Below are 92854 nucleotides of genomic sequence, written 5' to 3'. Positions count from 1 at the left end.
TTGCCGAAGCGCTGCATGCGTCTCGCGAAAAGCCCATCTCGCCTGAGCGTGAAGCCCTGCGCGAGTTGATTCAATTACGCGAGCACTTCGTCCAGCAGCGCGATGACAACAAGCGCCGGCTGCAACAGGCCCAGTTGCCCGCGGCCATAGAGGCGATCAAGGACCATATTCGCTACCTGCAGACCCAGATCAAGCAGTTCGGCAAAGCCATCAATCAAAGCATGCGTAAGCTGGATGCGGAAAAAGCCGATCGGCTTATCTCCGTCAAAGGCATCGGCACTGTGGCGACCGCCAGCTTGTNGGCAAAGCCATCGATCAAAGCATGCGTGAGCTGGATGCGGAAAAAGCCGATCGGCTTATCTCTGTCAAAGGCATCGGCACTGTGGCGACCGCCAGCTTGCTGGTTTATCTACCCGAACTCGGCGAGCTGGATCGCAGGGAGATCGCCGCACTGGCGGGAATCGCCCCCTACAACGACGACAGTGGAAATCACAGCGGGAAACGTCAGATTTACGGAGGGAGAGCGCGCGTCAGACGTGCGCTTTACATGTCGTGCTGGGTCGTTATCCGCCATCAAGCCGACTTCAAGGCCCGTTATGAATCCTTAAGAGAACGGGGCAAGAGCGCGAAAGTCGCGCTCATCGCCTGTATGCGAATACTGCTGATCAGACTGAATGCCATGCTGCGAGACGGCACAGAGTGGCGGTGACGAACGGTGGCAGTAAGACAGTTGCTCCCACATTGGAATGCGATCAAATGTGGGAGCGGGCTTGCTCGCGAATGGCCGCACCGCCGATCCTGGATCAATCCTCAAACCGGATCGGGCATTTCTCCGGCCCTTCGAGCTTCCGCAACTCCTCCACCACCTGCGGCCGCGCCCGGCGCAGGGTCAGGCTGCGATCCTGACGCAGCAGGCGCCGCGCCTCCTGATGCAGCATCTCCACCCCCGAATAATCGATGAAGTTGATCTGCTGCGCCTCGATCACCACCCGCGTACCGTGCAGCCGTTGCAGGCGCACTTGCAGATAATGGCTGGCGCCGAAGAAGATCGAGCCGCCGACTCGCAGTACGTCCTCCTCGCCGTCGCACCAATGCTGCACCCGCGGTTGCGAGGTGCGCTTGAGGTAGAAGAACAGCGACGCCAGCACCCCGGCATAAATCGCCGTCTGCAATTCCAGCAGCAGCGTGGCGAGGCAGGTCAGCGCCATGACCACGAACTCGGCACGGCTGACCCGCAGCAACGAACGAATCCCGCGATGATCCACCAGGCCCCAGGCGATCAGTAGAATGCTCCCGGCCATCGCCGGAATCGGAATGTGTGAAATCAGCCCGGCGCCAAAAATCGCGAACAGCGCGACCCAGATCGCCGAAAACACCCCGGCCAGCGGCGAACAGGCACCCGCCTCGTAACTCAGCCCTGAGCGGGTGAACGAGCCAGCCGACAACGAGCCGGAAAAGAACGCCCCGACGATATTCGACAAGCCCTGTGCGCGGACTTCCTGATTGGCGTCGAGCAACTGCTGCGAACGTGCAGCAATCGAACGGGCAATCGATAGACTCGTCACCAGCCCGAGCATGCCCACCGCCACCGCGCTCGGCAGCAAACGCAGAATCAGATCCAGATCCAGCGGCAGCGCACTGAACGGCGGCAAACGCCCGACAAAGGCGCTGACCAGATGCACGTGGCCGAACATCTCCGGCCATAACCACACCACTGCGCTGCCCAGCACCAGTGTTATCAACAGAGTCGGCCAGCGCGGCAGCAGTTGTCTGAGGACAAAACCGACCAGCACCGTGGCCACACCCAACACCAGTGACGGTTTATCCACAGCCCGCAGGTGTTGCAGCAGGTCCATCAGACTGGCCAGCGCCGTGGCTTTCGCCGGCAGGTCCAGCCCCAGCAGATTCGGCAACTGGCCGATGGCGATCACCACCGCCGCGCCGAGGGTGAAGCCGAGCACCACCGAATGCGAGACGAAATTCACCAGTGCACCGAAGCGCAGCAGGCCGAGCAGCCACTGGAAAATCCCCGCGAGGAAGGTGAGCAGCAGGATCAGCGTGATGTAGTCCTGTGACGCCGGCACGGCCAAGGGACTGATGCTGGCATACAGCACAATCGAAATCGCTGCAGTCGGGCCGCAGATCAGATGCCACGACGACCCCCACAGGCAGGCGATCAGCACCGGGATGATCGCCGCATAGAGGCCGTATTCCGGCGGTAGGCCGGCGATCAGCGCGTACGCGATCGACTGCGGCAACGCGAGAATCGCACCGCTCAGGCCAACGACCAGATCCCGGCCGACGCTGGCGCGGGTTTGCCGGGGCAGCCAGGTCAGGAAGGGAAAGAGTGAATGGCGACTTGGCAGGGCCATGGGTCCTCGCGGGCGGGTTTTATTCAAGGTTATCAGGGTGCCAGGGTAAAGGCCCTCACCCTAACCCTCTCCCGGAGGGAGAGGGGACTGATCGAGGTGAAAGAGGGAAGTACGCCGACCTGAGATATCCAGTCGAACTCAGGTTCTGAACAACATAAAGATCGGCTCCCTTCCCCCTCGCCCCCTCTGGGGGAGAGGGCTGGGGTGAGGGGGCAAAAATCTCAAGCCGAGCAAAATTCAAAGCCACCCCACGGTCAAAGCTTTGCCTTTACAGCCGCCAAAGCATCCTTGCCATCCACGGTCTTCACCCCCTCCAGCCACTTGTCCAGCACCGCCGGATTGGCCTTGATCCACGCCTTCACCGCATCGGCATTGCTGACTTTCTTGTTCACCACCTCAGCCATGATGCTGTTCTCCATGTCCTGGGTGAACGCCAGGTTGGTCAGCAACTTGCCCACATTCGGGCAGGCCTCGGCGTAGCCTTTGCGCGTCAGGGTGTAGACGCTGCCGGTGTCGCCGAAATACTTCTCGCCGCCCTTGAGGTAATGCATCTTCAACTGCACGTTCATCGGGTGCGGGGTCCAGCCGAGGAAGGTGACGAATTTCTGCTTCTTCACTGCCCGCGACACTTCGGCGAGCATCGCCTGTTCGCTGGATTCGATCAGCTTCCACTGGCCGAGGTCGAAGTCGTTCTTCTTGATGATTTCCTGCAGCGAGATGTTCGCTGGCGCACCGGAGCCGATGCCGTAGATTTTCTTGTCGAACTTGTCGGCGTATTTGTTCAGGTCGGCAAAGTCATGCACACCGGCATCCCACACATAATCCGGGACGGCCAGGGTGAACTCGGTGCCGTCGAGATTCTTCGCCAGTTGCGTGACGTCACCGGTGGCGACGAACTTGTCGTAGAAGCCCTGCTGCGCCGGCATCCAGTTGCCGAGGAACACATCCACCTGACCGTCCTTCAAACCGCCGAAGGTGATCGGCACCGCGAGGGTGTCGACCTTGGCCTTGTAGCCCATGCCGTCCAGCAGGAACCCGGTGATGGCGTTGGTCGCGGCGATGTCGCTCCAGCCCGGGTCGGCCATTTTCACCGTTTCGCAGCTTTGCTCGGCGAATGCCGAGGCACTGCCCAGAGCCAGCAGGCCAATCGTCAGTGCTGTGGATAACTTGCGCATGGACTTCCCCTTACATTATTGATTTTGGCAGGGTTGTGGATAACGGGCCTTGCGCTCCAGATCGTCGAGGTCGATGTGGTTGCGCATGTACTGCTGACTGGCGTCCACCAGCGGCTGGTGATCCCAGCTCTTCAGCTTGCCGATGGTCAGGGCATCGGCGACAAAACGCCGGCGACGCTGGCTGGCGAGCACCTTGCGGTGAATCGCCGGTATGTCCCACTTGGCTCGCGCTTCGGCGAGAAAATCGTCGAACAGCTGGCGATGTTGCGGCGACTGGCTGAGTTCTTCGAGTTCACGCGGATCGTTGTGTACATCGAAGAGTAGGCACGGGTCGCTTTCACTGTAGATAAATTTGTAGGCGCCGCGACGGATCATCATCAGCGGGCTGACGGTGCCTTCGGCCATGTATTCGCCGAATACTTCGTCATGCCCGCCCTGCCCTTGCAGGTGCGTCAGCAGCGAGCGGCCGTCCAGCGGTAAGTTCGGCTCCAGGCTGCCGCCGGCCAGTTCAACGAAGGTCGGCAACAGGTCGGCGGTGGACACTGCCGCGCTAACCCGGCCGGCAGCGAACTGCCCCGGCGCACTGATCAGCAGCGGCACCCGCGCGGCCATCTCGAACCAGTGCATTTTGTACCAGAGGCCCTTCTCTCCCAGCATGTCACCGTGGTCGCCGGAGAACACGATGATGGTGTCATCGATCAGCCCGGTATCTTCGAGGGTTTGCAGAAGTTTGCCGACGTTGGCATCGATATAACTGCAAGCGCCGAAGTACGCCCGCCGTGCATCGCGAATCTTATCCACAGGCAGCGGCTTGTCCCACAGGTCATAGACCTTGAGCAGGCGCTGCGAGTGTGGATCGAGGGAATGTTGAACCGGGGTGCTCGGCAATGGGATGTCACCGTCGTCGTACAAATCCCAGAACGCCTTGGGAATCGTGTACGGGTCGTGTGGGTGAGTCATCGAAACGGTCAGGCAGAACGGCTGATCGCCGTCCTCGCGAATGTGATCGAACAGGTATTGCTGGGCCTTGAACACCACCTCTTCATCGAAGTCGAGCTGGTTGGTGCGCACGCACGGCCCGGCCTGCAGCACCGACGACATGTTGTGATACCAGCTCGGGCGCACGTCCGGCTCGTCCCAGTTCACCGCCCAGCCGTAGTCGGCCGGGTAGATGTCGCTGGTCAGGCGCTCTTCATAACCGTGCAACTGATCCGGGCCGCAGAAATGCATCTTGCCCGACAGCGCGGTGCGGTAACCGAGGCGACGCAGGTAGTGGGCGTAGGTCGGAATATCGGCAGGGAAATCGGCGGCGTTGTCGTAGGCGCCGATGTTGCTCGGTAACTGGCCGCTGACCAGAGTGAAACGCGACGGCGCGCACAGCGGACTGTTGCAGTAAGCGGCATCGAACACCACGCCCTGAGCGGCGAGGCGCGAAAGATTCGGCAGTTTGATTGGCGACGGGCCGTAGATGGGCAACATTGGCGCGGCCATTTGATCGGCCATGATGAAAAGAATGTTCTTGCGCTTCATGTGATCGCGGCATTCCATAGTGAATATTTATGCGACATTGCTGCGATCGAGCATGGAGTCCATGCCCTGTCCGGTAAAGCCCGCGCCGGACAATGACTAGGATAAGCACAGCTTATGTATGACGCCCTCGGCAATCTGTCTCTCGACCTGTTGCGCGCCTTCGAAGCAGCGGCCCGTCATCGCAGCTTTACCGCTGCGGCGGTTGAGCTGGGCACCACGCAGCCGGCGATCAGTCAGCAGATCAAGCGTCTGGAAGAACAGCTGGGAGCGCGTCTGTTTGACCGGATCTACCGCGGCATCGAACTGACCGAGGGCGGGGCAATCCTGTTCGAGCAGGTTCAGCTCGGGTTGCAACATATCGACGCAGGATTGAGCGCGATCAGTACGCAGCAACAACACGAGGTGTTGCAGGTCGCTACCGACTTCGCCTTCGCCGCGTACTGGCTGATGCCACGCCTTCATCGCTTCCACGAAGCCAACCCGAACGTCGATGTCAGCCTGGTCACCAGCGAGCGCAGCCACAACATGCTGCGCACCGATATCGATGTCGCGATCCTGTTCGGCGACGGGCGCTTTAAGCAGGGCGAAAGCCATTGGCTCTTCAGCGAGGAAGTGTTTCCGGTGTGCAGTCCGCAATTGCTCAAGGACCGGCCCCTGCCCCTGCCCACCCAGGCGTTGCTGGAGCTGCCACTGCTGCACTTGCGCGGGGAAAACAGCAGCAACTGGTTTGACTGGAGCGGGCTGTTTCGCGAACTGGGCATCAGTACCCCGCCAGCACCGGGCCAATTGCGTTTCGACAATTACACCTTGTTGATTCAAGCGGCGATTGGCGGTCAGGGTGTGGCCATCGGCTGGCGCCACCTTGTGGATAACTTGCTGAGCCAAGGCTTGCTGTGTCGGCCGATCACCGAGACCACGTTGTCGCGCCTCGGTTATTACGTGGTGCTGCCGCAACGCAAACGCCGGGGCGCGTTGATTCAGCAGTTTGTCGACTGGTTAATGGCAGAACAGGCCAGCAGCGCCGAATCCCTGACGGGAATGGCGCTGCCTTCGATTGCGGTGTAAACAGCAAAAGATCGCAGCCTGCGGCAGCTCCTACAGGGGAATCGCATTTCAAATGTAGGAGCTGCCGAAGGCTGCGATCTTTTTACGTACCTGAGGTCGCGACAAAATTCACATGCTGCCCCACATGCAGATTCAACTGCAGCTCATCGGCAATCCCCACCGCGACCCGGTTCAGCCGTTCCAGCGGCTCCGCCAGCCCCGGCTCCAGATTGCCGCCCACCTGACTGAAATGCTCAATGGTCAGCCCCGCCACCCCGTGCGGCGCATTCACCAGCGTCCACTGCAATGGGCTGCTTTGCAGGGCTTCACGGATTTCTTCGGCGGCGTGGCGTTGCAGCCCGTCGTCCAGATCTGGCTCGTCGAGCACGGCAAAATTCCCCACCAGGAACAACCGTGACACGTTGGCCGCTTGCAAGCCGTCGACCAACGCATCGACTGCTAAAACCTGTTCCACCGGCCCAAGCACTACGGATCTTTCTACATGGTCGCTGCTGAAAGGCAGGCCCGGTGCGTCTAGCAGACAGATCACTGCCGAGCTGCCGGCTACGCTTTGGTTGACCCGTTCGGCATCGAACAGATCGCCGCTTTTGGTGCGCAGGCCCGGACGCGGTGCGAGTACATTCAGATCGTCGAGAATGGCGATGACTTCGTGCTGACGGCGCAGCATTTCAGCCATCAACGCACCGCCCAGGCTGGCCATGGCACCATAGAGCACCACTTTCACCGTCGGGGTTTCGGCATTTTTCATGGCTGATTCCTTTTTGTTGTCCCTCGTATGGCGTGTGACACGCAGCCTGCGCCGAGGGTTCGAACCGATTCAGAGGCTTTCAGATGCACGCAATCAATGGCTATCACGCCCACGTCTATTTCGACGCTGACTCAATTGATCAGGCGCGCGCTTTGTGTGAACAGGCGGCGCAGTTGTTTCCTCTGAAGATGGGGCGCGTCCATGAGCGCCCGGTCGGCCCGCATCCAGACTGGAGCTGCCAGTTGGCTTTCGGCCCGGAGCTGATCGGTGAGGTGTTGCCGTGGCTGGCGCTCAATCGCAAGGGGCTGGTGGTGTTCCTGCACCCGGATACCGGCGATGACTTGCTCGATCACACCGAGCATGCGATCTGGATGGGCGCGATGCGGCCGCTGGATCTGTCTATTTTCTGATCAAAGAGTTTCTTCGGGCTCGCCCGGCAGATGCTCGTCCAGATGCAGCCAGGGCAATTGGCTGTCCGTCCAGATGTGCCGCTCGGCCGGCGCCCGCTCCGGGTGATCCAGCGTGGCGATGGTCACATCAATGCTCTCAGGGCTGAGCAATGTCACCAGCGCCAGTTGCGCGCCACAGTGCGAACAGAAATACCGCGCGCAACTGCTCGACGAGTCATAGCGCGATGGCGTGCCGCTCAGCCACTGGAAGCTGGCCGCCGCCACGGTAATCCACGTGGTGACAATCCCACCGCTGACCTTGCGGCAGATCGAGCAGTGGCAGTGGGCAATGTCCTGCAATGGCCCGCTGAACTGATAGCGAATCTGTCCGCAGTGGCAGCCACCACTGTGCACTTCTTCCATTTCCCTGCCCTCCCGTCCCCGAAATGATTGACTCTAGTCGCATCCGACAGCCGGTTGGCCATTCGCCTGAAGCTTTCGTCAGCGAAAGGTAGCTGAAAGGTTGCCCGATTAGGATCGCCGCCACTACCGGCAACAGACCGGTTGGCCAACGCGTGTGATCGCTCGCATGTCAGGCCCAATTAACAACAACAATGGTGATTCTGATGTCCTCTGTAGCCCGCCTTCTCGCTGAAACTCCGCCCGTACGTCTCGTGCTTCCCGTTCTGCGCTGATCCCTTCCGATCCGCTCACTCAATTAGCCGCGCTACGCCTGGAGTAATCCCATGCTGACTTTCCTTGGCTTCGCCATGGTCATCACGTTCATGTTCCTGATCATGACCAAGCGCCTGTCTGCGCTGATCGCCCTGATCATCATCCCGATCCTGTTCGCCCTGTTCGGTGGTTTCGCGCCGAAGATCGGCCCGATGATGCTCGAAGGTATTACCAAGCTTGCGCCGACCGGCGTGATGCTGATGTTCGCCATTCTGTACTTCGCCCTGATGATCGACTCCGGCCTGTTCGACCCGGCCGTGCGCAAGATCCTCAAACTGGTCAAGGGCGACCCGCTGAAAGTTTCGGTCGGTACCGCCGTGCTGGCGCTCGTCGTTTCCCTTGATGGAGACGGCGCGACCACTTACATGATCTGCGTGGCCGCCATGCTGCCGCTGTACAGCCGCATCGGCATGAGCCCGCGGATCATGGCCGGTCTGATCATCCTCGCCGGTGGCGTGATGAACATGACCCCGTGGGGTGGCCCAACCGCCCGTGCCGCCAGTGCGCTGCATGTCGACCCGTCGGACATCTTCGTGCCGATGATCCCGGCGATGGCCGCCGGTGTGGTGGCGATCCTGATCATTGCCTACTTCTACGGCAAACGTGAGCGTGCGCGTCTGGGCGAGCTGCACCTGATCGGCGACGAGATTGATCACAGTGAAATCAGCGTCTCGCAGTTCCCCGATGCCCGCCGTCCGAAGCTGATCTGGTTCAACGGCCTGCTGACCCTGGCGCTGATGTGCACCCTGATCGCCGGCCTGCTGCCGCTGCCGGTGTTGTTCATGGTGGCGTTCAGCATCGCGATGATCGTCAATTACCCGTGCCTGCAAATGCAGAAGGACCGCGTTGCGGCCCACGCCGGCAGCGTGCTGTCGGTGGTCAGTCTGATTTTCGCTGCGGGTATCTTCACCGGTATCCTGTCCGGAACCGGCATGGTCGACGCCATGTCGAAAAGTCTGCTGGCAGTGATTCCGGACTTCCTCGGCCCGTACCTGGCGGTGATCACGGCGCTGGTGAGCATGCCGTTCACATTCTTCATGTCGAACGACGCGTTCTACTACGGCGTATTGCCGGTGCTCTCCGAAGCGGCCAGCCATTACGGCATCACCGCAGTGGAAATGGCCCGTGCCTCGATCGTCGGTCAGCCCGTCCACTTGCTCAGCCCGCTGGTGCCGTCGACCTACCTGCTGGTGGCGCTGGCCGGTATCGAGTTCGGTGACCACCAGCGTTTCACTCTGAAGTGGGCAGTGCTGGTCTGCCTGTGCATACTGGTGGCCGCCTTGCTGCTGGGGACTTTCCCGCTGTTCAGCACGTTGTAACGGCATTCACTCACCATGACGCCAGCTGCTTGCTGGCGTCATGGTTTAACACTCGCTCAAAGGAATACACATGGATTGGCTGACCAACCCCGAAATCTGGGTTGCCTTCTTTACCCTGACCGCCCTGGAAATCGTTCTGGGCATCGATAACATCATCATGATTTCGATCCTGGTCAGCCGCATGCCCAAGCACATGCAGCAGCGCACGCGGATTTTCGGCCTGGGCCTGGCGATGATCACGCGGATCCTGTTGCTGCTGTCGATCACCTGGGTCATGCGCCTCACCGCCGACCTGTTCGTGGTGTTCGGCCAAGGTATTTCCGGGCGTGACCTGATCCTGTTCTTCGGTGGCCTGTTCCTGCTGTGGAAGAGCTCGCAAGAGATGTACCACGCGCTGGAAGGCGAAGATGAAAGCGGCGACGAGCCTTCGGGCAAGGGCGGCAACTTCCTCTACACCATCATCCAGATCGCGATCATCGACATCGTGTTCTCGCTGGACTCGGTAATCACTGCCGTCGGCATGGTCTCCCATGTGCCGGTGATGGTCGCGGCAATCGTCGTCGCCGTGCTGGTGATGATGGCGGCCTCGGGCAAGATCAGCGAGTTCATCGACAAGCACCCGTCGCTGAAGATGCTGGCGCTGTCGTTCCTGCTGGTGGTCGGTACCGTACTGATCGCCGAGTCGTTCGACGTGCACGTACCGAAAGGCTACGTCTACTTCGCCATGGCGTTCTCGCTGGCGGTGGAAGCGATCAACATCAAACTGCGCGGCGCGATGGCCCGGAAGAAACAGCAGCAGGATCCGGTGAAACTGCGCAAGGATGTTCCGGGGCAGTAACCCGGTAGTCCTGAATCACGCAACACCCCTGTGGGAGCGAGCCTGCTCGCGAAGACGGAGTGTCAGTCGACAACAATGTTGGCTGATCCACCGCTTTCGCGAGCAGGCTCGCTCCCACAGTTGTTTGTGCATTCAGGCAGGGGGGACGAGGTTGTGCAGCACCCGGTTCACCGCCAGTTCGCTGCGTTTAATCCCCTCAAGCTCTGACACAAAAACCTGTGGGAGCGGGCTTGCTCGCGAAGGCGTCGTATCAGTCGATAAAAATGTTGACTGGCCCACCGCTTTCGCGAGCAAGCCCGCTCCCACAGGGGAATCGGGGTTTTCAAGTCAGGTGGATAAAGCCATTTTCATGACACTTTTGTTTCAATCCGCACTTTAGCTGTGCAATGCTGGCGCCCAGTCCGTTAGCCAACTACAGCTTAAGTATCAAAAACGTAGAAACCGCGCGGTACCGTCAACTTGCCCCTTTGGGGCGCTGCTACTACAGGGGGTCTGCATGCTCACCCTGCTCAATTTGCTGTCTGCCGTGGCTCTGCTGATCTGGGGCACGCACATCGTCCGAACCGGCATCCTGCGGGTGTACGGCACCAATCTGCGCCATGTGATTGGCCAGAACATGTCCAAACGCTGGCTCGCGTTCGTCGCCGGCATCGTCGTGACTGCGATGGTGCAGAGCAGCAACGCCACGGCCATGCTCGTCACCTCCTTCGTCGGTCAGGGCCTGATGGCGCTGACCCCGGCGCTGGCGACCATGCTTGGCGCCGACGTCGGTACGGCGTTGATGGCGCGGGTGCTGACGTTCGACCTGTCGTGGCTGTCGCCGCTGCTGATTTTCCTCGGGGTGATTTTCTTTCTGTCGCGCAAACAGACGCGGCTCGGGCAGATGGGCCGGGTCAGCATCGGTCTGGGGCTGATCATTCTCGCGCTGCAACTGATCGTCGAAGCCGCCGCGCCGATTACCCACGCCCAAGGGGTGAAGGTGATCTTTGCTTCGCTGACCGGCGACATCCTCCTCGACGCCTTGGTCGGCGCGTTGTTCGCGATGATTTCCTACTCCAGCCTCGCCGCTGTGCTGCTGACCGCGACGCTGGCCGGTGCCAGCGTGATCAGCCTGCCGGTGGCGATCGGTCTGGTGATCGGCGCCAACATCGGCAGCGGCGTGCTGGCGTTCATGAGCACCAGCATGCAGAACGCGGCCGGGCGGCAAGTGGCGCTGGGCAGCCTGCTGTACAAACTGATCGGCCTGCTGCTGATCATCCCGGTGCTTGACCCGCTGGTGCACTGGATGGACGGCCTGGATTTCAGCCCGCAGGAAATGGTCATCGGCTTCCACTTGCTCTACAACACCGCGCGCTGCCTGATCCTGCTGCCCAGTGTTTCGCCGATGGCACGGCTGTGTGCCTGGCTGCTGCCGGAGCGCCCGGAGGTCAACGGCACCGCCAAGCCGCGGCATCTCGATGCGACGGCGCTGGTCACCCCGAGCCTGGCGTTGGCCAACGCCGCCCGCGAGACCCTGCGCATGGGCGACCTGATCGACAACATGCTCGACGCGATGCTCGATGTGCTGCGCGGCAAGCAGACCGCCATTACCCAGGAAATGCGCCGACTGACCGATGACGTCGAAGCGCTGTACAGCGCGATCAAGCTGTATCTGGCGCAAATGCCCCGCGAGGATCTCGGCGAACAGGACAGTCGGCGCTGGGCGGAGACCATCGAGCTGGCGATCAACCTGAAACTGGCCAGCGACCTGATCGAACGCATGCTGCGCAAGGTGCAGCAGCAGAAGACTTCCCAGCGTCGTTCGTTTTCCGAAGAAGGCCTGGAGGATCTGGCCGGGCTGCATCAGCAACTGATCGCCAACCTGCGCCTGGGCCTGTCAGTGTTCCTCAGCGGCGACAAGGAAAGCGCCCGTCAGCTGTTGCGCGAGAAACGTCGCTTTCGCGCACAGGAACGGCGTCTGGCCCATGCCCATGTCAGCCGTTTGCAACGTAAGATCGTGCAGAGTCTGGAAACCAGTTCGCTGCATCTGGAGCTGATTGCGGATATGAAACGCTTGAATTCGCTGTTTTGCAGCAGTGCTTATGTGGTGCTGGAAACGGCCGATACCGGGGCGCTGGAAGCGGATGATATTGCCGACATTACGCATTCGCCTTGAACGTCTGGGGCTGGGGTCAGTCAGTAACATTGATTCAGCCTTCAGGGCGCTATCGCGAGCAGGCTCACTCCTACAGGGGGAACGCGTTTCAAATGTAGGAGTGAGCCTGCTCGCGATGAGGGCCTGACTGACAACACGGATCTCCAAATCAGCCGTATGGAAGCCTGTTATGCGTTGCCTGTTGTTCGCCTGTCTGTTGCTCGGTTCCCTGCCCGCCTTCGCCGTTGATCGCTTTCAGGTCGAAGGCTACGCGCTGCCCAACGGTTTGCAGCTGTTGCTCAAGCCCGGCACCGAGCGCGGGCATGTGGCGATTCGTCTGGTGGTGGGCGTCGGTCTCGACGATTTCGATTGCGATGAAAAAGAGCTGCCGCACCTGCTCGAACATCTGCTGTTCAGCGGCGTCGATGCTACTGGCGAAGGCGGCCTTGAGGAGCGCATGCAGGCGCTGGGCGGCGAGTGGAACGCGTTTACCAGCAACGCCGACACCACGTTCGTCATCGAAGCCCCGGCAAAGAACCAGCGCAAGGTCCTCGACCTGTTGCTCGACCTTTTGACCCAGACCCGCATCGACGACAACGCGATCAACGCTGCCAAACGTGTGGTCGAGCGCGAGGACGGCGGCCATTACACGCGCCTGCAACGCTTTCTCGACCGCCAGGATCTGGGCCACACCGCGAGCAATCAACTGGCGGTGGAATTGGGCCTGAAATGCCCGCAGCGGGCCGAGGTCGGTCACCTGACCCAGAAGCAACTGGAGAAGGTGCGCAAGACCTGGTACGCGCCGAACAACATGACCCTGATCGTCGTCGGTGAACTCGACAAACTGCTGCCGGCCTATCTGGAACGCACTTGGGGCGCGCTTGAAGCGGTGGACCCGGCGGAGCACCGTGAGCTGCCGGACATCCGCACCAGCGCCGCCCATGAACGCACCCTCACCCGTGGCTTCATCGGCGACAGCGCCAAGTTGCACTGGCTGGTGCCGGAGCCGATGCTCGACGATCAGTACGACGAGACCTTCGACATCCTCAAGGACTACCTCGACTGGGCGCTGTACCGGCAGATTCGCCTGAATCACGGCTTGTCCTACGGGCCATGGGCCGAGCGCGAAGTGTTTGGCGGGGTCGGCTTCATGAGTCTCAATGCCGACGTCGATCGCGATGACCTCGCCGAAGCCCAACAAGTGCTGGAAGACCTCAAGGCCGACCTGCTGAAAAACGGCCTCGACCCGGACACCTTCGCCCGGATCAAACAAGCCGCCATCGCCCATCAGGCCTGGGCGGTACAGGGCAACAGTGCGATGGCGGATTACTACTGGAGCGCGCTGGGCGATTACGAGGACGGGCGCTTTGCCAACCCGGCCCGGGAGCTGCAAGGCGTGACCCTGGAAACGGCAAACAAGGCCATGCGCGAGTTGCTGTTGCAACCGGGGTATCTGCGGATCGAGAAGCCGTTGCTCAGTGATGATCAGGTGTTGTGGCTGGTGGCGGGTGGATTGGGCGTCGTGCTGCTCATCCTGGTGGGTTGGCGCTTGCACCGCCGTAAGCCAGCCGAACACTGAACCTGTGGGAGCGGGCTTGCTCGCGAAGGGGCCGTGTCAGTCGACATCATTGCTGAATGACACACTGCCTTCGCGAGCAAGCCCGCTCCCACAGGGATCCGTGCTGATTTTACTGACCGGGAGCCTCGCCACGTTGCCCGGCGGACGGTACTCTGTCGAGGTTTTTTCCTACTCAGTCGTGAACCGCCACCATGCAGAAAATCCCCCTCCTGATCCAGCGCATTCTCGAGCTGATGAAGCGCTATCCCGGGGTGATTGCGCTTGGCGGTTTCATCTCCGGGGTCGGCAGTTTCATTCTGGTCGATCGCCAGCAGGGACTGGCGAGCTGGATCACCATCATCATGCTGCTGAGCTGGATCTGGCTGATGCTGGAAAACACCCTGACCGGCCTGTTCACGCGCATCTTCAAGCGGGAGATCCCCCAGCCGCTGCTGCGTTACGCGACGCAGATGATCCATCAGGAAAGCCTGTTTTTCGTCCTGCCGTTCTTCTTCATCACCACCACCTGGAACAGCGGCCAACTGATCTTCACCGGCCTGCTGTGCATCGCCGCGCTGATCTCGATTGTCGATCCGCTCTATTACAAATGGCTGGCGCCACGGCGCTGGGCGTTTCTCGCGTTGCACACCCTGACCCTGTTCGCCGCCCTGCTCACCGCGCTGCCGGTGATCATGCACCTGACCACCGCGCAAAGTTTCAAATGGGCACTGGGCACGGCGGTGGTGTTGTCATTCCCGAGTCTGGCGTCGATCTTCCCGATCCGCACCGTGCGCAACGCGTTGGCCATTCTGTGCATCACCTTCGGCATTGGCGCGGTCGGCTGGACGCTGCGCTCGTGGGTGCCGCCGGCGACGCTGTGGATGACCGACGTGGCGATCAGCACTCAGTTGCAGGATCGCACCCCGGGCGACAGCCTCGAACAGGTCAGCGCCGAGCAGATCCGCAACGGCGGTCTCTATGCCTACACCGCAATCAACGCGCCGCGCGGGCTGGATGAGCGGATCTACCACGTGTGGCAGTTCGACGGCAAAGAGGTCGACCGCATCGCTCTCGATATCCACGGCGGGCGCAAGGAAGGTTATCGGGCGTGGACGCACAAGCAGAACTTCCCCGGCAACCCGGCGGGCAAGTGGCAGGTGCGGGTGCTGACTGAAGACGGTCAGGTGATCGGCGTGTTGCGTTTCGAAGTGACAGACAGCACAGCGATCAAAGAAAAGTAATCCGGTTCGTGCTATTACGTTAGTTCGCTTAATAGCCGGACAAGCACGGAGCTTATGATCAGCAGCTCAATGAGCGGTAATGCCCAACTGGACACGTCAATCAGCCCTGCCCGCCTGCGGGTTTCCGGGGACTGGACGCTTGCCCATTACGCCGACCTCAAGCACCTGACCGAAAAACTGACCGGCCAGTACGACGCCAATACCGTGGTCGACCTCAACAGCCTCGGTGCGCTCGACACTGCGGGCGCTTCGTTGCTGGTGGAGCTGCTCGGTTCCGAGCGTCTGGGCAAATCCGCCGAACACCCCGACTGCACGATTTCCCAGGCCGACCGCGCGTTGCTGCAAACGGTGTATCGCTCGCTGACCGACTTCTGCGTGCCGATCAAGGAGCCGGAAGTCAGCGTCAGCGTGCAACTGCTGACCCGCATCGGGCGCGCGGTGGAAACGGTCTGGCAGGACACCCTGCAAGTGCTGGGTTTCATCGGCCTGATCCTCGAAACCATCGCCCGCAACCTGTTGCGCCCCAAGCGCTGGCGCATCACCCCCGTCGTCGCCCACATCGAACAGACCGGCCTCGACGCCGCGCCGATCGTGGCGCTGCTGACTTTTCTGGTCGGCGCGGTGGTGGCATTTCTCGGCGCCACGGTGCTGGCCAGTTTCGGCGCGACGATCTTTACCGTGGACCTGGTGGGCTTCTCCTTCCTGCGTGAGTTCGGGGTGTTGCTCACGGCGATCCTGATGGCCGGCCGCACCGCCAGTGCGTTCACCGCGCAGATCGGTTCGATGAAGGCCAACGAGGAGATCGACGCGATCCGCACCCTCGGCCTCGACCCGATGGAGCTGCTGGTGGTGCCGCGCGTGCTGGCGATGCTGGTGGCGCTGCCGATGCTGACGTTTCTGGCGATGCTCTGCGGGATCATCGGCGGCGGCGTGGTGTGCGCGGTGTCGCTGGGGATTTCGCCGGCGATGTTCCTCTCGCTGCTGCAGAGCGACATCGGTATTCAGCACTTTCTGGTCGGCCTGGTGAAAGCGCCGATCTTTGCCTTCCTGATCGCCACGATCGGTTGCCTGGAAGGCTTCAAGGTCAGCGGCAGCGCCGAATCGGTCGGTGCGCACACCACGTCAGCCGTGGTGCAGTCGATTTTCGTGGTGATCGTGCTCGATGCGGTGGCTGCGCTGTTCTTCATGGAGATGGGCTGGTGAGTCGTCTACCCCGCGCGCCCTCGGAGGCGGTGATCGAAGTCCGTGGCCTGTGCAATCGCTTTGGCAGCCAGAGCGTGCACGAGAATCTCGATCTGGATTTGTACAAGGGTGAAATCCTCGCCGTGGTCGGCGGCTCCGGCAGCGGTAAATCGGTGCTGTTGCGCAGCATTGTCGGTCTGCGTCGGCCCAGCGAAGGCAACGTGAAGGTGTTCGGGCAAAACCTGCCGAGCCTGTCCGAGCATGAGCGTTCGCTGGTCGAGCGGCGCTTTGGTGTGTTGTTCCAGAAAGGCGCGCTGTTCTCCTCGCTGACCGTCACCGAAAACGTCGCTCTGCCCCTGATCGAACACGCCGGCCTGAGCCGCAACGATGCCGAGCATCTGGCGGCGGTTAAGCTGGCGCTGGCCGGGCTGCCGCTGTCGGCGGCGGACAAATACCCGGCTTCGCTGTCCGGCGGGATGATCAAGCGCGCGGCGCTGGCGCGGGCCCTTGCGCTGGATCCGGACATCCTGTTTCTCGACGAACCCACCGCCGGCCTCGATCCGATTGGCGCAGCGGCGTTCGATCAACTGATCCTGACCCTGCGCGATGCGCTGGGCCTGAGCGTGTTTCTGGTGACCCACGACCTCGACACGCTCTACACCATCACCGACCGGGTGGCGGTGCTGGCGCAGAAGAAAGTGCTGGTGGCCGGCCCTATCGATGTGGTTTCGGAAACCGACGACGCGTGGATTCACGAATACTTCCACGGCCCGCGTGGCCGCTCGGCGCTGGACGCCGCCAAATTGCTCAACGAGGTCTGACATGGAAACCCGAGCCCATCATGTGTTGATCGGCCTGTTCTCGGTGATAGTGGTGGCAGGCGCCCTGCTCTTCGGCCTGTGGCTGGCCAAGTCCAGCGTCGATTCCGAGTTCAAGGATTACGAAGTAGTGTTCAACGAGGCGGTCAGCGGCCTGTCCAAGGGCAGCCCCGTGCAGTACAGCGGGATCAAGGTTGGTGACGTGGTCAGCCTGCGTCTCGACCCGAAAGACCCACGCCGGGTGCTGGCGCGGATTCGTCTGGGCGGGGACACCCCGGTCAAGGAAGACACCCAGGCCAAACTGGCACTGGCCGGGATCACTGGCACCTCGATCATCCAGCTCAGCGGCGGCACCCCGGAGAGTCCGAAGCTGCGTGGGCATGACGGCGAGCTGCCAACCATCGTCGCGGCACCCTCGCCTATTTCCCGGCTACTCAACGACAGCAACGACCTGATGACCGGTATCACCGCACTGCTGAGCAACGCCAACCAGATGTTTTCTCAGGAGAACGTCGAGCGCGTCAGCAACACCCTGGCGCATCTGGAGCAGACCACCGGTTCGATCAACGATCAGCGCGGCGACCTGCGCCAGGCCATGCAGCAACTGGCGAGCGTCGGCAAGCAGGCCGGCAGCATGCTTGAGCAAACTTCGGCGCTGATGCGCAACGCCAACGGCCTGCTCAACGATCAGGGCAAGCAGGCGCTGGGCAGTGCCGAGCAGGCGATGAAGTCGCTGGAGCAAAGCAGCGCCACCATCAACGGCCTGCTGAGCAAGAATCAGAACTCCCTCGACAACGGTATGCAGGGCCTCAATGGCCTGGCGCCGGCGATCCGCGAACTGCGCGAGACCCTGACCTCGCTGCGTGGCATTTCCCAACGGCTTGAGGCCAACCCCAGCGGCTACTTGCTGGGCAGTGACAAGAACAAGGAATTCACCCCATGAAGCTGATTCACTTTGCTCTCCTCGCCAGCCTCGCTTTGACCAGTGCCTGCTCGATCCTGCCCAAGGCCGAACCTTCGGACGTCTATCGCCTGCCCGCCGCGCAAGCGCCCGCCTCGCCCAGCTCAGCGGCGACCCAGCACTGGTCGCTGCGCCTGAACAAGTTGCAGGCCAGCGAAGCGCTGAACCGGCCGAACATCGCGGTGATTCCACAGGGCGACGTGATCAGCAGCTACAAGGCTTCGCGCTGGAGCGATCCGGCGCCGGTGCTGGTGCGTAATCGGCTGCTGGATGGTTTTGCCCGCGATGGTCGGGTGACGCTGCTCAGCACCGATGACAGTAACTTCGCTGCGGACCTGGAACTGGGCGGCAGCTTGCAGGCGTTTCAGACTGAGTATCAGGGCAATCAGGCCAGCGTCGTGGTGCGGGTCGATGCGCTGCTGGTGCGCGGCTATGACCAGAAGATTCTCGCCAGCCGCCGCTTCGAAGAGCGCCAGCCATTGAATGATGTACAGGTGCCGGCGGTGGTCGCGGGGTTTGGACAGGCCAGTGATCGGCTGACGGCCAAGGTTGTCGCCTGGGCTGTTCAGCAAGGCCAGCAATTCACCCAACAACCCAGACCTTAAACCCCACGCAAAACCAATGTAGGAGTGAGCCTGCTCGCGATAGCGGTTTACCAATCACATCAGTGGTGACTGAATTACCGCTATCGCGAGCAGGCTCACTCCTACAGTTTTGATTTGTGGTTAACCGAAGAACCAGTAGCAGACGCCAATCGCACCGAGTACGCCGGCCAATTCGGCCAGCAGCGCGCATCCAACGGCGTGCCTTGCGCGTTGAATCCCCACCGCACCGAAATACACTGCCAGCACATAGAACGTGGTCTCGGTGCTGCCCTGAATCGTCGCCGCCACCAGTGACGGGAAGCTGTCGACGCCGGAGGTCTTCATGGTCTCGATCAGCATCGCCCGTGCGGCGCTGCCGGAAAACGGTTTGACCATCGCCGTCGGCAACGCATCGACAAAACGCGTATCCCACCCGGCCCACTGCACCAGATGCCGAATGCCATCCAGACCAAAGTCCAGCGCGCCCGAGGCACGCAGCACGCCAATCGCGCAGAGCATCGCCACCAGGTACGGCAGCAGGTTCTTGGCGACGTCGAAGCCCTCCTTCGCGCCCTCGACGAACGCTTCGTAGACCTTGACCTTGCGTAACGCGCCGATCACCAGGAACAGCATGATCAGGCCGAACAGCGTCAGGTTGCCAAGGATCGACGACAGCCCGGCCAGCGCCGTGGCCGACATTGTCGCCAGAAGCGCCATGAAGCCGCCGAGGATCAGTGCGCCGGGAATCAGATAGGCCAGCACCACCGGGTCCCAGATGCGCAGGCGCTGCATGAACGCCACCGAGAGGAAGCCGACGATGGTCGAGCAACTGGTCGCCAGCAGAATCGGCAGAAACACCAGAGTCGGATCTGGTGCGCCTTGCTGGGCGCGGTACATGAAGATTGTCACCGGCAACAGGGTCAGCGACGAGGCGTTGAGCACCAGGAAAAGGATCTGCGCGTTGCTGGCGATGGTCGCGCTGGGGTTGAGCTCCTGCAGCGCCTTCATGGCCTTGAGGCCGATCGGCGTGGCGGCGTTGTCCAGGCCCAGGCCGTTGGCGGCGAAGTTCAGGGTAATCAGACCGAGCGCCGGGTGCCCGGCCGGGACTTCCGGCATCAGCCGCAGGAACAGCGGCCCGAGGACCTTGGCCAGCCACTCGACGATCCCGGCCTTCTCGGCGATGCGCAGAAAGCCCAGCCACAGGGTCAGCGTGCCGAACAGCAGCACCATGACCTCGACCGAGAGTTTGGCCATGGCGAAAATGCTTTCCACCATCGCCGCGAAAATCCCGGCGTTGCCACCGACCAGCCACTGCACCAGCGCAGATATTGCTGCCACGACGAAGAAGCCAAGCCACAGGCCATTAAGCATCAGTCAAATCCCCCGGAAGATGCGGCGAATAATAGCGGGGTCGCCAGAAACGACAAACCCCGGATTGCTCCGGGGTTTGTCTTCTGTATGCGCCGATCCAATGTGGGAGCGGGCTTGCTCGCGAAAGCGGTGTGTCAATCAACTGAGATGTCGAATGTACCGGCCTCTTCGCGAGCAAGCCCGCTCCCACAAGGGTGTTTGCATTACGGCTTGGAAATTTCGCCAGCCGGCAGTTTTTCCTTGCTGCGCCAGTGCGGCAGGGAGTTCCAGTAGCGCTCGCCTTTGGCGTCGTCGTACATGCCTTCCCAACGCGCGATAACCAGCACTGCCAGGGCGTTGCCGATCACGTTCAGTGCGGTACGCGCCATGTCCATGATGCGGTCGACACCGGCGATGAACGCCAGGCCTTCCAGTGGGATACCGACACTGCCCAGAGTCGCCAGCAGCACCACGAAGGACACGCCCGGTACGCCGGCGATGCCTTTGGAGGTGACCATCAGGGTCAGCACCAGCAGCAGTTGCTGGCTGATCGACAGGTCGATGCCGTACAGCTGGGCAATGAAGATCGCTGCGATCGACTGGTACAGGGTCGAACCGTCGAGGTTGAACGAATAGCCGGTCGGTACCACGAAGCTGCAAATGGCTTTCGGTGCGCCGTAGGCTTCCATCTTCTCGATCACCCGTGGCAGCACGGTTTCCGAAGAGGCGGTGGAGTAAGCCAGGACCAGCTCATCCTTGAAGATGCGCATCAGCTTGATCACCGAGAAGCCGAACAGCTTGGCGATCAGGCCCAGCACCACGAAGGCGAAGAAGGCGATGGCGACGTAAACCAGGATCACCAGTTTGGCCAGCGGCAGCAGCGAGGCGAAACCGAAGTTGGCCACGGTCACCGCGATCAGGGCGAACACGCCGATCGGCGCGTAGTTCATGATCATGTGGGTGACTTTGAACATGCTTTCCGAGACGCCCTGGAACATCTTCACCAGCGGCTCTCGCAGGTCCGACTGCAGGCTCGACAGACCGAGACCGAACAGCACGGAGAAGAAGATGATCGGCAGCATTTCGCCACGGGCCATGGCCGCGAAGATGTTCGACGGGATCAGGTTGAGGATGGTCTCGATGAACGCGTGTTCATGTTGCACTTCGGCGGCGGTCGCCTGGTACTTGGAGATATCCACCGTGCCCAGGGTGCTCATGTCGATGCCGGCGCCCGGGTGGAACAGGTTGGCCAGCAGCAGGCCGACGATGATCGCGATGGTGGTGACGATCTCGAAGTAGATGATGGTCTTCAGACCGATACGCCCGAGTTTCTTGGCGTCGCCCACGCCGGCGATGCCGACGATCAGGGAGGAGATGACGATCGGGATCACGATCATCTTGATCAGACGGATAAAGATATCGCCTGCCGGTTGCAGGACGTTGCTGATCCACCAGGCTTTTTCGGCACTGAAGTGGTTGAGCAACGCACCAATTGCAATCCCTAAAACCAGACCGATGAGGATCTGCCAGGCGAGGCTGAGTTTTGCCTTCTTCATTATCTTTACCCTTACTTGCGTTTGACTCAGGCACATGCAGGAACTGGAACGCTCTGTCAGCGGAAAAGTCTGTGCATCTGCCTCCGTATAAGGTGCCCCGAAGCGCGTATTTACGGCTCTTCGGCAGGCGAAAAAAGGCGCAACTATTCCGATGCAAGGTTGCGCCGTCTAATGCCGTAAACGCCTACCCTATGCCGAATCGGCATGAGCTTTTTTAATTGAAACTGGCGTCCCAACCGGTTCGATTACGACATTTCAGCCGGCATAAGTGCCGTGAACCGGCCATTGCAGCGTAGATTGGTTATTTTTTAAACGAGAAATTTCGACGGAAATCTTAAGAAAAAGCCTACGTTTGCAGACTAGATGTCCCACTGTTTAAAGGGACTCTTTCTCGATATACGGTCGCCAGGAAACACCGCGTAATGTTTTCGCGCGCAGTGTGAGGCATAAAAAGATGAGCAGGACGCTCTGGATCAATGTTTTTGCATCGGATAAAGCTCAGCGCAAGTCCGTCGAACCACTGAGGGTCGGCGAACCTGCGTCGCAGCTTTTACCCTGACCCGGCCCTCGCGCAGGCACTCCCTGTACCCGTAGGTCACTCCGACCCTGCAACAGTCAGAACGTCCCGGCCCCCTGGTCATGCGCCAGCCTTCCTCGGGTAGGCGCAATAAAGGGCAGCGGGGCGCTGCCCTCATGTTCGAATCAATACCACTTCGGGTCTTTCTTCAGCGTTTCCATCAACAGGTTCTGCATACCCTCATCCGGTTTGCCGAGGAAGCGGTAGGTGGCATGTCGCGTTGGCGACTTGTCGGCCGGCAGTCCTTCGGGAACATCGACGAGCATGGCGTACGCGTCTTTCTTGTCGAAGCTGAAAGCCACGATCAAGCGGTGGTTGAGGCACTTGTCTGCGGATTCACAGAGCGGGCCGACCAGGTACTTGTCGCCGTCTTCAGTCACGGCATTCATCTGCTGGTCTGGCGTGCCGGACAGGTTCATCACCCATTCCGGCAGGCGTTCTTCGTGTTTCACAACGCCTTGCCAGGTTTCCCGGTATTGCGGGTCGGAGCTGAGCAGCTCGTTGACCCGCGCCTGGCCATCATTGGCCGCCATCGCCATGGCACTACCGCCCATAAGCAGGGCGGCTGCCAGTGTCTTCAAAGCAATCATCGTTAACCTCGGCCGCGACGGCCAAAGAAGAAGGAAGCGATGAACATCACCAGGAACACGACAAAGAGAATCTTGGCGATACCCGTGGCGGTGCCCGCGATACCACCGAAGCCCAGTACGGCGGCGATGATGGCAATGATCAAGAATGTAATTGCCCAGCTCAACATGGTGATTCTCCTTACTTCTCTATTTAGGGATATTGCGTGTTCCGGCGCGATGCGCCTGAATTCTTCAGTTCGTCAGAAAACCCAGCGCTCTTCACGTGGCAGTTGATCCAGCGGCTGCGGCTGATCGACATCCATCATGCGCATCGAGGCGCTTTCGGCCTGACTGCTGCTGACGGCGCTGAAGTGCGTCTGCGTGCTGTGTTGAATCGAGATCAGCGGCTCAGGCTTCTGGCTGTTTTCCCAGCTCAGGTATTGCTGGCAGGCAATCAGGGTGATCAACAGTGCAAGTACGCCAAACAGGCCTTGCTGGATATGCAGTGGCGAGATACGCACTTGGGCGGCACGTTGGCGAGTCATCCTGGGTTCCTCACTCTTATTCGGTTGGGGCAGTGGAATCTGCCCGGGCTGAATGAGTTATTGCAGGCTGCATGCCAGTTTTTTATTTGAAAAATATTCAATAAAATCAATTGGTTGCGAGTGAGTTAAATTCAGCGACGGACGCATCCTGCACGATGGGTCATCTACGGTCGTGCGAAATGCATGATTATTTCGTAGGAGATTTCATTCTTATGGAATTGAGAGCACGTCGCGGATGTCAGAAAAGTACGCAGGGAACCCTCTGCAAATCGGTGGTTGTTTAAAAACTCAACAAAATCAATGGATTGGCCGTCAAGGCAGGAGAGAGCTACCCTCCCATGGCTCGCATCGTTCAGAATCAACCATGCAACTTGCCCGATTTTTCCGGGACTAACCCAAGATCAATCACTATGGAGCGTAGGAAAAATGGAATCTGCCACTGAGCATCAAGGCCGCATTCTGCTGGTGGACGACGAGTCCGCCATCCTGCGAACCTTTCGTTACTGCCTCGAAGACGAAGGTTATACGGTGGCCACCGCCAACAGCGCGGCTCAGGCTGATGCACTGTTGCAACGCCAGGTATTCGACCTCTGCTTCCTTGATTTGCGTCTGGGTGAAGACAACGGTCTCGATGTACTGGCGCAGATGCGCGTTCAGGCGCCATGGATGCGGGTGGTGATTGTCACCGCGCATTCGGCGGTCGATACCGCGGTGGACGCGATCCAGGCGGGCGCCGCCGACTATCTGGTCAAACCGTGCAGCCCTGACCAGTTGCGTCTGGCTACCGCCAAGCAGCTGGAAGTGCGCCAGCTCTCGGCGCGTCTGGAAGCCCTCGAAGGCGAGATCCGCAAACCCAAGGACGGCCTCGACTCTCACAGCCCGGCGATGAAAGTCGTGCTGGAAACTGCGCGGCAGGTTGCCGGTACCGACGCCAACATCCTCATCCTCGGCGAATCCGGCACGGGTAAAGGGGAACTGGCCCGGGCCATTCATGGTTGGAGCAAGCGCGAGAAGAAATCCTGCGTGACCATCAACTGCCCGTCGTTGACCGCAGAGTTGATGGAAAGCGAGCTGTTCGGTCACAGTCGCGGTGCGTTTACCGGCGCCAGCGAAAGTACGCTTGGTCGAGTCAATCAGGCGGACGGTGGCACGCTGTTTCTCGACGAAATCGGCGATTTTCCGCTGACTTTGCAACCCAAGCTGCTGCGTTTTATTCAGGACAAGGAATACGAGCGGGTAGGGGACCCAGTGACCCGTCGTGCCGATGTGCGGATTCTCGCCGCGACCAACCTTAATCTCGAAGACATGGTGCGCGACGGGCGCTTCCGTGAAGACCTGCTGTATCGCCTCAACGTGATCACCCTGCATCTGCCGCCATTGCGCGAACGTGCCGAGGACATCCTGACCCTGGCCGACCGCTTCCTCGCGCGCTTCGTCAAAGAGTACGCGCGTCCGGCCCGGGGCTTCAGTGACGAGGCGCGAGAGGCGCTGCTGGGTTATCGCTGGCCGGGCAATATTCGTGAGCTGCGTAACGTGGTGGAGCGGGCGAGCATCATCTGCCCGCAGGAACGCGTGGAAATCAGCCACCTCGGCATGGCCGAGCAGCCGGCGAACAACGCACCTCGAGTCGGCGCCGCGCTGAGCCTCGATGAACTGGAAAAAGCCCACATCGGCGCGGTGCTGGCGACGGCGGGCACTCTGGATCAGGCAGCGAAAACCCTCGGCATCGACGCGTCGACCCTGTATCGCAAGCGCAAGCAGTACAACCTGTGAGCGCCCGACGATGAAGCTGGCGATGAAGTTGCGCACTCGCTTGTTCCTGAGCATTTCTGCGCTGATCACGGTCGCCTTGCTCGGGCTGTTGCTCGGGCTGGTCAGCGTGATGCAGATGGCCGGTACTCAGGAAGCAACGATCCGCAGCAACTTCGTGACCCTCGACCTGGGGCTCAAATTGCGCCAGACCCTCGGCGACCAGTTGGTGCTGATGCTGGCCGAAAAACCCGATCCCGCCGCGTTCGAAGCGTCAAAGCAGCATTACCTGCAATTGCTGGATGAAGGCATTTCGCAGGAGGCCGACGGCGATGGCCGACAGTACGGGTTTACTCAGGCCAAGGCCGACTACCTGAGCTTTCTCCAGGCGTTCGAGCTGTCGCGTAATCCGGGCAATGTGCTCAGCGGCAACAGCGACCTCAGAGAACGCTTCAACATTTTGCGCAATGGTTTGATTGCCGAGCACAAGCATGCGCTGGACAACATCAACGCCGTGCAGCATGACGCCCGGGAAAGGGCGCTGCTGGTCTCCGGCCTGCTAGGGTTGGTGGGACTGGCGGTGCTGATCATCGGCTTTGTCACCGCGCATGCGATTGCCCGGCGTTTCGGCGCGCCGATCGAGGCGCTGGCGCAAGCGGCGGACAACATCGGCCAGGGCAATTTCGAGGTGACGCTGCCGATTTCCTCGGCGATGGAAATGAACCAACTGACCAAGCGCTTCGGGCTGATGGCCGAGGCGCTGCGCGAGCATCAGGCGACCAACGTCGACGAACTGCTGGCCGGTCAGCAGCGCTTGCAAGCGGTGCTCGACAGCATCGACGACGGCTTGCTGATGATTGATCGCGAAGGGCATCTGGAGCACCTCAATCCAGTGGCCCAGCGCCAGTTGGGCTGGGACAGTGATCGACTCGGTCAGGGTTTGGGCACAGCGCTGGAGCGCCCGGAACTCGACGCACAACTGCAACTGGTGTTGCGCGGCGGCACCCTTGAGCGTGCTCCGGAAGATTTGAGCATCGAGGTCGATGGCGAATCACGTCTGCTGACTTACAGCCTGACGCCGGTCAGCCACACCCAGGGGCATATTCTTGGCGCGGTGATGGTGCTGCATGACGTCACCGAGCAGCGCGCCTTCGAGCGCGTACGCAGCGAGTTTGTGCTGCGTGCCTCCCATGAGCTGCGCACGCCGGTCACCGGCATGCACATGGCGTTCGGGCTGTTTCGCGAGCGGGCGAAGTTTCCCCCGGAGTCACGCGAGGCGGACTTGCTCGACACGGTCAATGAAGAGATGCAGCGCCTGATGCAGTTGATCAATGACTTGCTCAACTTTTCGCGTTATCAGAACGGTTTACAGAAGCTCACCCTGGCGCCGTGCTCCATCGAAGACTTGCTGGCGCAGGCGCAATCGCGCTTTGCGGATGCGGCGGCGGCCAAAGGCATTGCCTTGAACGTCGAAGTGCAGGGGCCGTTGCCGCGTCTGCAAGCCGATCAGGCGCAACTGGACCGGGTACTGGATAACCTGATCGATAACGCCCTGCGCCATACCGCCCGCGACGGGCAGATTCGCCTGCAGGCGCGTCGGCATGGCGAGCGGGTAATCATCAGCGTCGAGGACAACGGCGAAGGCATTGCCTACGGGCAGCAGGGGCGGATTTTCGAACCGTTCGTCCAGGTCGGGCGCAAGAAGGGTGGCGCCGGCCTTGGCCTGGCGCTGTGCAAGGAAATCGTCCAGTTGCATGGCGGGCGGATGGGCGTCTATTCGCGGCCGGGGCAGGGCACGCAGTTCTACATGGCGCTGGCGGTCTAGGCTTCGTCATCCAGTCGGCGCCCGGCGAGGCGCCGTCCACGGGTGATCAGTTCAATGAACTGCACCGCACTCAAGGCCTGGGCGAACAGCCAGCCCTGACCGAACTTGACCCCCTCGCTGCTGAGAAACACGGCTTGCGCTTCGTGCTCGATGCCCTCGGCAATCACCTTCAGATCCAGTGCCTGCGCCATGTGAATGATGTGCGGAGCAACGCCACTGCTGGCCGCGTCATGACCGAGTGCGTCGATGAAGGCCTTGTCGATTTTCAGGCAGTCCACCGGCAACGTTTGCAGGTAGGCGAGGCTGCAATAACCGGTACCGAAATCGTCGATCAACACTTGATGGCCGACATCGCGCAAGGCTTGCAGGTTCTCCCGCGCCACCACCACATCGATCAGCCCGCGCTCAGTGACTTCGAAGGCGATCTGCCGCGCCGCAACCCGGTGCAGGGTCAACAGCCTGGCCATGACCTGGCCGATGCGCGGCACCATTACGTCGCATGCTGCGAGGTTGACCGAGATGTACAGCTGCGGATTGGCGCGCAGCACTGGTCCCAGTTGTTCCAGCAGCCGCTGCAGGACGAAATCGGTCATCTGCCGAATCTGCCCGGTGTTTTCCGCCAATGGAATGAACAGGTCGGGGCTGGTCAGGGTGCCGTCCGGGCGGCGCCAGCGCAGCAGGGCTTCGGCGCCCACGCAATTGCGGCTGTCGAGGTCGAATATCGGTTGATACAGCACTTGTAGCTCGCCCCGTCGTATCGCGCCCTGGAGTTCGGCGTCCAGTGACTGGCGCTGGCGCACCAGCAGAAACACGAAGAAACCGGCAAACGCCCCCAGCAGCAGGCAGGCCGGCACCATCCACCACCAGACGGTGGGAATGTGCATGCCACTGCGCGGAGTGATCAGCACCAATTGGTATTCCGGATTGTTGGTTGGCATGCGGTAGATCAGCCGTGACTGGGTGACTTGCAGGGCTTCGCGGCTCTTCGGTGGCCAGGTTTCGCTCGGTGGCCAGGTCTGTGCGGTGCCGAGTACCGGAATCGCTCGCCTGCCATGATCGAGTACCACCAGCAGGCTGCTGTCCGGTGGCAGGTCGACCATGTCGGTCAAATGCCCGCGCGATGTCGCCACACGGAAGTTGCCGCGCCCGAGCATCAGCGCCGCGCGGTTTTCATCGGGTTCGGTGGTGGTGTTGAGCCAGTAGCTGTAAGTCGGGCCCTTGATGTCCGGCGCGCGGACGACCGACAGTCCCTCCTGCCGGGGGCGGTTGGAGCAGATCCGCGAGCCGTCCATGTAGGCCGCTTCATAGACGAAGCGATAGTTGAAAGTGACCTGTTGCAGGGTGGCGATCATTTCCTCATCGCAACTGCGCAACGGCTGCGCCTGGAGGTCGTCGAGACTTTCGCGCAACTGCCCGAACAGTTGCTCGAGGCGAGCCAGAAAACGCTCGCCCTGGGCGTTCATCTCCTGGCTTTCGTTCTGCTCGATCTGGCGCATGGCGACGAACATTCCGCCGGCGATCAGCAGGCTTGCACTGAGGACAGCCGCGATCATCGCCAAAAACCACGGGCGATAAAACCAGCTACGCAGCGTCGCTCGGGTAGTAACCATCATGGAATATCCGAAGAATTACCAATGAGTTATAGCTGCTGATTACGATTTCGCCCTGACCGTCGGGCGGGCGTCATTATTTTGTCTGATTGAGTACCAGCAACAACGCCGCCGTTTGTGCGTCTGGCGTACCGTCGAAACGGGACGGGCGGAAGTGCATCTGGAACGCTGCCAGTACATGGCGCGTCGCAACATCCAGCTCGCCGGTCTGCGGGGTGTCATAACCCACGCGCGCCAGTTGTTCCTGAAACCAGCTGATGCTGGGCAATTCGGCGTTGAAGTGCGCTTGCTGCCGCGCCACCGCTTGTTCGTTGGGCCATACGCCAAGGCCTTCGGCCGCCAGACGTTTCCATGGGAACAGTGGGCCGGGGTCGAGTTTGCGCAGGGGCGCGATGTCGCTGTGGCCGATGATATGGCGCGGGCTGATGCCCTGGCGCTGGCTGATGTCCTTGAGCAGGACGATCAGCGATTGAATCTGCGCTTCGCTATAAGGGAACCACAGGCGCCCGGTCGGCGTGTCCTTGAAGCCCGGATTGACGATCTCGATACCGATCGAGCTGGAGTTGAGCCAGGTGCGGCCCTGCCATTGGCTTTCCCCGGCGTGCCAGGCGCGCTGGTTTTCATCCATCAGCTTGTAGATCGTGCCGCCCTTGTCATCGCCGATCAGGTAGTGGCTGCTGACTTCGCCGTGGGTCAGCAGTTGCAGCGAACGCGCGAGCGACGCCGAGGTGTAATGCACGATCACGAACTGCACGCGGCTGTCGTGATTGGCCGAAGGATGGCTGGTGTCGTAACGCGGGCCGCTGGCACAACCGGCCAGAACGAGCAGCGACGCGAGGAGGGCAAAAAATTTCATGGCAGAAGGCAGTACACGCAAGACAGTAATGCAACAGTGTAACGTACTGCCTCGGGTCTCGACGGCCGGCGGGCTTAATTAAACAAAATGGAACAATTGCTCAGCCCAGCTCGACCCGGTTGCGCCCGCCGTTTTTTGCGCGGTACAACGCCTGATCGGCTCTTTTGAGCACCAGGTCGCTGTGTTCTCCCATCCTGAACGACGCCAGGCCCATGGAAATGGTGATCGTCACCCGTTCGCCCTTGAAGTGAAACGGGCAGGCTTCGATCGCCGCGCGCAGGGTCTCCAGCAGTTTGGCGCCCACCGCAGGCGTGGTCGCCGGCAGCAGCAGAACGAATTCCTCACCACCAAAGCGGGCAATGAAATCCGCAGCGCGCAGGCGTTTGCGCAGCACTGTGGCGATGATCTTCAGCACCTTGTCGCCGGCCAGATGGCCATAGTTGTCATTGATGCGCTTGAAATGATCAAGGTCGAGCATCGCTAGACTCAAGGTGTTGCCGTGTTGCTGCCACTGTTTGATCTCGTGTTCCAGGCGTTCGCTCCAGGCGGCGCGGTTGGGCAGGCCGGTCAGCGGATCGATCAGGGCTTTCTGCCGCTGTTCTTCCAGGTGTTCGCGAAAGCCCAGGGCTTCCTGCTCCATGTGCGCCACACGCTCGGCCAGACCCTTGAGGCGTGCCGCCACTTCCTGCTCGCGGGCATCGCGTTGTTTCTGGTGTTGATCCATGGTGCCGAGCAGGCCTTCCAGATGGTTCTCCAGCACTTGCTTGAGGTCATCCAGATCGGCCGCTTCCTGCATGCTGGTCTGCAAACCATCGACCTGCTCACGGATCTGCGTGTCCATCGCCCGCGCCGCCGAGCTGTTGTCGGCGTGGCCTTCGCTGGCGGCCTGCAGATTGCTCTGGAAGGCTTCGAGGCGTTCGTTGAGTTGTTGCAGATAGGCTTCGAATTCGTGCTGGCCGCTGTCGGTGATCGCCAGCATCAAGGTCGCCAGATCGTCGAGAATCGGCAGCAGTTCGTACCAGTTCAGGCCATTTTTCAACCGGTCGCGCATTGCTTCGGCCTGCGGGCGATGGCGCTCGGGCAGGGTCAGGTCGTCGAGCAGCCCGATCAGCGTGTCTTCGATGTGTTTGGCCACTGAACTGTAAGACGGCTCCGGGGAATCGGGCAAGGCGTACAGAATGTCCTGCTCGGGTTGCTCCGGATCGATGGCGGCCAAAGCCTGGGCAATCGGTTCGGGTAGGGGCAGACTATCGAGGAGCAACGGTGCCGGGATGTCGCCCGGGTGGATCAACTCGTCGGGGTTGAACGCGGCAGCAGGTGCTGGCGCCGTGATCGGGGTGGTCGGCCGTTCGGCTTCAGGTTCGGCCGCTGGTAGTGCAGGTGCAGCAACGGGTTCGCTGATCGGCTCGGCAGCAATGACCGGAGGCACGAACGCGAACACAGATGATTCGGCCTCAGGCTGCACTGCTGGCGTTTGCTTATGCTCGACCGCTGTGGTTGGCGCGGGTACCGGCTCAGGTGCAGGTGCAGGTGCAGGTGCAGGTTCAGCGTTGGCCGGCGTCGGCGCCTGAGGCTGATCCGAAGACTCAGGCACCCCTTCACTGTCACGACTGCCAAACAGGCGCTGCAAAAAGCCCGGCCGGTCGGGCTCGGGCGGCGTTTCCAGCTGGCTCAACGCCTTGCCCTGCAAACCACTGAGTTCGCTCAACAGCAGCGGCATTTCCCGCGCCTGGCCGACCCGGCTGTCGAGTTGCTTGGCGAATTTCTTCAGCGGCTGGGCGACTTCCCGGGGCAGCGGCAGCGCTTGTAGCTGGGTGACCAGCGCGGTAAGCGCGGTGCTGACCTGATCGATTCGGGTTTCGCGACGTTGCTCGGAATCGAGCACGGCTTTTTCCAGGCGCGGCAGCAGGGCGGCGAGGCCGGCGTCCATGTCGTCGGTGCGCACCACATCGCGCATTTCTTTCATGCACTGATCAACGACCTTGTCGGTGCCTTCAGCGGCCAGCGTGCTGCGCACCAGACCGCGGCGCAGCAAGTCGAGCCGGGCGGCCCAGCGACGTTCGAGCTTGTCCTGTTGTTCGATGCTTTTGAGGTACTTCTCTTTCCAGCGCTGGGCGTCGTCGCTCATTCAGGGGTTCCGCGAGGGGCAGGACTCAACGCGGGCAATGCATCGGCCGTGAGCGAACCCGGCAGACGAATCTCTACCGCGACCGGCAGGTGATCGGAAATGGGTTGGGCCAGCACTTCGACCTTTTCCAGGGTCAGGGTCGGGCTGAGCAAAATATGATCAAGGCATCGCTGTGGCCGCCAACTGGGAAAGGTGGCTTGCATCTGCGGGGCCAGCAGGCCGAGATCGCGTAACGGTGACTGTTGTAGCAGATCACTGGCATGGGTGTTCATGTCGCCCATCAATATCTGGTGCTTGTAGCCACTGATCAGGTCACGAATATAGGCCAGTTGCAGGCTGCGCACCCGTGCGCCGAGCGCCAGATGCATCATCACCACCACCAGCGCCTCCGGACCTTCGCCGAAGCGCAGCAGGATCGCGCCGCGACCTTTGGGGCCGGGCAGCGGATGATCTTCGATCGCCCACGGCTTCAGTCGACTGAGCACGCCATTGCTGTGCTGGGCCAGTCGGCCTAGGTTGCGATTGAGTTGTTGATACCAGTAGGGGAAGGCGCCGAGGTGGGCCAGATGTTCGACTTGATTGACGTAGCCTGAGCGCAGACTGCCGCCATCGGCTTCCTGCAGGGCGACCAGATCGAAGTCGCCAAGCAGGTCACCGATCTTCTGCAGATTGCCTGAGCGCCCGGTGTGCGGCAGCAGGTGCTGCCAGCTGCGGGTCAGATAATGCCGATAGCGCTCGGTGCTGATGCCGACCTGGATATTGAAACTGAGCAAGCGCAGACGATGGTCTGCGGGCAGGCCCGTGGACTCCAGGTGATGCTCGTTGACCTGCGGATCATGCAGGCCAACGCTGCGTTCGGTGCCCCAGCGGCGCATGGCGGTTACCGCGCTTAGTTGGCGGCTGCCTTGTTGGCCGCTCGCTCTTTGGCGACCAGTTGATCAGCCAGTTTCAGGGCTTGCTCGGCACCACCGGCAGAGCCGATGTCGAAGCGGTACTTGCCGTTGACGATCATGGTTGGCACGCCGGTGATTTCATACTTCTTGGCCAGCTCACGCGCTTTGACGATCTGACCTTTGATCGCGAACGAGTCAAAGGTGGCGAGGAACTTGTCCTTGTCCACGCCTTGTGTGGCGAGGAAGTCAGCCATGTCGTTCTTGTCGGTCAGCTTCTTGTGTTGTTTCTGGATTGCTTCGAAAACCGCAGCGTGAACCTTGTGCTCGACGCCCATTGCTTCCAGGGTCAGGAACATTTGGCCGTGAGCGTCCCACGGGCCGCCGAACATGGCGGGAATACGTACGAAGTTGACGTCGGACGGCAGTTTTTCAACCCAGGGATTGATCACCGGCTCAAACGCGTAGCAGTGCGGGCAGCCATACCAGAACAGCTCGACCACTTCGATCTTGCCAGGCTCTGCCACCGGTACCGGGTTGGCCAGCTCGACATAAGGGGCGGCCGGTGCTTCGGCGGCCTGGGCGGTCACGCCGAACAGGCTGGCAGCGACGAGAGCGGCGCTGATGATCAGATTACGCATGCTTTACTCCTGGACAATTTTGGTCGCCTCGCGCGACCTGTTTTCAGACAGATCCTGGCGGGCATGAGTTCTGTAGTGTAACGGCAGCGGCCACAAAAAAGGGCGGCCAAAGCCACCCTTTTTATACTTGCTGCGACGGATTAATCGAGCGTTAACGTTGCAGGAGATGTCCATCAGCGTTAACGCTCGATTCAGGGCGGTTAGTGCAGGCCCTGGATGTAGCTGGAGACTGCGGCAATGTCTTCGTCGCTCAGTTTGCGCGCGATGGTGCGCATGGTCATCGCGTCGCCGTCGTTGGCGCGACCACCTTCTTCCTTGCGGAAGTCGGTCAGCTGTTTGGTGATGTATTGAGCATGTTGGCCACCCAGGTGCGGGAAACCTGCAGCAGCGTTGCCTGCACCGTTCGGCGAGTGGCAGCCGGTGCAGGCTGGCAGGCCTTTTTCCAGATTACCGCCGCGGAACAGCGCCTCACCACGAGCCACGATCTTCGGATCAGCGGCACCGACGCTGCCTTTCTGGCTGGCGAAGTAAGCAGCAATGTCAGCCAGATCCTGATCGCTCAGGTTGGTCAGCAGGCCGGTCATTTCCAGAACCTGGCGCTTGCCCGACTTGATATCGTGCAACTGCTTGTCGAGGTAGCGTTCACCCTGACCGGCCAGTTTCGGGAAGTTTGGCGCCATGCTGTTCCCGTCAGGGCCATGGCAGGCTCCGCAGACGGCAGCTTTTGCCTGGCCGGCGGCGGCATCACCGGCAGCATGGGCGAAGCCTGAAATTCCCACGGTCAACAGCAGACTCACGATCAATTTGTTCATCAGCTAATCCAACTACGGCTAAGGGTTAAGAGTTATGGACCGGGTTTACTCTCGCTCATCCAAAGGATGATGGCCTGGTAATCCTCGGCACTGCAGTCCATGCACAAACCACGCGGCGGCATCGCCTTGAAACCCTGGGTCACGTGTTGCACCAGCGTCTCCATACCTTTCGCCAACCTCGGCGTCCAAACTGCCTGATCGCCTCTTGCGGGCGCCATGGGTAGTTGGCCGGAATGACAGGCACCACAAACACGGTTGTACACGGCTTCCGGTTCCTGTGTAGCCTGTGCGCCGCAAAGCGGTATCAGGACTCCGGCAGCCAGCAGCCATTTCGTCATAAAACGACCTTTTCAGGGTTGAGAGCGTTCTGCGTTCTGATGCGCAATCAAGGTCTTTGGCTCTCATGAACTTCATCCTTCGCTGGGACAAAGCACACACAAAATCTGCGGCATTATATACTGGCGTCACTGAAACGGAAGCGACACCGCGTTCCGCGCCCAATCCCGGCGCCGCCCACATCGGAAATCCCATGCAACTCAAGAATCCCATCCTCGGCCTGTGCCAACAGTCCACGTTCATGCTCAGTGCCGCCAAAGTCGATCAATGCCCTGACGACGAAGGCTTCGAAGTGGCGTTCGCCGGTCGTTCCAACGCCGGTAAATCCAGCGCACTGAACACCCTGACTCACGCCAGTCTGGCGCGCACCTCGAAAACCCCGGGTCGCACACAGCTGTTGAACTTCTTCAAGCTAGACGATGAACGGCGTCTGGTCGACCTGCCGGGCTACGGTTATGCAAAAGTACCGATCCCGCTCAAGCAACACTGGCAGCGTCACCTTGAGGCTTACCTCGGTGGCCGGGAGAGTTTGAAGGGTTTGATTCTGATGATGGACATCCGTCATCCAATGACCGACTTCGACCTGCTGATGCTCGACTGGGCCGTTGCGGCCGGCATGCCGATGCATATTCTGCTGACCAAGGCCGACAAACTGACCTACGGCGCTGCCAAGAACACGCTGCTGAAGGTGCAGGCGGAAATCCGCAAGGGCTGGGGCGATCTGGTGACAATCCAGCTGTTCTCCGCGCCAAAGCGCATGGGGCTGGAAGAGGCCTACACTGTGTTGGCAGGCTGGATGGAACTGGCCGATAAAGGTGCCGAATTGCCTGCTGAGTAAATCGCAGGCAAAAAAAGCCCCGGACTTCATATGGGGAGGGAGAAGTTCCGGGGTTCAAGTTCCGAACCGCTAGGGCGGGGTTCAGATATCTGCCAACACTTAACACAACATAGGAGCATCGAAGGGCTTCACCAGCCATTCAGTATCTCTGAGTAGTGAGTTGTCAGATTAGTTCAGATTTTTTTCAAAAAGGTTTGGAATAACCGCAAGCGCGATTCGAAATAAGCGCTTTTCGGCCGTTTGCCGCGACAGTGTGTTGCGGCAAACGCCCGGCCTAGACGCCTCAGTGCGCCTCATCCCAGTTGTTGCCGACGCCAACTTCCACCAGCAACGGCACGTCCAGTTTCGCCGCTTCGCTCATGTGCAGGCGGATTTCCTGACTCACCTGATCGACCAGATCCTCGCGAACCTCCAGTACCAGTTCGTCGTGCACCTGCAGGATGACTCTGGCGTCCAGCCCGGACGAGGCCAGCCAGTTATCCACCGCCACCATGGCTTTCTTGATGATGTCGGCGGCGGTGCCTTGCATCGGCGCGTTGATCGCCGTGCGTTCGGCGGCAGCGTGTTCCTGCGGCTTGTTCGAGTTGATTTCCGGCAGATATAGGCGACGACCGAAGAAGGTCTCTACATAGCCTTGGTCGGCGGCCTGCTTGCGGGTGCGCTCCATGTATTCGCGTACACCCGGGTAGCGGGCGAAGTAGGTGTCGATGTAGGCCTTGGCGGTCTTGGTGTCGACGCCGATGTCCTTGCCGAGTTTCTGCGCGCCCATGCCGTAGATCAGGCCGAAGTTGATCGCCTTGGCGCCACGGCGCTGGTCGGAAGTCACGTCGCTCAGCTCGACCTTGAATACTTCAGCGGCGGTCGCGGTGTGCACGTCCAGATTGTTGCGGAAGGCGTTCATCAAGCCTTCGTCCTTGGACAAGTGGGCCATGATCCGCAGTTCGATCTGCGAATAGTCCGCTGCCAGCAGTTTGTAGCCTTTGGGCGCGACGAACGCCTGACGGATGCGGCGGCCTTCAGCGGTACGCACCGGAATGTTCTGCAGGTTCGGATCGCTGGAGGACAAGCGCCCGGTCGATGCCACGGCCTGGTGATACGAGGTGTGGATACGCCCGGTGCGCGGGTTGATCTGCTCCGGCAGGCGATCGGTGTAGGTGCTTTTCAGCTTGCTCATGGAACGGTGTTCCATCAGCACTTTCGGCAAGCGGTGATCGTCCTCAGCCAGTTTTGCCAGCACTTCCTCGGCGGTCGATGGCTGGCCCTTGGCGGTTTTCTTTAGTACCGGCAGGCCGAGTTTTTCGTAGAGGATCACGCCCAGCTGCTTCGGCGAGCCGAGGTTGAATTCTTCGCCGGCGATTTCGAACGCTTCGCGCTCCAGCGCGACCATCTTGTTGCCCAGCTCGATGCTCTGGATGCCGAGCAGCTCAGCATCGACGAACGCGCCCTGACGCTCGATGCGCGCCAGCACCGGCACCAGCGGAATCTCGATGTCAGTCAGCACGCTGGCCAGGCTCGGGATTGCGCTGAGTTTTTCAAACAGGGTCTGATGCAGGCGCAGGGTAATGTCTGCGTCTTCGGCGGCGTACGGGCCGGCCTGCTCCAGAGCGATCTGGTCGAAGGTCAGCTGCTTGGCGCCTTTGCCGGCGATGTCCTGGAAGCTCACGGTGGTGTGATCCAGGTACTTCTGCGCGAGGCTGTCCATGTCGTGGCGGGTGGCGGTGGAATTGAGCACGTAGGACTCAAGCATGGTGTCGAAAGCGATGCCGCGCACGGTGATGCCTTCGTTCTGATCACCGCCGATGGCGCAGTTGGCGAGAATGTTCATGTCGAACTTGGCGTGCTGGCCGACCTTGAGTTTGTTCGGGTCTTCCAGAATCGGCTTCAGCGCGCGCAGCACGGTGTCGCGATCCAGCTGCTCCGGCACGCCGATGTAGGAGTGGGTCAGCGGAATGTACGCGGCTTCGTTGGCTTGCACCGCGAACGACAGGCCGACCAGTTGCGCCTGTTGCGCGTCGATGCCGGTGGTTTCGGTGTCGAAAGCGAACAGCTTGGCGTTGTTCAGTTTCTCCAGCCAGACGTCGAAACGCGCCTGATCCAGGATGGTTTCATACGCTGCTTCGGTTGGAGCGGCAGGGGCTTCTTCTGCGGGGGCGCTGAACAGATCACCAGCCGGCGCAGGTTCGGCGGCGGCGCTCAGTTCCTGGCGCTTGGCGTCACGATCCAGATCATTCAGCCAGCTCTTGAATTCCAGCAAGGTGTACAGCTCGTAGAGCTTGGCCGGGTCTTCCGCGCCCATCTGCAGATCATCGAGGCCGATGTCCAGTGGCACGTCGACCTTGATGGTCGCCAGTTGATAGGAGAGGAAAGCCATCTCCTTGTGCTCTTCGAGCTTGGCCGGCAGGGTTTTCGCGCCGCGAATCGGCAGGGTCGGGACGATGTCGAGATTCGCGTACAACTCGGTCAGGCCGCCGTTGACGCCGACCAGCAGGCCGGAGGCGGTCTTGGGGCCGATGCCGGGAACGCCCGGGATGTTGTCGGAAGAATCGCCCATCAGCGCCAGATAATCGATGATCTGCTCGGGTGCGACGCCGAATTTCTCCTTCACGCCCTCCACATCCATCGAGCTACCGGACATGGTGTTGACCAAGGTAATGTGGCCATCGACCAGTTGCGCCATGTCCTTGTCGCCGGTGGAGATGATCACCGGACGATCCGCCGCCGCACTGCTGCGTGCCAGGGTGCCGATCACGTCGTCCGCCTCGACGCCTTCCACGCACAGCAGCGGGAAGCCGAGGGCGATCACGCTCTGGTGCAGCGGCTCGATCTGCACCCGCATGTCGTCGGGCATGCTTGGGCGATTGGCCTTGTATTCGGCGTACATCTCATCGCGAAACGTCCCGCCCTTGGCATCGAAGACCACGGCGAACGGGCTGTCCGGGTACTGCTTGCGCAGACTCTTGAGCATGTTCAGCACACCTTTGACCGCGCCGGTCGGCAGGCCTTTGGAGGTGGTCAGCGGTGGCAGGGCGTGGAAAGCGCGGTACAGGTAAGACGAACCGTCCACCAGGACGAGGGGGGCTTGGCTCATGAGCAGAATCAACCTTTTCGGCGGGCCCGGCGCTAGAATAGCGGGACCGTTGACGACAAAGGGACAAGGTTATCATGCGTACGTTAAATCGCTTGCTGCTGGTCGGTTTGATTGCTGCCTCACCATTGGCCGCGATGGCGGCGGATGATGCGCCGTCAAAGGAGCCGGAAGTTACCATTAACACGCACACCGAAGGCGACAAGGTCATTCAGGAATACAGTCGCAGTGGCTTTGTGTATGCGATCAAGGTCACGCCGAAGGGCGGCAAACCGTATTTTCTGGTGCGCGCCGATGGTTCGGACGTGAACTACATCCGTTCCGACCAGCCGGATATGCTGATTCCGTCGTGGGAAATCTTTACCTGGAAGTAAGATTCCCGACTTTTAATCGGCGCCGCTTGATCGCGGCGCCCGAACTGAGCAGTTTTTAACCATGTCTGTGTTCACCCCCCTGGCTCGGCCCGAGCTGGAAACCTTTCTCGCCCCTTACGGGCTCGGCCGTCTGCTTGATTTCCAGGGGATCGCCGCCGGCAGCGAAAACACCAATTTCTTTATCAGTCTGGAGCATGGCGAATTCGTCCTGACCCTGGTCGAGCGCGGCCCGGTGCAGGAAATGCCGTTCTTCATCGACCTGCTTGACGTGCTGCACGAGGCCGATCTGCCGGTGCCCTACGCGCTGCGTACCACTGACGGCGTGGCCCTGCGTGAACTGAAGGGTAAACCGGCATTGCTCCAGCCGCGCCTGTCCGGCAAGCACATCAAAGTTGCCAACGCCCAGCATTGCGCGCAGGTCGGCGAGTTGCAGGCGCATCTGCACCTGGCGACCCAGGGCGAGCGCATGATCAAGCGCAAGACCGATCGTGGCCTGGACTGGATGCTGGAGGAGGGCACCGAGTTTCTCTCGCATCTGGCGGACGAGCCGCGTGTGCTGCTGCGCAAGGCGCTGGATGAAATCACTGTGCAGAAAGAAAGAATCCTCGCGCTGCCACGGGCCAACATTCATGCGGATCTGTTCCGCGATAACGCGATGTTCGAAGGGACGCACCTGACCGGCTTGATCGACTTCTACAACGCCTGTTCGGGGCCGATGCTCTATGACGTGGCGATTGCCTTGAACGACTGGTGTTCGGACGAGGAAGGCTTGATTGACGGGCCGCGTGCCCGCGCATTCCTCGGCGCCTATGCGGCGCTGCGTCCGTTCACTGCCGCTGAAGCGGAGCTATGGCCGACCCTGCTGCGTGTGGCCTGTGTGCGGTTCTGGCTGTCGCGGTTGATCGCCGCCGAGCAGTTTGCCGGGCAGGACGTGCTGATTCACGATCCGCGGGAGTTCGAGCAGCGCTTGGCGCAGCGGCAGCAGGTACATACACCGCTACCTTTCGCCCTTTAAAAGCTTCGCGAGCAGGCTCGCTCCCACATTGGATTTGCGAACGACAAATGTCCATGTGGGAGCGGGCTTGCTCGCGAATGGGCCGGCAAATTCAGCATCTATGTTGAATGCCCACCGCTTTCGCGAGCAGAAGTTGGGGTTTACAACGATTCCAGGCACCCGGCCAAATCGTTGCCCAGCTTTTCCAGCACCTGCTCATACCCCTGAGCTGTCGCCGGTGTATAGCCGCCCAACGCATCCAGTTCCGCCAGCTTCACCGGCAGGCCCGCCACCAGGGTTTCCGCCAGGCGTGGACGCAGCGGCGGTTCGCTGAACACACAGGTCTTGCCGACTTCCTGCAGGCGTTTGCGCATTGCCGCCACATGCTGCGCGCCGGGCTGCACTTCCGCTGCCACACTGAATACCCCGGTGTGCTTCAGGCCGTAAGCGTCTTCGAAGTAATCGAACGCTTCGTGGAACACGAAGTACGGTTTGCCTTCAACGCTGGTCAGACGTTTTTTCAGGCGCGCATCGAGCGCATCAAGACGCTCGTCGAAGGCCTTGGCGTTGCTCTGGTAGCGCTCGGCGTTGGCTGGGTCGGCAGCGCTCAAATCAGCCGCCATCCTGTCGGCAATCACCCGAGCATTGACCGGCGATAGCCACAAATGCGCGTCCAGCGTGCCCGGGCGATGATCGTGATCATGCTCGTCGGCATCTTCGGCGTGGGAGTGGCTGTCTTCGGCAAAGCGGCGCAACTTCATACCCGGCAGGTCCTGCACGGCCACGCTCGGCAGCGTACGACCGTTCAGCACGCGCGGCAGGAAACCTTCCATATCCGGGCCGATCCAGTACAGCAGATCCACCGATTGCACCTTGCGTACGTCGGACGGGCGCAGGGCGTAATTGTGCGGCGAGGCACCCGGTGGCAGCAGCACTTCCGGAATGGCGATCCCGTCCTGCACCGCCGCGGCAATCAACTGCAGCGGTTTGATGCTGGTGAGAACCCTGACCTCGGCCTGAGCCGAACCGATCAGCAGAAAACTGGCGATAAACGCCACAAAAACAGAAAAAAGTCGGGACACGATGACCACTCAAGGAGGCGAGAACGGGTAACATAATAACGTCTCTATCAAAACGCGTCGCCGCCCATGCCTATTACACCGATTGCCAGCCGTCCCCACGACCACTCTCATTGCGTGCACAGCGCACTGACCGAGGCCGATACCTTGTGCGCCCAGAAAGGCCTGCGCCTGACTGCGTTGCGCCGGCGGGTGCTGGAACTGGTGTGGCAGAGCCACAAGCCACTGGGCGCCTACGACATTCTGGCGGTACTGAGCGAGCAGGACGGCCGCCGCGCCGCGCCGCCGACCGTGTACCGCGCGCTGGATTTCCTTCTGGAAAACGGCTTGGTGCACCGCATCTCCTCGCTCAACGCCTTCGTCGGTTGTGTGCATCCCGAGCATGCGCATCAGGGCCAGTTCCTGATCTGCCGCGAGTGCCACGCCGCGATCGAGCTGGAACAGAAAGCCATCAGCGACGCGATCATCCACAGCGCCAGGGATGTCGGGTTCATCGTCGAAGCGCAGACCGTCGAAGTGGTCGGCCTGTGCTCCGGTTGCCAGGGGGCTTGATGAGCAACCCGTTGATCCGTCTTGAGCAGGTCGCCGTCACTTTTGCCGGGCAGACCGTGCTGGACAACATCGAGCTGAGCGTCGAACCGGGACAGATCGTCACCCTGATCGGCCCCAACGGCGCCGGCAAGACCACTCTGGTGCGGGCCGTGCTAGGGCTGCTGAAACCGGACAGCGGCAGCGTCTGGCGCAAGCCGAAACTGCGCGTCGGCTACATGCCGCAAAAGCTGCACGTCGATCCGACCTTACCGTTGTCGGTGCTGCGCTTCCTGCGTCTGGTGCCGGGCGTTGATCGTCCGCGTGCGCTGGCGGCGCTCAAGGAAGTCGGCGCCGAACATGTCATCGACAGCCCGGTGCAAAGTGTTTCCGGCGGTGAAATGCAGCGCGTGCTGCTGGCCCGGGCGCTGCTGCGCGAGCCGGAGCTGTTGGTGCTTGATGAGCCGGTGCAGGGCGTCGATGTCGCCGGGCAGGCCGAGCTGTACAGCCTGATCACCCGCCTGCGTGACCGTCACGGCTGCGGCGTGCTGATGGTGTCCCACGATTTGCATCTGGTGATGAGCACCACCGATCAGGTGGTGTGCCTGAATCGCCACGTCTGCTGCTCCGGGCATCCCGAGCAGGTCAGCGGCGATCCGGCGTTTGTCGAGCTGTTCGGCAAGAATGCGCCGAGCCTGGCGATCTATCACCACCATCACGACCACGCCCACGACCTGCACGGTTCGGTGGTCAAGGCGCCCGGTGCGGGCCACACCCACGTTCACGGAGACCACTGCAAGCATGGCTGATTTTCTGTTGTATGCCCTGCTTGCAGGTCTGGCGCTGGCGCTGGTCGCCGGGCCGTTGGGTTCGTTCGTGGTCTGGCGGCGCATGGCCTACTTCGGCGACACCCTGTCACACGCTGCGCTGCTCGGCGTGGCCCTGGGCTTTCTGCTGGATGTCAGCCCGACCGTTGCGGTGACCGTCGGCTGCCTGCTGCTGGCGGTGCTGCTGGTGACCTTGCAACAGCGTCAGCCGCTGGCCTCCGACACGCTTTTGGGAATTCTCGCACCGAGCACGCTCTCTCTCGGGCTGGTGGTACTAAGCTTCATGCATGAAGTGCGGATCGACCTGATGGCCTATCTGTTCGGCGACCTGCTGGCGATCAGCCCGACCGATCTGGCGTGGATCCTCGGCGGCAGCGCGGCGGTGCTGGTGTTGCTGGTGACGCTGTGGCGGCCGCTGCTGGCGATCACCGTGCATGAGGAATTGGCCAAGGTCGAAGGCCTGCCGGTGGCGGGCCTGCGCATGGCGCTGATGCTGTTGATTGCGGTGGTGATCGCGGTGGCGATGAAAATCGTCGGTGTGTTGCTGATTACTTCGCTGCTGATCATTCCGGCGGCTGCGGCACAACGTCACGCCCGCTCGCCGGAGCAGATGGCCGTGGGCGCGAGCCTGCTGGGTATGCTCGCCGTATGTGGCGGGCTGGCGTTGTCATGGTTCAAGGACACCCCGGCGGGGCCGTCGATCGTTGTGACGGCGGCCGCACTGTTTCTGCTGAGTTTTGTTCTGCCCCGTCGAGGGGTGTAGACTTGCTCGCTTTTTGCGCAATTAGAGAGTCGCAGGAATGAAGCCGTTCGCCTCCCGTTATCTGCTCCTTGTCGCATTTTCCGTGCTGCTGGGCGCCTGCCAAAGCACGCCGCCGGTGGCCGAAGCCCCCGACGCGCGGGCCACGGCCATCGCACAGCTGGAGCAAAGCCTGGCCAGCAGCGAACTGGCCACCGCCGAAGACCAGTTGGCCGCGTTGCAGGCACAAAACCCCAACGATCAGTCCCTGGAGCAATATCAGCGCCAGTTGGCCGAGGCCTACCTGCGCCGCAGCCAGATCGTGTTGCAGAAAGGTGATGTGAACGCCGCAGCCACTGCGCTGAGCCGTGCCCGCGCTCTGATGCCCAAAGCCCCGGCGCTGACCGGTGGCGTCAACGGCGCCATCACCGAAGCCCGTAAGGCCGAGCTGGAGAAAGCCGAAGCGGCGCTGCTGGCGGCCGAAGCCAAGCCGAAAGCCAAGGTCATCGATCCGACTGCCGAAAGCACCACGGTGGCGCTGAACATTAACGATAGCCGCAAGCTTCGCCGGCAACTCGACGCGATCGCCGCCGATGTGGTGAATTATGAGTGTGCCGTGAGCATCCAGGCGCCGCGCACCCAGGATTACCCATGGCTGGCGACGTTGCTGAGCAAGCGCGTGAAGAAACTGAATCCGGATTTCGAGCTGCAGATCGAGAAGCAGATCCTGCGCACGGTGCCGGCGCAGATGGTTCTGATTCCAGCCAAACCCTAAAGCTTCGCGAGCAGGCTCGCTCCCACAGGTACAGCGTGAACCCGTGGGAGCGAGCCTGCTCGCGAAAGCGTCCTCTCAGCCAGCCAAGAACTTAAGCTGGAATGGCCTTAGCCTTAGGCTCCCGCGCCCAGACCCGATGCTGCCCGATCGCCGCAAAGAACGGCTTGGTCAATCCCGGCACATCCTTGCCCTGCAGCAGTCCTGCATCCGCTTCCAGCTTCAGTAGATCCTGCAACTGCTTGGCCTCGCCGTGCAGCGCAATCGCCTTGAGGTGCTTGTAGGCTTCCAGCAGGTAATGCAGCGCCACGCCGTCGCCACTCAACGCCTTGATCGAGGCCGCACCACCCGGCACGAACACCGCATCGAAGATCACTGAAGGCATACTTTCCATGGATGCGTCCACCGGCAGGGCTTTGCCGTCGGCAGTCTTCACCGGTGCCGAAGTCGGGCCGAGCAGCTTGGCGTGCGCACCTTCTGCTTCCAAGGCCTTTTTCATCGCATCAATCGCTGCACCATCGACGCCGTTAGCGGCAAGAATCGCCACTTTGCGGGTTTTGATGTCCTCTGGCAGCAGATTCGCCTGACTCAGCGCTGGCGAATGATCGAACGAGGTTTTACGCACCTCGACCGTGCCTTTGCTTGGCGCTGGCAATCCGAGGTTGGCCGCCACACGTTTGGCCAATTCCAGGTCGATGTTGGCGAGAATCTCATTCACCTGCCGTGCACGAATAAACTCGCGTTCGACCTTGCCCAGCTCGAAGCTGTAGGCGGCAATGATGTGCTCCTTCTCGTGCTCACTCATGCTGTTGAAGAACAGCCGCGCTTGCGAGAAGTGATCGCTGAACGACTCGCTGCGCTGGCGGATCTTGTTCGCATCGATGCGTTCCGGGTAGCTCTCGAAGCCGCCGTCCTGCGCGGCTGGCGGAGTCTCTTTCGGCCAGCCGCCATCAATCGAGTTCGGCTCGTAGGACGCGCGCCCCTTGTCGATCACTGTGCGGTGCTGCGCGTCGCGCTGGCCGTTGTGGAATGGCGCCACCGGGCGGTTGATCGGCAGCTCATGAAAGTTCGGCCCACCGAGTCGGCTGATCTGCGTATCGGTGTAGGAAAACAGCCGGCCTTGCAGCAGCGGGTCATTGGAGAAATCGATGCCGGGCACGATGTGGCCGGGGCAGAATGCGACCTGCTCGGTCTCGGCGAAGAAGTTGTCCGGGTTGCGGTTCAGGGTCATCTTGCCCAGCGGGGTGATCGGCACGATTTCTTCGGGGATCAGCTTGGTCGGGTCGAGGATGTCGAAATCGAAGTCATGTTCGTTTTCCTCCTCGATGATCTGTACGCCCAGCTCCCATTCCGGGTAGTCGCCCATCTCGATGGCTTCCCAGAGATCGCGACGGTGGTAGTCGGTGTCTTTACCGGCGAGCTTCTGCGCTTCGTCCCACACTAGCGAACAGGTGCCGGCAGTCGGGCGCCAGTGGAATTTGACGAAGCGTGATTTGCCCTCGGCGTTGACCAGGCGGAAGGTATGCACGCCAAAGCCTTGCATGCTGCGCAGGCTTTTCGGGATTGCCCGGTCGGACATCGCCCAGATCACCATGTGCGCCGATTCCGGTACCAGCGAGACGAAGTCCCAGAAGGTGTCGTGGGCCGAGCCGCCAGTGGGGATTTCGTTGTGCGGCTCGGGTTTCACCGCATGGACGAAGTCGGGGAACTTGATCGCGTCCTGGATGAAGAACACTGGCATGTTGTTGCCGACCAGATCGAAGTTGCCCTCGTCGGTGAAGAACTTCACCGCGAAACCGCGCACGTCGCGCACGGTGTCACCGGAACCGCGCGGCCCCTGCACCGTGGAAAAACGCACGAACACCGGAGTCTTTTTCCCCGGATCCTGTAGGAAGCCGGCCTTGGTCAGTGTCGAATGGTTCTCGTAGGCCTGAAAGAAACCATGCGCGCCAGTGCCGCGCGCGTGAACAATGCGCTCCGGAATGCGTTCGTGGTCAAAGTGCGTGATTTTCTCACGCATGATGAAGTCTTCCAGCAACGACGGCCCGCGCGGGCCGGCCTTGAGGGTGTTCTGGTTATCGGCGACCTTCACCCCTTGGTTGGTACGCAGGGCCTGGCCGGTAGCGTCGGAGCGAAATTTCTCCAGGCTGTCGAGTTTGGCGTTGGTGTTGGCGCGATCCTTGGTATCGGTTCCGGCCAGCTGGCTTTTGTCGGTCGTAGGTTTCTTGCTGCTCATCAGACGTAAACTCCTCGGTTGACCCCGTTTCGACGGGGACTCTTGAGCGTTTCCGGGCACGGTTACCCAGGGTTTCAAGTCGCTTAACTAGTGACCAATGAGCGGGAACGGGCGTTCCTTTTTTATGACCTTTGATCTTGTTATTGCCAAATCGAAGGTTAATTGCGAAATAAATGCTAAGAACCTCTATACGGACAGGCTAAAATGCGCGCCCGGCTAACCGCTGATCCTTTTCTAACGCGCCCCACAAGGTTCGCTACGTGATCGAGTTTCAAAACGTCCACAAAACTTACCGCGTCGCCGGTAAGGACATCCCCGCCCTGCACCCGACCAGTCTTTCGATTGAAAACGGTCAGGTCTTCGGCCTGATCGGCCATTCCGGTGCGGGAAAAAGTACCCTGCTGCGTCTGATCAATCGCCTGGAAGATTCCAGCGGCGGCAAGATCATCGTCGACGGCGAAGAAGTCACCGCGCTGGACGCCAACGGCCTGCGCCGTTTCCGCCAGCAGGTCGGGATGATCTTCCAGCACTTCAACCTGCTCGCCTCCAAGACCGTGGCCGACAACGTCGCGCTGCCGCTGACCCTGGCCGGCGAACTGTCGAGCAGCGAAATCAATCAACGCGTCGCCGAGTTGCTGGCCCGGGTCGGTCTGTCCGATCACGCCAAAAAGTACCCGGCACAATTGTCCGGCGGCCAGAAACAGCGCGTCGGCATCGCCCGCGCCCTGGCGACCAAGCCGAAAATTCTGCTGTGCGACGAGGCCACCAGCGCCCTCGACCCGCAGACCACCGCGTCGGTTCTGCAACTGCTGGCCGAGATCAATCGTGAACTGAAGCTGACCATCGTCCTGATCACCCACGAGATGGACGTGATCCGTCGCGTCTGCGATCAGGTGGCAGTGATGGATGCCGGCGTGATCGTCGAGCAAGGCTCGGTGGCCGATGTGTTCCTGCATCCGCAGCACCCGACCACCAAGCGTTTCGTCCAGGAAAGCGAGCAGATCGACGAAAGCGAACAGCGCGACGACTTCGCTCACGTGCCGGGTCGCATTGTGCGTCTGACCTTCCAGGGCGAAGCGACCTACGCGCCGTTGCTCGGTACCGTTGCCCGGGAAACCGGGGTCGACTACAGCATCCTCGCCGGTCGCATCGACCGCATCAAAGACATTCCTTACGGGCAATTGACCCTCGCCGTCACCGGTGGCGACATGGAAGCGGCTTTCGCCCGCTTCACCGCCGCTGACGTTCATATGGAGGTGCTGCGTTAATGGAAATGCTCAAGGCTTTCTTCGAAAACATCGATTGGCTGGAAATCTGGCTGGCCACTGGCGACACCCTGCTGATGCTCGGTGGTTCGCTGCTGTTCACCGTATTGCTCGGCCTGCCGTTGGGTGTGCTGCTGTTTCTCTGTAGCCCGCGTCAGTTGCTGGAAAATCGTGGCCTCTACGCCTTCATGTCGTTGGCGGTGAACATCCTGCGTTCGTTGCCGTTCATCATTCTGCTGATCGTGATGATTCCGTTCACCGTGCTGATCACCGGCACCTCGCTGGGCGTGGCCGGTGCGATTCCGCCGTTGGTGGTAGGTGCGACGCCGTTCTTCGCGCGTCTGGTAGAAACCGCGCTGCGTGAAGTCGATCGCGGCATCATCGAAGCCACCCAGTCGATGGGCGCGACCACCCGGCAGATCATCATGAACGCCTTGCTGCCGGAAGCCCGTCCGGGCATCTTCGCAGCGATTACGGTGACCGCGATTACACTGGTGTCCTACACGGCGATGGCCGGTGTGGTCGGCGCCGGTGGTCTGGGTGACCTGGCGATCCGTTTCGGTTATCAGCGGTTCCAGACGGACGTGATGATCGTCACCGTGGTGTTGCTGCTGATTCTGGTGCAAGTGCTGCAGATGGTCGGCGACCGACTGGTCGTGCATTTCTCGCGCAAATAACCGGTTTTTGTAATCAAGAGATGAGCCGGCCATTCGCTGGCAGGCGCCAGACGGGCGCCTCATAAGGAGTTAGCTGAATGAAAAAACTGATCGCTGCTTTCGCTGCCGTAGCCGCTTTTTCGGCCCACGCTGAAACCCTGACCGTTGCCGCCACCCCGGTGCCGCACGCGGAAATCCTCGAATTCGTGAAGCCGGCCCTGGCCAAAGAAGGCGTGGATCTGAAGGTCAAGGTCTTCACCGACTACATTCAGCCGAACGTGCAGGTGGCTGAAAAGCGCCTGGACGCCAACTTCTTCCAGCACCAGCCATACCTTGATGAGTTCAACAAGGCCAAGGGCACCAGCCTGGTGGCGGTGACCGGCGTGCATCTGGAGCCGCTGGGCGCCTACTCGAACAAGATCAAGGATCTGAAGGATCTGCCAAGCGGCGCCAACGTGGTGATCCCGAACGATGCCACCAACGGCGGCCGTGCGCTGTTGCTGCTGGCCAAGGCTGGCCTGATCACCCTGAAGGATCCGACCAACATTCTGTCGACCCCGAAAGACATCGCGCAGAACCCGAAAGACCTGAAAATCCGTGAGCTGGAAGCCGCGACCATCCCGCGCGTGCTGACCCAGGTTGATCTGGCGCTGATCAACACCAACTACGCGCTGGAAGCCAAGCTCGATCCGTCCAAGGACGCGTTGGTGATCGAAGGCAACGACTCGCCGTACGTCAACATCCTGGTGTCCCGTGCGGACAACAAGGACAGCGACGCGATGCAGAAACTGGCGGCAGCGCTGCACAGCCCGGAAGTGAAGAAATTCATTACAGAGAAGTACAAAGGCGCGGTATTGCCGGCGTTCTGATTTAGATCGCTGCAACGAAAAGGGGGCGCCATGAGCGCCCCCTTTTTTGTGCCCGGAACACCGTCCCTGTGGGAGCGGGCTTGCTCGCGAATGCGTTGTGTCAGCCAACATTTCTTTATCTGACCCATTGCATTCGCGAGCAAGCCCGCTCCCACAATGGTTCAGTGTTGTTGCTACTTGCGGTTAAGCATTACCGGGAGCTGCGCAACCAGTTTGGCGTTGTTCAGCGGCGCCCGGATGAACCCACGCTGCGTCCCGTCCGGGCCGATCACCGCCAGGTTGCCACTGTGATCCACCGTGTAATTCGGTTTGCTGGTATCGGCCGGAATGAACGGAATACTCACCGCATTCGCGACCTTCTGCAGCTCTTCGATCGACTTCGGCGTCAGGCCCACGAACTGCGGATCGAAGTAGCCCAGGTACTGCTTCAACTGCTGCGGATTGTCGCGGTTCGGGTCGACGCTGACCAGCACGATCTGCAGTTTATCCGCAGCATCCTTGGGCAACTCGCTCTTGATCTGGCGCAGTTGGGCGAGGGTGGTCGGGCAGATGTCCGGGCAGAAGGTGTAGCCGAAGAACAGCAGGCTCCACTTGCCTTTCAACTCATCAATGGCGACCGGTTGGCCGTCCTGATTGGTCATGGTCACGCCCGGCAACGTGCGGCTCTGCGGCAGCAGGATGATACCGGCGTCGATCAGCGCGGTGGGGTCGCCCTGGCCTTTGCCACTCAGGACTTTGTTGACGGTCAGTCCCAGGATCAGCGCGATCACGGCGACGAGAATGAAGACGGTTTTCTGGGTTCGAGTCATAGGTTCAACAGTAAGTAGTGGTCTACGAGCAGGGCGATGAACAACAGGAACAAGTAATAAATAGAGTACTTGAAGGTGTTGATCGCCGCGTGCGGCCGAGTGCCACGGTACAGCACCATGGCCCATTGCAGAAACCTTGCGCCCAGCGCGAGGGCGCAGATGAGGTAGAGCACGCCGCTCATGTGGATCACGTACGGCAGCAGACTCACCGCGAGCAGGGCGAAGGTGTACAGCAGAATATGCACCTTGGTGTAGTGCTCGCCGTGGGTTACCGGCAGCATCGGGATGTCGGCCTTGGCGTACTCCTCCTTGCGATGGATCGCCAGCGCCCAGAAGTGCGGCGGGGTCCAGGCGAAGATGATCAGCACCAGCAGCAACGGTTCGGCGCTGATATGGCCGGTAGCGGCGGTCCAGCCGAGCAGCGGAGGGGCGGCGCCGGCAAGACCGCCGATGACGATGTTCTGTGGCGTCGCACGTTTGAGGAAGCCGGTGTAGATCACCGCGTAGCCGAGTAACGAAGCGAGGGTCAGCCACGCGGTCAGCGCATTGGTGAACGTCAGCAGCATCGCCTGCCCGAGCAGCGCCAGCACCAGCGCAAAGGTCAGCGCCGCTGCCGGCGAAACCCGGCCCTCGGCCAATGGCCGTTTGTGCGTGCGCGCCATCACCGCGTCGATACGCCGATCCACCACATGATTGACCGCCGCCGCGCCGCCGGCACACAACGCAATCCCCAGATTGCCGAACACCAGCACCGTCCACGGCACCCCGGCGCGGGTCGCGAGGAACATGCCGACCAGCGAGGTGATCAGCATCAGCACCACCACTTTCGGCTTGGTCAGCTCCAGATAGTCACGCCACAGCGCTTGCGCGGGACGTTCGCCGATCAGAAGCGCCATGGCGTTTCTCCTTTTATCGTGATGGGCTCAGCCGAATGTTTACGTGGGCTCAGACGCCAGCGCGCCAACATCGGCTGTTTGACCCGAACCAGACTGGTGCGCGCGTGATAATTGACCAGCACCATGCTCAGCAGTAGCGCGGCGCCACCGGCGTTGTGGGCCACGGCCACCGGCAGCGGCAGATGGAACAACACGTTGCTGATGCCGAGGGTGATCTGTGCGCCGAGGGCAATGACGACTAGCCCGGCCAAACGCGTCATGCCGACAGCCCTGAGTTGCCAGGCCAGACCGAGCAGGACGATCGTCACCAACAGCGCGCCGATGCGATGAGTCAGGTGAATCGCCGTGCGCGCGTCGCTGTCGAGCTGACCGCCGAGGTAATTGGGGCCGATGTGCTGGGTCAGGTGAAAGCCGTTGGCAAAGTCCGCCGGTGGCAGCCATTGACCGTGGCAGGTCGGGAAGTCGATGCAGGCCACCGCCGCGTAGTTGGAACTGACCCAACCACCCAGTGCGATCTGGCCGATCACCAGCAACAGCCCCGCCGTCGCCCAATACTGCAAACGCTTGGGCACGGTCAGTGCCGGCAGCACCCCGGACAATCGCAACGTCAGCAAAAACAACAGACTCAAGGTCGCAAAACCGCCGAGCAAATGCCCGGTGACCACCTGCGGCCATAGCTTGAGCGTCACCGTCCACATACCGAACGCCGCCTGGGCGAACACCACCGCCAGCAGAAACAGCGGCAACTTCAGTGGTTGACCCGGATGATGCCGGTTAACCCAGGCGCGCCCGGCCAGGAGCGAAATCAGCAGGCCAAGGGTGCCGGCGAAGTAACGGTGGATCATCTCGTTCCAGCCCTTGTGCGCCACCACCGGCGAGTCGGGGTAATGCAGTTCGGCATGGGCCAGTTGGGCTTCGCTTTTCGGCACGCTGATAAAGCCGTAGCAGCCCGGCCAGTCCGGACAGCCGAGGCCGGCATGGGTCAGGCGGGTGTAGGCGCCGAGCAGCACAACGATCAGTGCCAGCAGGGTGGCAAACAGCGCGAGGCGAAATCCAGGTTTGGCCATGACGATGCCCTTATCCGATGTTCGACAGTTTCAGCAGGTGGCGCAGGTCGTTGAGCAGGTCCTTGCCCTTCACGCTCGGGTCGTAACGCAGCACGAGGTTGCCGTGGGGGTCGATGATCCACAGTTGCGGTGTGGCCTTGTCGCCGGTGGCCTTGCTCAACGCTGCGCTGTCCAGCGGGTAGCGTTGCAGCTGCGGGTATTCGCGGCTCAGCTTGGCTTCGTAGTCGGCGCTCAGCGGTTGCGCGGCGGCGAGGGCATGGCTGGCGCGTCCGGCATCGCGGCCGAGACCGATCTGGATCTGCCGGGCGAGGTACACCAGTTGCTGACAGTCCACCGCGCAATCTTTCGGCGCGGTCACCAGCATCTGCCACCGCTGTTCATCGGCTTGCACGCCGAGGTCGGCGCGGGTCTGGCCGTTGCCGATCAGTTCGCCGTGATAGCTGCGACCTTCCGGCACCCAGAACTGCAATTTGTACATGCCGGTGGCGAGGATCATCGGGCCGACCACGCCGAGCACAATCAGCAACAGCTGGATCCGTCCACGGCGGCGGGTAGCCGGGGTTTTCGCCTCAGACATGCTGGGTGGATTCATGGCCGTTCCCATGGTGGTTCTCCTTTGCGTTGTGCAAGCCTAAATAGACGTAGAGGCCGAGCAGGACGGTGGCCATGGCGAACCACTGCACGGCGTATCCAAGGTGTTTTTCCGGGCCCATCGCAACTACCGGCCAGTCGGCCTCGTAGCTGGCAGGGCCGGGTTCGGCGCGAAGTTCGTAGGCGAAGCCGTCGCGATCGAGGGTTTTCCACAGCTTCGCCGGCTCCACGGCGGTGATCGTTTGCGGCCAGGTGCTGCTGGCCGGGTCGGCGTGCAACTGGAAGGTCGCACCGGGGGCGACGTAGACCCAGGCGTCCAGATTCACGGCGTCGGCGGGGGTAACGAATTGCGGCGTCACCCGGCGATCCGGCCATGGCAGCCAGCCGCGATTGACCAGCAGCCACTGGCCGCTGGCCCGATCCTGAAACGGTTGCAGCAGCTCGATACCGACCTTGCCGTTGCGCTGGCGGTTGTCGAGCAGCAGGCTGTGGGCGCCATCGAACTGGCCGTACAGATGCACACGGCGAAAGGCCGGGTCGGCGCTGTGCAGCAATTCGCTGCTGGCCATCGGATCAGCCGCGCGGCGCTCGGCATAAGTGGCGAGCAGGGCGGTTTTCTCCGCGCCCCGACCGAGCTGCCAGAAACCCAGCGACACCAGCAGCGGCAACAGCAACGCCACCACCACGGTCGGTATCACGCCCGGGCGGAAGCGCTTCATGGCCGTGCCACAAAGTCAGTCGTCGCGCTCGCTATACTCAACTGCATCGCCTGTCCCCCGGAGTCTTCCCATGCTCAAAGCAGCCATCGTCCTGCTGCTGATTGCCACGGTGATCAGCCTGTTCAGCGGCCTGTTTTTCCTGGTCAAGGACGACAGCAGCTCCAATCGCCTGGTGATCGCCTTGAGTGTTCGGGTGGCACTGGCCGCTGCCACCGTCGGCTTGATCGCCTGGGGCTTTTACAGCGGCCAACTGGTGTCGCATGCGCCTTGGTGATCAGTGCTCAGAGCACGTAAACGAAGATGAACAGGCCGATCCACACCACATCAACGAAGTGCCAGTACCAGCTCGCCGCCTCGAAGCCGAACTGATGCTCGGCATCGAAATGGCCCTTCATGATGCGCATCAGCATCACGAACAGAATGATCGTGCCGATGGTCACGTGCGCGCCGTGGAAACCGGTGAGCATGAAGAACGTCGCGCCGTAGATGCCCGAACCCAGGGTCAGGCCAAGTTCGTGGTAGGCGTGCATGTATTCCTCGGCCTGCAAGGCGAGGAAGCCGCAGCCCAATAGAACGGTGATCGCCAGCCAGATTTTCAGTGCGCCGCGATGGCCCTTTTTCAAGGCATGGTGGGCGATGGTGATGGTCACGCTGGAGCTGACCAGCAGAATCGTGTTGATCAGCGGCAGGCCCCACGGGCTGATGACTTCCTTGGGCGGCGGGAACAGTTTCGGGTCCGGGGTGTGCAGCAACGGCCAGGTGAACTGGAAGTTCGGCCAGAGCATGTGGGCGATGCCTTTCGGGCCTTCGCCTCCCAGCGCCGGGCCGGAGATGTGCCGCACGTAGAACAGTGCGCCGAAGAAAGCGACGAAGAACATCACCTCGGAGAAGATGAACCAGCTCATGCCCCAGCGGAACGAGCGGTCCAGCTGTGCGCTGTACAGCCCGGCACGACTTTCCTTGATCACCGCCCCGAACCAGCCGAACAGCATGTACGCCAGCAACAGCCCGCCGACGAAGAAGATGTACGGGCCGTGGGATTCCGGGCGCGCTGCCTTCAGATCGTTGAACCAGGTCGCCAGGCCGTACACGGTGATTGCCATGCCGAAGGTGGCGATGATCGGCCATTTGCTCTGGGCCGGGACGTAATAGTGCTCATGAGTTGCCATTTATTGTTCTCCTTATCGGGCACGCTTAACCGCCAGTGTTTGCAGCCACCGGAGGATGTCGGGCGGTGATATCGAACAGCGTGTAGGACAGCGTCAGGTGCTTCACGTCCTTGGGCATGTCGCGGTCAACGATGAAACGCACCGGCATCTCGATCTGCTGACCGGGCTGCAGCACCTGCTGGGTAAAGCAAAAGCATTCGGTCTTGTGGAAATACGCCGCGGCGTTGCTCGGCGCGATGCTCGGCACAGCTTGCGCACTCATCGGTTTGTCGGTGGGATTGCGCGCGATGAAAATCATCTCGTTGACCGCGCCGGGGTTGGCGGTCAACTCGTCGTGCTTGGGGTAGAACTCCCACGGCATGTCGATGTTGTTGGTCGACAGAAACTGCACGCGCACTTGCCGTGAGCTGTCCACCACCTGCTCGCCCTCGTACTGCCCGGCGGTCTTGCCGTTGATGCCGAAGGCCTTGCACATCACGTCGTAGATCGGCACCAGGGCGAAGCCGAAGACAAACATTGCCACCACCACACCGAGCAGGCGGGTGACCAGTTTTTTCAGCGAGATCGAGTCAGCCATGGTTGTCAGCCTCCACCGAGATCCCCTGTGGGAGCGGGCTTGCTCGCGAATGCAATTCATCATTCAACCCATGAGTTGAATGATCTGACGCATTCGGGAGCAAGCCCCCTCCCACAAAGGCAAGGCGTTTCATTTCACTTCCGGCGGCGTGGTAAAGGTGTGATACGGCGCCGGCGACGGCACGCTCCACTCCAGGCCTTCGGCGCCATCCCACGGTTTCGCCGGGGCTGGCGCGCCACCGCGAATGGTCTTGATCACGATGAACAGGAAGAAGATCTGCGTGGCACCGAACATGAACGCGCCAATCGACGAAACCATGTTGAAGTCGGCGAACTGCAGGTTGTAATCCGGGATCCGCCGCGGCATCCCCGCCAGCCCCACGAAGTGCATCGGGAAGAAGGTCATGTTCATGCCGACGAACGACAGCCAGAAGTGCAGCTTGCCGAGGGTTTCGTCGTACATGTGCCCGGTCCACTTCGGCAGCCAGTAATAGGCCGAAGCGAAGATCCCGAAGATCGCCCCCGGCACCAGCACGTAGTGAAAGTGCGCGACCACGAAGTAGGTGTCCTGGTACTGGAAGTCCGCCGGGGCAATGGCCAGCATCAGCCCGGAAAAACCGCCGATGGAAAACAGGATCACAAACGCTACGGCAAACAGCATCGGCGTCTCGAAGGTCAGCGAGCCTTGCCACATGGTGCTGGCCCAGTTGAACACCTTCACCCCGGTCGGCACGGCGATGAGCATGGTCGCGTACATGAAGAACAGCTCGCCCACCAGCGGGATGCCGACCACGAACATGTGGTGCGCCCAGACGATGAACGACAGGAACGCGATGCTCGCCGTGGCGTAGACCATCGAGGTGTAGCCGAACAGCGGTTTGCGCGAAAAGGTCGGGATGATCTGGCTGACGGCGCCGAAGGCCGGCAGGATCATGATGTACACCTCGGGATGCCCGAAGAACCAGAACACGTGCTGGAACAGCACCGGATCACCGCCACCGGCGGCACTGAAGAAGCTGGTGCCGAAGTGGATGTCCATCAGCATCATCGTCACGCACCCGGCCAGCACCGGCATCACCGCGATCAGCAGGAACGCGGTGATCAGCCAGGTCCAGACGAACAGCGGCATTTTCATCAGGGTCATGCCGGGGGCGCGCAGGTTGAGGATGGTGGCGATCACGTTGATCGCGCCCATGATCGAACTGATCCCCATCAGGTGGATGGCGAAGATGAAGTAGGTGACGCTTTCCGGCGCATAAGTCGTGGACAGCGGCGCATAGAACGTCCAGCCGAAGTTCGGCCCGCCACCGGCGGTGAACAGGGTCGAGACCAGCAGCAGGAACGCCGCCGGCAGCAGCCAGAAGCTGAAGTTGTTCATCCGTGGCAGGGCCATGTCCGGCGCGCCGATCATCAACGGGATCATCCAGTTGGCGAGGCCGACGAACGCCGGCATCACCGCGCCGAAGACCATCACCAGGCCGTGCATGGTGGTCATCTGGTTGAAGAACGCCGGTTCGACGATCTGCAGCCCGGGCTGGAACAGCTCGGCGCGGATCACCATGGCGAACGTGCCGCCGAGCAGGAACATGCAGAACGCAAACCACAGGTACAGCGTGCCGATATCCTTGTGGTTGGTGGTCAGCACCCAGCGCATCAGGCCTTTGGCGGGGCCGTGGGCGTGGTCGGCATGACCGTGGTCATCGATTACAGCGCTCATGGCCGGTCTCCTTTACGTGAGTGGACGGGGCTGGCCAGGGCGCGTTGCCCCGGCCGGTTCACGAAGTACGCGATAGACCGGCTCATTTGCTTTCCGCCTGTTTGAGCTCAAGCACTTCTTTTGGCGTGACCATGTCGCCCTTGTTGTTGCCCCAGGCGTTACGTTCGTAGGTCACCACCGCTGCGATATCGACTTCCGACAACTGCTTGCCGAACGCTGCCATGGCAGTACCGGGCTTGCCGAAGTACACGCGGTGCAGGTGGTCGGCTTTCGGCCCGGTGGCAATCGGTGAGCCCTTGAGCGCCGGGAACATCGGCGGCAGGCCCTGGCCTTCGGCCTGGTGACAGGCCACGCAAGTGGTGTGATAAATCTTGTCGCCGCGTTCCTTGAGTTCGTCGAGGGTCCATTCCTTGCTGGTCAGCTCCTTGAGCTGCGCGGCTTCGGCTTTGCGGTCGGCAAGCCATTTGTCGTAGTCGGCCTTCTCTTTGACGTCGACCACGATCGGCATGAAGCCGTGATCCTTGCCGCACAACTCGGCGCACTGGCCACGGTAGAGGCCGGGCTTGTCGATGCGCGTCCAGGCTTCGTTGACGAACCCGGGGATCGCATCGCGCTTGACCGCGAAGGCCGGCACCCACCAGGAGTGGATAACGTCGGCGGAGGTCACGAGGAAGCGCACCTTGGCGCCGACCGGCAGCACCAGCGGCTTGTCGACTTCGAGCAGGTAGTGCTCGCCCTTGGCTTCCTTGTTGTGGATCTGTTCGGCAGGGGTGGCCAGGTTGCTGAAGAACTCGACATCCTGACCCAGGTATTTGTAGTGCCACTTCCACTGATAGCCGGTGATCTGGATATCGATATCCGGCTCACTGGTGTCGTACATGCGGATCAGGGTGGCGGTCGCCGGAACCGCCATCGCTACCAGGATCAGCAGCGGCACGACCGTCCAGAGAATCTCGACGGTGGTACTTTCGTGGAATTTTGCGGCGACCTGCCCGGTCGAGCGGCGATGCACGATCATCGACCAGAACATGGCGCCGAAGACGATGATCCCGATCACCACACAGATCCAGAAAATGGTCATGTGCAGGTCGAATACTGCGTGACTGATTTCAGTCGCTCCAGGCGCCATATTCACAGTCCAGGCCGCTTGAGCCGGGCTGAAAATCGACCACAACAGGAGGCCCATCCAGACGTGTGGATGTCGCATCATTGCGGGTTCCCCTTATCGTTCTTGTTATCCCGTAGGCGCAACGCCTTCGGCAAGGGAGCGGCTGCATCAGACTACGAACTTGAATCGCCGGGCCTTGCTGCGTGGGCAGTCGGGCGTCATCAGCTAACTCCATTCAATGGCGAGTATAGACAGCCATCGGGAATTGCAATGTCGACGCGTAAATGATCTGAAACAGCCGGGGCTTGCGCTCAAGGGTACGAATGGAGAAGGATGCAGACGAGTGGTGGCGAACCGATATAACGCTGCTGCATCAAGGATGAAATAATTATGACAAATGCGTCTTAGCATTTTTCGTAAGCCAGCTAAGTTATGTCTTCCCTATTTCATTGCCTTGTTCCCTGGAGTTTTCATGAACACCGCCGCATTGCGCGAGCAGATCCAAAAAGCCCGACAGACCGAAAACGAAACCGGACGGCTCAAGCGTCAGCTGGAAGCCAAGTTGCCTCATCTGCATTCGGCCATTCAGTTGCCGGACGCCAACCGCGAAGAAGCGTTGACCAGTTTCGTCACCGCCTACATCGATGAAGTACCAGACATGCTGGACGCAGCCAATGAAGTTGCCAGGGAAGCGGGAATCGAGTCGCAGATCAAGCCGGTGCTGAAAATCGCCGAGCAGTACTTCCTCCAGCCGCCGGTCGGCCTGGACAGCCTGCTGGATGAAGCCTATCTGGCGCACCGCTTTGTCGAAGAGGTCAACGACCTGTACATCAAACACCTCGGCCAGCCACTGATCCCCTTGGACATGACGGTCGCCAACCTGATTGCTCACCAATTGCTCGGTGAGGAATTTGCCAATCAACTGGATGAAGTCGTGCATCACACCATCGACAAGATGCTCGACGACGATAGTTTTGCGCTGGAATCGGTAGAGGCCTACCGCGACAAACTGAGCAGCCCGGATACCGGTGCCGCGTGGAAGCGCTGGCCATGCATGGGCCGCCGCCTCGGCGTGGGCCTGGAGCTGGATCAGCCTGCTGCCTGATTCAAAGCCCGGTACAAATCCCAATTGTGGGAGGGGGCTTGCTCTCGAAGACGGTGGATCAGTCACTATCAATGTCGACTGACCCACCGTCTTCGGGAGCAAGCCCCCTCCCACAGGGGGATTTCAAGATCAGGTTTTTAGCCAGCCGCACCGATCCCGGTATTGGTCCGAACCCGCCCCTCCAACCGTCGCTTCAACCCGCGCGACTCAATCAACAGCTTCGAGCCCTTCGCCGCATTCGCCCGGCCCCATTCCTCCAGCAACTCCAGACACGAATGGTCGATGTAGCTCAGGTTATTGAGCGGCACGTGAACCGTCGTGCCTTGCGGAATACTGCCCAGCACTTGGGTCAGTGCCGGCACCTTGAGGAATGTCGCCGCGCCGACCAGACGCAATTCCATCTCACCGTCCTGCGGCAGGTCGATCAGGCTGATCTTCAGGCGTGAAGCCTTGAACGCCAGTTTCAGCATCGTCAAACCGAAACCGATCAACACACCGGTCAGCAGGTCGGTGAAGATGATCGCCAGCGCCGTGGCGGCGTAGGTGAACATCGGCATCCGCCCGTAACGGCCCAGACCACGAAAGGCCTTGAGGTCCACCAGTTTGAACCCGGTGTACACCAGCACCCCCGCCAGACTCGCCACCGGAATGCTTTGCAGCACGCTCGACAGCAACAGCACGAACGCCAGCAGCCACAGACCATGGAAGATCGTCGAGTATCGGGTGGTTGCACCGGCCTGGACGTTGGCCGAGCTGCGCACGATCACCCCGGTCATCGGCAGTGCCCCGAGCAGACCGCAGAGCATGTTGCCGACACCTTGCGCCGACAGCTCACGGTCGAAGTCCGAGCGCACGCCGTTGTGCATGCGATCCACCGCTGCGGCGGACAGCAGCGTTTCGGCGCTGGCGATGAACGCCACGGCAAATGCCGCAATCAGCAGGGTTGGATCAGCGAGGCTGAGCAAGTCCACCGGTTTCAGCCAGTCGATGGCCTCGGCCAGATTCTCCGGCACCTCGACCCTTTTTACCTGCAACGCCAACAGCAGGCTGGCGCCCGTGGCCAGACCGACGCCGAGCAGCGCACCGGGAATGAAGCGCAGCGAATGCGGGCGAAATTTCTCCCATAGCCACATCACCGCAATGGTCGCCAACCCGAGCAAGCCGGCCTGCCAGCCGAACGACGGCAAGGCTTGCGCCACTGCGCCGGGGAAGGCCGTTAAGTTATCCAGCCCGGACGGTTGTGGCTTGGCATCGAGCATCACATGCACCTGCGACAGAACGATCAGCACGCCGATCCCGGCGAGCATGCCGTAGACCACCGCTGGCGCCGTCACCCGAAACCAGCACCCGAGCTTCAGGCGCCCGGCCACCAGTTGCAGGAAACCCGCGAGCAGCAGAATCGGCCCGAGCATCTCGATGCCGTGCTGGCGCACCAGCTCGAACACCAACACCGCCAGACCGGCCGCCGGCCCGCTGACCTGCAACGGCGAGCCTGCCAGCCAACCCACCACCAGGCCGCCGATGATCCCGGTGATCAGACCTTTGGCCGGCGGCAACCCGGAAGCGATCGCAATGCCCATGCACAACGGCAGCGCGACCAGAAACACAACCACCGAAGCCAGCAGCTCCCGTGGCAACACCGCTTTCAATTGAGCAGCACGCATGGTGACTCTCCCGAAGTTTTCTTCAGGCATGGCTTCGCCGAACCGCTGAAACAGCGGCCGGCATCAAGCCACACAGATTTTTAGGAGGATTTAGAAGCGCGCTTTGGGCGTCGCCACCGGAATCGGATGGCTGCCGTCGAGCGGCAGGAAGCGTCCCTGATCCGCGTCGTAAGCTTTGATTTCGCTGGTTTCGATGTTGTAGACCCAGCCATGGATGAACAGTTGACCGTTCGCCATGCGTGAGGCTACCGAAGGATGGGTACGCAAGTGCTGCAGTTGGGCGATGACGTTCTCCTCGGTGAGGATCGGCATGCTTTCTTTTTCGTCGGTGCAGTTACAGTTTTCGTGCACCATGGTTTTTGCCACTTCGGCGTGGCGCAACCAGGCTTTGACCGTCGGCATTTTTTCCAGACTGTCGGGGTTGAGCACCGCGCGCATGGCACCGCAATCGGAGTGGCCGCAGATGATGATGTGTTGCACGCCCAGCGCCAGTACCGCGTATTCGATGGCAGTGGAAACGCCACCGTTCATCTGGCCGTAAGGCGGTACAACGTTGCCGACGTTACGGGTCACGAACAGATCGCCTGGCGAACTCTGGGTGATCAGCTCGGGCACGATGCGCGAGTCGGCGCAGGTGATGAACATCGCCCGTGGCGATTGCGCCGTGGCGAGTTTCTTGAAGAGTTCTTCCTGCTGCGGGAAGACCTCATGATGAAAATGCAAAAAGCCGTCAACGATCGTACGCAACGCTGCATCGGCGGATTCCGCCCCAGGGACGGCTTGCGCCGACGCAGCCAACGGCTGTTTATCCTTGTCACTCATGATTCATCCTCTTTGGCGGATTCGGGGAGTCGTTCCCGTGTATTCCGGTATGAAGCCAGTGGCTGTTTAAAACATCCGGGTCATCCAGACCCGTCAGTCACTCGATGAACAAGGTAGCCGCCGAAACTTAACTCAAACTGAATCGAGCGCTCTAGAACGTGTGTTCCAGGTCACAAAAAACGTGACTGAGGCATTTCGACGGAAGGATTCCAACCCGGCAACCATAGGCAATTGTCGCTAAATCAACGACATCTGGCGACCCGGCGGACAGAAGGCCGTGCAGTCCAGGTTATAGCCCTCACGGTGGTTTAAACCGAGACGTTTAATGGCTTTGGCGAAACGTTGCGCGAGCAGGTCGGCGAACGGCCCCTCGCCGCGCATCCGCGCACCGAACCGGCTGTCGTAGAGCTCACCACCTCGGCTCTGGCGGATCAGGCTCAGGACATGGGTCGCACGCTGCGGATAGTGCGCCTGTAACCACTCCTCGAACAACGGCGCCACTTCCAGCGGCAGGCGCAGCATCATATAGGCGGCACTTTGTGCACCGGCGGCATGCGCCTCGGTCAGCAGGCTTTCGATTTCGCTGTCGTTGATCATCGGGATCATCGGCGAACACAGCACCCCCACCGGAATGCCTGCTTCGCGCATCACCCGGATCGCCCGCAGCCGTGCTTTCGGTGCAGCGGCACGGGGTTCGAGGATGCGTTTGAGTTCATCGTCCAGCGTGGTCAGGCTGATCATGACCGCCACCAGCCGTTGCTGCGCCAGCTCGGTGAGCAGGTCGAGGTCGCGCAGAATCAGCGAACCTTTGGTGACAATGGTCACCGGGTGCCGGTAGCGCAGCAGCACTTCAAGGGTCTGCCGGGTGATCCTGTGCTCGCGCTCGATGGGCTGATACGGATCGGTGTTGGAGCCAAGATTGATCGGCGCGCATTGGTAACCGCGTTTGCTCAACTGTTCCTCAAGCACCTGGGCGGCGTTGGTCTTGGCGATCAGCCGAGTTTCGAAATCCAGCCCCGGCGACATGTCCCAATAGGCGTGGCTGGGTCGCGCGTAGCAATAGATGCAACCGTGCTCGCAGCCGCGATAGGGGTTGATTGAGCGATCGAAGGGCAGGTCTGGCGAGGTGTTGCGGGTGATGATGGTTTTCGCGGTCTCGATCATCACCTCGGTGTTCTGCGTTTCGGGCACTTCCTGATACCAGCCGTCGTCCTCGGCCACCGAACGGTTCGGCGCAAAGCGGTTGTGCGGGTTGGTCGCGGTGCCGCGGCCGCGCGGTGGCAATGGAGTAGACATGAAAACGCCCAGATACTGTGTGCATATACAGTATCTGGGCGTTGCTCATCTGGCTAGTGCCGTCGGGCGACTGGTCAGTTGTGTTGCGTGACCTGACCGAGGTCATCGCCGGAGGTGTGCTTCATATCCTCCTTACGCAACTCGGCGACGTCAGCGGCTTTCACCGGCGCACCTTTGTTGCCCCAGCTGCCACGGATGAAACTCACCACATCCGCCACTTCCAGATCCGACAACCGCCAGGCGAAACCCGGCATGGTGAAGGTCGAGGGTGCCGTGTGCGTCGCCGGCAAGGTACCGCCCTTGAGCACGATGTGGATCAGCGAGGTCGGATCTTCCGATTGCAGCACCGGATTGCCCGCCAGCGCTGGGAACACCCGGGTGTAGCCGTGGCCGTCGGTACGGTGGCAGGCCGCGCAGTTGTCGATGTACACCGCCGCGCCGCGCTGACTGTCGTCGCCGTTCCACAGGGCTTTGGCCGCTTTCTCGTCGTACTGGTGCGGCTGCTCCGCCGGGTCATTGGCCGGCAGCGACTTGAGGTAGCGGGCAATCGCGGTCAGGTCGGCGTCGGTCATGTATTGCATGCTGTGGGTGACCACATCGCTCATGCCGCCGAACACCGCGCTACGGTCACTGCGGCCGGTCTTGAGGAACTGCACCAGCTGCTCTTCGCTCCAGCTGCCCAGGCCATCCTTGTGATCACCGCGCAGACTTTTGGCGATCCAGCCTTCCAGCGGCGCACTGCCGGCGAGGAAGTTCTTGCCGTCCGCCGCGCTCAGGGATTTTTCCTGCATGGTCAGGGCCCGTGGCGTATGGCAGGCGCCGCAATGGCCGAGGCCTTCGACCAGATAGGCGCCACGATCGATCACCGGATCATCCGAGGTGGTCTTGTAGTCCTCGACTTTCGGCGCAAACAGCCAGCGCCAGCCCATCAGCGGCCAGCGCATGCTCAGCGGCCATGGAATGTCGCTGGCCTTGTTCTCCTGCGCCACCGGTTCGACACCGTGCATGAAGTAGGCGTACAGCGCCTGCATGTCGGTTTCGCTGACCCGGGCGTAGGACGGATACGGCATCGCCGGGTACAAGGTACTGCCGTTTTTCGCCACGCCATGGCGCACCGCTTTGTCGAAGTCCTCGAAGCTGTAGTCACCGATGCCGTTTTTGTCTGGAGTGATGTTGGTCGAGTAGATCGTGCCGATCGGTGTTTCCATCGGCAGGCCGCCGGCGAACGGTTTGCCGCCCTTGGCGGTGTGGCAGGCCACGCAGTCACCGGCGCGGGCGAGGTATTCGCCTTGCTTGATCAACGCCTGATCAACGTCGGCGGCGTGTACAGCCGTGCTGCCGAGCAGGGCCAGGGTGGCGATAACGAGATTTTTCATGGTCATCGCTCCTTATGCCTGAACCAGCGGGCCGGGGTTTTTCAGGTACTGCTCGCGGATCGCCTTGGCCGACCAGTAGGTCAACGCCGCCACCAGCCCGGTCGGGTTGTAACCCAAGCCTTGCGGGAACGCCGACGCACCTGGCACGAACACGTTGTGCACGTCCCAGCTCTGCAGATAACGGTTCAGGGCACTCTTCTTCGGATCGGTGCCCATGATTGCGCCACCGTTGAGGTGGGTGGTCTGGTAGGCCGCGGTGTTGAAATGATCACCGACCTGCTTGCCGATCACCGCGATGGCTTTCGGGCCCATGGCTTGAGCGACCTTGCCCATTTTCTCGACCATGAAGCGGTTCATTTTGATGTCGTTTTCCTGCCAGTCGAAGGTCATGCGCAGCAGCGGCAAGCCGTAGGCATCGCGGTACACCGGATCCAGATCGAGGTAGTTGCCACGGTAGGACTGATGCGCGCCGTGGGCATCCATCGACACCTGGTGGGTGTAGTAATCGGCGGTCGCGCGTTTCCACTGGCTGCCCCAGGCCGGAGTGCCGGGCGGGTTCGAAGTGCCGGCAATCGGGCGGCTGCCCGCTTGGTTGACCCACATTGGCGAGCCGCCGACGAAGCCATGCGGGCCGTGGTCGAAGTTGTCGGCGTTGAAATCGTCCAGCGCCACGCCGTTGCCGCCGGCGCCTATGAAGTTGTTGGTGTGGGTGTCTTTGTCGAAAAACGCCTTGATGGTCGCCATGTTCTGGTAGGCGAAGTTACGCCCGACCACGCCTTCGCCGCTGATCGGGTCGTACGGCTTGCCGATGCCCGAGAGCAGCATCAGGCGCACGTTGTGCAGCTGGAAGGCGCCGAGGATCACCAGATCCGCCGGTTGCTCGATCTCGCGGCCCTGGCCGTCGATGTAAGTCACGCCGGTGGCCTTGGACTTGGTGCTGTCGAGGTTGACCCGCAGCACATGCGAGTTGGGCCGCAGCTCGAAATTCGGCAGTGGCTTGAGCGCCGGAAGAATGTTCACGTTCGGCGAGGCCTTGGAGTACATGTAGCAAACGTAACCGCTGCAGAACCCGCAGAAGTTGCACGGGCCCATCTGTGCGCCGTAGGGATTGGTGTACGGGCCTGAGGTATTGGCGGAGGGCAGGTTGTAGGGTTTGTAACCGACCTCTGTCGCCGCTTTGCCGAACAGTTGTGCGGAAACGGTGTTCTTCTGCGCTTCCAGCGGGAACGGATTGGAGCGATCCGGTGCGTAAGGGTTACCGCCCTTGCCCTGACCGACCAGTTGGCCCTTCACGGTCCAGGCCTGGCCGGAGGTGCCGAAGACCTTTTCGGCGAAATCGAAGAACGGCTCCAGCTCTTCATAGCTGACGCCGAAGTCCTGGATGGTCATGTCCTTGGGGATAAAACTTTTGCCGTAACGCTCTTCGTAGTGGCTGCGCATGCGTAGCTCGATCGGATCGACGCGAAAGTGCACGCCCGACCAGTGCAAACCGGCGCCGCCGACGCCATTGCCCGGCAGAAACGCACCCAACTGGCGGTTCGGCAGGGCGATGTCGTTGACGCTGTGGCGGATGGTGACGGTTTCTTTCGAGATGTCCTGAAAGAGTTTTTTCCGCACGCTGTAGGTGAGTTCGTCGATCACCTGTGGATAGTTGCCGTCGGGGTAAGTGTCCTGCATCGGCCCGCGCTCCAGCGCCAGCACGTTGAGCCCGGCTTCGGTCAGCTCCTTGGCCATGATCGCGCCAGTCCAGCCAAAACCGACGATCACTGCGTCGACCTTTTTCATTACGGTTGCCATGCTCAAGCCCTCTCGCCGCGAATCGAAACTGCCGGGAAGGGGTATTGCTCGTTGCGTTCCACCCAATCCATGAAATCGGCGCGGGCGCCGGGGAAGCCGATCATGGTCCAGCCGACCATGCCTTTATTGCCGCCGTGGATCGGGTCGCAGAAGAACCCTTCCTTGGTGTTTTGCAGCAGCAGGCTGAAGAAAATCTTCGCTGGAACCGCATCGAACTGCGGTTTGCCGGCTTCGAGCTGCTTGAGCAAATCTTCTCGGGTAGCGCTGTCTTGCTCAGCAAATGTTTTACCGTTGAGGGATTTTGCCCACTGATCCGTGGCAGCGATGCCCAGGCGATAGATCTCTTTTGGCACCAGTTTGCTCTGCCAGCCCATCTCCGGCGCAGCGTCGGCGTTGAACGGACCTTGCATGTACCACAGGGCACCGGCGGCGTACGGGGTGTTCATCTGGCGGTCGATGTATTCCGGCACGCCGGCTTCCAGGGCGCCCGGGCCTTGCTCGTCATTGGGGATCAGGTGCGCCACGGCGGCGTTGATGAAGGCCCATTCCTCGGCGGTGAAATAGCTCGGCTGATAAGCGCTGGTGTCAGCTTTGGCCGGTGTTGCTGCGGGCGTCGACGGGGCCGCTTCAGGCGCCGCTTGCAACACGCTGCTGCCCAGACCGCTACCGGCGAGGGTGACCACGGGAATCAGGGTCAGGGATTTGCGCAAGAACTCACGCCGCGGGTTGTCTCGATCTGCGTCAGACATGGGGGTGCACCTCATCAGGCATTGATGGTTGTCCGCCGTTTCTGCGAACGGCGTGAGCATTTTTTCGTCGCGGCGTGGCCCGGTGGTTGACCGGGAAAAGGGGGACGCCTGCAACATCGTGTGACAAATGGTAGCAGGCTATGCATCGGGTTGAACCGATTCAGCGGAAAAAGCTGCGGTTTTTTTACCTGAGTGCTCAATGAAATCGCACGGATTCACGATTCTTTGACAAGTGCCTCACAGGGCTTTGACCGTCAGACGTGGAAGCTGCGAGGCCTTTCATTGATGAATTCCGATACGGTCAGCCCAGCATGTCTCGAGTGCGCCTTTTCCTTGCTTTGTGTTTGTCGCTTGTTGCCTTGTTGCACTTGATGCCGGCCCAGGCTGACGCCGCTGCAACATCGCGTCCGCCGGAGTGGGCGCAACCGGTTGAAGTGCAGTACAACCTGTTCCAGATGTCGCCAACCCTCTACCGCAGCGCCTTGCCGGATGGCGGCGCAGTGCCGTTGCTGAAGAACCTGAAAGTGGCGACGGTGATCAACTTCCTGCCGGAAGCTGACAGCAGCTGGCTGTCCGAGCCGGGCATCAATCAAGTGCAACTGCCTTATCGCACCAACCATGTCGATGACGCCGATGTGCTCAAGACGCTGCGCGCGATTCAGGCTGCCGAAGCCAATGGCCCGGTGCTGATGCATTGCAAACATGGTTCCGACCGCACCGGCCTGATGGCGGCGATGTACCGGATCGTGGTGCAGGGCTGGAGCAAGGAAGACGCGCTGAACGAAATGACGCAGGGCGGTTTTGGTGAAAGCGGCCATTTCAAGGATGGCGTGCGCTACGTGATGCAGGCCGATGTCGACAAGCTGCGCACCGCGCTGGCCAACGGCGACTGCAGCACCAGTGCCTTTGCCACCTGCTCGATGAAGAGCTGGTTCCAGTCGGTCAACCTCAAGTAAGCCGCACCCTCCACGGCATTGCACCGTGGAGGGTCATGCGCCGGCTCAGTCTTCGGACTTTTTCTTCAGCTTCGGATTCGGAAAGAACTGCACGGCCTGGACGGTCTTGTCCGGCGCCGGCTTGAGCGCGCTGGTATTGACCCGCGTGCCCAGTTCCTTCGGAACCGACAGCCCTTGCTCGTTCAATGTATCCGAGTAACCGCAGGCCACACACTCACGGTGCGGCACGCTGTCCTCGTTCCACATCATCAGTTTGTCCGGCTCGCTGCACGCCGGGCAGACAGCCCCGGCGATAAAGCGCTTCTTGGTAATCACAGGTGCCTCACTCATGCTGCTGCGTCCTCACTCAGGCCGCTATGGCGCAAGAGTGCGTCAATCGATGGCTCACGGCCACGGAAGTCGACGAACAGCACCATCGGGGCCTGCGAACCGCCACGCGCCAGAATCGCTTCGCGGAAGGCGCGACCGGTTTCGGCGTTGAGCACGCCATCCTCTTCGAATTTGGAGAAGGCATCCGCCGACAGCACTTCCGCCCACTTGTAGCTGTAATAGCCCGCCGCGTAACCGCCGGCGAAGATGTGCGCGAAGCTGTTGGGGAAGCGGTTGTACGCCGGTGGACGCATCACCGACACCTCGTCGCGCACGCCTTCCAGCACTTGCGCCACGCTGCGGCCGTCACCATGGGTGGCGTGCAGTTCGAAGTCGAACAGCGAGAATTCCAGCTGCCGCACCATCATCAGGCCGGACTGGAAGTTCTTCGCTGCGAGCATTTTCTCCAGCAGGTCTTGCGGCAGCGGCTCGCCGGTTTCGTAGTGACCGGAAATCAGCGCCAGGCCTTCCGGCTCCCAGCACCAGTTTTCCATGAACTGGCTCGGCAGCTCGACCGCATCCCACGCCACGCCGTTGATCCCGGAAACACCGGCGTGATCAACGCGGGTCAGCAGGTGATGCAGGCCGTGACCGAATTCGTGGAACAGGGTGGTCACTTCATCGTGGGTCAGCAGCGCAGGCTTGCCGCTGTCGGCCGGGGTGAAGTTGCACACCAGGTTGGCCACCGGGCTTTGCAGCACGCCGTCAGCGGTACGGCGGCGGTCGCGGGCGCCGTCCATCCACGCACCGCCGCGCTTGTTGGCGCGGGCGTAGAGGTCGAAGAAGAAGCGTCCGACGTGCTGGCCGTTTTCCTTGATTTCGAACAGGCGCACGTCCGGGTGCCAGGTGTCGAAGCCTTTCAGTTCGGCGATTTCGATGCCGTACAGGCGCTGGACGATAGCGAACAGACCGCCGAGGACTTTATCGATCGGGAAGTACGCACGCAGGGTTTCCTGAGCGACGCTGTAGCGTTGCTCGCGGAGTTTTTCCCCGTAGAAACCGCTGTCCCAGCTTTGCAGATCGGCGCAGCCCTGTTCGGCGGCGTAGGCGCGCAACTGCTGCAGATCCTGCGCGGCGAACGGCTTGCTGCGCTTGGCCAGGTCGCGCAGGAAGCTCAGCACCTGATCGCTGGACTCGGCCATTTTCGTGGCCAGGCTCAGCTCGGAGAAACTGGTGAAACCCAAGAGTTTTGCCAGTTCCTGACGCAGGTCGAGGATCTCTTCCATGACCGGGCCGTTGTCGTTCTGCCCGGCGTTCGGGCCTTGGTCCGACGCACGGGTGCAGTAGGCGGCATAGACTTCTTCACGCAGCGCGCGATCCTGGGCGTAGGTCATCACCGCGTAGTAGCTCGGGAATTCCAGGGTGATCAGCCAGCCATCGAGACCTTTGGCCTGCGCGGCGGCAGCCATTTGCGCCTTGGCCGAATCAGTCAGGCCGGCGAGGGCAGCCTCCTCAGTGACGTGCTTGGTCCAGGCTTGTGTGGCGTCGAGCAGTTGGTTGGAGAAGCGGCTGCCCAGCTCGGACAGTTTGCTCTGCACTTCGGCGTAGCGCTTCTGTTCGGCTTCCGGCAGGTCGATACCCGACAGACGGAAATCGCGCAGGGCGTGTTCCAGAATGGTTTTTTGCGCCACGTCGAAACCGGCGGCTTCCGGGCTGTTGGCCAGCGCTTCATAGGCTTGGAACAGCTCGCGGTTCTGGCCCATCTCGGTGGAGTAGGCGCTCAGGGCCGGCAGGCACGACTCGTAGGCTTCGCGCAGTTCGGCGCTGTTGCACACGGCGTTGAGGTGGCTGACCGGGCTCCAGGCAGCACCGAGGCGATCGTTGAGTTCGTCCATCGCCAGCACCAGGCCGGCCCAGGTCGGGTTTTGAACCTGGGTCTTGAGGATTTCGGCGATGGCGGCGCGGTTGTCGGCCAGGATCGTTTCGATGGCTGGCAGCACGTGTTCGGCACGGATCGTGGAGAACGGCGGCAGGTCGTAGGACTGCAGAAGAGGGTTGTTCACGCTCACGGTTGGCACCTTGGCTGGAAGAAACATGCGCCCATCTTAATTACAATCGACACTCACCGCAGCTATCGGCGACAGAGAGAGAACTTATCGTGCCCGTTCGCAAGTACCAGAATCACACCCCGCAGCTCGGTCAAGGCGCGTTTGTCGACGCCTCCGCGGTGGTGATCGGCGACGTCGAAATCGGCGAAGACAGCTCCGTGTGGCCGCTGACCGTGATCCGTGGCGACATGCACCGCATCCGTATCGGCGCGCGCACCAGCGTGCAGGATGGCTGCGTGCTGCACATCACCCACGCCGGGCCGTTCAACCCGGAAGGTTTCCCGCTGCTGATCGGCGATGACGTGACCATCGCCCACAAGGTCATGCTGCATGGCTGCAGCGTTGGCAGTCGTGTGCTGATCGGCATGGGCAGCATCGTCATGGACGGCGCGGTGGTCGAGGACGATGTGATCATCGGCGCCGGCAGCCTGGTGCCGCCGGGCAAGCGCCTGGAAAGCGGTTTCCTCTACGTGGGCAGCCCGGTGAAGCAGATCCGCCCGCTGACCGACAAGGAACAAGCCTTCTTCACCTACAGCGCGGCGAACTACGTGAAGCTCAAGGACCTGCATCTGGCCGAAGGCTACGACCAGCTCTGAAACGACTTACACCTGCTCAGGATTTCTCATGCATTACCAGACCGTACTGTTCGACCTCGATGGCACCCTGACTGACCCGCGTGAGGGCATCACCCGTTCCATCCAGTTCGCTTTGAGCAAACTCGGCATCGACGAGCCGGACCTGAGCAAACTCGAACACTTCATCGGCCCGCCGCTGTTGCAGGCGTTCATGCAGTTTTATGGCTTCGACGAGGCCAAGGCCTGGGAGGCGGTGAATTTCTATCGTGAGCGCTTCAAGGTCACCGGCCTGTACGAGAACCGTGTGTTCGACGGCGTCACGCCGTTGCTGGAAACCCTGAGCGGCCAGGGGCGACAGCTGTATATCGCGACCTCCAAACCTTGGGAGTTCGCCCGGGAAATCGCCCGGCACTTCGACTTCGCCAAACACTTCAAGGTGATCTACGGCAGTGAGCTGGATGGCACGCGGACCAACAAGGTCGAGCTGATTGCGCACCTGATCGCCGAAGAAGGGCTGGATCCGGCCAATACGCTGATGATCGGCGACCGCAAGCATGATCTGATCGGCGCGCGCAGCAACGGCGTGGACGCGGCGGCAGTGGGCTATGGGTTTGGCAGTTTTGAAGAGTTGAGTGCCGAAGCGCCGGCTTATCACTTTGAGACTTTGGCTGAGTTGCATCAGGCGTTTCTGCGGCGCTGATTGGATTGCTATCGCGAGCAGGCTCACTCCTACATTTGGAATGCGTTCCTCCTGTAGGAGTGAGCCTGCTCGCGATGACGTCTTCTCAATCAACTCAACTGTTTGTATCTGCCAATACTTTCAAAGCCGTCTTGCGCTTCTCAAGGGGTAAACCACCCAACTTCTCAACCTCAACATAAAACCGCACCCAATCCCCCCCTACCTTTCTGAACAGTGCCGCAAACGCCGGCACCCACTGGTCATACAGGCCAAACGGCAACAACCGCGCATTGTTCAGCGGCATATTCACCCACGCGTCATAGCGCTTGTCCCCGGCCCACTGGCTGTCGCGCGTCACCCGGTAATCGCGCCGAAACCGCTCGAATTGCGCTGCTTTACGCTCGCGCATCTGCTCGGCTGGCAGCGGCTGAGCGTAGAGTTTTTCCAGGCGCGAGCGCGTTTCCAGCACCAGTTCGATGAACTGATCGCGCTGCCTGAGCCTGGCATCGGTGTCCGGCGGCAGGCCACGAAACGCCCGCCACTGGCGGGTGCCTTCCTGCTCGACAAACGTGGCAAAGGACTCATTGAACTCGGTGTCGTCTTTCACATAGAAACGCTGATGCGCCAGTTCATGAAATATCAACGTGGCCAGACGCTCATCGCCCCAGCCCATCATCGAATTGAGGATCGGGTCATTGAACCAGCCGAGGGTTGAATAGGCCTCGACGCCGCCAATCGCCACGTCCATGCCTTGCAGGCGCTGAATTGCCGCTTCGCCCCGGGCAGCGCTCTGGCTGTAGTAGCCGCGATAGGCCACGCAACCGGCGATCGGGAAGCAATGGTTCTGCGGGGTCAGGGAAAACTCCGGGGTGGCGAACACGTTCCACACCACATACGGCCGGCCGATGTCGGCGTACAGCCGATAGCTCTGGTTGTCCGGCAGGTGCAGCTGTTCGCTGGCGAAGTCCCGGGCCTTTTGCGACTGGGTCAGGTGCGTGCGCAGGGTTGCATCGCGGCTTGGGTCGGCAATCACCTTGGCCACCGGCTCACGCGCGCGCAACAACTGCAACTGACCGCTGGCCAACTGGCTGTAATAGCTGACGCTGGAACAACCGTTGAGCAACAAAAACATCACCCCCGGAAACAAAATCCGAAAAACGCGATCAAGTAACCCATGGCTTGGAAGCGGCCTGCTCAAAATAAAAATCCTTTGGAAAGTCTGCCCGCAAGACTATCCCGCCATTTGGAGCTTCGCTATGCGCATGTTGTTGCTGACAGGAGGCCTGCTGACGCTGGCCGGTTGTGCCGGATTCGGAATGCCCGATCCTGACCCCTCGCAAGCCTGGATTGATCTCGATGCCCGGCAACAGGACACGGCGTTGCAAGCGCTGAAAGTCGATGACAAGGCAACTGTCGACAAACGTTATTTCGAAGTGCAGCCCGGCAGCCATGAGTTGAAGGTGCGTTATCAGTTTCCGGTCGAAGCCACCAACATCGGCCCCGACGCCGAACCGCTGTGGCGCGATTGTCAGTTGAAGCTGACATTCAAGGAATTCAACGCCGGACAGCGTTATCAATTGCAAGCCGGCAGCATCGGGTTCCGGCCATGGGCGAAGCTCTATGACGAGCAGCGCAATGTGGTCGGCCAAGGAACCCCGGCAGGCTGCCAGCGCACGTGATCGGCGCTATGCTGGAGGTCTGAACCCCTGGACATCCCTCATGCGCAAGTTGATGTTGTTGCTCGCGGTCGGCGTTGTCGCCGGTTGCCAGACCCCGTTACCGCCGGTCGATCCGCAAATGGCCTGGGTCGACTTCTCGACCCCGACCCCTGGCGGCAAACTGCTTATGGCCGAGCGCCTGGACAATCAACGGCTGACCGATGGGCGCTTCTTTCAGGTCGCGCCTGGCAGCCATGAGCTGCGGGTGCGGTTTGACTTCGAGGTGTTTGGTGGCGGCGGTGCGCTGATGACCGGCCCTGTCGAGCGGCTGTGCTACCTGTACATCCGCTACGACCATTTCGAAGCCGGCCAGCATTATCTGCTGGAAGGTCGTTCGCTAGGGTTCACCCCGAGTGCCCGGCTGTATAACGCCAAACGTGAAATCGTCGCCGAGGATCGCGACTACAACTGCATCAACTGAGACGACTCAGCTGTCGTTCTTCTGATAGATGATCGCTTTGCTGCCGTTCTCACATGAACCGACCACCATGGCGATGTCATGTTTTGCGGCTTCTTCCTTGCTGACGATCTCCAGTGTGTAGGACGGCACTGCTTTAGCCTGAATCTTGATTTCGATCTCTTTCCTGAGTTCTTCACAGTCTTTCGGTGCGGCAAGAACCGTTGTGGCCAATGCACTGCAGAGGATCGCCAAGCCAATACGTTTCATATCCTGAAGCTCCATGGGGCAGCGCGCACGGGCGTGCGCTGAAGCTGCTGTCACTTATTCGACCATATTTTTGCAGGGCGGGTTCTGACTTCGCTCACATCTTCCGGGATTGCGGTAATTGTTAGATTGCCATCGCGAGCAGGCTCACTCCTACAGGGGATCCCGATTGTTCACAATTGATGTGTCCGCTGGAGATCGAATGTAGGAGTGAGCCTGCTCGCGATGGCGTCAGTACAGTTAACGCCTGATCAGCTGACCAGCGAAGCCTCAAGGGTAATCTTCGCATTCAACACCTTGGACACCGGGCACCCTTCCTTGGCCTTGTTGCTCAGTTCTTCAAACTGCGCCTGAGTCGCCCCCGGGATTTTCGCCTTGAGGATCAGCTTCACCGCCGTGATTGCGAAGCCGCCATCCACCTGATCCAGCGTTACTTCAGCCTGCGTATCAATGCTGTCGGCCTTCAGGCCCGCATCCCCCAGAATCATCGAAAACGCCATGGAAAAACAGCCAGCATGCGCGGCGCCGATCAGTTCTTCCGGGTTGGTACCCTTGCCGCCTTCGAAGCGGGCCTTGAAGCCGTACGGCGCTTCTCTGAGGACGCCAGTCTCGGTAGAGATCGAGCCGATGCCGGTTTTCAGATCGCCTGCCCAATGTGCGGATGCTTTCTTCACGATAGCCATGTCTGCCTCCTCAAGATCTGGCGCGGAACGCCGCGCCGTCGTGGTTTTTGCTTGCAAGGCTTCTGAGGATAGACGTCGGGACAAAGTTCAGCCCGGTTGAATCGTTGACTTTTTTAGTGGGAAATTTCATCGCGGCTATTGAAACTCGGGTATATGCCCTCATTGCATAAAACACGCTTATGGATTGGGCAGGTTTTCGTTCGCAAGAAAAACCTGCCTCCTCATTCGGAGACGCAGGTTTATGAAGCAACTGTCCGACGTAAAGTTTTCCACCCTTGATCTGGTGCCCGTGCGCGAGAACGGCAGCCCGACGCAATCGCTGCGCAACTCGCTGGATCTGGCACAGCATGTCGAGAAACTCGGCTATACCCGCTTCTGGGTCGCCGAACACCACAACATGGACGGCATCGCCAGTTCTGCCACCTCGGTGTTGCTGGGATACTTGGCCGGCGGTACCTCGACGATTCGCGTCGGCTCCGGCGGGGTGATGCTGCCCAACCACGCGCCGCTGGTGATCGCCGAACAGTTCGGCACTCTTGAAAGCCTGTACCCGGGACGCATCGATCTGGGTCTGGGCCGCGCGCCCGGCTCCGACCAGATGACCGCCCGCGCCCTGCGTCGTGAGCGCTCCGGCAGTGCCGATGATTTCCCGGAAGACGTCGCCGAGCTGGCGCGCTTCCTCGGCCCGCGCACCCCGGATCAACGGGTGATCGCCATGCCCGGCACCGGCACCAACGTGCCGATCTGGTTGCTCGGTTCCAGCCTGTTCAGCGCGCAGCTGGCCGGTGAGCGTGGTTTGCCCTACGCCTTCGCCTCGCACTTCGCCCCGCGCTTCATGCACGAGGCGATTCGCGTCTACCGCAACCACTTTAAGCCGTCGGCAGTGCTCGATAAACCGTACGTGATGCTCGGGGTGCCGTTGGTGGCGGCCGATACCGATGAGCAGGCCGACTACCTGGCGACCTCGGTGTACCAGCGAATTCTCGCGCTGATGCGTGGGCAGAGTCTGGTGCAGCGTCCGCCGGTGAAAACCATGGACGGCCTGTGGCTGCCCCATGAGCGCGAGGCGGTGGGGGATTTCCTCGGTCTGGCGATGGTCGGCAGCCCGCAGAAGATCCGCGCGAAGCTGGAGGTGCTGGTCGAGCAGACCCAGGCCGATGAGCTGATCTTCACCTGCGATCTGTATGAGCATGCCGATCGTCTGCACTCCTATGAATTGCTGGCCCAAGTCATGAAGGGCTGACTCTGGAATACGGCTTCTGTGGGAGCGGGCTTGCTCGCGAAGACGGAGTGTCAGACACCCTGGAGGTCGGCTGACATAACGCTTTCGCGAGCAAGCCCGCTCCCACATTGGGAACCAGTGGCCCACAAAAAAGCCGACGCCTTCGCGTCGGCTTTTGCATTTCAATCGCGATCACCCGCGTTTGTAGACGATTTCCTTGGTGCCGCCTTCACAGGTGCCCACAACTTTTCCGCCATTGGCTCCCTTGTCGACAACCTCCAGCGAATACCCTGAAACGCCCTTGGCATCCAGCTTCGCTGCAATCTCGCCTTTCAGCTCTTCACAAGGCTTGCCAGCAGCAAACGCGCCACCCGCAAGGCTCAACAAACCTACTGCCAATATGAACTTCTTCATCGGTCGCACTCCCTGGTCGGATTAAAAGAGGTGGGCATCAGGTCTCCCGATGCACTCACCTTGTAGCGCTTTGCCATTCCTATGGCACTCGGCCAGCGCGCAAGTTCAGAAGCGTAGCCCAAACTCAGCTGCTGGCAATCCGGAAGCCGACTTTGAGTGTGACCTGGAAATGCGCAGCCTTGCCGTCCTTGATGTGGCCACGGGTCTCGACCACTTCAAACCATTCCAGATGTTTGATGCTCTTGTTCGCTTCAGCCAGCGCATTGTTGATGGCGTCTTCGATGCTGCTGGTGGACGAGCCGACCAGCTCGACTTTCTTGTACGTGTGATGGTCACTCATGGCGATCTCCTGGATGTGTGGATTTGAGACTAGCAGTGAATCTGCACTGTTGATTTCGGCGGCTCAATGCAAGCGAAGTTCAGATTTTCTGCACTTTCTCAAACCGCTGAAGTCCCAACCAACACACGCCACTCATCACCAATGCAGGAGAGCCACCATGGCCAACACCTCTTTACGTAAAGCCTCGTTGCAAAGCATGGAAGCCGAGATCGAGAGTCTGCTCAAATCGTTGGAAAGCCTGAAGGACGACGCGTCCGACGAGTCGCGCAAGACCCTCAAGGCGCTCAAGAGCAACGCTGAAAGCGCGCTGAAACATTCGCGCAGCCTGCTCAGCGATGCCTATGAAGAAGTTAAAGTGAAAACCCGCGAGACCGGCATCGCCACCCGCGATTACGCTCAGGAACACCCTTGGACCACCGCCGGTGTGGCGGTCGGTGCAATTGGTCTGCTGGCTGCTTATTTGCTGTTCAAGCGCGGCGAGTGATCCGTCTGGCGCAGCTCATTCTTGAGCCATTGCGCCAGTTGCCGGGCGCGCCCGTCTGCGGCGCGCTTGGGTAGCCACAACGCCAGTTGCGCCGGGGTTTCGCAAAAGCCCCACGGCGCAACCAGGCGACCGGCCTTCAAGTCTTCGGCCACCAGCGGCTCTGGCGCGATTGCCACGCCGAGTCCGGCCACTGCGGCTTCCAGCAGATAATACAAATGCTCAAAACCTTGCCCCAACTTCAACGCCTTGGCGTCGAGGTGATTTTGCTGTGCCCAACTCGGCCAGGCTTGCGGGCGCGATGTGGTGTGCAGCAGCGGCTCGCTGAGCAAGGCTGACGCCGGCGCCGCTTGCAGGCGTTGGTAGCCACTGAACAGCGGGCTCATCACCGGGCCGATGCGTTCTGCGGCCAGTAGGTAGACCTGCATGTCTGCCGGCCATGGCGGCTCGGCGAACAACAGCAACGCATCGAGTCCAGGGCGCCGCGGGTCGAGATCACCTTCACCGGCTGACAAGTGCAGACGCAAGTCCGGCAGATCGGCGTTGAGCCGCCCCAGGCGTGGGATGAACCAGCGCGCCAACAGACTGCCGGAGCAGCCGAGCACGAACGGCGCGTCAGCGGTGCTTTGCGTCAGCTCGGCACACACGCTGCGCAAGCGATCGAAGGCCTCACCGCTGGCATCTCGCAGACGAACACCGGCATCTGTGAGTTTCAAGCCGCGACCATCCTTGACGAACAGGCTCACGCCCAGATGCTCTTCGAGCACTTTGAGCTGACGGCTGACTGCACCATGAGTGACGTGCAGCTGTTCGGCTGCCTGGCTGACGCTGTTCAGTCGGGCAGTGGCTTCAAACGCGCGCAAGGCGTTCAGCGGGGGAAGGTCGTGGCTCATGGTATCTGTGAGTTTTCCTGACAGGTTGTGGCGATCTTATCGGTTTTCAGCCTGGAAGGTCAGGGGTAGAGTGGCGTCATTGTCTTCTGACCCGAATTCACCTGGAGCAAATCATGACCCAGACTTCGAACACCTCCAACCTGCGCAGCGGGCCTGACGATAACGGCCTGTTCGGTGCGTTCGGCGGCCGCTACGTGGCGGAAACCCTGATGCCGTTGATCCTCGATCTGGCCCGCGAATACGAGGCGGCCAAGGAAGATCCGGCGTTCAAGGAAGAGCTGGCCTACTTCCAGCGTGACTATGTCGGTCGTCCGAGCCCGCTGTACTTCGCCGAGCGTCTGACCGAGTTCTGCGGCGGCGCGAAGATCTACCTCAAACGCGAAGAGCTGAACCACACCGGCGCGCACAAGATCAACAACTGCATCGGCCAGATCCTGCTGGCGCGGCGCATGGGCAAAAAACGCATCATCGCCGAGACCGGCGCCGGTATGCACGGTGTGGCGACGGCCACCGTGGCCGCGCGTTTCGGTCTGGACTGCGTGATCTACATGGGCACCACGGACATCGAACGTCAGCAGGCCAACGTGTTCCGCATGAAGCTGCTGGGCGCCGAAGTGATCCCGGTGGTGGCCGGTACCGGCACTCTGAAAGACGCGATGAACGAAGCGCTGCGTGACTGGGTAACCAATGTCGACAGCACCTTCTACCTGATCGGCACCGTGGCCGGCCCGCACCCGTATCCCGCCATGGTGCGCGACTTCCAGGCAGTGATCGGCAAGGAGACCCGCGAGCAGTTGCAAGCTCAGGAAGGTCGTCTGCCGGACAGTCTGGTGGCGTGCATCGGGGGCGGCTCCAACGCCATGGGCCTGTTCCACCCGTTCCTCGATGATCAAAGCGTCGAAATCATCGGGGTTGAAGCGGCCGGTTACGGCATCGAAACCGGCAAGCACGCGGCCAGCCTCAATGGCGGTGTACCGGGTGTGCTGCACGGCAACCGTACCTTCCTGTTGCAGGACGACGATGGCCAGATCATCGACGCCCACTCGATTTCCGCCGGCCTCGACTACCCGGGCATCGGTCCTGAGCACGCCTGGTTGCATGACATCGGCCGCGTCCAGTACACCTCGGTGACTGACGACGAAGCCCTCGCGGCGTTCCACCAGTGCTGCCGCCTCGAAGGCATCATCCCGGCGCTGGAAAGCGCTCATGCTTTGGCTGAAGTCTTCAAACGTGCGCCGAAACTGCCGAAGGATCACCTGATGGTGGTCAACCTGTCGGGCCGTGGCGACAAAGACATGCAGACCGTCATGCACCATATGGAACAGTTCAAGCAGGAGAAACACTGATGAGCCGCCTGCAGACCCGTTTTGCCGACCTCAAGCAACAGAATCGCGCCGCGCTGGTGACCTTCGTCACCGCCGGTGATCCGGACTACGACACTTCGCTGGCGATCCTCAAAGGTTTGCCCGGCGCTGGCGCCGACGTGATCGAGTTGGGCATGCCGTTCACCGACCCGATGGCCGATGGTCCGGCGATTCAACTGGCGAACATCCGTGCCTTAGGCGCCAAGCAGAATCTGGCGAAAACCCTGCAAATGGTTCGCGAGTTCCGCGAAGGCAACAGCGACACGCCGCTGGTGCTGATGGGCTACTTCAACCCGATCCACATGTATGGCGTTGAACGTTTCATCGCTGACGCCAAAGACGCGGGCGTCGACGGTCTGATCGTGGTCGACATGCCGCCAGAGCACAATAATGAACTGTGCGACCCGGCACAGGCTGCAGGTCTGGACTTCATCCGCCTGACCACCCCGACCACTGATGATGCGCGTCTGCCGAAAGTGCTCAATGGCAGCTCGGGCTTCGTTTACTACGTGTCGGTGGCCGGTGTGACCGGTGCCGGTGCGGCGACTCTGGAACACGTCGAAGAGGCGGTCACCCGTTTGCGTCGCCACACTGACCTGCCGATCAGCATCGGTTTCGGTATTCGTACTCCGGAGCAGGCGGCGTCCATCGCTCGTTTGGCGGACGGGGTGGTGGTGGGTTCGGCACTGATCGATCACATCGCCAATGCGACCACGCCGGCCCAGGCTGTCGATGGCGTGCTGGGTCTGTGCAAGGCGCTGTCCGAAGGCGTGCGTCAGGCCCGCGTCAGCTGAAGGTAAAGTTCCTGATACAGAGGAATTAGCGCCTCACATCACGGCCTAATTGAGCAAGACCGAGGGATTCAGAACCACGTTCTGAATCCCTTTTTGCTGTTGGTGCAGTGAGGAAGACTTGATGAAAATGCCGAAACGTCTGATTGCCGGACTGGGCGTGCTGATGCTCAGCGCGACGCCGCTGCTGGCCAGCGCCGATCCACGCGATGATCATGACCACGGCGGCCCGCAGCAGGGCCACTACGATAACCGTGGTGACGATCACCGTGGCCTGCAGAACGACCACCGTGGCGGCCCGCCACACGACTTCGGCCCGGTACGCCAGACCATTCGCGACAATCACGGCTACTTCGTGCGCGGCGCACCGCCACCTCCGGGAATCCATTTGGAACGCGGCCGGCCGTTACCGCACGGGTATTACGGCGAGCGGCTGGACGGTCGGGCGCTGAGTCGTCTGCCGGTTTATCCGGGTTATGAGTGGCGCCGCGCCGGGGGCGATATCGTGCTGATCGCAGTGGGTACCGGGATCGTTTACGAAATTCTGGATGGCGTTTTGTACTGATTTACAGGCAATAAAAAGATCGCAGCCTGCGGCAGCTCCTACATTTATCTCTGTAGGAGCTGCCGCAGGCTGCGATCTTTTGCTTTCAGGGCAATTCCAGTCCGCCGGACGCCTTGTGCAGTTTGCGCAGGTGCTCGCCGATCTGCTTCACATTGGCTTCGCTGGCGGCAATTTCGGCCGCTCGCTTGGGTTCCAGCAACTTGCGCACTTCCTTGTCCAGATCGCCGCTCAGCGCCAGCAGTTGTTTCTGGCGTTGGGCGCTTTCGTCTTGCAGGCGCTTGAACTCGCTCGGTTGCGGCAGCCCGTAGCCGCGGCTGTCGAGCAGTTCCGCCGGACGACTGAGGAAGCCGCTGTTGGCGAGAATTTCCTGCAGGGTGGCGTTGGCCTTGTCCATGCCGCCGTTTTCCAGCTCCCGAGCGCCGAGGTAACGCTGCTTGACCTCGTCCTGGGCCAGCAGCAACTGACGGCGATAGCTCGCCTGTTCCAGCAGGAGCAATGCAGCGCTGGTGCGCAGGTCTGCACGTTCGAACCACTGGCGACGTTCCTCGGCAGACAGCGATAGCCAATCTTCGACGCTGGTTTGCTTGATCGGCAGCTGCTTTTTCAACACATCGAACATCGCCTGATAGCGATCGCGGAACGAGTCGAAGCGATAACCCAGGCGCAGCGCTTCCTTGGGATTGTCGAGCACGCTGGTGTCGGCCAGGCCACGGCCTTTGAGCACTTCCAGCAAACCGTTGGGCATGATGCTGTCCAGGCCAATCAGTTGCTTGTTATTGCTGCCGCTGCGCAACAGCTTGAGGCTTTCCACGGCGCAGTTGTTGGACAGGAAGAAGTAGTTGCCGTCGTAACTCCAGTGCATCTCGGCGGCGTGTTCGACCACCTCTTCAATCTCCGTGCGCGACAGATTCAGCGGCACTGAAGCGAGGCTGCGCAGTTCGGTCTTGGTGTATTCGTCGATCACCTGCGCCAGCGGCAGGACGAACAGGCGTGACGGATATTTGCCGACCAGTCCGTCCCAGCTTGACAGCTGCACGTCGCCGACAAAGGCGCGGTAGGACAGCACCAGATGCTGATCAAGGTCGAGCCGGCAATCCGGCCCACGCGGGCGACCTGGTGCGCAGATCACCAGGCGCAGCATGCTGTGACCCCAGCGGCTGACCCAGTTCTGGTTGGCTTCTGCCAGCAGATAATCGACGGCGTACACCCGCTCCGGGTCGACCTGGCCCAAGGGCTGTTTGGCGAAGTCGTTGCCGGCGTTGAGAAAGGCGAAGGTATTGCTGCAGGTGTCCTTGGCCGGTGGTGCCCAGCCGAAGCGCTCCTTGTAGTAGCGATAGAGCGCCGGACGGCGACAGGCGTAGCTCGGGTCGAGGAGGAAATACTCCATGTTGACCGCGACAAACTCTTTCGGGCTGGAGATCTCGTACAGGTCCGGGCTGCGGGCGACCTGACGGTTGTGTTGTTCACGCTCACCACGGCGCCCGACGTACTGCTGCCAACCGGCGAGATCAAGCAGACGTGGATCATCGCTGAGGGTAAAGCGTCGTTCAGTCTGGCCACGGCACTCATCGGGAATGCCGACCAGGCCGGCGCTGTTACTGCGGCGAGTGCAGCGCTGGATCAGCGTGCGTTCGGCGGCGGGCCACAGACGCGCGCGATCGTAAATGTGGGTGAGTTCGTGCAGCACCGTTGCCAGCAGTTCCTGACGCACCGTGCCGTGGGGGCGATTGGTTTTCTCGTTGGCCGCGCTGCCGTCGGTGAGGCCGGCGAGCAGTTTGCGGTTCAGGTCGAGCTCGGCAACCAGGGTCGCCTGGCCGTAGGCGTTACCGGGCATGTCGTCGGTCCAGCCGACATCGATGCGCCGGTCCAGTTGTTCGACGAAGCTGGGCGGCAACTTGTGCATGGCTTCATCGAGCAGCGCCTGGCTGGCCTGCTGCTGAGCGGGGCTCAGGCCGTCGGTCTTGAGCCGCAATTGCAGGCTGGCGTGGGCGCTGTTGCCAAGCAGCAACAACGCCCCGGCCAGTAGCCAGGCGCCGAGTGACTTCACAGGGCGAGGATGGCTTCGGCGAGCACCTGATCACTGGCGTCGCGGGCTTCCGGCACGCGCGTGCGCAAGGTGTTGAGGGCGGCCTCCAGGTGCGCACCACGGATATCGCCATTGGTGGCAACGAAGCTGGCCGCATCGTCGTGGGCTTCGCGGATGATTTTCGAATCGCGAATCGACGTCGTGGTATCGGAGGTGAAATCGATGGTGCGCTGGGAGGCACGAACGATGATGTTACTGGTGGCTACCAGGGTGTGTGCCTGGGCCACATCGGCCAACAAAAACAGGCCAAGGGCGGCAGCAATCAGCGGGCTACGCATGGAACGACTCCGGAGGGCAATGTTAACGAGGGATCATGATAACTATTGGACGAGAATTGCCTGTGCCAGTTCAAGGTCGCTGACATGAAGTTTTGGTCGGGATTTGCGCAAGTAATGCAGGGCGGATTCGAGCTGCGCGCCGCGCAATTGACCGTCACTGGCAACAAACGCCGCCGCGTCATCGTGAGCGGCGATCATCAGTTTACGGTCGAATGGTGCGGAAGACACCATTCCGGTCGCCCAAACGCTGACCACGGTGTTTTGTGTGGAGACATCAAAGGCATCGACCGAGGTCGCCCAGAAGGCGCTGATCAACACAGAAGGGAAAAGCAGTTTGAATAAACGCATGAGACTCGGTAACGGTTAACGAGCCTCAAGGCTAGCGCAAATGCCCGGGCCAGAGCCAGCGGCGAAACATCGGGACACGACTGGCGTGCCCCGTGCGGCATCGTCGGATCAGATCGCGAGGATGGCTTGCGCCAGTTGGAAGTCGGTCGCGTTCAGTTGCGGTGCCTGATGGCGGATCAGGTCGAGGGCGCTTTCCAGTTTCACGCCACGGATCTGGCCTTCACTGGCGACGAAGCTGGCAGCGTCGTCACGGGCAGCGATCACGACTTTGTTGTCACGCAGCGAAGAGCTGACATCGGAGGTGGCGTCCGAGGAGGATTTCAGCGCGCCAACCACGGCGTCGGTGGTCACAATGAAGCTGGAGGCACTGGCGTTGGCAGCCACGGCCAGCAAGGCGGCAGCGCTGAGCAGGCGAAGACGGGACATGGTGGATCTCCTGATAGTAAACCGTATTGAGAGGTGGCTTGTGTCTGATGATTCAGACGCGGGTTACAGAAGATTCGCCACGTTCTGGCGTGGATATTAGGCCTGCGCGCGAGGTTCGGACAGTGGGCAGAATGCTAGCGCCAGAATGGTTTCTCCAGTTCTCTGAGCCGATCGGCATGGCTGAGGCCCAGATCCGCTAGGTCGCGCTGGTCCAGTTGAGCCAGCAGGCGCCGCGTCCTGGCGCGCTCCAGTCCTTGCCACAGGGGGCGAAACAAGCGCCGCAACGGGTGCGAGTGAGCGCGAGGTAGAGTCGAAGCTGTCGAAACATCCTGTAAGCCTTTCATGGCGTTTTCCTTAAACCGAGGAGGGTTAAGGACATGCTGCGCCCGATGCAGTTTGGCGAGCAGATACACTCATGAAAAATTGTACTGGTTCAGATTTTGTTTATTGAGAACTGTACCTGTACTTTGATTATTCTGCTGTACGGGCATTTTCGAACCCTGAAACGACAAAACCCGTCGCGGTTTCCCGCGACGGGTCTTGTGTGTTCAATTCGGGTTGCTGGCGGTGGGTCTGACGACCAGAGCCAGCGACGCTACTTAGCGCCAGAACGGCTTGCTCAGCTCTTCGTAGCGTTGTGCTTCGCTGATACCGGCGTCAGCCAGCAGACGCGAATCCAGACGAGCCAGTTGGTGGCGGCTGGAGATGCGGCGCTGCCACAACATCAGGTTGGCGATAACGCGCAGAGGCAGGGAAGCCTGGTTTTTTGCAGCTTTGTCTTCGAAGAACAGTTCGGAACTGAGTGTACGTTCCATGGTTGACATCCTTCCGCTTGTGGCGGGATCAGGTAGTGGTTTAACTGGTGCCCATGATCCTCTCGTTTGCCTAGTCTCTCTAGATACAGTTCAACTGTATTGTGAGTGACCAGTTAACTGTTTATAGGGGGTGTACGGGTCGAAATTGAGCAAACTGTACCTGTCAGCACTAATGTGGTGCGTTTTTGCTCAATTCGAGGAAGGAGGTAGGCAAAATCTGTAGGAAATAACCGGTACAGCAGTACAGTTTTTGCCAGATGTGGCGGGTTAAAAAATCCGCTGACACAAACTGTGTCTGCATCAGCGGTTGACTGTACGAATTACACCGCGAGCATACGGCCGGTTTCTTCAAGGTTCATGTGCCAGCTCAAGGCGTCACGCAGAATGTGCGGGGTATGGCCGCCGATGGCGCAGGCGGCGGTGAAGTAGTCATTTAGCGCCTGGCGGTAATCGGGATGCACACAGTTGTCGATGATCACCCGCGCGCGCTCCCGTGGCGCCAGGCCGCGCAGGTCGGCCAGGCCGATTTCGGTCACCAGGATGTCTACGTCATGCTCGGTGTGGTCAACGTGGCTGACCATCGGCACCACGCTGGAAATGGCGCCGCCCTTGGCGATCGACTTGGTCACGAACACCGCGAGGTGTGCGTTGCGCGCGAAGTCGCCCGAGCCACCAATGCCGTTCATCATCCGCGTACCGCAGACATGGGTGGAGTTGACGTTGCCGTAGATGTCGAACTCCAGCGCAGTGTTGATACCGATGATACCCAGACGACGCACCACTTCCGGGTGGTTGGAGATTTCCTGCGGGCGCAGCACCAGTTTGTCCTTGTACTTCTCCAGGTTGCCGAATACGTCGCTGTTGCGCCGCTCCGACAAAGTGATCGAGCTGCCCGACGCAAAGCTCAGCTTGCCGGCGTCGATCAGGTCGAAGGTCGAGTCCTGCAGCACTTCGGAGTACATGGTCAGGTCTTCGAACGGCGAATCGATCAGACCGCACATCACCGCGTTGGCGATGTTGCCGATCCCGGCCTGCAACGGGCCGAGCTTGTTGGTCATGCGCCCGGCATTGACTTCCTGCTTGAAGAAGGTGATCAGGTGCTCGGCGATGGCATTGGTGTCGACATCCGGGGTCGACACCGTGGACGGCGAATCCGCCTGCTGGGTGATGACGATGGCGACAATCTTCTCCGGCGGGATCGGGATCGCGGTGCTGCCGATGCGATCGTCGACTTTCACCAGCGGGATCGGCGTGCGCGTCGGGCGATAGGTGGGGATATAGATGTCATGCAGGCCTTCGAGGTTGGCGTTGTGCGCCAGGTTGATCTCGACAATCACCTGCTTGGCGAAAATCGCGAAGCTCGCCGAGTTGCCCACCGAGGTGGTCGGCACGATGTGGCCTTGCTCGGTGATGGCCACGGCTTCGATCACTGCGATGTCCGGCAGCTTCAGTTGCTGGTTGCGTAGTTGCTCGACGGTTTCCGACAGGTGCTGGTCGATGAACATCACTTCGCCGGCGTTGATTGCCTTGCGCAAGGTGCTATCGACCTGGAACGGCATGCGCCGCGACAGCACGCCGGCCTCGGTCAGTTGCTTGTCGAGGTCGTTGCCCAGGCTTGCGCCGGTCATCAGGCTGATCTTCAGCGGCGTGACCTTGGCTCGCTCGGCCAGTGCGTGAGGGACAGCTTTGGCTTCGCCCGCGCGGGTGAAGCCGCTCATGCCGACGGTCATGCCGTCTTCAATCAGCGCGGCGGCGTCGGCGGCGCTCATCACTTTATCCAACAACGAAGGCAGGCGAATACGGTCACGGTACATGGATTATTTTCTCGGGAAGCGAGTAGCAGGATGCGCAGTCTAGTGAATTTCGCGGGCGCCTGTCCCGCTACCAAGGTCGCAAACGAGGCGTCTATTTAGCGGGTTTGAAGTAAAACACCGTTACTGGATCTGCAACAACGCGGCAAATTGTCCGACGGTTTGCGCAAACAAAAACGCCCCGACAAGTCGGGGCGTCCGGTGCAACTGCGGAGGATTACTCGACCGCTTTGACCATGTCTTCGATGACTTTTTTCGCGTCGCCGAACACCATCATGGTCTTGTCCAGGTAGAACAGTTCGTTGTCCAGACCGGCATAACCGCTGGCCATCGAGCGCTTGTTGACGATGATGGTCTTGGCCTTGAACGCTTCGAGAATCGGCATGCCGGCAATCGGCGATTTCGGGTCGTTCTTGGCGGCCGGGTTGACCACGTCGTTGGCGCCGAGTACCAGCACCACGTCGGCCTGGCCGAACTCGGAGTTGATGTCTTCCATCTCGAACACCTGGTCGTAAGGCACTTCGGCCTCGGCGAGCAGGACGTTCATGTGCCCCGGCATGCGACCGGCCACCGGGTGGATCGCGTACTTCACGGTCACGCCGCGATGGGTCAGTTTCTCGGTCAGCTCTTTCAATGCATGCTGCGCACGGGCCACCGCCAGGCCGTAACCCGGGACGATGATCACGGTGTCGGCGTTGGTCAGCAGGAACGTTGCGTCGTCGGCCGAACCGGATTTCACCGGACGGGCTTCTTTCGCACCGGCAGGTCCTGCGTCGGCCGTGTTGCCGAAACCGCCAAGCAGTACATTAAAGAAGGAACGGTTCATCGCCTTGCACATGATGTACGAGAGGATCGCACCGCTCGAACCCACCAGAGAGCCGGCAATGATCAGCATCGAATTGTTCAGCGAGAAGCCGATACCTGCTGCCGCCCAACCCGAATAGCTGTTGAGCATCGACACCACCACCGGCATGTCGGCGCCGCCAATCGGGATGATGATCAGCACGCCCATCACGAACGCCAGAGCCAGCATCAGCGCGAACGCGGCGAGGTTGCCGGTGAGCATGAAGGTCACGCCCAGCACCAGTGTCGCCAGACCGAGTACTGCGTTCAGCTTGTGCTGACCGGCAAACTGTACTGGCGCGCCCTGGAACAGGCGGAACTTGTACTTGCCCGACAGCTTGCCGAAGGCGATCACCGAGCCGGAGAAGGTGATTGCACCAATCGCCGCGCCGAGGAACAGCTCCAGACGGTTGCCCGCCGGGATCGAATCGCCCAGATGTTTGACGATACCCAGTGACTGCGGCTCGACAACGGCGGCAATGGCGATAAACACCGCGGCCAGACCGATCATGCTGTGCATGAACGCAACCAGCTCCGGCATCTTGGTCATTTCAACGCGCTTGGCCATGATCGAACCGGCAGTGCCGCCAATCAGCAGGCCGACGATCACATAACCGATACCGGCAGTTGCCAGCTCAGCACCCAGCTTATAGATGAGGCCGATGGTGGTGAGGATGGCCAGCGCCATGCCGAGCATGCCGAACAGGTTGCCGCGCCGCGAGGTGGTCGGGTGCGACAGGCCTTTAAGGGCCTGGATAAAGCAGATCGACGCGATCAGGTAGAGCGTCGTGACGAGATTCATGCTCATTACTTCGGCGCCTCTTCTTTTGCTTTCGGGGCTTTCTTCTTGAACATCTCAAGCATGCGGCGGGTGACCAGGAAGCCACCAAACACGTTGACCGCAGCCAGTGCCACGGCGAGGGTGCCCATGGTTTTGCCCAGTGGCGTGACGGTCAGCGCAGCGGCAAGCATGGCGCCGACGATCACGATCGCCGAAATGGCGTTGGTCACCGCCATCAACGGCGTGTGCAGCGCAGGTGTAACGTTCCAGACCACGTGGTAACCGACATAAATCGCCAGCACGAAGATGATCAGGTTGTAGATACCGGGGGAGATAAGCTCTTCCATCGTCTGAATCCCTGCTTAGGCGTTTTTGCGGATGACTTGGCCGTCGCGGCACATCAGGCACGCGGCGACGATGTCGTCTTCGAGGTTGACGTCGAACTGGCCTTCTTTGGTGAACACCAGCTTGAGGAAGTCCAGCAGGTTGCGGGCGTATAGCGCCGAGGCGTCTGCAGCGACTTCACCGGCCAGGTTGGTCGGGCCGACGATGGTCACGCCGTTCTCGACCACTACCTGATCGGCGACGGTCAGCGGGCAGTTGCCGCCCTGAGCTGCCGCGAGGTCGATGACCACCGAGCCCGGCTTCATCTGCGCCACGGTGTCCGCGCTCAACAGTGTCGGCGCCTTGCGGCCCGGGATCAGTGCGGTGGTGATGACGATGTCGGCCTGCTTGGCGCGTTCGTGCACAGCCTGGGCCTGACGTTGCATCCAGCTCGCCGGCATCGGGCGAGCGTAACCGCCGACACCCACCGCGCATTCACGCTCTTCGTCAGTCTCGTAAGGCACATCGACGAACTTGGCGCCGAGGGATTCGATCTGTTCCTTCACCGCCGGACGCACGTCAGACGCTTCGATCACCGCACCCAGACGTTTCGCCGTGGCAATCGCCTGCAACCCGGCCACACCGGCGCCGAGAATCAGCACGCGCGCCGCTTTCACGGTGCCCGCAGCGGTCATCAGCATCGGCATGAAGCGCGGATAGTAGTGCGCGGCCAGCAACACAGCCTTGTAGCCGGCAATGTTCGCCTGCGACGACAACACATCAAGACTCTGCGCCCGAGAGGTGCGCGGCGCCGCTTCCAGAGCGAACGCGGTAATCCCGCACTCGGCCATTTTGGCGATGGTGTCGTTATTGAAGGGGTTGAGCATGCCCACCAGCACCGTGCCGCGCTTGATCAGCGCCAGTTCGGCGTCGCTGGGGGCGACCACTTTTAGAATCAGCTCGGCGCCGAACGCATCGTTGGCACTGCCAATGGTTGCGCCCGCCGCTTCATAGGCACTGTCGACAACGCTGGCTTTAACGCCGGCGCCGGTTTGCACAGTGACCTTATGACCTTGGCTGATCAGCTTTTTAATGGTTTCCGGGGTTGCAGCAACCCGTGTTTCACCGGTCTGGGTTTCGAGAGGAACACCAATGTGCACGTCAAATCTCCTGCGTGATCTTATTGAGTAAACCCAGGCACTGCGGATGGTGCGACTGGGGCGGCCGATCAGCACGATCCCGCCAAATCAGGGCGGGGCGCGGCATTTTGCAGGCGAACTTTATGCCCTTCAAGGGATTATGACGGGTGACGGAAAATTAACTACAAGTCATCCCGTGACCGAATGTCGCAGATGGCCAGTTGAATCCCTTGCAGGCCGTGCCTTGCAAGGATTCTGGCTGAATTTGAAAAAATTTCTCATCGGTGGCGTGAATAGGCCGTAATGAGTCGTGGATGAAGGCTCAAAGCCACGTCTTCAGGCGCTTGTGGGACGTCTGTACGACTTTCGGATACAGTCTGTGATTTTGCGACAAATACTTATATCTGTAGGGCTTTGATTTTCCTGACTACCGGGTTAGTAATCGCTGTAGGCCTTTATCCTTCTAGGCTGTAGCTGTTTGCCTGATTGACCAGCCAATCGCGAAAAGCCTTGAGTGATGCCGATTCGACCTTTCGCTCCGGAATCATCAGGTAATACGCCTTGATGCTGGAAAGCGCATTCGGGTTGGCGACCACCAGGCGTTTCTCGGCCAGTTCGCGCTGAATCAGAAACGGTGGAATCAGCGCGATGCCCATGTCGTGCATGGCCGCTTGGGCCAGCATGGAGAATAGCTCGTAGCGCGGACCTGTCATGTCGCGTGGGATGTTCAGGTGCTGTGAGTTGAACCATTGGCGCCAGGCGTAAGGGCGAGTGGTTTGTTGCAGCAACGGCAGCTCGGCGATCTCGTCAGGAGTCAGATGTGTCCTGCTGCCGAGTAGGGTGGGGCTGCACACCGGCATCGGATTTTCGCCCATCAGCCTGTGGGATTCGGTACCCGACCAATCGGCGTCGCCAAAGTAGATTGCCGCATCGAAATCAGTGTCGGCAAACAGGAACGGGCGGGTGCGGTTGGTCAGGTTGACCGTTACTTCCGGGTGTTTGAGCTGGAAGTCCTTGAGCCGTGGCAGCAGCCATTGCGTGCCGAAGGTGGGCACCACCGCCAGTTCGATTACGTTGGTGCCTTGCTGGCCCATCACTGAGAGCGTATCGCGCTCCACGGCGTCCAGTTGCGTCGCCACCCGACGGCTGTAGGAAAGGCCCGCTTCCGTCAGTTTCACTCCACGTCGCGAGCGTCGGAACAATTCCACACTGAGGAACTCCTCAAGGCTGGCGATCTGTCGGCAAATGGCGCCCTGGGTGAGGGAAAGTTCTTCGGCAGCCTTGGTAAAGCTTTCGTGGCGAGCGGCGGCTTCGAAGCTGATCAGGGCGGTGGTGCTGGGGATCTTCCTGCGCATGTACGTCAACCTCACTAATGCGCCGCGTAAAAGGCATTCAGCGACGTTTCGGAGTGAGAAATTAGCACAACAGGATGCGAAATCCTCGTTTGCCGCGCTGGCGAACCGGGCCTAGGATCAATGCCACGTTAATTCACCGATTTGCGAGGACACACTCATGGGCGGTAAAGCTAGCTTCAATTGGATCGATCCCCTGCTGCTGGATCAACAGCTCACCGAAGAAGAGCGCATGATCCGTGACACCGCCGCCCAATTCGCTCAGCAGAGCCTGGCGCCCCGCGTGCTTGAAGCTTTCCGCCATGAGAAAACCGATCCGGCGATCTTTCGCGAAATGGGCGAAGTCGGCCTGTTGGGGGCGACCATTCCTGAGCAGTACGGCGGTAGCGGCTTGAACTACGTCAGCTACGGTCTGATCGCCCGTGAAGTAGAACGCGTCGACTCCGGCTACCGTTCGATGATGAGTGTGCAATCGTCGCTGGTAATGGTGCCGATCAACGAATTCGGCACCGAAGCACAGAAACAGAAATACCTGCCGAAACTGGCGTCTGGCGAATGGATCGGCTGCTTCGGTCTGACCGAGCCAAACCACGGTTCCGACCCGGGCGCGATGATCACCCGTGCGCGCAAAGTCGACGGCGGCTACAGCCTGACCGGCGCCAAGATGTGGATCACCAACAGCCCCATCGCCGATGTGTTCGTGGTCTGGGCCAAGGACGATGCCGGCGACATCCGTGGCTTCGTACTGGAAAAAGGCTGGAAGGGCCTGAGCGCACCGGCGATTCACGGCAAGGTCGGTCTGCGCGCCTCGATCACCGGCGAAATCGTCATGGACAACGTGTTTGTGCCGGAAGAAAACATCTTCCCGGACGTGCGCGGCCTGAAGGGCCCGTTCACCTGCCTTAACTCCGCACGCTACGGCATCTCTTGGGGAGCCTTGGGAGCTGCCGAGTTCTGCTGGCACACCGCTCGCCAGTACACCCTCGATCGTCAGCAGTTCGGGCGTCCATTGGCCGCTACCCAACTGATCCAGAAGAAGCTGGCCGACATGCAGACCGAGATCACTCTGGCGCTGCAAGGCTGTCTGCGCCTGGGTCGCATGAAGGATGAGGGCACTGCTGCGGTCGAAATCACTTCGATCATGAAGCGCAACTCCTGTGGCAAGTCGCTGGACATCGCTCGCATGGCCCGTGACATGCTGGGTGGCAACGGTATCTCTGACGAGTTCGGTGTGGCCCGTCATCTGGTCAACCTGGAAGTGGTGAATACCTATGAAGGTACCCACGACGTTCACGCGCTGATTCTGGGTCGCGCGCAAACCGGTCTGCAGGCGTTCTATTAACAGGAGAGCGACCATGGGCGCGCTGTCGCATCTGCGGGTACTGGATTTATCGCGCGTGCTGGCCGGGCCGTGGGCCGGACAGATTCTCGCCGATCTTGGCGCCGAGGTGATCAAGGTCGAGCGCCCAGGCAATGGCGATGACACGCGCGCCTGGGGGCCGCCCTTCCTTAAGGATGCTTATGGGGAAAACACCAGCGAGGCGGCCTATTACCTGTCGGCCAACCGCAACAAGCAATCGGTGACGATCGACTTCACTCGGCCTGAAGGGCAGAACCTGGTACGGGAGCTGGCGGCGAAGTCGGACATTCTGATCGAGAACTTCAAGGTCGGTGGGCTGGCTGCCTATGGGCTGGACTACGAGTCGCTGAAGGCGATCAATCCGGACCTGATCTATTGCTCGATCACTGGCTTCGGTCAAACCGGGCCGTATGCCAAGCGTGCGGGTTATGACTTTATGATCCAGGGGCTGGGCGGGCTGATGAGCCTGACCGGTCGCCCTGAAGGTGATGAAGGCGCCGGGCCGGTGAAGGTGGGAGTGGCGCTGACGGACATTCTTACGGGGCTATATTCGACCGTGGCGATTCTGGCGGCGCTGGCTCATCGTGATCACGACGGTGGCGGGCAACACATCGATATGGCTTTGCTGGATGTACAGGTCGCATGCCTGGCGAACCAGGCAATGAACTACCTGACTACCGGCAATGCGCCGAAACGTCTGGGTAATGCACACCCGAACATCGTGCCTTATCAGGACTTCCCGACGGCCGACGGTGATTTCATTCTTACCGTTGGCAATGACGGCCAGTTCCGCAAGTTTGCCGAGGTGGCGGGCCAGCCGCAGTGGGCGGACGATCCGCGATTCGCGACTAACAAGCTGCGGGTGGCTAACCGCGCGGTGTTGATTCCTCTGATCCGCCAGGCGACGGTATTCAAGACCACCGCCGAATGGGTGGCGCAGTTGGAGCAGGCGGGCGTGCCGTGTGGGCCGATCAATGATCTGTCCCAGGTGTTTGAGGATCCGCAGGTGAAGGCGCGGGGGTTGGCGATAGAACTGCCGCATGCACTGGCGGGGATGGTCCCGCAGGTGGCGAGTCCGATCCGGCTGTCGCAGACGCCGGTCGAGTACCTTCGCGCGCCTCCTTTATTGGGCGAGCATACGTTGGAGGTTTTGCAGCGGGTGTTGGGTCTGGGCGCTGGCGCGGTAGAGGCACTCAAGGCTGATGGAGTGCTTTGAGTATCGCCTCTATATAGAAGAAGGCTGTTTCCTGCCTATATATAGATGGAATTGTGCGTTTTTTAACCGATCTGTAAGTTGTTGAAAGAAAACTGAAATTAACGGTTGACGGCAGATTCAGGAAGTCTATAATTCGCCCCACTTCCGGCGCAGTCGAAACGGAAAACTCCTTGAGATTCAATGAGTTACGCAGTTTTCGGCATCGGCTTGCTTCAGTTCATCGAAGCCTGGAAGGAGTTGAAAGANAGAAAACTGAAATTAACGGTTGACGGCAGATTCAGGAAGTCTATAATTCGCCCCACTTCCGGCGCAGTCGAAACGGAAAACTCCTTGAGATTCAATGAGTTACGCAGTTTTCGGCATCGGCTTGCTTCAGTTCATCGAAGCCTGGAAGGAGTTGAAAGAGCGGTGATGTTTGGCTCTTTTGACGGTTCGATCTTCTCGGTCGAAAGCGGAGAAAAAGAGGTGTTGACAGCAGCGTGTAACGCTGTAGAATT

91 protein-coding genes and 1 pseudogene are annotated in these 92854 nt (G+C 60.7%); 38 read left to right on the top strand and 54 right to left on the bottom strand.

Annotated features, from left to right (window positions below):
- A pseudogene (locus tag VLA07_RS27300) lies at positions 1-709 on the top strand (transposase); the annotation flags it as partial.
- 94 nt (positions 710-803) lie between these two features.
- Here the strand turns inward: VLA07_RS27300 and VLA07_RS25230 are convergent.
- From VLA07_RS25230 to betC, 3 genes are all read right to left on the bottom strand, one after another.
- The gene (locus tag VLA07_RS25230) at positions 804-2372 is read right to left on the bottom strand and encodes a SulP family inorganic anion transporter (protein ID WP_333992262.1); all 1569 of its coding nucleotides are present in this window, start codon (positions 2370-2372) and stop codon (positions 804-806) included.
- A gap of 254 nt (positions 2373-2626) precedes the next feature.
- Entirely contained in the window at positions 2627-3547 is a 921-nt protein-coding gene (choX, locus tag VLA07_RS25225; protein WP_135294656.1) for a choline ABC transporter substrate-binding protein, read from the bottom strand.
- A 15-nt stretch (positions 3548-3562) separates the two neighbouring features.
- Positions 3563-5077: a choline-sulfatase gene (betC, locus tag VLA07_RS25220; protein WP_333992260.1), complete on the bottom strand. Its 1515-nt coding sequence runs from the start codon at positions 5075-5077 to the stop codon at positions 3563-3565.
- 114 nt (positions 5078-5191) lie between these two features.
- Between betC and VLA07_RS25215 the strand changes: the two genes are divergently transcribed.
- Entirely contained in the window at positions 5192-6142 is a 951-nt protein-coding gene (locus VLA07_RS25215; protein ID WP_333992259.1) for a choline sulfate utilization transcriptional regulator, read from the top strand.
- A gap of 82 nt (positions 6143-6224) precedes the next feature.
- On the opposite strand, the gene VLA07_RS25210 is transcribed toward VLA07_RS25215, so the two are convergent.
- Positions 6225-6890 (bottom strand): NAD(P)-dependent oxidoreductase, encoded by a 666-nt coding sequence (locus tag VLA07_RS25210; RefSeq protein ID WP_333992257.1) that lies wholly within the window; start codon positions 6888-6890, stop codon positions 6225-6227.
- Between the two features lie 83 nt (positions 6891-6973).
- Here VLA07_RS25210 and VLA07_RS25205 point away from each other — a divergent pair, with 83 nt between their 5' ends.
- Entirely contained in the window at positions 6974-7300 is a 327-nt protein-coding gene (locus VLA07_RS25205; protein ID WP_098966448.1) for a DOPA 4,5-dioxygenase family protein, read from the top strand.
- Here VLA07_RS25205 and VLA07_RS25200 read toward each other — a convergent pair whose 3' ends face one another.
- Entirely contained in the window at positions 7301-7702 is a 402-nt protein-coding gene (locus VLA07_RS25200; RefSeq protein WP_333992255.1) for a GFA family protein, read from the bottom strand.
- A gap of 323 nt (positions 7703-8025) precedes the next feature.
- On the opposite strand from VLA07_RS25200, the gene VLA07_RS25195 reads away from it, so the two are divergent.
- The 9 genes from VLA07_RS25195 (at position 8026) to VLA07_RS25155 (ending at position 18670) form a co-directional block, all read left to right on the top strand.
- A complete protein-coding gene (locus VLA07_RS25195; RefSeq protein WP_007954069.1) occupies positions 8026-9333 on the top strand; it encodes a CitMHS family transporter in 1308 nt (435 codons plus the stop codon).
- A 70-nt stretch (positions 9334-9403) separates the two neighbouring features.
- On the top strand, positions 9404-10171 hold the full coding sequence (locus VLA07_RS25190) for a TerC family protein (protein ID WP_027610258.1): 768 nt from the start codon (positions 9404-9406) through the stop codon (positions 10169-10171).
- 496 nt (positions 10172-10667) lie between these two features.
- On the top strand, positions 10668-12326 hold the full coding sequence (locus VLA07_RS25185; RefSeq protein WP_096797619.1) for a Na/Pi cotransporter family protein: 1659 nt from the start codon (positions 10668-10670) through the stop codon (positions 12324-12326).
- 169 nt (positions 12327-12495) lie between these two features.
- Positions 12496-13884 carry a M16 family metallopeptidase gene (locus tag VLA07_RS25180; protein ID WP_247269476.1) on the top strand — a complete coding sequence of 463 codons (1389 nt, stop codon included), beginning with the start codon at positions 12496-12498 and terminating at the stop codon, positions 13882-13884.
- Positions 13885-14075: 191 nt separating this feature from the next.
- Positions 14076-15104: a DUF5924 family protein gene (locus VLA07_RS25175; protein WP_096797617.1), complete on the top strand. Its 1029-nt coding sequence runs from the start codon at positions 14076-14078 to the stop codon at positions 15102-15104.
- A 54-nt stretch (positions 15105-15158) separates the two neighbouring features.
- A complete protein-coding gene (locus VLA07_RS25170; RefSeq protein WP_096797616.1) occupies positions 15159-16307 on the top strand; it encodes an ABC transporter permease in 1149 nt (382 codons plus the stop codon).
- Positions 16304-17107, top strand: coding sequence for an ABC transporter ATP-binding protein (locus VLA07_RS25165; protein ID WP_007962720.1), 804 nt, complete (start codon positions 16304-16306; stop codon positions 17105-17107). Before VLA07_RS25170 ends, VLA07_RS25165 begins: the two co-directional genes overlap by 4 nt.
- 1 nt (position 17108) lies before the next feature.
- On the top strand, positions 17109-18047 hold the full coding sequence (locus VLA07_RS25160) for an MlaD family protein (RefSeq protein WP_123586008.1): 939 nt from the start codon (positions 17109-17111) through the stop codon (positions 18045-18047).
- Positions 18044-18670, top strand: coding sequence for an ABC-type transport auxiliary lipoprotein family protein (locus VLA07_RS25155; RefSeq protein WP_333992250.1), 627 nt, complete (start codon positions 18044-18046; stop codon positions 18668-18670). The genes VLA07_RS25160 and VLA07_RS25155 overlap by 4 nt, the downstream gene beginning before the upstream one ends.
- 120 nt (positions 18671-18790) lie before the next feature.
- Here the strand turns inward: VLA07_RS25155 and VLA07_RS25150 are convergent, their stop codons facing one another.
- The 5 genes from VLA07_RS25150 to VLA07_RS25130 all read right to left on the bottom strand — a co-directional run bounded on the left by VLA07_RS25150 (position 18791) and on the right by VLA07_RS25130 (position 23246).
- Complete coding sequence (locus tag VLA07_RS25150) at positions 18791-20020, bottom strand: nucleoside recognition domain-containing protein (protein WP_025112290.1); 1230 nt, start codon at positions 20018-20020, stop codon at positions 18791-18793.
- Positions 20021-20223: 203 nt separating this feature from the next.
- Positions 20224-21555 (bottom strand): glutamate/aspartate:proton symporter GltP, encoded by a 1332-nt coding sequence (gltP, locus tag VLA07_RS25145; RefSeq protein ID WP_103367992.1) that lies wholly within the window; start codon positions 21553-21555, stop codon positions 20224-20226.
- 702 nt (positions 21556-22257) lie between these two features.
- Positions 22258-22722, bottom strand: a complete 465-nt coding sequence (locus VLA07_RS25140) for an inhibitor of vertebrate lysozyme family protein (protein ID WP_096797612.1) — start codon at positions 22720-22722, stop codon at positions 22258-22260.
- A gap of 2 nt (positions 22723-22724) precedes the next feature.
- A complete protein-coding gene (locus VLA07_RS25135) occupies positions 22725-22889 on the bottom strand; it encodes a DUF1328 domain-containing protein (RefSeq protein WP_003177151.1) in 165 nt (54 codons plus the stop codon).
- 72 nt (positions 22890-22961) lie between these two features.
- Positions 22962-23246: a hypothetical protein gene (locus tag VLA07_RS25130; protein ID WP_047297449.1), complete on the bottom strand. Its 285-nt coding sequence runs from the start codon at positions 23244-23246 to the stop codon at positions 22962-22964.
- Between the two features lie 426 nt (positions 23247-23672).
- Between VLA07_RS25130 and algB the strand changes: the two genes are divergently transcribed.
- Both algB and VLA07_RS25120 read left to right on the top strand, forming a co-directional pair.
- Complete coding sequence (algB, locus tag VLA07_RS25125) at positions 23673-25019, top strand: sigma-54-dependent response regulator transcription factor AlgB (protein WP_027610247.1); 1347 nt, start codon at positions 23673-23675, stop codon at positions 25017-25019.
- A 10-nt stretch (positions 25020-25029) separates the two neighbouring features.
- Positions 25030-26820, top strand: coding sequence for a KinB sensor domain-containing domain (locus VLA07_RS25120; protein WP_027610246.1), 1791 nt, complete (start codon positions 25030-25032; stop codon positions 26818-26820).
- Here VLA07_RS25120 and VLA07_RS25115 read toward each other — a convergent pair.
- The 7 genes from VLA07_RS25115 to VLA07_RS25085 form a co-directional block, all read right to left on the bottom strand.
- Positions 26817-28433, bottom strand: a complete 1617-nt coding sequence (locus tag VLA07_RS25115) for an EAL domain-containing protein (RefSeq protein ID WP_333992207.1) — start codon at positions 28431-28433, stop codon at positions 26817-26819. The genes VLA07_RS25120 and VLA07_RS25115 overlap by 4 nt on opposite strands.
- Positions 28434-28506: 73 nt before the next feature.
- Positions 28507-29286 (bottom strand): N-acetylmuramoyl-L-alanine amidase, encoded by a 780-nt coding sequence (locus VLA07_RS25110; protein WP_333992205.1) that lies wholly within the window; start codon positions 29284-29286, stop codon positions 28507-28509.
- 100 nt (positions 29287-29386) lie between these two features.
- The gene (locus VLA07_RS25105) at positions 29387-31414 is read right to left on the bottom strand and encodes a GGDEF domain-containing protein (RefSeq protein ID WP_333992203.1); all 2028 of its coding nucleotides are present in this window, start codon (positions 31412-31414) and stop codon (positions 29387-29389) included.
- Positions 31411-32289, bottom strand: a complete 879-nt coding sequence (locus tag VLA07_RS25100; protein ID WP_027610242.1) for an endonuclease/exonuclease/phosphatase family protein — start codon at positions 32287-32289, stop codon at positions 31411-31413. Before VLA07_RS25100 ends, VLA07_RS25105 begins: the two co-directional genes overlap by 4 nt.
- A 14-nt stretch (positions 32290-32303) precedes the next feature.
- Positions 32304-32945, bottom strand: a complete 642-nt coding sequence (locus VLA07_RS25095; protein ID WP_027610241.1) for a thiol:disulfide interchange protein DsbA/DsbL — start codon at positions 32943-32945, stop codon at positions 32304-32306.
- Between the two features lie 200 nt (positions 32946-33145).
- Positions 33146-33757 carry a c-type cytochrome gene (locus VLA07_RS25090; protein WP_103367995.1) on the bottom strand — a complete coding sequence of 204 codons (612 nt, stop codon included), beginning with the start codon at positions 33755-33757 and terminating at the stop codon, positions 33146-33148.
- 32 nt (positions 33758-33789) lie between these two features.
- Positions 33790-34095 (bottom strand): c-type cytochrome, encoded by a 306-nt coding sequence (locus VLA07_RS25085; RefSeq protein ID WP_333992198.1) that lies wholly within the window; start codon positions 34093-34095, stop codon positions 33790-33792.
- Positions 34096-34286: 191 nt separating this feature from the next.
- Between VLA07_RS25085 and yihA the strand changes: the two genes are divergently transcribed.
- Entirely contained in the window at positions 34287-34931 is a 645-nt protein-coding gene (gene yihA, locus VLA07_RS25080; RefSeq protein ID WP_027610238.1) for a ribosome biogenesis GTP-binding protein YihA/YsxC, read from the top strand.
- Between the two features lie 283 nt (positions 34932-35214).
- Here yihA and polA read toward each other — a convergent pair whose 3' ends face one another.
- Positions 35215-38019, bottom strand: a complete 2805-nt coding sequence (gene polA / locus VLA07_RS25075) for a DNA polymerase I (protein ID WP_333992196.1) — start codon at positions 38017-38019, stop codon at positions 35215-35217.
- A gap of 74 nt (positions 38020-38093) precedes the next feature.
- Between polA and VLA07_RS25070 the strand changes: the two genes are divergently transcribed.
- Together VLA07_RS25070 and VLA07_RS25065 are read left to right on the top strand one after the other, a co-directional pair.
- Positions 38094-38390 carry a DUF2782 domain-containing protein gene (locus VLA07_RS25070; RefSeq protein WP_007962757.1) on the top strand — a complete coding sequence of 99 codons (297 nt, stop codon included), beginning with the start codon at positions 38094-38096 and terminating at the stop codon, positions 38388-38390.
- Positions 38391-38451: 61 nt separating this feature from the next.
- Entirely contained in the window at positions 38452-39405 is a 954-nt protein-coding gene (locus tag VLA07_RS25065) for a homoserine kinase (protein ID WP_333992194.1), read from the top strand.
- Positions 39406-39545: 140 nt separating this feature from the next.
- Here VLA07_RS25065 and VLA07_RS25060 read toward each other — a convergent pair whose 3' ends face one another.
- On the bottom strand, positions 39546-40466 hold the full coding sequence (locus VLA07_RS25060) for a zinc ABC transporter substrate-binding protein (protein WP_247269481.1): 921 nt from the start codon (positions 40464-40466) through the stop codon (positions 39546-39548).
- Between the two features lie 66 nt (positions 40467-40532).
- Here VLA07_RS25060 and VLA07_RS25055 point away from each other — a divergent pair, with 66 nt between their 5' ends.
- From VLA07_RS25055 to VLA07_RS25040, 4 genes are read left to right on the top strand one after another with little or no spacing between them, the layout of a single operon-like run.
- Positions 40533-41015 carry a Fur family transcriptional regulator gene (locus tag VLA07_RS25055; protein WP_097090199.1) on the top strand — a complete coding sequence of 161 codons (483 nt, stop codon included), beginning with the start codon at positions 40533-40535 and terminating at the stop codon, positions 41013-41015.
- On the top strand, positions 41015-41800 hold the full coding sequence (gene znuC / locus VLA07_RS25050) for a zinc ABC transporter ATP-binding protein ZnuC (protein WP_027610233.1): 786 nt from the start codon (positions 41015-41017) through the stop codon (positions 41798-41800). The genes VLA07_RS25055 and znuC overlap by 1 nt, the downstream gene beginning before the upstream one ends.
- Positions 41793-42581 (top strand): zinc ABC transporter permease subunit ZnuB, encoded by a 789-nt coding sequence (gene znuB / locus VLA07_RS25045; protein ID WP_008081222.1) that lies wholly within the window; start codon positions 41793-41795, stop codon positions 42579-42581. The genes znuC and znuB overlap by 8 nt, the downstream gene beginning before the upstream one ends.
- Positions 42582-42618: 37 nt before the next feature.
- Positions 42619-43332, top strand: a complete 714-nt coding sequence (locus VLA07_RS25040; protein WP_247269484.1) for a PA5502 family lipoprotein — start codon at positions 42619-42621, stop codon at positions 43330-43332.
- A 91-nt stretch (positions 43333-43423) separates the two neighbouring features.
- Here VLA07_RS25040 and katE read toward each other — a convergent pair whose 3' ends face one another.
- Entirely contained in the window at positions 43424-45565 is a 2142-nt protein-coding gene (gene katE, locus VLA07_RS25035; protein WP_333992185.1) for a catalase HPII, read from the bottom strand.
- Positions 45566-45825: 260 nt separating this feature from the next.
- Between katE and VLA07_RS25030 the strand changes: the two genes are divergently transcribed.
- The 3 genes from VLA07_RS25030 (at position 45826) to VLA07_RS25020 (ending at position 48355) form a co-directional block, all read left to right on the top strand.
- Positions 45826-46833: a methionine ABC transporter ATP-binding protein gene (locus VLA07_RS25030; protein WP_027610230.1), complete on the top strand. Its 1008-nt coding sequence runs from the start codon at positions 45826-45828 to the stop codon at positions 46831-46833.
- The gene (locus tag VLA07_RS25025; RefSeq protein ID WP_096797317.1) at positions 46833-47507 is read left to right on the top strand and encodes a methionine ABC transporter permease; all 675 of its coding nucleotides are present in this window, start codon (positions 46833-46835) and stop codon (positions 47505-47507) included. Before VLA07_RS25030 ends, VLA07_RS25025 begins: the two co-directional genes overlap by 1 nt.
- 77 nt (positions 47508-47584) lie before the next feature.
- Positions 47585-48355, top strand: a complete 771-nt coding sequence (locus tag VLA07_RS25020) for a MetQ/NlpA family ABC transporter substrate-binding protein (protein ID WP_047597043.1) — start codon at positions 47585-47587, stop codon at positions 48353-48355.
- Between the two features lie 173 nt (positions 48356-48528).
- On the opposite strand, the gene VLA07_RS25015 is transcribed toward VLA07_RS25020, so the two are convergent.
- Genes VLA07_RS25015 through VLA07_RS24995 form a run of 5 tightly spaced genes read right to left on the bottom strand, consistent with a single transcriptional unit; the run spans position 48529 to position 52437 of the window.
- On the bottom strand, positions 48529-49164 hold the full coding sequence (locus VLA07_RS25015) for an SCO family protein (protein WP_333992181.1): 636 nt from the start codon (positions 49162-49164) through the stop codon (positions 48529-48531).
- A complete protein-coding gene (gene cyoE, locus VLA07_RS25010; RefSeq protein ID WP_333992180.1) occupies positions 49161-50060 on the bottom strand; it encodes a heme o synthase in 900 nt (299 codons plus the stop codon). Before cyoE ends, VLA07_RS25015 begins: the two co-directional genes overlap by 4 nt.
- A complete protein-coding gene (locus VLA07_RS25005) occupies positions 50048-51127 on the bottom strand; it encodes a COX15/CtaA family protein (RefSeq protein ID WP_333992178.1) in 1080 nt (359 codons plus the stop codon). The genes cyoE and VLA07_RS25005 overlap by 13 nt, the downstream gene beginning before the upstream one ends.
- Before the next feature lie 10 nt (positions 51128-51137).
- Positions 51138-51731: a hypothetical protein gene (locus tag VLA07_RS25000; RefSeq protein WP_247269486.1), complete on the bottom strand. Its 594-nt coding sequence runs from the start codon at positions 51729-51731 to the stop codon at positions 51138-51140.
- Entirely contained in the window at positions 51697-52437 is a 741-nt protein-coding gene (locus tag VLA07_RS24995) for an SURF1 family protein (RefSeq protein WP_333992176.1), read from the bottom strand. Before VLA07_RS24995 ends, VLA07_RS25000 begins: the two co-directional genes overlap by 35 nt.
- Positions 52438-52507: 70 nt before the next feature.
- On the opposite strand from VLA07_RS24995, the gene VLA07_RS24990 reads away from it, so the two are divergent.
- Complete coding sequence (locus tag VLA07_RS24990) at positions 52508-52711, top strand: twin transmembrane helix small protein (protein ID WP_003220344.1); 204 nt, start codon at positions 52508-52510, stop codon at positions 52709-52711.
- Positions 52712-52718: 7 nt separating this feature from the next.
- On the opposite strand, the gene VLA07_RS24985 is transcribed toward VLA07_RS24990, so the two are convergent.
- The 4 genes from VLA07_RS24985 to coxB all read right to left on the bottom strand — a co-directional run bounded on the left by VLA07_RS24985 (position 52719) and on the right by coxB (position 57109).
- The gene (locus VLA07_RS24985; protein WP_333992174.1) at positions 52719-53606 is read right to left on the bottom strand and encodes a cytochrome c oxidase subunit 3; all 888 of its coding nucleotides are present in this window, start codon (positions 53604-53606) and stop codon (positions 52719-52721) included.
- 25 nt (positions 53607-53631) lie between these two features.
- Positions 53632-54183, bottom strand: coding sequence for a cytochrome c oxidase assembly protein (locus VLA07_RS24980; RefSeq protein WP_096797313.1), 552 nt, complete (start codon positions 54181-54183; stop codon positions 53632-53634).
- Positions 54184-54312: 129 nt separating this feature from the next.
- Positions 54313-55899, bottom strand: a complete 1587-nt coding sequence (ctaD, locus tag VLA07_RS24975; protein WP_333992171.1) for a cytochrome c oxidase subunit I — start codon at positions 55897-55899, stop codon at positions 54313-54315.
- Positions 55900-55981: 82 nt separating this feature from the next.
- Positions 55982-57109: a cytochrome c oxidase subunit II gene (gene coxB / locus VLA07_RS24970; RefSeq protein WP_027610220.1), complete on the bottom strand. Its 1128-nt coding sequence runs from the start codon at positions 57107-57109 to the stop codon at positions 55982-55984.
- 370 nt (positions 57110-57479) lie between these two features.
- On the opposite strand from coxB, the gene VLA07_RS24965 reads away from it, so the two are divergent.
- The gene (locus VLA07_RS24965) at positions 57480-58112 is read left to right on the top strand and encodes a hypothetical protein (protein ID WP_247269489.1); all 633 of its coding nucleotides are present in this window, start codon (positions 57480-57482) and stop codon (positions 58110-58112) included.
- 137 nt (positions 58113-58249) lie between these two features.
- Here VLA07_RS24965 and VLA07_RS24960 read toward each other — a convergent pair whose 3' ends face one another.
- The 6 genes from VLA07_RS24960 to VLA07_RS24935 all read right to left on the bottom strand — a co-directional run bounded on the left by VLA07_RS24960 (position 58250) and on the right by VLA07_RS24935 (position 65816).
- Positions 58250-59776: a SulP family inorganic anion transporter gene (locus VLA07_RS24960; RefSeq protein WP_333992166.1), complete on the bottom strand. Its 1527-nt coding sequence runs from the start codon at positions 59774-59776 to the stop codon at positions 58250-58252.
- 90 nt (positions 59777-59866) lie between these two features.
- Positions 59867-60598: a carbonic anhydrase gene (locus tag VLA07_RS24955; RefSeq protein WP_098966495.1), complete on the bottom strand. Its 732-nt coding sequence runs from the start codon at positions 60596-60598 to the stop codon at positions 59867-59869.
- 237 nt (positions 60599-60835) lie between these two features.
- Positions 60836-61894 (bottom strand): PA0069 family radical SAM protein, encoded by a 1059-nt coding sequence (locus VLA07_RS24950; RefSeq protein WP_096797311.1) that lies wholly within the window; start codon positions 61892-61894, stop codon positions 60836-60838.
- Positions 61895-61968: 74 nt separating this feature from the next.
- Positions 61969-63270: a cytochrome c gene (locus tag VLA07_RS24945; RefSeq protein WP_333992161.1), complete on the bottom strand. Its 1302-nt coding sequence runs from the start codon at positions 63268-63270 to the stop codon at positions 61969-61971.
- Between the two features lie 12 nt (positions 63271-63282).
- Positions 63283-65067 (bottom strand): GMC family oxidoreductase, encoded by a 1785-nt coding sequence (locus VLA07_RS24940; protein ID WP_047597066.1) that lies wholly within the window; start codon positions 65065-65067, stop codon positions 63283-63285.
- Positions 65068-65069: 2 nt separating this feature from the next.
- Positions 65070-65816: a gluconate 2-dehydrogenase subunit 3 family protein gene (locus VLA07_RS24935; protein WP_333992158.1), complete on the bottom strand. Its 747-nt coding sequence runs from the start codon at positions 65814-65816 to the stop codon at positions 65070-65072.
- Positions 65817-66127: 311 nt separating this feature from the next.
- Here VLA07_RS24935 and VLA07_RS24930 point away from each other — a divergent pair, with 311 nt between their 5' ends.
- Positions 66128-66772 carry a dual specificity protein phosphatase family protein gene (locus VLA07_RS24930; protein WP_096797308.1) on the top strand — a complete coding sequence of 215 codons (645 nt, stop codon included), beginning with the start codon at positions 66128-66130 and terminating at the stop codon, positions 66770-66772.
- Between the two features lie 45 nt (positions 66773-66817).
- Here the strand turns inward: VLA07_RS24930 and VLA07_RS24925 are convergent, their stop codons facing one another.
- Both VLA07_RS24925 and prlC read right to left on the bottom strand, forming a co-directional pair.
- The gene (locus VLA07_RS24925) at positions 66818-67102 is read right to left on the bottom strand and encodes a YheV family putative zinc ribbon protein (RefSeq protein WP_007962808.1); all 285 of its coding nucleotides are present in this window, start codon (positions 67100-67102) and stop codon (positions 66818-66820) included.
- On the bottom strand, positions 67099-69177 hold the full coding sequence (prlC, locus tag VLA07_RS24920) for an oligopeptidase A (RefSeq protein ID WP_333992154.1): 2079 nt from the start codon (positions 69175-69177) through the stop codon (positions 67099-67101). Before prlC ends, VLA07_RS24925 begins: the two co-directional genes overlap by 4 nt.
- A gap of 62 nt (positions 69178-69239) precedes the next feature.
- Here prlC and VLA07_RS24915 point away from each other — a divergent pair, with 62 nt between their 5' ends.
- Positions 69240-69785, top strand: a complete 546-nt coding sequence (locus VLA07_RS24915) for a gamma carbonic anhydrase family protein (RefSeq protein ID WP_333992152.1) — start codon at positions 69240-69242, stop codon at positions 69783-69785.
- A 28-nt stretch (positions 69786-69813) separates the two neighbouring features.
- A complete protein-coding gene (locus VLA07_RS24910; protein ID WP_041074751.1) occupies positions 69814-70464 on the top strand; it encodes an HAD family hydrolase in 651 nt (216 codons plus the stop codon).
- A gap of 94 nt (positions 70465-70558) precedes the next feature.
- Here VLA07_RS24910 and VLA07_RS24905 read toward each other — a convergent pair whose 3' ends face one another.
- Positions 70559-71641 carry an aminopeptidase gene (locus VLA07_RS24905; RefSeq protein WP_333992150.1) on the bottom strand — a complete coding sequence of 361 codons (1083 nt, stop codon included), beginning with the start codon at positions 71639-71641 and terminating at the stop codon, positions 70559-70561.
- 58 nt (positions 71642-71699) lie between these two features.
- On the opposite strand from VLA07_RS24905, the gene VLA07_RS24900 reads away from it, so the two are divergent.
- Complete coding sequence (locus tag VLA07_RS24900; protein WP_247269496.1) at positions 71700-72122, top strand: PA0061/PA0062 family lipoprotein; 423 nt, start codon at positions 71700-71702, stop codon at positions 72120-72122.
- Between the two features lie 40 nt (positions 72123-72162).
- Positions 72163-72582 carry a PA0061/PA0062 family lipoprotein gene (locus VLA07_RS24895; RefSeq protein ID WP_330205699.1) on the top strand — a complete coding sequence of 140 codons (420 nt, stop codon included), beginning with the start codon at positions 72163-72165 and terminating at the stop codon, positions 72580-72582.
- A gap of 6 nt (positions 72583-72588) precedes the next feature.
- Here VLA07_RS24895 and VLA07_RS24890 read toward each other — a convergent pair whose 3' ends face one another.
- Entirely contained in the window at positions 72589-72828 is a 240-nt protein-coding gene (locus VLA07_RS24890) for a DUF1161 domain-containing protein (protein ID WP_330205698.1), read from the bottom strand.
- A 248-nt stretch (positions 72829-73076) separates the two neighbouring features.
- A complete protein-coding gene (locus tag VLA07_RS24885; protein ID WP_034152273.1) occupies positions 73077-73508 on the bottom strand; it encodes an OsmC family protein in 432 nt (143 codons plus the stop codon).
- Between the two features lie 241 nt (positions 73509-73749).
- Between VLA07_RS24885 and VLA07_RS24880 the strand changes: the two genes are divergently transcribed.
- Complete coding sequence (locus VLA07_RS24880; RefSeq protein WP_103368008.1) at positions 73750-74751, top strand: LLM class flavin-dependent oxidoreductase; 1002 nt, start codon at positions 73750-73752, stop codon at positions 74749-74751.
- Between the two features lie 171 nt (positions 74752-74922).
- Here the strand turns inward: VLA07_RS24880 and VLA07_RS24875 are convergent, their stop codons facing one another.
- The gene (locus VLA07_RS24875; RefSeq protein WP_115988512.1) at positions 74923-75144 is read right to left on the bottom strand and encodes a DUF1161 domain-containing protein; all 222 of its coding nucleotides are present in this window, start codon (positions 75142-75144) and stop codon (positions 74923-74925) included.
- 124 nt (positions 75145-75268) lie between these two features.
- On the bottom strand, positions 75269-75484 hold the full coding sequence (locus VLA07_RS24870; RefSeq protein WP_027610201.1) for a dodecin: 216 nt from the start codon (positions 75482-75484) through the stop codon (positions 75269-75271).
- Positions 75485-75641: 157 nt separating this feature from the next.
- On the opposite strand from VLA07_RS24870, the gene VLA07_RS24865 reads away from it, so the two are divergent.
- Positions 75642-75968, top strand: a complete 327-nt coding sequence (locus VLA07_RS24865) for a DUF883 family protein (protein WP_003220391.1) — start codon at positions 75642-75644, stop codon at positions 75966-75968.
- On the opposite strand, the gene VLA07_RS24860 is transcribed toward VLA07_RS24865, so the two are convergent.
- A complete protein-coding gene (locus VLA07_RS24860; protein WP_333992145.1) occupies positions 75941-76858 on the bottom strand; it encodes a LysR family transcriptional regulator in 918 nt (305 codons plus the stop codon). The two genes, VLA07_RS24865 and VLA07_RS24860, sit on opposite strands and share 28 nt — an antisense overlap.
- Positions 76859-76971: 113 nt before the next feature.
- On the opposite strand from VLA07_RS24860, the gene trpB reads away from it, so the two are divergent.
- From trpB to VLA07_RS24845, 3 genes are all read left to right on the top strand, one after another.
- Positions 76972-78204, top strand: a complete 1233-nt coding sequence (gene trpB, locus VLA07_RS24855) for a tryptophan synthase subunit beta (RefSeq protein ID WP_333992144.1) — start codon at positions 76972-76974, stop codon at positions 78202-78204.
- A complete protein-coding gene (gene trpA / locus VLA07_RS24850; protein ID WP_135294677.1) occupies positions 78204-79016 on the top strand; it encodes a tryptophan synthase subunit alpha in 813 nt (270 codons plus the stop codon). Before trpB ends, trpA begins: the two co-directional genes overlap by 1 nt.
- A 121-nt stretch (positions 79017-79137) precedes the next feature.
- Positions 79138-79578, top strand: a complete 441-nt coding sequence (locus tag VLA07_RS24845) for an anti-virulence regulator CigR family protein (RefSeq protein ID WP_330205697.1) — start codon at positions 79138-79140, stop codon at positions 79576-79578.
- Between the two features lie 85 nt (positions 79579-79663).
- Here the strand turns inward: VLA07_RS24845 and VLA07_RS24840 are convergent, their stop codons facing one another.
- The 11 genes from VLA07_RS24840 to VLA07_RS24790 all read right to left on the bottom strand — a co-directional run bounded on the left by VLA07_RS24840 (position 79664) and on the right by VLA07_RS24790 (position 89784).
- Positions 79664-81625, bottom strand: a complete 1962-nt coding sequence (locus tag VLA07_RS24840; RefSeq protein ID WP_333992142.1) for a DUF7844 domain-containing protein — start codon at positions 81623-81625, stop codon at positions 79664-79666.
- Complete coding sequence (locus tag VLA07_RS24835; protein ID WP_007911662.1) at positions 81622-81942, bottom strand: DUF2388 domain-containing protein; 321 nt, start codon at positions 81940-81942, stop codon at positions 81622-81624. Before VLA07_RS24835 ends, VLA07_RS24840 begins: the two co-directional genes overlap by 4 nt.
- A gap of 42 nt (positions 81943-81984) precedes the next feature.
- Positions 81985-82290 carry a DUF2388 domain-containing protein gene (locus tag VLA07_RS24830; RefSeq protein ID WP_333992139.1) on the bottom strand — a complete coding sequence of 102 codons (306 nt, stop codon included), beginning with the start codon at positions 82288-82290 and terminating at the stop codon, positions 81985-81987.
- A 108-nt stretch (positions 82291-82398) separates the two neighbouring features.
- Entirely contained in the window at positions 82399-82716 is a 318-nt protein-coding gene (locus VLA07_RS24825) for a DUF2388 domain-containing protein (protein WP_007962831.1), read from the bottom strand.
- Between the two features lie 134 nt (positions 82717-82850).
- Entirely contained in the window at positions 82851-83060 is a 210-nt protein-coding gene (locus tag VLA07_RS24820) for a DUF1127 domain-containing protein (RefSeq protein WP_027610194.1), read from the bottom strand.
- A 255-nt stretch (positions 83061-83315) separates the two neighbouring features.
- The gene (locus VLA07_RS24815; protein WP_007962833.1) at positions 83316-83531 is read right to left on the bottom strand and encodes a DUF1127 domain-containing protein; all 216 of its coding nucleotides are present in this window, start codon (positions 83529-83531) and stop codon (positions 83316-83318) included.
- A 320-nt stretch (positions 83532-83851) separates the two neighbouring features.
- Complete coding sequence (locus VLA07_RS24810; protein WP_333992135.1) at positions 83852-85345, bottom strand: acetyl-CoA hydrolase/transferase family protein; 1494 nt, start codon at positions 85343-85345, stop codon at positions 83852-83854.
- 214 nt (positions 85346-85559) lie between these two features.
- Positions 85560-86993 (bottom strand): NAD(P)(+) transhydrogenase (Re/Si-specific) subunit beta, encoded by a 1434-nt coding sequence (locus VLA07_RS24805; protein WP_027610192.1) that lies wholly within the window; start codon positions 86991-86993, stop codon positions 85560-85562.
- Positions 86993-87313 carry an NAD(P) transhydrogenase subunit alpha gene (locus VLA07_RS24800; RefSeq protein ID WP_003220416.1) on the bottom strand — a complete coding sequence of 107 codons (321 nt, stop codon included), beginning with the start codon at positions 87311-87313 and terminating at the stop codon, positions 86993-86995. The genes VLA07_RS24805 and VLA07_RS24800 overlap by 1 nt, the downstream gene beginning before the upstream one ends.
- 15 nt (positions 87314-87328) lie before the next feature.
- A complete protein-coding gene (locus tag VLA07_RS24795) occupies positions 87329-88450 on the bottom strand; it encodes a Re/Si-specific NAD(P)(+) transhydrogenase subunit alpha (protein ID WP_007962844.1) in 1122 nt (373 codons plus the stop codon).
- Positions 88451-88884: 434 nt separating this feature from the next.
- Positions 88885-89784, bottom strand: coding sequence for a LysR family transcriptional regulator (locus tag VLA07_RS24790; RefSeq protein ID WP_333992127.1), 900 nt, complete (start codon positions 89782-89784; stop codon positions 88885-88887).
- Between the two features lie 157 nt (positions 89785-89941).
- On the opposite strand from VLA07_RS24790, the gene VLA07_RS24785 reads away from it, so the two are divergent.
- Together VLA07_RS24785 and VLA07_RS24780 are read left to right on the top strand one after the other, a co-directional pair.
- On the top strand, positions 89942-91123 hold the full coding sequence (locus VLA07_RS24785) for an acyl-CoA dehydrogenase (RefSeq protein WP_003220420.1): 1182 nt from the start codon (positions 89942-89944) through the stop codon (positions 91121-91123).
- A 13-nt stretch (positions 91124-91136) separates the two neighbouring features.
- Entirely contained in the window at positions 91137-92357 is a 1221-nt protein-coding gene (locus VLA07_RS24780; protein ID WP_098966520.1) for a CaiB/BaiF CoA transferase family protein, read from the top strand.
- Positions 92358-92854: the final 497 nt, after the last annotated feature.

Source organism: Pseudomonas sp. S3(2024) (assembly GCF_036861315.1).
Classification (GTDB): Bacteria; Pseudomonadota; Gammaproteobacteria; order Pseudomonadales; family Pseudomonadaceae; genus Aquipseudomonas; species Aquipseudomonas putida_A.
Note: the sequence above shows the minus strand (reverse complement) of the source record. Positions and strands in the feature narration are given on the sequence as shown.

What these genes read in the sequence shown, in the direction of transcription:
- VLA07_RS24885 (WP_034152273.1), bottom strand. Translation starts at nt 73,508, where the DNA reads ATGGCTATCGTGAAGAAAGCATCCGCACATTGGGCAGGCGATCTGAAA.
- polA (WP_333992196.1), bottom strand. Translation starts at nt 38,019, where the DNA reads ATGAGCCAAGCCCCCCTCGTCCTGGTGGACGGTTCGTCTTACCTGTAC.
- VLA07_RS25175 (WP_096797617.1), top strand. Translation starts at nt 14,076, where the DNA reads ATGCAGAAAATCCCCCTCCTGATCCAGCGCATTCTCGAGCTGATGAAG.
- coxB (WP_027610220.1), bottom strand. Translation starts at nt 57,109, where the DNA reads ATGATGCGACATCCACACGTCTGGATGGGCCTCCTGTTGTGGTCGATT.
- VLA07_RS24925 (WP_007962808.1), bottom strand. Translation starts at nt 67,102, where the DNA reads ATGAGTGAGGCACCTGTGATTACCAAGAAGCGCTTTATCGCCGGGGCT.
- VLA07_RS24810 (WP_333992135.1), bottom strand. Translation starts at nt 85,345, where the DNA reads ATGTACCGTGACCGTATTCGCCTGCCTTCGTTGTTGGATAAAGTGATG.
- VLA07_RS25105 (WP_333992203.1), bottom strand. Translation starts at nt 31,414, where the DNA reads ATGAGCGACGACGCCCAGCGCTGGAAAGAGAAGTACCTCAAAAGCATC.
- VLA07_RS25195 (WP_007954069.1), top strand. Translation starts at nt 8,026, where the DNA reads ATGCTGACTTTCCTTGGCTTCGCCATGGTCATCACGTTCATGTTCCTG.
- VLA07_RS25100 (WP_027610242.1), bottom strand. Translation starts at nt 32,289, where the DNA reads ATGCGCCGCTGGGGCACCGAACGCAGCGTTGGCCTGCATGATCCGCAG.
- choX (WP_135294656.1), bottom strand. Translation starts at nt 3,547, where the DNA reads ATGCGCAAGTTATCCACAGCACTGACGATTGGCCTGCTGGCTCTGGGC.
- VLA07_RS25040 (WP_247269484.1), top strand. Translation starts at nt 42,619, where the DNA reads ATGAAGCCGTTCGCCTCCCGTTATCTGCTCCTTGTCGCATTTTCCGTG.
- prlC (WP_333992154.1), bottom strand. Translation starts at nt 69,177, where the DNA reads ATGTTTCTTCCAGCCAAGGTGCCAACCGTGAGCGTGAACAACCCTCTT.
- VLA07_RS24860 (WP_333992145.1), bottom strand. Translation starts at nt 76,858, where the DNA reads ATGAGCCACGACCTTCCCCCGCTGAACGCCTTGCGCGCGTTTGAAGCC.
- VLA07_RS24940 (WP_047597066.1), bottom strand. Translation starts at nt 65,067, where the DNA reads ATGGCAACCGTAATGAAAAAGGTCGACGCAGTGATCGTCGGTTTTGGC.
- VLA07_RS25205 (WP_098966448.1), top strand. Translation starts at nt 6,974, where the DNA reads ATGCACGCAATCAATGGCTATCACGCCCACGTCTATTTCGACGCTGAC.
- VLA07_RS25115 (WP_333992207.1), bottom strand. Translation starts at nt 28,433, where the DNA reads ATGATGGTTACTACCCGAGCGACGCTGCGTAGCTGGTTTTATCGCCCG.
- VLA07_RS24985 (WP_333992174.1), bottom strand. Translation starts at nt 53,606, where the DNA reads ATGGCAACTCATGAGCACTATTACGTCCCGGCCCAGAGCAAATGGCCG.
- VLA07_RS25200 (WP_333992255.1), bottom strand. Translation starts at nt 7,702, where the DNA reads ATGGAAGAAGTGCACAGTGGTGGCTGCCACTGCGGACAGATTCGCTAT.
- VLA07_RS25160 (WP_123586008.1), top strand. Translation starts at nt 17,109, where the DNA reads ATGGAAACCCGAGCCCATCATGTGTTGATCGGCCTGTTCTCGGTGATA.
- VLA07_RS25180 (WP_247269476.1), top strand. Translation starts at nt 12,496, where the DNA reads ATGCGTTGCCTGTTGTTCGCCTGTCTGTTGCTCGGTTCCCTGCCCGCC.
- VLA07_RS25230 (WP_333992262.1), bottom strand. Translation starts at nt 2,372, where the DNA reads ATGGCCCTGCCAAGTCGCCATTCACTCTTTCCCTTCCTGACCTGGCTG.
- VLA07_RS24990 (WP_003220344.1), top strand. Translation starts at nt 52,508, where the DNA reads ATGCTCAAAGCAGCCATCGTCCTGCTGCTGATTGCCACGGTGATCAGC.
- betC (WP_333992260.1), bottom strand. Translation starts at nt 5,077, where the DNA reads ATGAAGCGCAAGAACATTCTTTTCATCATGGCCGATCAAATGGCCGCG.
- VLA07_RS24800 (WP_003220416.1), bottom strand. Translation starts at nt 87,313, where the DNA reads ATGGAAGAGCTTATCTCCCCCGGTATCTACAACCTGATCATCTTCGTG.
- VLA07_RS25120 (WP_027610246.1), top strand. Translation starts at nt 25,030, where the DNA reads ATGAAGCTGGCGATGAAGTTGCGCACTCGCTTGTTCCTGAGCATTTCT.
- VLA07_RS25215 (WP_333992259.1), top strand. Translation starts at nt 5,192, where the DNA reads ATGTATGACGCCCTCGGCAATCTGTCTCTCGACCTGTTGCGCGCCTTC.
- trpB (WP_333992144.1), top strand. Translation starts at nt 76,972, where the DNA reads ATGACCCAGACTTCGAACACCTCCAACCTGCGCAGCGGGCCTGACGAT.
- VLA07_RS25055 (WP_097090199.1), top strand. Translation starts at nt 40,533, where the DNA reads ATGCCTATTACACCGATTGCCAGCCGTCCCCACGACCACTCTCATTGC.
- katE (WP_333992185.1), bottom strand. Translation starts at nt 45,565, where the DNA reads ATGAGCAGCAAGAAACCTACGACCGACAAAAGCCAGCTGGCCGGAACC.
- VLA07_RS25190 (WP_027610258.1), top strand. Translation starts at nt 9,404, where the DNA reads ATGGATTGGCTGACCAACCCCGAAATCTGGGTTGCCTTCTTTACCCTG.
- VLA07_RS24945 (WP_333992161.1), bottom strand. Translation starts at nt 63,270, where the DNA reads ATGAAAAATCTCGTTATCGCCACCCTGGCCCTGCTCGGCAGCACGGCT.
- VLA07_RS24900 (WP_247269496.1), top strand. Translation starts at nt 71,700, where the DNA reads ATGCGCATGTTGTTGCTGACAGGAGGCCTGCTGACGCTGGCCGGTTGT.
- ctaD (WP_333992171.1), bottom strand. Translation starts at nt 55,899, where the DNA reads ATGAGCGCTGTAATCGATGACCACGGTCATGCCGACCACGCCCACGGC.
- VLA07_RS25135 (WP_003177151.1), bottom strand. Translation starts at nt 22,889, where the DNA reads ATGTTGAGCTGGGCAATTACATTCTTGATCATTGCCATCATCGCCGCC.
- VLA07_RS24910 (WP_041074751.1), top strand. Translation starts at nt 69,814, where the DNA reads ATGCATTACCAGACCGTACTGTTCGACCTCGATGGCACCCTGACTGAC.
- VLA07_RS25015 (WP_333992181.1), bottom strand. Translation starts at nt 49,164, where the DNA reads ATGACTCGAACCCAGAAAACCGTCTTCATTCTCGTCGCCGTGATCGCG.
- VLA07_RS24980 (WP_096797313.1), bottom strand. Translation starts at nt 54,183, where the DNA reads ATGGCTGACTCGATCTCGCTGAAAAAACTGGTCACCCGCCTGCTCGGT.
- VLA07_RS24870 (WP_027610201.1), bottom strand. Translation starts at nt 75,484, where the DNA reads ATGAGTGACCATCACACGTACAAGAAAGTCGAGCTGGTCGGCTCGTCC.
- VLA07_RS25185 (WP_096797619.1), top strand. Translation starts at nt 10,668, where the DNA reads ATGCTCACCCTGCTCAATTTGCTGTCTGCCGTGGCTCTGCTGATCTGG.
- VLA07_RS25020 (WP_047597043.1), top strand. Translation starts at nt 47,585, where the DNA reads ATGAAAAAACTGATCGCTGCTTTCGCTGCCGTAGCCGCTTTTTCGGCC.
- VLA07_RS25005 (WP_333992178.1), bottom strand. Translation starts at nt 51,127, where the DNA reads ATGGCCAAACCTGGATTTCGCCTCGCGCTGTTTGCCACCCTGCTGGCA.
- VLA07_RS24785 (WP_003220420.1), top strand. Translation starts at nt 89,942, where the DNA reads ATGGGCGGTAAAGCTAGCTTCAATTGGATCGATCCCCTGCTGCTGGAT.
- VLA07_RS24950 (WP_096797311.1), bottom strand. Translation starts at nt 61,894, where the DNA reads ATGTCTACTCCATTGCCACCGCGCGGCCGCGGCACCGCGACCAACCCG.
- VLA07_RS25110 (WP_333992205.1), bottom strand. Translation starts at nt 29,286, where the DNA reads ATGAAATTTTTTGCCCTCCTCGCGTCGCTGCTCGTTCTGGCCGGTTGT.
- VLA07_RS24965 (WP_247269489.1), top strand. Translation starts at nt 57,480, where the DNA reads ATGAACACCGCCGCATTGCGCGAGCAGATCCAAAAAGCCCGACAGACC.
- VLA07_RS24960 (WP_333992166.1), bottom strand. Translation starts at nt 59,776, where the DNA reads ATGCGTGCTGCTCAATTGAAAGCGGTGTTGCCACGGGAGCTGCTGGCT.
- VLA07_RS24895 (WP_330205699.1), top strand. Translation starts at nt 72,163, where the DNA reads ATGCGCAAGTTGATGTTGTTGCTCGCGGTCGGCGTTGTCGCCGGTTGC.
- yihA (WP_027610238.1), top strand. Translation starts at nt 34,287, where the DNA reads ATGCAACTCAAGAATCCCATCCTCGGCCTGTGCCAACAGTCCACGTTC.
- trpA (WP_135294677.1), top strand. Translation starts at nt 78,204, where the DNA reads ATGAGCCGCCTGCAGACCCGTTTTGCCGACCTCAAGCAACAGAATCGC.
- VLA07_RS24935 (WP_333992158.1), bottom strand. Translation starts at nt 65,816, where the DNA reads ATGTCTGACGCAGATCGAGACAACCCGCGGCGTGAGTTCTTGCGCAAA.
- znuB (WP_008081222.1), top strand. Translation starts at nt 41,793, where the DNA reads ATGGCTGATTTTCTGTTGTATGCCCTGCTTGCAGGTCTGGCGCTGGCG.
- VLA07_RS25025 (WP_096797317.1), top strand. Translation starts at nt 46,833, where the DNA reads ATGGAAATGCTCAAGGCTTTCTTCGAAAACATCGATTGGCTGGAAATC.
- gltP (WP_103367992.1), bottom strand. Translation starts at nt 21,555, where the DNA reads ATGAAGAAGGCAAAACTCAGCCTCGCCTGGCAGATCCTCATCGGTCTG.
- VLA07_RS25085 (WP_333992198.1), bottom strand. Translation starts at nt 34,095, where the DNA reads ATGACGAAATGGCTGCTGGCTGCCGGAGTCCTGATACCGCTTTGCGGC.
- VLA07_RS24835 (WP_007911662.1), bottom strand. Translation starts at nt 81,942, where the DNA reads ATGCGTAGCCCGCTGATTGCTGCCGCCCTTGGCCTGTTTTTGTTGGCC.
- VLA07_RS24890 (WP_330205698.1), bottom strand. Translation starts at nt 72,828, where the DNA reads ATGAAACGTATTGGCTTGGCGATCCTCTGCAGTGCATTGGCCACAACG.
- VLA07_RS24875 (WP_115988512.1), bottom strand. Translation starts at nt 75,144, where the DNA reads ATGAAGAAGTTCATATTGGCAGTAGGTTTGTTGAGCCTTGCGGGTGGC.
- VLA07_RS24830 (WP_333992139.1), bottom strand. Translation starts at nt 82,290, where the DNA reads ATGCGTTTATTCAAACTGCTTTTCCCTTCTGTGTTGATCAGCGCCTTC.
- VLA07_RS24845 (WP_330205697.1), top strand. Translation starts at nt 79,138, where the DNA reads ATGAAAATGCCGAAACGTCTGATTGCCGGACTGGGCGTGCTGATGCTC.
- VLA07_RS24820 (WP_027610194.1), bottom strand. Translation starts at nt 83,060, where the DNA reads ATGAAAGGCTTACAGGATGTTTCGACAGCTTCGACTCTACCTCGCGCT.
- VLA07_RS24880 (WP_103368008.1), top strand. Translation starts at nt 73,750, where the DNA reads ATGAAGCAACTGTCCGACGTAAAGTTTTCCACCCTTGATCTGGTGCCC.
- VLA07_RS25150 (WP_025112290.1), bottom strand. Translation starts at nt 20,020, where the DNA reads ATGCTTAATGGCCTGTGGCTTGGCTTCTTCGTCGTGGCAGCAATATCT.
- VLA07_RS25130 (WP_047297449.1), bottom strand. Translation starts at nt 23,246, where the DNA reads ATGACTCGCCAACGTGCCGCCCAAGTGCGTATCTCGCCACTGCATATC.
- algB (WP_027610247.1), top strand. Translation starts at nt 23,673, where the DNA reads ATGGAATCTGCCACTGAGCATCAAGGCCGCATTCTGCTGGTGGACGAC.
- VLA07_RS24930 (WP_096797308.1), top strand. Translation starts at nt 66,128, where the DNA reads ATGTCTCGAGTGCGCCTTTTCCTTGCTTTGTGTTTGTCGCTTGTTGCC.
- VLA07_RS25090 (WP_103367995.1), bottom strand. Translation starts at nt 33,757, where the DNA reads ATGAACAAATTGATCGTGAGTCTGCTGTTGACCGTGGGAATTTCAGGC.
- VLA07_RS25000 (WP_247269486.1), bottom strand. Translation starts at nt 51,731, where the DNA reads ATGGGAACGGCCATGAATCCACCCAGCATGTCTGAGGCGAAAACCCCG.
- cyoE (WP_333992180.1), bottom strand. Translation starts at nt 50,060, where the DNA reads ATGGCGCTTCTGATCGGCGAACGTCCCGCGCAAGCGCTGTGGCGTGAC.
- VLA07_RS25070 (WP_007962757.1), top strand. Translation starts at nt 38,094, where the DNA reads ATGCGTACGTTAAATCGCTTGCTGCTGGTCGGTTTGATTGCTGCCTCA.
- znuC (WP_027610233.1), top strand. Translation starts at nt 41,015, where the DNA reads ATGAGCAACCCGTTGATCCGTCTTGAGCAGGTCGCCGTCACTTTTGCC.
- VLA07_RS24865 (WP_003220391.1), top strand. Translation starts at nt 75,642, where the DNA reads ATGGCCAACACCTCTTTACGTAAAGCCTCGTTGCAAAGCATGGAAGCC.
- VLA07_RS25155 (WP_333992250.1), top strand. Translation starts at nt 18,044, where the DNA reads ATGAAGCTGATTCACTTTGCTCTCCTCGCCAGCCTCGCTTTGACCAGT.
- VLA07_RS24780 (WP_098966520.1), top strand. Translation starts at nt 91,137, where the DNA reads ATGGGCGCGCTGTCGCATCTGCGGGTACTGGATTTATCGCGCGTGCTG.
- VLA07_RS24995 (WP_333992176.1), bottom strand. Translation starts at nt 52,437, where the DNA reads ATGAAGCGCTTCCGCCCGGGCGTGATACCGACCGTGGTGGTGGCGTTG.
- VLA07_RS24815 (WP_007962833.1), bottom strand. Translation starts at nt 83,531, where the DNA reads ATGGAACGTACACTCAGTTCCGAACTGTTCTTCGAAGACAAAGCTGCA.
- VLA07_RS24825 (WP_007962831.1), bottom strand. Translation starts at nt 82,716, where the DNA reads ATGTCCCGTCTTCGCCTGCTCAGCGCTGCCGCCTTGCTGGCCGTGGCT.
- VLA07_RS24955 (WP_098966495.1), bottom strand. Translation starts at nt 60,598, where the DNA reads ATGAGTGACAAGGATAAACAGCCGTTGGCTGCGTCGGCGCAAGCCGTC.
- VLA07_RS25095 (WP_027610241.1), bottom strand. Translation starts at nt 32,945, where the DNA reads ATGCGTAATCTGATCATCAGCGCCGCTCTCGTCGCTGCCAGCCTGTTC.
- VLA07_RS25210 (WP_333992257.1), bottom strand. Translation starts at nt 6,890, where the DNA reads ATGAAAAATGCCGAAACCCCGACGGTGAAAGTGGTGCTCTATGGTGCC.
- VLA07_RS24790 (WP_333992127.1), bottom strand. Translation starts at nt 89,784, where the DNA reads ATGCGCAGGAAGATCCCCAGCACCACCGCCCTGATCAGCTTCGAAGCC.
- VLA07_RS25170 (WP_096797616.1), top strand. Translation starts at nt 15,159, where the DNA reads ATGATCAGCAGCTCAATGAGCGGTAATGCCCAACTGGACACGTCAATC.
- VLA07_RS25065 (WP_333992194.1), top strand. Translation starts at nt 38,452, where the DNA reads ATGTCTGTGTTCACCCCCCTGGCTCGGCCCGAGCTGGAAACCTTTCTC.
- VLA07_RS25140 (WP_096797612.1), bottom strand. Translation starts at nt 22,722, where the DNA reads ATGATTGCTTTGAAGACACTGGCAGCCGCCCTGCTTATGGGCGGTAGT.
- VLA07_RS24805 (WP_027610192.1), bottom strand. Translation starts at nt 86,993, where the DNA reads ATGAGCATGAATCTCGTCACGACGCTCTACCTGATCGCGTCGATCTGC.